This window comes from Pasteurella oralis (assembly GCF_002850605.1).
GTDB lineage: Bacteria > Pseudomonadota > Gammaproteobacteria > Enterobacterales > Pasteurellaceae > Pasteurella > Pasteurella oralis.
This window is the reverse complement of record NZ_NXGB01000002.1, coordinates 288,358-403,700: the sequence shown is the minus strand read 5'-3', so window position 1 is coordinate 403,700 and position 115,343 is coordinate 288,358. Positions and strand designations below refer to the sequence as shown.

Here is a 115,343-nt window from a genome sequence, read left to right as displayed (position 1 = left end):
ACTTAAGTCTATTTGATATGACTCGAATTTAAATGATTAAGTAGGATGCATGTTAGCATTAGAAATTAAACAGTTAACTAAACAATATAAAAATGGAGTTACCGCCTTACATGGTATTGATTTAAAGGTCCAAGAGGGGGATTTTTATGCATTATTAGGGCATAACGGAGCAGGAAAATCGACGACTATTGGTATTATCAGCTCATTAGTTAATAAAACTAGCGGGCAAGTTAATGTTTTTGGTTATGATTTGGACCAACAGTTAAGTGAATTAAAGCAATGCATTGGCCTCGTTCCTCAAGAATTTAATTTTCATCAATTTGAACGTGTGATTGATATTTTAGTCAATCAAGCAGGTTACTATGGAATTGCTCGTTTAGAAGCCTTAAAGCGAGCAGAAATTTGGTTGAAAAAGCTCGATCTTTGGGAAAAACGTACGCAGCAAGCTATTCGTTTATCAGGGGGGATGAAACGCCGTTTGATGATCGCACGGGCATTAATGCATAAGCCAAAATTATTGATTTTAGATGAACCAACTGCTGGTGTGGATATTGAATTACGTCGTGCTATGTGGACATTTTTACGTGAGTTAAATCAACAAGGTACAACGATTATTTTAACGACCCATTATTTAGAAGAGGCTGAAATGTTATGTCGTAATATTGGTATTATTCAGCACGGTCGGTTGGTTGTTGATATGCCGATGAAAGCGTTGCTCGCGAAATTAGAAGCAGAAACTTTTGTTTTTGATTTAGCTGCCTATACTAAACTCCCTGTGATTGATGGATATCAAATTATTGATTTAAATGAAAATAATCTTGAAGTCGAAGTAAAACGAGAGCAAGGGCTAAATGAGTTATTTGCACAATTGTCTGCACAGAATATCAAAGTGTTAAGTATGCGAAATAAAGCGAATCGTTTAGAAGAATTATTTGTTTCAATGGCATTAAATAATCAGTTGGATAAAAAAGGTGGTGCATAATGACATTAGCTTGGGTTGCGTTTCAGACTATTGTCACGAAAGAAATTCGACGTTTTACACGTATTTGGGTGCAAACTTTAGTTCCGCCAGTGATTACCATGACCTTGTATTTTGTGATTTTTGGGCAACTAATTGGGAGTCGAATTGGTGACATGAATGGGTTTAGTTATATGCAGTTTATTGTGCCTGGCTTAATTATGATGTCTGCGTTAACGAATTCATTTGCCAATGTTGCTTCATCTTTTTACAGTACAAAATTTGCAAAAAATGTCGAGGAATTACTGATCTCGCCGACTTCGCCACATATTATCATTTTAGGCTATGTTGCAGGGGGTGTCGCACGTGGACTTTGTGTCGGTGTGCTTGTGACTATTGTGGCATCATTTTTTGTAACATTTGAGGTATATTCTTGGTTGATTGTGGCGATCATTTTGTTCATGACGACAGCGACCTTTGCGCTTGGTGGCTTAATTAACGCTGTTTTTGCCCGCTCTTTTGATGATATTAGTATTATTCCTACTTTTGTCTTAACGCCATTAACTTATCTGGGCGGTGTATTTTATTCAATCTCATTATTGCCTGAATTTTGGCAAAGTGTATCAAAATTGAATCCTATTGTTTATATGATTAATGGTTTTCGTTATGGCTTTTTAGGCACATCAGATATCAATATTGCTTATGCTTTCTTTGTCCTAATCGTCTTTATTATGAGTTTATATAGTATAGCTTATTATTTAATTAGTCGTGGTATTGGTTTGAGAAGTTAAAAAATTTGTTAAAAATCGACCGCACTTTCTTTATTTTCAGTGTGATGTTTAGCACAGATTTAGGCGAGCAAAAAATAAATTGTTGCAAAAACGTAAAATCTTTGCTATTTGTAAATCCGCTAATTGAAGTGCTCTTTTAAGCAAACCAACAACAAAATAAGGAAAATGACTCTATGAAAAAGTATCTAAAGCTTTCAATGACAGCAGCATTAATGTTTTCTTCAAGTGCAGTATTTGCTGCCGATAAAATTGTAACCATTGGTACTGGTGGTCAAACAGGTGTTTACTACGTCGTAGGACAGTCTGTCTGTCAATTAGTCAATCGTGATTCGGCGAAAACAGGGGTGAAATGTAATGCGCCTTCAACTGGTGGTTCTGTTGCTAACCTCAATTCAATTGCAAGTAATCAAATGGAATTAGGTATTGCACAGTCAGATTGGCAATACCATGCCTATAATGGTTCAAGCTCTTTTGAAAGCAAAAAAAATGATAAGTTAAGAGCTGTATTTTCTATTCATCCAGAGCCATTTACGTTAATGGCGCGTACTGATGCAAATATCAAAGGGTTTGATGACTTGAAAGGTAAGCGTGTTAATGTGGGTGATCCGGGTTCTGGTACACGTGCAACCATGAATGTTATTCTTGGTGCAAAAGGTTGGGATGCGTCAGCTTTCAAAGTTGCCTCTGAACTAAAACCAGCAGAAATGGCATCTGTGATGTGCGATAACAACTTAGATGCTATTACCTATAACGTAGGTCACCCAAATGGTGCCTTAAAAGAAGCGGCTGCTTCTTGTGATGCACATTTAGTTTCAATTACAGGCCCTGAAATTGATAAACTTGTAGCAGATCACCCATATTATGCTAAAGCAACAATTCCAGGTGGTTTGTATAAAGGTAGTGAGAACCCAACAGATACTTTCGGTGTGTATGCGACTTTAGTCACTTCTTCTGATGTAGATGCTGATAGTGTTTATGCGATTGTTAAAGCGGTATTTGATAACTTTGAACGCTTCAAGCGTTTACACCCAGCGTTCTCAAACTTAAAAGAAGAGGAAATGATCAAAAATGCACTATCAGCGCCATTACATGATGGGGCAGTGCGTTACTATAAAGAAAGAGGTTGGTTGTAATTTTCTTATCTTAATATTGTTAAGGCAGGCAAGGTTCCTGCCTTTTTCCGTTTTTATTTTTTAGATGACGAGGAGTTTTAGCGTGTCAACAAAAAATATCGATTATGATGATTTACAAGATATTGTGGCATCAAGCGACACTGGAGGGCGTGATCCTGATGGATTTCCTAAAAAACTAATCGCTGGTGTTGCTATTTTGTGGTCATTATTTCAACTTTATTATGCCTCTCCTGCACCATTTTGGTTACAAGAGTTTTTACGTAATATTGGCTTAAATATCAATGTCGTATTTGATGATACCAAAGCCCGCTCAATTCATCTCGCATTTGCTTTATTTTTGGCTTATTTGTCTTATCCCGCTTTTAAATTTTCGCCTAAACATCGTATTCCGTTGGCAGATTGGGTATTTGCAACAATGGGCGCTTTTTTAGGCTCGTATTATTTGTTTTTCTATGATGGGTTAGTAACTCGTTTTGGAGCCCCGAACTTACAAGATATTATTGCTGGTTGCATTGGGATTGTTTTACTTCTTGAGGCTACTCGTCGTAGTTTAGGTTTACCCTTAGTAGTGATAGCTGTTGTTTTTTTAATTTATAACTATTTTGGGCAGTTTTTACCAAGTGATTGGATTATTAGTCACCGCACAGGCACGCTTTCTCATATTATTAATCAACAATGGATTACTACAGAAGGGGTGTTTGGTGTTGCATTAGGGGTATCAACAAAGTATGTGTTCTTATTTGTCTTATTTGGTGCACTGTTAGACAAAGCTGGTGCGGGTAACTATTTTATTAAAAGTGCTTTTGCGTATTTAGGACATTTACGTGGTGGACCTGCCAAAGCCGCTGTTGTTGCATCAGGTTTAACAGGGCTGATTTCAGGTTCTTCCATTGCAAATGTGGTCACAACAGGCACATTTACTATCCCAATGATGAAGCGAGTAGGATTTTCTGCTGAAAAAGCAGGGGCAGTTGAGGTAGCATCTTCGGTAAATGGGCAGATAATGCCTCCTGTCATGGGGGCAGCAGCATTCTTAATGATTGAATATGTCAATATGCCGTATAGTCAATTGATTACCCATGCTTTCTTACCTGCAGTTATTTCCTATATTGCGCTTGTTTATATTGTCCATTTAGAAGCTTGTAAAATGAATTTACAAGGTTTGCCAAGAACTGATGCGGCAAAACCATTTTTGACTACTTTAATTAGTGCGTTAAGAGCCTTTATTTCTCTATGCGTACTTTATTTCGTTGTCGAGTTGAGTTTAGGTTGGTTAAAATCGGTTACACCAAATTATGCTTTCAGTATTGTCGTTACACTGTTAGCCGTAATCTATTTATTGCTATTACGTCGTGTAGCGCAGTTTCCTGATCTCGAAATTGATGATCCACATTCTCCAGTGGTGAAATTACCGTCAGTCAGACCAACAATTAATGCGGGCTTACACTTCTTATTACCTGTAGTGATTTTAATTTGGTGTTTGATGGTAGAGCGTTTATCTCCGGGATTATCGGCATTTTGGGGGGCATTATCCTTGATTGTCATTTTACTCACACAACGTCCATTACTTGCCTATTACAGAAAACAAACCACTTTTAAGCAAGAATTTAAGCTTGGTTGGAAAGATCTTATTGATGGCTTAGAAGCGGGTGCAAGAAATATGATCGGTATTGGTATTGCTACAGCAACAGCTGGGATTATCGTGGGAGTGGTATCATTAACTGGCTTTGGTGTTCAATTAGCAACGATCATTGAAACGCTTTCAATGGGTAATATTTTCTTAATGTTGCTTTTAGTTGCGGGCTTTAGCTTAATTCTTGGTATGGGATTACCTACTACAGCGAACTATATTGTAGTTTCTTCATTAATGGCAGTTGTGATTATTGAAGTAGGTCGTCAAAATGGCTTTATCGTACCGCTCATTGCTGTACATTTATTTGTTTTCTATTTCGGTATTATGGCAGATGTAACACCGCCTGTTGGACTGGCATCTTTTGCGGCTTCTGCTGTGTCGGGTGGCGATCCTATTAAGACAGGTTTAACTGCATTCTCATATAGTTTGCGTACAGCAATTTTGCCATTTTTATTCATCTTTAATACCGATTTATTATTAATTGATGTCGGCTGGGCAAAAGGGATTTTAGTCTTTATTACCGCAACAATTGGTATTCTCGCCTTTACTGCAGGCGCGATTGGTTATTTCTTCCGCCGTAATAAAGTATGGGAAAGTCTTGCATTGTTTATTTTAGCCTTTGCTTTATTTCGCCCAGGTTTCTTTATGGAACATATTTCGCCAACACAGCGTGCTTTTGAGCCAACACAATTAGTACAAGAAGTACAAAAAGCGACAGTAGGGGATAATTTGACTATTAAAGTTTCGGGTTTAAACCCTTATGGCAAAGAAATTGAATTTTATGCTCAATTACCAATACCAGAAGGGCAAACGGGTGAAGAACGTTTACAAAAGATGGGCTTAACCTTGTTTGAACAAGATAAACCTGAAGGTAAACAAGTGATTATTGATGCAGTAGAGATTGATTCTAGTGCAGCAAAAGCGGGTTTAAACTGGGATCAAGTAGTATTAGAAGGTACTGTTCCAGTGAAAGATGCATTAGCAAAAGAATGGTTATTTATTCCAACTTTACTATTATTATTGATGTTAGCGATGAATCAACGTCGTCGCCAACAAGCCTAAGGAAACATCATGTTTAAAAAAATCTTAATTACGGCAGATTTAGGACATTTAGAGGATGCAGAGAAGGCGGTGAAAACGGCCTTAGAAATGACGAAACATAATCCAGATACTGTGTATCGGGTGATGAGCGTTGTACCGCCATTAGGTAGTAGTTTTGTTTCTTCCTTTTTACCTAAGAATTTCGATCAGGATGTGTTGACTGAAGCAAACAAAGCGCTGCATGCTTTTACTAAAAAGCATTTTCCAGAAGGGGCGAAAGTACAACATATTTTGGCACATGGTCCTGTGTATGAGGAAATTAATCGTATTGCAAAAGAGAAAAACATTGATTTGATTATTATGATGGCGGTACGTGATAACAAAGAAGGTTTAAGCTCAAATACAGTTAAAGTTGCGCGTTATAGCGATAAACCAATTTTGATTTTACGTTAAATATCAATAAAAATAGCTTGTTAAAAAACAAGCTATTTTTTATATAAAGTGCGGTCTGTTTTTTTGATTATTTGACTAATTCGTAGCAAGGTTCGTAAGCATTACCATCAGGGAGTTTCATGCGATGTTGCACGATGAAATCTTGTAATACTTGATCAATTTTCTCTAACAGTTCTGGATCACCATGTAACTTGAAACGTCCTAATTCTCCAATTCGATCTTGTGTTTCTGGCTTAATGTTGCCCGCGACAATACCTGAAAATGCACGACGTAAATTGGCAATAAGATCCATTGTTGACTGATTACGATGTAAATCTAACGCCGCCATGTTTTCATGTGTTGGAATAAAGGGTTGTTGGAAATCAGTTGGAATTTTTAAAGACCAATTAAAGCCATAAGCATCACAAGTTTCATAGCGTTGCATTTTTACAGCGTGCATCGCTTGACTCATTTTACGTGCTACCATGACCGGATCATCAATAATAATTTCGTATAGCGCTTGCGCTTTTTCACCTAAGGTTTCACCAATAAAACGATCAATAGTCGCAAAATAGTCTGCACTTTCTTTTGGACCTGTCAAAATAAGTGGTAATGGCTGATTTTGATTTTCTTCAGCAAGCTTGATACCTAGAATATACAATAACTCTTCAAATGTGCCCGGTCCGCCAGGGAAAATCACAATACCATGCCCCATACGTACGAATGCTTCTAGGCGTTTCTCAATATCTGGCATGATGATTAATTCATTCACGATTGGGTTTGGTGGCTCAGAAGCAATGATAGAAGGTTCAGTGATGCCGATAAAACGGCTGTTTTTATAACGTTGATTAGCATGACCAATCGCTGCTCCCTTCATTGGTGCTTCCATGACGCCAGGTCCACAACCTGTGATAATATTCAGTTCACGGTAACCAAGTTCTGTGCCTACTGCACGGCAATATTGGTATTCAATTTGATTGATCGAATGCCCGCCCCAGCACACGACGAGATTCGGGTGCTCACCAACAGGTAATGCTTTGGCATTACGCAGAATAGAAAAAACAAGATTTGTGATATGTTTACTGTCTTGAATATTATCTGGGTTTAAACGTTGACTCATTACATTCACAAATAAAATATCGCGTAATACGGCGAATAAATGATATTGAATGTTACGGATCATGCGTTCATCAACAAAAGCATCTTGCGGTGGGTTATGTAATTCAAGTGACACACCGCGTTCTCTTGCGACAAGTTGGATATCAAAATCAGGATATTTATTTAATAAAGCGCGGCTATCATCAGTCACGGCACCAGAATTTAATACAGCAAGTGAACAATTGCGATAAAGGCTATAAAGCGGACTTTTGGCTTTTTTAGTCAGTAATTCAACTTCTAAGTGAGAAAGTTGATCCATACTACCGCGTGGGTTGACGTAATAGACATTTTTGCTCATAACATCTCCTATTGGCGAGCTAAACGTTGGTTTATTGGCACTGTTTCAAAGTTTGAACGGAATGGATTAATATCTAAACCTCCTCGTCGAGTATAGCGTGCATATACCGTTAATTTTTCTGGTTGTGCAAACTGCATTAAGTCACAGAAAATACGCTCTACACATTGCTCATGAAATTCGTTGTGCTGGCGGAAAGAGATAATGTAACGTAATAGTTTTTCGCGATCAATTTGTTTACCTACATAGTGAATTTGTAAACTCCCCCAATCAGGCTGGTTAGTGATTAAACAATTTGATTTTAATAAATGGCTAACTAAGGTTTCTTCAACTATAACGTCATTGCAACAGTTTTCTAATACTGCTGCATCAAAGTCATAGTGAGTAATGGTAATATCTAATTCATCAATACATTCGCCACTGAATTGCGCGATATGCTCTTGATCATATTTCGCCAGTGGATGAAGCTGTACTTTCGCTGTTCCTTTCGCACAGTCTGTTAAATCTTGTTCTAAAGTACGTTGCACTGCGAAAAATGAGTCAAAGGGAGTTTGATTAAAGCTGTTTAAATACAGTTTAAAGCTTTTAGATTCGATTAAGTTTTCACTTTGAAAATCAATTTCTATATCTGCAATTGCGACTTGCGGTACCCCTTTAGGGTTTAACCATGAAATTTCATAAGCAGTCCAAATATCCGCACCGTGAGTAAATGGTTGTATTTGGGTAATGCCTAAACTATCTCGATTTAATTGACGAGGTACTGCTTGCAGTAAAGTGCGGTCATAATTGCTGGAATATTGAGTTTGTTGTCCAAGTGTGAGTTTGTTTAGGCTATTGTGTTGATAGTGCATGTTGTTTTTTCCTTTTCAAATTTGAACTTACTTTTCTTTGCTTATGCAAAGAAAAGTAAGCAAAAGCAACACCCCTCGACTAAGTCTTTTTTCTCTCTTCATTAAAATTTTTTTCACGGTTAATTTTGTAACTCGCTTGCTATGCAAACTCAAACACTCAAAATTAATCTAAAAATTTTAACTATGTTCGGCGGCTTAAACGGGGCAATTTTTTATGCGTAATAATTTATTGTTGTGCGAAATTCATTAGAAATTGAGTAACTTTTAAGTTTTTTATTTTAATCTTCCCGTATAAAGTGCTTTATAGGAGCATGATATTTAGAAAAATCATACTAGCGTTGTACGAGCTGTAAAAACAGCTGCTTTTCGTAAAGAAAATACAAATAGTCACTTAACTAGGGATGCTGTTTTATTTTGTACAAGCAAAAATAGCTTAATAATGCCATGATAAGTTAGATACTAAACGGCAATCATCACATTTAAAATAAAATAAGTCAAAAAGCAGGTTGTCTAGACGCCATGCTTTGTGGCAACTAGGGCAGCAGCGTTGTTGTTCTGTTTCTAAGTTTTCACCACCAATACGATATAAATAGTAATAAGTTGGGATGCCTGTGTGTTGTTCGATATCTTGGGCTAAATAGCGTCCATGTTTGGCTAATGTGCTTTTTATATCTGAGATTTCCATCAATGCTTGTTGTTCTAATACTGAGCCATTCATTTGTAATTGATCGCAAGCTTGCCAATTTTCTTGCCACTTAATCAGATCCATACTTAAGTGCGGTATGTTTTTGAGCTGTTTATACAAAGGGATAGGGCAGAGATCATCGCCGCTATGTAGTGGTGAACAGGATTGTAGATAGGTCGTATATAATACCTGCCAACTAGGTGTAGTTTGTGTACAAGTTTGATCAGAGTTAAGATCATCAGCGATGACATGGAAACTATCAAAAAACAGACCGCACTTTTGTGCCTTTTCAAGAGCTTTTTCTACTTCAAAATTATTAAATTCAGGTAATAAGCTGTGCTGTTCAGGGCAAATAACGCGTATTGCAAATCCTTGCTGTTGTTCTTGTTCTGCGACATAAACAGGGATTTCACGTCCAATAATTTGTCCATTGTAGCGCCATTGATCAATGATTTGATTAAGTAAATAAGTCGGGTTTTGTTCCGCTTCTGTTGCAACATAGTGAAAAAAAGTTTCGATGAGGTACATAGTCATTAAATGCTTTATCAGTTTTGTATACTATTTTAATTAATTTTACTTAAACTAGCTGCTCTTTTCTCTAGCAGTAGTGTAAATGGATAAAATCCCCTAAAATACTGCCTTATTTTTAGTAAGGGAACAACTATGCATCAACAAACTCAAATTTATTTACAGCAATTGCAAGCGGTTATGCAAGAGTTGGCATTGTGGCAAGCGACTCCTCCAGAGGAAAGTGCTTTTTTAAGTGAGCAGCCTTTTGCTTTAGATACGATGTCACCAACCGAATGGTTGCAATGGATTTTTATTCCAAGAATGCATGCATTGATAGAACGTGGTGAAATGCTGCCAAGTAAAATTTCGATTACGCCTTATCTGGAAGAGGTGCTAAAGGACATGGCTGGTTTAGATAAATTATTGCGTCCGATCAGCGAAATTGAAACATTGCTACAAAAATAAAACATGCAATTAATTATTTTATATCAAGATGAATATATCGTCGCAGTAAATAAGCCAGCAGGTATGTTGGTTCATCGAAGTTGGTTAGATAGCCATGAAACGCAGTTTGTCATGCAGACATTACGCGATCAAATAGGGCAGCATGTGTATCCTATTCATCGTTTAGATCGTCCTACATCTGGTGTATTGTTATTTGCATTAAATAGTACAGTGGCTAATTTGCTTTGTTTACAATTTGAAAATAAGCAAGTTGAAAAGCGTTATTTAGCGATTGTACGGGGCTATTTAACTGGGCAGGCACAGATTGACTATCCATTGAAAGTACAATTGGATAAAGTAGCGGATAAGTTTGCTCAAGCAGATAAAGCTGCACAACAGGCAGTGACTGATTATTTTGGACTATGTACAGTTGAAATGCCTTATGCGGTTAAAAAATATAATACTACACGTTATTCTTTAGTGCGTTTGGTCCCTCATACTGGACGGAAACATCAATTACGTCGTCACATGAAGCATATTTTTCATCCTATTTTAGGTGATACACAGTATGGCGATTTACATCAAAATCGAGCATTAACTGAACATACTGGCGTTCAGCGTTTGATGTTGCATGCAGAACGTTTGATTTTTACTCACCCAATCACCCAACAGCGACTTGATGTTAGTGCAAATTTAGATCAACAATGGCTCGATTTGATTAAAATTTTTGGTTGGAATTTAAATGCACTAAATTAAGTGCGGTCAATTTTTTGATAATTTTTTTATAGGTAAAAAGAATGTTAGATAATATTCTACTTAATTTAACTCATGAGCAACAACAAGTTGCAGTAGAAAAAATTCAAGCGCTGATGGCACAAGGAGTGAGTGCTGGTGAAGCAATTGCACTTGTTGCTCAAGAGTTGCGCGAAACATATTCAGCCGAATAAGGCAACGACTTAACTCATTATGATGACCTCGCTGAATTGAGTAAGCGCTTCCAAAAAGTAAAAATTTTGTGATCTCGGTTTGATTTTAAACTATTTTTAATTGCCAAAAAGAGAAAATTCGCCGAATATTTAGCTAAATCAAATTTGGGTGGTAAGACAAATTTGTCTTATTAAAATAAAAGTAGTTAAGGTCGTTCGACCATTAGAGGTTTTAATTATGGAAGTTGGTGTTGTTAAATGGTTCAATAATGCAAAAGGGTTTGGATTCATTTCTGCGGAAGGAACAGATGCAGACATTTTTGCACATTATTCAGTGATTGAGATGGATGGTTATCGTTCTTTAAAAGCGGGGCAAAAAGTCCAATTTGAAGTTGTTCATGGTGATAAAGGGTCACACGCAACGAAAATTATTCCAATTGTTGAATAATATATAATCTTCTTATTTACATTTAGTCAAAACATAAAAGACAAGGATTGCAGCCTTGTCTTTTCGTTTGTCTAACGAATTATTTTAATAAATCTTTTAACCCTGCTTTCATGGCAGATATTTGACTTTCAAATTGCACCTTGCTTTCACGTTCATCAATCATGTAAGTAATAGTTTCAGATAGGGTCATTTTCATTTTGCGTGAATAACGAGAAAGGCGCAACCAAACCGCATATTCTAAATCGATAGATTTTTTCTTAGTAGATTGTTTTTCACCATTAAAAAAACGTTTACGGCGCGCACGAATGGCTTGGTCTAACTTGATAATCAGCTGAGGTGATAAATGTTGAACAATCCATTCTTCGATTTGTTGTGGTTTATTTTGGTAGGAAATGAGTTGTTGGACTTTATCTTCACGTAAACTTTTCTCTTCATAGGCAGTAATGTTTTCACCTTCACGGTGTTTCTTGATTAAATACAACCATTTCCAATGTGCTTCTTGGTTTTCCAGTTTTTGATATTTCATTGTATTCTCTCATTTAAACGAATTAGTGACGTGGTAACTGTTATCAATATACGCTGTTTTTGCCTTTTTTTCTAGCAGATTTTCACTATTTTAGGAAATATGCGATAATGCCAAATTCTGAAAAATAATGACTCAACATAACGAGAGAATACCTGTGAATCCATCCTTTTTAGCTGAAAAAGCGCTCTCATGGCAAGATTTACGCCCAACACTTCAATTAACTGAATTACCACATTCAACAACAGATTTTTTTGCGCTACAGCCTCGAGCAAACGCGGCAATAACACAGTTCTTACGCAACCCTCAGCGCAATTTGTTAGTGCTGAAAGGGGATGAACAAGGAGAGTATCTCAGTTTATTAGAACAAGCAATTCTAGCGCAGCAAAGTGACGATACCCAGATTCGAGGCGTGCAATATTTAATACAACAAGGGGATTCTTTTTCGTTCCCTACTGTGGCAGTTGAAGCGGCACAATCTATTGTAGATAATTTTGCTGCGAAAAAATCAGTAGCTAGTGCATTATATGTTGATCAATTTCAACTCTTTGGTTCTTTACGTATACATCCTTCATCACGAGAAATTCAGCTCAATGCGGGGTTAGTACATCAAGTTAATGGTGGTGTGTTAGTTCTTGCGCTGGCGTCGTTAATCACACAATTTGATTTATGGTTACGTTTAAAACAAATTTTACTCACTCAACATTTTGATTGGTATTCAGCACATCCATTTAAAGATTTGCCATGTGATATACCGGGTTATCCTTTGAATTTAAAAGTGATTTTAGTTGGTAATCGAGAAGAACTAGCCACGTTAGCCTCCTTAGATGCTGATTTATATGATTTAGCCGATTATTCTGAAATTGAAAGTTATTACGCTGTTGAAAAAGCAGAAAATCGCTTGAAATGGGCAGAATATATACAATCCTTTGCTAGTCAGCATCAATTACCACCGTTAAGTTTAGAGGGATTGAATAAGCTATATCAATTGTTAGTACGTGACAGCGAAGATCGCTGTTTCGTTTCTATTTCGCCTTTGAAATTAAAAGAAATTCTCACTAGCACTGCAATTTTAAGTCAAAAGCAAAACAATTCGTTATTAAATGCACAGGATTTTGAACACTTTTTTCAGCAAAAAGCATTACAACAAGGTTTCTTGCAAGAACAAACTTATGCAGATATTTTGCACGAGCAAGTCTATGTGGCAACAGAAGGGGAAATAGTTGGTCAAATTAATGGATTATCAGTCATTGAATATCCTGGCACGCCAATGGTGTTTGGTGAGCCATCTCGAATTAGTTGTATTGTGCAGTTTGGTGATGGCGAAGTTGTAGATGTTGAACGTAAAAGTGAACTTGCAGGTAATATTCATGGTAAAAGTATTATGATTGCAGAAGCCTGTTTAGCGCATGTTTTGCAATTGCCTTCTCAATTGCCATTTTCTGCGTCTTTAGTATTTGAACAGTCTTATGGGGAAATTGATGGTGATAGTGCCTCATTAGCCAGCTTTTGTGTATTAGCTAGTGCGTTATCAGATCAACCTTTACCTCAATCTATTGCTATCACTGGCGCCATTGATCAATTTGGCTTAGTGCATTCCGTTGGTGGAGTAAATGCCAAAATTGAAGGTTTTTTCTCAATTTGTGCTAGCCGTGGCTTAACTGGTGAGCAAGGGGTGATGGTACCCAGCGCGGTTATTCATCAACTTAGTTTAAGTGAAGATGTCGTAAATGCAGTCAAAGATGGACAATTTTTTATTTATCCAGTGGAAGATGTGTATCAAGCCTGTGAAATTTTGTTTCAGCGTGATTTAGTGGAAGAAGAAAATCAACTTTATACTGAGCAAACATTGCCAATATCACGCTTAATTGCATGTCGTATAGAACAGCGAGTGGAACACCAGTGGCAAAAGAGTAGCATATTTGAATGGTTTTTCCGTCGGCGATAACTGATCCGATAAGTTAAGCGTACAAGTGTTAGCTATTTTTATTTAAGCCTAACTCTGTTAAAATGCATTCAAGCAGACTTTGCTTAGATATCCTAAAATTGAGGAGGATTAAAAATAATGAACAGTTGTACACCAAATAAAAAGAGTAGTTACAGCTACGAAGATTTACTTGCATCAGGACGTGGCGAATTATTTGGCGAAGACGGACCTCAACTTCCAGCTCCATCTATGTTAATGATGGATCGCGTAGTGGAAATGAAAGAGACTGGTGGTACTTTTGATAAAGGTTATATTGAAGCCGAGCTAGATATCAAACCAGATTTACCGTTTTTTGGCTGTCATTTTATTGGTGATCCTGTTATGCCGGGATGTTTGGGTTTAGATGCTATGTGGCAACTCGTCGGCTTCTATTTAGGTTGGATCGGTGGTAAAGGTAAAGGGCGTGCTTTAGGCGTTGGTGAAGTCAAATTTACGGGGCAAATTTTACCTACTGCTAAAAAAGTAATCTATCGTATCAATATGAAACGCGTGATCAATCGCAAACTTGTCATGGGTATGGCTGACGGTGAAGTTGAGGTTGATGGTCGTATTATTTACACCGCAACTGACCTGAAAGTTGGATTGTTCCAAGATACTACCGCTTTTTAAGCAAAATTCAGATAAAACAGACCGCACTTTTTACATTACCAGCCTTTGTGCTGGTAATGTCATATTAAGACTAGTCATCGACAATATCTAAAAATTGAGCATTTAACAGTTGTGCCAAATCCTGTGGTGCTAATTCGACACTCAAGCCGCGCTTGCCGCCAGAAACAAAAATATGATCAAATTGTAAAGCGGATTTTGCAACGACAGTTTTTAGTCTTTTCTTTTGACCCAGTGGGCTAATGCCGCCGATCAAATAACCCGTACTTTTCTGAGCAAAATCTTTGTTTGCCATTTCTACCTTCTTAACATTGATTGCTTTGGCTGCTTTTTTTAAATTCAGCATATTAGCAGTAGGTAATACAAAACAAGCAAGCTTTTTCTGATCACCATTTTCTGCGACTAATAATGTTTTAAAGGACTGGTTTGGATCAATCCCGAGCTTCTCGGCAGCTTCATCGCCAAAATGTGTATTGTGAGGATCATGATCGTAACTATGTAACTTAAATGGGATCTTATGTTTTTTCAGTAAATCAATTGCCGGTGTCATTGTCTTTTCTTATTGTTCCAGTAAAATGAGCCAACTATTTTACAGCGGAGAGAAAAATGAGCGCAACTTTAAATATCGCGATTGCGGCTGAGTTTGAATTAAGTGAAAAATTAGCGGAGGCTTTAGAACAAAGCCAGTTAGAGATTACACAATTATCTATCGTGGAAATTTATCCTTTTAGTGAAGAACAGGGCATTCGTTTTAACAATAAAAGTGTGGCGCAAGTTAAGCCTGAAGAAGTTGAATGGTCAGAATGGAATTACTTGTTCTTTGCAGGTGAGATTAGTCAAGTATCACATATTGCTAAGGCGGCGGAAACAGGTTGTATTGTCATTGATATGAAAGGCGTTTGTGCTGCGTTACAAGATGTACCAGTTGTTGTGCCAACGGTTAATGAGCAAAAATTAACTGAATTACGTCAACGTAATATTGTTGCTTTACCTGATCCGCAAGTCACACAACTTGCACTTGCAATAGCACAATTAGCGGCAAATAATCCGTTAAAACAAGTCATGGTAACTTCATTGTTGCCCGCATCTTATACAAATGCAGATAAAGTGAGTCAATTAGCAGGACAAACAGCACGTTTGTTAAATGGGATTCCCCTTGATGAAACAGAACAGCGTTTGGCTTTTGATGTTTTCCCTGTACTAACCTCAACTCTGGTTAATCAGACACGAAAAGTTTTTCCTCAGCTTGAAAATGTTGTTTTTCATACTATCCAAGTTCCCGTATTTTATGGCACAGGACAAATAGTTAGCGTGTTATCAGATTATCAATTAGATACGCAAGCTCAATTAGCATCTTGGTCACAACATGAACTGTTTGTATATCATGCAGAAAAAACCATGACCCCAGTGACAAACGGTGAAATGGAAGCGAGTGAAGCGCAAGTCAAGCTTCATCTTAGTACAGTAAATGAATTAGAAAATGGTATTCAATTTTGGTCTGTGGCAGATGAACAACGCTTCAATTTAGCATTGATGAGTGTGAAATTAGCTGAATTAGTCTATCAGCAGGGGTATTAAGAGAGCATGAACAGTGCGTTACATAAAAAGCTGTTGTTATAAGCCATAATAATTCATGTAATGACATAAAATGAACTGTTACTTTTCTTGGTTATATTCGCGTCTTTGTTATTGTCAACTAAAAACCACTTTCATTTTATAGAAAGTGGTTTTTTTACTTGAAAGTATGTCAGTCATTTATTAATGAAGTTGTTGCATGAATTATCGCAGGTGCGTTATTGTGTGGATGTGTTTATTTATAAGACTATAAAAGGAGAATAAGAATGGCAATGCAACAATTATTGATTGAAAATTTTTTTCGTTATCTTGCTATCAGTAGCCAAAGTTTAGCGAGTGCAACAACTGTACCAAGCTCGGATGGGCAGTGGAAATTGGCTAATTTATTAGCAAAAGAATTAAGCGCATTGGGACTATCAGACGTTGCGATTGATGAGCATGCGAATGTTACAGCCGTATTGAAAGGACGAGTCGCGAATGCTACACCGATTGGCTTTGTCGCGCATTTGGATACGGTAGATATTTCTTTATCACCAGAAATTAAACCACAGATTTTAACCTTTAAAGGTGATAATTTATTGTTAAATCAGGAGAAGGATATTTGGTTCAATGTCGTTGAACATCCAGAAATATTGCCATATCTTAATCAAGATATTATTTTTAGTGATGGAACCAGCGTATTAGGCGCTGATAATAAAGCGGCGATTGCTAATCTGATGACCGCATTGGCATTGATTAAAACACAGGCTATCCCAACGGGTGATATTTATATTGCGTTTGTACCTGATGAAGAGATCGGTTTACGCGGTGCAAAATTATTAAATTTAAATAGATTTAAACCTGATTTTGCGTATACGATAGATTGTTGTGAATTAGGTGAAGTCGTTTATGAAAACTTCAATGCCGCTGCTGCTAAGATTACGATTCAAGGCGTGAGCGCGCATCCTATGTCTGCTAAAGGGGTATTAGTGAATCCAATTTTGGTAGCTCAAGATTTTATCAGTTTATTTGATCGTCAGCAGACACCAGAATGTACAGAAAATAAAGAGGGATATTGGTGGTTTAATGGTTTTTCTGCAAATCAACGTGCTGCCACATTAAATATTGCAATTCGAGATTTTGATAAAGCTCATTTTGAACAGCGTAAGCAGTTTATTGAAGAAGCTGTCACAAAAATTCAGCAGCGATATCCACGTGCGCAGATACAATGTGAAATTAACGATATTTACGGAAATATTGCCAATACATTGACTGAGGATAGACGTTCTATTGATTTATTATTTGCAGCAATGCAGGAAATAAACATTGAGCCTAAAATTACACCAATGCGCGGAGGAACCGATGGCGCAGCGCTATCAGTAAAAGGGATTACCACACCAAATTATTTTACAGGGGCACATAATTTCCATTCAAACTTTGAATTTTTACCTCTTTCTAGTTTTGTAAAATCTTGTGAATTAACATTACAGATTATGCAAAAGGCGGCAATGTTATTAAAATAATTTAAATAAAAGTACGGCGTAACATAAGGTTTACACCGTATTTTTAGGTCATCTTTAAAGTCTCATGATGTTATCTAGGATTCACAACAAAAGATAAGTTTCTTTTTGCTTAAAACAAAGAGACTGAATTTAATGTGCTTTTTCCTTCCAATAGCCAATCCATTCTTTTAATAACAGCATATTTTTATTGAGTGCTCCTGCTTGTGGGATAAAGTGCATAAAATTCAAACCGTAATTTGTGGGTGAAATGCCATGACCAACACTTGCGGGTAAAACATGAAAGCCTTGTTGTTCAAATAAGAGTTTCGCACGTTGCATATGCCATTGGTTTGTTACCAAAATAATATTATTTACATTCTCTGGTGCTAAAATTTGGCGGCTGAATTGTGCATTTTCTTTAGTGGTTTTTGCTTTATGCTCAAGCCATTTTGTTGGTACATGAAAGAATTCACTGAGTTCTCTAGCCATTACTTGCGCTTCAGATGTACCATTAGAGGCACTGCCTGTCACTAATAACGGCAATTGAGTTTGTTTTTGTAAATAAGCAGCATAGCGTACGCGTTCTAATGGGATTGCACTGACAGTTAACTGATTAAATAGTTCTGCACTATCACGTAATCCGCCACCTAATAATATGATTGCTTGCGCTTGTTGGTAATCATTTAAGGTTAAGTTATTTTCTACAACTAAATTATCTTCAAGTTTATGTGAAGTATAAGGCAAGCTAAAAATATACAAAATTGCTATGCCGAATAACGCGGATAAGCGGCTTAATGTTTTGTAATGAAAAAGTGAAAAGAAGAGTGATAATAACCATAAAATCAGTACATTAAATGGTGGAAGAATCATGGCTGTGATCAGCTTTGTCAGTTCAAACATATTAAGTAAAGATAAGTAAAAGGTGCTGTATTATTGATGATCTACACAGAGATGTCTATTGTTTAAAATTTGTTTATTGCTAAAATGGCGCCTTAATCCAGTCAACTTGAGTAAAGAATGAAAGCAATTAAAGACAGTGCGATTTACTTATTTGGTGAACTCATTTCAAAATCTGTCCCCTTTCTATTATTACCTTATTTATCACGTAAGCTAGGCGTTGAAGGCTTTGGTGAGCTTTCTTATTATCAAACTTATCTTACTTTATTCTTAATTATTGTTGGTTTAAGCCAAGAAGGTGCAATTGCACGTTTTTTCTATTTTTATGGACGTAGATCGTTAAATTTAGTTTTAACAACAGGTTATGTTTACACCTTGTTTTCTGGCGGGATTATTTTACTCGGTTGTTTAATATGGCAGTCTGAAATTATGGCTTATCTTGCGATTTCTGCCATTTTTCAATCGTTTCTTTCCGTTCAATTAAGTGTGCGTCAATGTCAAAAACAAGCTGTGGCTTATTCAGTGATTCAATTGTTATTAGCCTTGATATCAGGATTAGTTACTGTGATTTTGTTGGAAGTATATGATCACGATTTAGTTGGAAAACGGATTTTAGCTATTTTATTGAGCCATTTTTTAGTTTTTGTTGTGGCGTATTTTTTCTATCAAAAAACAACAATACATAAAAAATTTAACTTTTCTCAACATAAAACTGCATTATTTTATTTACTTGGCTTTGGTGCACCATTGATTTTTCACAATGTGAGTTTGTTTTTGCGTGGACAATTAGATCGTATTTTTATTTATCACCAATTTAGTGAAGCGGAACTTGGTTTGTATGCGATGGGCGCGCAGATCGCGGCGGTTTTAATGATTGTTATTCAGGCAATTAATAAAGCTACTGTGCCTTATTTGTTTGAAGGATTAAAGCAGCAGCGTATCAATGTGAAACACATTCACAAATGGGCAACTTATACTTTATTATTGGTGCCGATACCTGCATTAGTCATGTGGTTTATTCCAGAACAGTTTGTCGTTTGGTTATTAGGGGAGCAATTTGTTGGGACAAAGTATTACATCATTTTATTTTTAGTGTCGACAACATTGATCATCCCTTATCTCATTTTAGTGAATTACTTGTTCTATTACGCTAAAAATAAACTCATTTCGATTTGCTCTGTCTTAACAACAATAGTTTATGTGGTTAGTTTAGTCTGTCTGACGATGACGGAGATTCAATTTGTACCTTTTGCAAGTATTATTGGGTCGGTTACCATTCTACCTGTATTGTATGTAATGACCGCGAGAGTAGGAAAAGTGGGATGAATTTGATTATTTGTTGTACGCCGTTACAAGTATTGATTGCAGAAAAAATTATCGCTCAATTTCCTGAAACTGAGTTTTATGGCGTGATGCTTGCTACAGTCAGCAATAAAAAGTTTGATTTTTATCGTCAACGCTTAGCACAAAAGTGCGGTCCGTTTTTTACGATGATTCAACATAATGATCGCTTTAATTTATTAAAAGAGATTGTTTATTTAAAAAGTAAATTCTGTGGCAAAAAGTTTGATCAGGTTTTTGTCGCAAATATTAATGATTTACAGATTCGCTTTTTACTCAGTGCAATTAAGTTTAATCAATTGAATACGTTTGATGATGGCACGATTAATATTGTGAAAAACAGCATGTTTTATCAAGATGATCCCCCAACACTCAAACGAAAGTGTATAAATGTGTTGTTTGGTAATAAATATGGTATTCAGCAACTGAGAGCCTTATCACAACGTCATTACACTATTTATCATGGCTTTAAAAATATTGTTGATAATGTGGAGAATCTTAATTTAGTTGAACATTGTGATGTGCAGACAGTCGATACTGACTATATTAATGTGTTGTTAGGGCAACCCATTTTTTTAGATGATCAACGTAACATTGCGTTAGCTGAACAAGTGATTAAGCGTTTCAATATTCATTATTATTTACCTCATCCTCGTGAAAAATATCATTTAGAAAATGTGGAATATATTGAGACAGAATTGATTTTTGAGGATTACATTATTCAACAATGTAAAACTAAAAAGTATCGAATCTATACTTATTTTAGTAGTGCGATTATTAACATCATGAATAAAAGTGCCAATATTGATGTGGTGGCATTAAAAATTGCAACTGAAAATCCTGCTTATGATGCTTGTTATGATTTGTTTGATGAATTAGGTATCAATGTCATTGACATAAGAGAATAACATGAAAAAGTATTTAATTTCATTAGAGAAAGATCAACACCGTCGAGATCGCTTTTTTGCGCAATCAGATACACAGGATTTTGAGCTATTCTCAGCTATCAATACGATGAATGAAACTTGGCAGAAACTGACCGCACTTTTTGATGTTGAACGCTTTAAATTGCATTATGGGCGAGCGGTAACTAAAGGTGAAGTAGGTTGTACGTTAAGCCATCTTGGCGTTTATCAACAAATTGTGACAGATACACATATTACAGAAGAAGAATATTGTTTAATCTGTGAAGATGATGCGTTGCTGAATGCCGATTTTCAACAAAATCTGACCGCACTTTTAGCACAAAAACCAACTTCACATATAATTTTAGTCGGGCAATCAAAGATCGCACAGTTTGATGATCTTGAACTTGAAATTAATTATCCAACCACCTTTTCATTCTGGCGTAAACGGATTGCCAATACCGATTTTTGTTATGCTTATCCTTATAAAAATTATTTTGCAGGTACTGTTGCTTATTTAATTAAGAAATCAGCGGCTAAAGCTTTGGTAGACCAAGTGCAACAACAGAAAGTGCCATTTTGGTTGGCGGATGATTTTATTTTATTTGGCACCGTCTTTCAGTTTGATATTGTGGTTATCCGTCCATTATTAGCGATTGAAAATCCTGAATTAGTCAGTAATTTGGAAACAGTACGGGGTTCTTTGTCGAATAACTTAGTGAAAAAAATGTTGAAATATCCATTGAAGAAGTTATTGGCTGTTTTGCGTAATTTTTAATCTCGGTTTAGGAAATTTTATGTCTACATTATTCAGTTTGTTTTACCTTTATGATCCTTGGTTATTTCATTTCTTGCGTATGGCATTTTGTGTTGGTGGAATAGCGTTAGTTTGGCTTGCTTATCGTTTATATCGTGAGCAATTCACACAGGGGATTGTAGTGCCTGTAGACAGCATTTTAGTGATTGTTGCATTAATTTTATTGAGCATCGTGCCTATCTTGATTAATGGCACCACAGAGCTTGGTGTAATTAAAATGTATATCAAAACCCTGATATTATTTGTTTTTGGTATCGGGATTTATAATTTGTTTTATTGCCATGTTGCAGGGAAAGCACAATTAATAAGTGACTTAAAAATCGGTATTGTTGTTCAAGCGGTAATCGGAATAGTGGCATTAATGGGCGTTTCGATTGCCGTTGATTTTGCGCTCTCAACCCATACGATTATGCCAAGATTCTATCATTCAGAGCAGGAATATCGTTTATATAATTTTACTTCATCAGCATTCTTTCAGCTCAGTATTTTTTATTTAATGCTGTTGCATTTTTTACTGGCATATAATGCGAAAACCAATCAAATGCCTGCGATTTTTTTGTTTTTGTTGTTATTTATTGGCTTAATTTCAGGCAGAACATTTTTTATGTTATCCGTGATTAGTATCGTGCTTTATTTTAAATGGCGTTATTTACCCGCTTTAATTGCTTTTGCTGGAATTGTGCTCTTTTTGGCTTTGAATTTTGCCGAGCATAAATATGTCGCTCATGCGTTAGAACCTGTGATCAATCTACTTTCACATCAAGATGTAAGCAAAATCAGTTCGTCAAGTGAAAATCTGATTAAAAATCATCTGTTCATTCCCACTCTCAAACAGTTTTTAATCGGTGATGGTCATTATTACACGGCGGAAGGTAAATATTATGGCGCGACAGACTCGGGTTTCCTGCGCCAAGTACTATATGGCGGTATAGTTTATTTAACCGCTTGTTTTGCATTTACAGCCTATTTTGTTAAGCGTGTTGCAGAGCATTGGTTTGAAGGAAGTTGGAAATTTATTTTATCCACATTATTTATTTTTAGTGTACTTCATATCAAAGCGGATACTTATGCTTTTCCTGGTATTATGTTGGTATTTGTAATGTTTTTATCGTTATTTGGTACAAAAGGGAAAACGGTTTGCTTGTTTAAGGTAAGGAGAGGGTAATGTTTAGTATTATTGTACCGTCTTATAATCGTAAAGCAGAAATTCCGACGTTATTAGCGAGTTTAACTACACAGACTGTACATAATTTTGAAGTGATTATTATTGATGATCATTCAAGAGAGCCTATTGAAATAGAGAATCGCTATCCTTTTATCTATAAAGTGATTCGTAATACACAAAATGTAGGTGCAGCAGAAAGCCGCAATATTGGAGCAAAGCAGGCGAGTTATGATTGGCTATTGTTTTTAGATGACGACGATCGTTTTATGGCTGAAAAATGTGCACTATTAGCAGAAACGATAGCTAAGAATCCTGCTGTTAATTTTATTTATCATCCTGCTAAATGTGTCATGGTCAATGAAGGGTTTTCTTATTTGACTCATCCTTACCGTGATATCACAATGCTCACTCTCGATAATATTTTATTAGCCAATAAAATTGGTGGTATGCCAATGATTGCGATCAAAAAGGATCTTTTTTTACAAGTAGGTGGTTTATCGGGTTATTTACGTTCACTAGAGGATTATGAGTTTTTATTAAAATTATTGTGTGAACCTACATTTACCCCTTGTTATGTTGAACAGGCTTTAACGATTTGTACTTTCCATACTCGGCGTTCAAGTGTGTCAACTAACATAAAATATACTGAACAAGCAATTGATGAAATTAGAGCACGTTATGTTAAAACGGATAGACATGCACGTCACTTTGAATTGAATGCACAGTATATGTTGGCATATCCCTATATAATGAATTTATCCCGCGTAGCAGCTAAATATTATTTCGCGATTTTTAAGAAAACATGCAATATTAAATATCTGATTATGGCTGGATTCACTTTGGTTTCGCCATCATTCGCAATCAATATGAAAAGGTTTGTATCATGAAATTTTCGGTTTTGATGTCTTTGTATGTGAAAGAAAATCCACAATATTTGCGAGAATGTTTTGTCAGTTTGCAGACTCAAACTTTACCTGCTACTGAAGTAGTGTTGGTGTTTGATGGACCAGTAACGACTGAATTAGACAATGTGGTGCAAGAATTTTTGACGTTGTTGCCCATTAAGTTAGTCAAATTACCCCAAAATCTTGGATTAGGTAAAGCCCTTAATGAGGGACTATTACATTGTTCATATGATTGGGTTTTTCGTATGGATACAGATGATATTTGTGTGCCAACACGCTTTGAACAACAAATGGCGTATATTCAAACTCACTCTGATACTATTATTGTTGGCGGACAAATTGCTGAATTTGGACAAAGCATAAAAGACATTGTGAGTTATCGCCGCGTCCCAACTACACATGATGATATTGTAAAGTTTACTCAGCAACGTTGTCCATTTAATCATATGACAGTGGCTTATCAGAAGGAAGCAGTGTTAGCTTGTGGTGGTTATCAAGATTTACAAGAGGATTATTATCTGTGGATTAAAATGGTTGCCACAAGGAAAAAAGTTGCAAATTTAGCCGAAGTGTTAGTTTATGCTCGTGTGGGTAATGGAATGGTGGGACGGCGTCGAGGTCTTGCGCAAGCACAAGCAGAATGGCGTTTGTTTCAGTTAAAGCACCGTTTAAAATTGCAAAGCTTTATTTCTGGCTTGTTCACCTTTATATTACGTGCGTTACCACGTTTACTGCCAACTTCGTTGTTGCAGATTGTTTATCAATTTTTAAGAAAGTAGGAAAGCGATTGTGTTATTAAAATCTACATGTAAAACCAGTATCTTACTGGCTTGTCTTATCTTTGCAGGCTGTTCAAGCAAACCAACCATACAACCTTTAACCCCAAGTGCACAATATGATAAAGCAAGAACGCTCAATAATTTTGATGATTATGTGGGCTTTTTGAAAAGTAAGGCTCGTGGTGAAGGCATCTCTGAACATACTTTAGCTCAACATAATGACATTCGTTATATTGAAAAAGCGATTGATTTAGATCGCCAACAGGCAGGACGTGTTAAAAAACGTGATCCAAATGAACCTGTACGCTTAAATCCACATGGTACTACTCACTATTTAAATCGTGTTTTAACCCAGCGTAAAGTGGATGTTGCAGCGACGCGTTATTGGCAGCAACAAGCACAATTAGAAAAAGCCAGCCAGCGCTTTGGAGTACAAAAAGAATATTTAATGTCTTTGTGGGGAATGGAAAGTAGTTTTGGTTATTACCAAGGTAATTATGATGTACTTTCTGTATTAGCTACTTTGGCATTTGAAGGACGACGTGAACATTTGTTTAGCCGTGAATTTATCGCAGCAATGAAAATGTTAGAACGCAACGATATTTCACGCCAAAAGATGCTAGGTTCATGGGCAGGAGCGATGGGACAAACTCAGTTTATGCCAAGTTCTTATTTACGTTATGCCGCAGATGGTAATCATGATGGTGAAAAAGATATTTGGCAAAATCATGATGATGTCTTTGCATCTATTGCTCGTTATTTAAGTACGGTAGGTTGGGATAAGCAATTGCCTTGGGGCATTGAAGTGAATTTAACACAACCATTATCCCTCGAACTTGCTGGTATTGAAACACATAAGAAACGCTCATTACAAGATTGGCAAAAGTTAGGGGTGATGCTGAAAGCATATTCAGTACAAAATCAAGAAAAATTGACCGCACTTTCTAACACAGATCTTTGGTTAGTGCGACCAGATCGTGAAGTGGGACGTGCTTTTTTAGTGTCTAACAATTATCGTACTTTGTTAGATTGGAATCGTTCAAACTATTTTGCGGTAAGTATTGGTATGTTTGCGGATCGCATTAAACAACAAGTCGGTTTGTAATCCATTGTTTCACTGTCATTTTATGTTTAAGTGATTAAATATTGGTACAAGTGGCTAAGCTTGTACCTATTTTTTGGTTGTGATTGGTATTGGTTTAACTATCGCGTTTATAATTAGTGTCATGTTTGTTCGATGACCTTAATTTGAGTAAACGATTGCGTTTGTTGTTATATCTGGATTTTATCGCATTTTTTCACTTAAAAACGGTGCATCATAGGCATTCTTCTGTTAGAATCCACTGGAAAAACACCTCTCAAATTTTATACCTGTTTTTCATCATTTCTTATTTTTACTATAACCTTAGGAATAACAATGGAAAATCAATCTTTTCTACATCGTTTTTTTAAATTAACCGAGAAAAAAACCACACCTAAAACAGAAATTATCGCAGGTATTACCACTTTCTTTACTATGGTTTATATTGTGTTTGTTAATCCTTCGATTCTGGGGGATGCTGGTATGGATAAGCAAGTGGTGTTTGTGACAACTTGTTTAATTGCTGGCTTAGGTACTATTGCGATGGGATTATTCAGTAATTTACCTATCGCACTTGCGCCTGCGATGGGATTAAATGCGTTTTTTGCGTATGTCGTAGTGAGTAAATTAGGCTACTCTTGGCAGATTGGCATGGGGACGATCTTCTGGGGATCAGTCGGTTTACTTATTTTAACTATCTTTCAAATTCGCTACTGGCTCATGGCATCGATTCCGTTGGGCTTACGTGTAGGCATTGGGGCGGGCATCGGTTTATTTATTGCTTTAATTGGCTTTAAAAATATGGGGCTGGTCGTTGCAAATCCAGCAACGTTAGTCGCATTAGGCGAATTACATGATCCAAAAGTATTACTTGGCGTACTAGGCTTTTTTATTATCGTAGTATTAGCCGCACGTAATATTTATTCTGGCGTATTAGTTTCTATCGCTGTGGTTACTGCGCTGGCATTTTTTATTGATCCGAGCGTGGCATTTCATGGTGTCATTTCTATGCCACCAAGTTTAACCCCCGTTGTGGGTCAAGTAGATATTGCAGGTGCATTAGATACAGCATTATTAGGGATCATTTTTTCATTTTTACTAGTCAATTTATTTGATTCATCTGGCACATTATTAGGGGTGACAGATAAAGCGGGCATTAGCGATGAAAAAGGGCGCTTTCCCAAAATGAAACAAGCGCTTTATGTTGATAGTGTGAGCGCTGTTGCGGGTTCTTATATGGGGACCTCTGCAATCAGTACTTATATTGAAAGTGGGGCAGGGGTTTCTGTAGGAGGACGTACAGGTTTAACTGCCGTGACTGTTGGTATTTTATTCTTGTTAACGATTTTCTTTTCGCCATTAGCTAGTGTAGTACCGGCTTATGCAACAGCGGGTGCATTGGTTTATGTTGGAATTTTAATGGTGTCCAGTTTAATTCGTGTCAAATGGGAAGATTTAACAGAAGCAACACCTGCCTTTATTACTGCCGCAATGATGCCATTTACTTATTCTATTACGGAAGGTATTGCTTTTGGTTTCATTAGCTATTGTATTATGAAGACTTGTACTGGTCGTATGAAAGAAGTTAATGCGCCAGTTTGGGTGGTTTCTTTCCTATTTATCGCAAAATTTGTTTGGGTAGGCTAATATGCAAAAAATTCTGTTTATTATTCATGCCGCACCCTATGGCAACGAAGCCTTTTTTAGTGCGTTACGTTTGGCATTACAATTACAAGATCAATATAAAAGTGCGGTCGATTTAAAGTTATTTTTGATGTCCGATGCTGTGACTGGTGGATTAGCTAAACAAAATCCAACAGAAGGTTATCACTTACAACAGGCGTTAGAAATTCTCACTGCACAGGGTGCACAGATAAAACTTTGTAAGACTTGCACACTTGCGCGTGGAATAACAGAATTGCCGTTAGCTGAGGGAGTCGAAATTGGCACATTGTCTGAATTGGCTGATTGGACCTTCGAGGCTGATAAAGTATTAAACTTTTAAGAGTAAAAGTGCGGTAAAATAGACCGCACTTTTTGTTAGATGCGAATACAGAGAAAAGATAAGACAATGGATACAGCTGTTCTTCTCAATCCGATCACAACACCACTTAATCAAGTTTGTCTCATTGAAGCGTCCGCAGGTACAGGTAAAACCTATACTATTGGTTCACTTTATTTACGTTTATTACTGCAAGCTGGAGAAGACTGTTTTTCTCGCCCATTAAGCGTACAAGAAATTTTAGTGGTTACTTTTACAGAGGCAGCGACAGAAGAATTAAAAGGACGTATTCGTGAACGTATTCATCAAGCAAAACAGGCGTTTATAGCTTATAAAACTGAGGGAGTGAGAGCGTTAGCACATGATCATTTTTTAGTGGAATTAATGCGTTCTATCCAAGATATTGATGCAGCGATACAACGTTTAAAGATGGCTGAACAAACGATGGATCTGGCCGCGATTTATACAATTCATGGTTTCTGCCGCCGTATGTTAATGCAATATGCTTTTAACTCAGGGATTCATTTTAATTTAGAATTAGTTAAAGACGAAAGTGAGTTATTAGAACGCTTATTCAACGATTTTTGGCGTGAACATTTTTACTCACAGCCTTTGGATATCGCCAATTATATTCACCAAGTACTCGTTTCACCTCAAGCTGTTTTAAAAAAGTTACGTAGCCATATATCACATCAGTTAGAGTTAGATATTAGTCAAAAAGCATGGTTGACAATGTCATTAGTGGATTTTTTACAACATCGTGTCTTACCTAAACAGCAGTTAGTACAACAATTAAAGCAGCAATGGTTAGATAATGAAACCGAATTACGCTCATTGATTTTGCATGAATTAGATAAAAATTATAAAAAAGGCGAAAAAAAATCTTTAAAACGCACTAATTTTAAAAAGAATTATGTGCCTAAATGGTTTGATAACATTCAGGCATGGGCAAACTCAGCATTGAGCACGCGGTTACCTGAAACGTTAACTAAATATTTTAGTCAGCAAGCTTTGCTGCATTATGCAGAAGAAGGCGCTGAACCCATTTCTCATCCCGTTTTTCAATTAGTTGATGAAGTGATCGCACATACTACAGAACAGGTAGTTGATCAGCAAGTAGTGCTATATCATTATTTATGTGGTGTGCAGCAAAAGTTGCTTGAGCATAAACTTAACCATGCTCAGAAAAATTTTGATGATTTATTACGCTTGTTGAAACAAGCACTTTATTCTGTTCAAGGTGAGGAGCTTGCGCAATTTATTCGTCTACAATATCCTTTTGCCATGATTGATGAATTTCAAGATACGGATGCTCAACAATATCAAATTTTCGCTAAGATCTATATTCACTCAATGCCTGTTGAAAATGGCTTTATTATGATTGGTGATCCTAAGCAAGCCATTTATAAATTTCGTGGTGCAGATATTTTTACTTACTTCAAAGCTGCGCAGCAAGCCGATGCTCATTTTACTTTAGGCACAAACTGGCGTTCTGAACAAAGCTTAGTAAAGAGTATTAATACATTGTTTCATTTTCAATCTGGTTTGCCTTTTGTATATCCACAAATTCAATTTCAACCTGTTTCTGCGCGTAATGATCAAGCTAAATTTATATTAAACGGTCAAATTGAACCTGCGTTGCGTTGCTATATTGGTGATTTGGGGGAAAGTAAAAATACGCGGTTCAGTACGACTCAAAAGCAAAAGCTCGCACAGATTTGTGCTATTTCAATTCAATATTGGTTACAATATGCGCAAGAAAATAATGCAATTTTTGCTTCTGAGCAAGCAACACAACCTTTAATGGCTGAGCGAATAGCCGTACTTGTGCGTAATTGGAGTGAAGCTGAGTTAGTGGCACAAGCACTACAACAATTAGGAATTGCTTCAGTCTATCTTTCCGATCGCAGTAATGTATTCGATTGTGATGAAGCTAAACAATTAGCTTTAATTTTAACCGCTTGTTTAAACCCATTTAGCGAGCGCCATATTTTAAATGCGATTGCGACTCGTATTTTTGCCTTAACAGCATGTGAAATGAGTGCGATTAAACAAGATGAACAACGTTGGAGCGAGCTAGTAGAACGTTTTGTTAATTATCAACATATTTGGCAAAAACAAGGGATTTTAGTCATGCTCCATCAACTTTTCTTAGATGAAAAGATCACAGAAAAGTTGCTTGCAAGTTTGGGAGGAGAACGTAAAGCGACAGATCTATTACATCTAGCGGAATTATTACAAGGGGCTAGTCGTTTAAATGAAAGTGCAGCAAGCTTGTTACGTTGGTTTGAAAAACAAATTCAAGGCGAAGATCGCCAAGATGGACAACAAATTCGCTTAGAGAGTGAGCGGCAGTTAGTTAAAATTGTGACTATTCATAAATCTAAAGGATTGGAATATGATCTCGTGTGGTTGCCATTTATTGCCGATTCATTAAAAGAGAATAAGCAGTTAATTCAAACGTATTATGACAGTACTGCGCAGCGTGTACTATGGGATGTTGAGCAGCAACATCAGGTAGAGATTGAGCAGGAACAACGCGCAGAAGAAATGCGTCTATTGTATGTGGCATTCACTCGAGCTAAGTACCAAATTGCATTAGCATTGCCAGAGTCTTTTTTACCGAGTTGGAATTGTCTGCAATACCTCTTTACGCAAGGTCAGATGGACCGTCGCGAAGAAGTGCGGTCAGTTTTGACCGAATTTCAGCAATGTATGATGAAGCAACAGGTGAATGTTGCTATTGATGATTTCACTACATTACAACCTGATGTTACATCACAAGTTATTTCACCTACAGAAACCTTGCATTGTGCTGAGTTTAATGGACAGATTGAGCAAAATTGGCAAGTGACCAGTTTTACTGCCATTAGCGCTCAACATGAGAGAACAAAACAATTTTATCTTGCTCAACAACAGGATGAAAAGGCATTGGCAATCACGTTGCTTTCTGAATTAAAAGATTATAGCTTAGAGCAAAACTATTCGCAGGATAGTTATTTGCAGAAAGCAATAGTAGAAGGATATGCAGCAGGCTATACCCCTTTTGATTTACCGGCGGGTGCTCAAATAGGTCAAGTGCTTCATCAATATTTTGAGCAAAATGTCTTCAATAAACCAATTGAATTAACAATGGTACATCAGCTCTGCCAGCAGTTACAGCTTGATCAGAAATGGTTTGTTCCATTACAAACATGGTTAACTCATATTTTAACAACGCCGTTGCTTGCAAACGAAAATCTTAAGCTTGCTGATTTAGCGCCACAGGATTGTTTAAAAGAAATGGAGTTTTATTTGCAATTAGCGCAACAATTTCAATCTAATAAATTTAATCAGCTATTACAAAAATATCAGGTGGTTTCTACACCACTGCAATTACAGGATTTGAAACAAAGTATTACAGGTATGCTACGTGGTTTTATTGACCTTGTTTTTCGCTATCAAGGGAAATATTACTTGTTAGATTATAAATCGAATAAATTAGGTAACACTTTGGCTGATTATGCACCAGAGCAGCTCAACAAAGTGATGGTAGAGCAACATTATGACTGGCAGTATTTATTTTATACCGTGGCACTCCATCGTTATTTAACCCAGCGCGATCCTCATTATCGTTATCAGACACATTTTGGCGGCGTAATTTATACTTTTTTGCGAGGCATGAACGGAAAGGATAATCATGGCGTATATTTTAACAAGCCTCATGTAGGTCTTATCGAAGAATTAGAGGAGTTATTGTAATGCTTGCTATCTTAAACAAGTTAAAGCAGCAGCAATTGATTAGTGCTGGAGATTATTATTTCGCAAAATTGATTGCAGATAAACAACCTCAAGATTATTCCACTGAAGTTCAGAATTTAGCTATCTTATTGGCTGCCTTATGTAGTTACAACTATCAACAAGGGAATACTTGTTTATTTTTAGATCACCATCTTGAACAGAATTATTTTAATTTAGCTTACCGCACATCTGACTGCCATTATTTAGCAGAAATACAAGCAAAAATAGGTTTTATGCCTGTTGAACAGTGGCAGTCAGAACTTAAAAATCATATTGCATTTAGTACTAATCCGTTGGAACAGGTAGCTCCTTTAGTTTTTCAATTTAATGCGTTGTATTTTTATCGGATTTGGCAAGATGAATATCGGGTCGCAAACTACTTAAAGCGTGCAGTAAAACATCAAGCAGGTTCAGATCAAAGTGATTTGGTGCAAATTAAACAGACATTGGCAAAATATTTTCCTAGCACACAACAATGTAGTGAAATTAACTGGCAGAAAGTCGCAGTAGCGACGGCATTACGCCAAAATTTTTGCTTAATTACAGGCGGACCAGGCACAGGGAAAACGACAACAGTAGCGCGTTTATTACTTGTTCTACAAGAGTTACATTGTCACAAATTGAAGATTAAACTTGTTGCGCCAACAGGAAAGGCTGCTGCACGTTTAACTGAATCTATGCATAGTGCACTCGAAAATTTACAAACTCGAGAGAAAATTGTGATTACACCTGAATTGATGGCATCAATTCCAACAGCAGCACAAACACTGCATCGTTTATTAGGCATACGTTTTTTTGAAGAAACGCCACAATTTAATTTAAAAAATCCATTATACCTTGATGTATTAGTTGTAGATGAAGCTTCAATGATTGATTTGCCGTTGCTGACAAAATTATTACAAGCACTCAAAGTACAGACAAAATTGATTTTATTAGGGGATGAGAATCAACTTTCACCAGTAGAAGCAGGTGAAACCTTAGGAGAGTTAGGTCAATTTGCTCAAACGCCTTATAGTGCTGCATTAACGGATTATTTACAAGAAGTCGCGTATATTCAACTTGCACATACTACACGATATCATCCTATTCGTGATCATCTGTGTCGTTTACATCACAGCCATCGTTTTTCAAGTCATTCTGGTATTGGACAGCTTGCACAAGCGATTAATCAAGGGGAAATTGAGTTAAGCTGGCAGTATTTAACTCAATTTGATGATGTTGAATTAATCGATTTTACTACTTTAACATCGTTAAAAGCGACTAATCCAATTGCTTATACACAAGCTTGTGTCGCTTTAGTCGTAAAAAGTGCAGTAGAAAAATACACTGATTATTTACTGGCAATAAAACAAATGCAGCAGAGTGATTTAAAATTTACGGAACAGCAAGTAAGCCATATTTTTGCTTTGTTTAATGCTGTGCGTTTTTTGACGGCACTTCGTGTGGGCGAATTTGGTGTGGAGCAATTAAATCGAAAGATTGCACAACGTTTACAACAAAAAGGCTTATTGCATTTTAAATATGAGCGTGATTGGTACCTTGGCAAGCCTATTATGATTACACAAAATGACAGCCACATTGGGTTATATAATGGTGATATTGGCTTATTTTTAGGGGAAGGAAAAGTATGGTTTGAGCAAGGTAAAAATCACTATAAAACCGTATTAGCTAGCCGTGTGCCAAGTTATGAAACCGCTTTTGTGATGACAATACATAAATCACAAGGATCTGAATTTGCCCATACTTGTTTAGTCTTACCAACAGAACCTAATCCTATTTTATCGCGTGAATTAATCTATACCGGTATGACTAGAGCAAAACAAAAGCTCAGTATTTTTACGACCCAAGAAATTTGGAGAAATGCACTGAAAAATCCCGTAAAGCGACAAAGTGGATTAAGTAAATTGCTAGTTGAATTGTTTAAAAAATCCCATTAAAGTGCTTAAATTTGAATTTATCAATAGGAGAAAAATATGCAACTTTATGTTTATGATCATTGCCCTTATTGTGTTCGCGCTATGATGATTTTCGGCTTAAAAGAACTCGCTGTCAAAATTAACGTGTTATTAAATGATGATGAAGAAACGCCGATAGGCTTGGTAGGTAAAAAAGTGGTTCCTATTCTGATTAAAGAAGATGGCAGTGCGATGCCAGAAAGTTTAGACATTGTAAAATATGTTGATACGCATTATGGCGAACCTATTTTACAAGAAAACATTCGTCCCGAAGTTGAGTCGGTTTTGAAAGAAATCACCAGCTATTCAAACTATTTATTAATGCCACGTTTTATTCAATTGAATGTACCAGAATTTGCCACACAAAGTGCCATTGAGTATTTCACTAAGAAGAAAACAGAATATGTAGGTGATTTCGCGCAACATTTGAGCAAGACAACAGAATATTTGACAAGATTACAACATGATTTGGATAAGTTGGACGCATTAGTCATAGGTAAAGCTTCATTGAATCAATCTTTATCATTAGAAGATATTTTAGTATTCCCAATATTACGTAATTTAACTTGTGTAAAAGGTGTTAAATTCCCTGAAAAATTAGCGAATTATGTAAATCAAATGTCTAATTTAAGTAAAGTGAGTCTTTACACTAAACAAGCGCTTTAATTGGTTAAAATAGTTGCAATTTTTTACAAAAAAACTATGCTTGTGACTGAGCATTTTGTCTCAAAAAACATTAATCTAAGGAGAAAATTATGGCATTAGGTTGGTACGAACTTAAATTAGCAAAAGATGGTCAATTCATGTTCAATTTGAAAGCGGCAAATAGCCAAGTGATCTTAACTAGTGAGCTTTATCGTTCACGTGCTGCTGCTGAAAATGGTATTGCATCTGTACAAAAAAATGGGTCAGACGAAAAGAATTTTGAAGTACGTGTTGCTAAAAACGATAAGCCATATTTCGTCTTAAAGGCAAAAAATCATCAAGAAATTGGTCGTAGCCAATATTATGCCTCTAACGTATCTGCGAAAAAAGGTATTGGTTCAGTGATGAAAAATGCAGCTACAACTGTTATTAAAGATCTCACGGTAGAAGCCTAATTTAGCGAGTGAAAAAATTTGCGAGTGTATTCACATTCGCAAATTTTTTGTCCGTTTTTTGTTCCATTATTTTTTCTTTCCACTTCGTTTTATAAAAAATAGTCGCTTTTTCGTTCTTTCTTTTGTATAATCTCGCGACCCTGTGAATGTGTTGGATTTCCCACCACGCATTATTTTATCGAGATCACACTCGAAGGGGTGTTTGATTAAGATTCATGGTTGTGTTTAGTGATAAACACTGGGTATTAATAATATTATTTTGGTAATTAATTAATGAAAACTTTTGTAGCAAAACCAGAAACGGTTAAACGCGACTGGTATGTAGTAGATGCGACAGGTAAAACTTTAGGTCGTTTAGCGACTGAATTAGCACGTCGCCTTCGTGGTAAACATAAAGCTGAATATACTCCACATGTTGATACTGGTGATTACATCATCGTTATCAACGCTGATAAAGTAGCTGTAACTGGTAACAAAGAAAGCGATAAAATTTACTACTGGCACACTGGCTATGTAGGTGGCATTAAACAAGCGACTTTCAAAGAAATGATCGCACGTCGTCCTGAAGCAGTGATTGAAATTGCGGTTAAAGGTATGTTGCCAAAAGGTCCATTAGGTCGCGCAATGTATCGTAAATTAAAAGTGTATGCAGGTTCAGAGCATAACCATGCAGCACAGCAACCACAAGTTTTAGACATTTAATCACGAGGTTTAGGATATGGCAGAGAATCAAAACTACGGCACAGGTCGCCGCAAAAGCTCTTCAGCTCGTGTATTCATCAAACCGGGCAGTGGTAAAATCACTATCAACCAACGTGAGTTAGACGTTTATTTCGGTCGCGAAACAGCGCGTATGATTGTTCGTCAACCTCTAGAATTGGTTGAAATGACTGAGAAATTAGACCTATATGTCACTGTTAAAGGTGGCGGTATTTCAGGTCAAGCGGGTGCAATCCGTCACGGTATCACTCGTGCATTAATCGAATATGATGAGAGCTTACGTTCTGTATTACGCGCAGCAGGTTTTGTTACCCGCGATGCACGTCAAGTTGAGCGTAAAAAAGTGGGTCTACGCAAAGCACGTCGTCGTCCACAATTCTCAAAACGTTAATTTTATATTTTACGTTTTATATTCAAATTGCAAGTCCTTTGGGGCTTGCAATTTTTTTGTCTAAAGAAAAATTTACGATAATCTTTGGAAATCATTATGTGATTTATGGTAGAATAAACGCCCATTTTTTATATGATATTATGCCGAAAATACGGCACAGTTTAATCGATTTTAATTCATTTTAGAGCTGTCGGAGGAATAGATGACAAGCGCTGCAAATAAACGTTCAATAATGACACTTTTTTCAGATAAAACAGATATTTATTGCCATCAAGTACGTATTGTATTAGCAGAAAAAGGTGTTGCTTATGAAACGGAAGTTGTAGATCCTCAAGTTGTATCAGAAGATTTAATGGAATTAAATCCGTATGGCACGTTGCCGACATTAGTTGATCGTGATTTAGTCTTATTTAATTCACGTATTATCATGGAATATCTTGATGAGCGTTTTCCACACCCACCATTAATGCCAGTTTATCCTGTGGCGCGTGGTAAAAGTCGTTTATTAATGTTACGTATTGAGCAAGATTGGTATCCTGCATTAGCAAAAGCAGAAAAAGGCACTGATACAGAGCGTGCAACTGCATTAAAACAGTTAAAAGAAGAAATTTTAGCGATTGCACCTATTTTTACTCAAATGCCTTATTTTATGAGTGAGGAATTTAGTTTAGTGGACTGTTATGTTGCGCCGTTATTATGGCGTATGCAGGAATTAGGTGTAGAGTTTAGTGGTGCTGGTAGTAAAGCAATTAAAGCTTATATGTCTCGTGTGTTTGAACGTGATTCATTTATGCAATCTTTAGGCGCTTCTGCACCCAAAAATTTAATGGATGAGAAATAATTTAACATGGAATACAAAGTATCCCCAAAACGCCCTTATTTATTACGTGCCTATTATGATTGGTTAGTCGACAATAATTTCACGCCTTATTTAGTGGTCGATGCTACTTATCGTGGTGTTAAAGTGCCTGTTGAATATGTGAAAGATGGTCAAATTGTATTAAATTTATCTGCGAATGCAACAGGTAATTTACATTTAACGAATGATTTTATTCAGTTTAGTGCACGTTTTCGTGGTATGCCAGAGGATATTTATATTCCAATGGGTGCGGCTCTGGCTATTTATGCTCGTGAGAATGGCGATGGTGTGATGTTTGAGCCTGAAGCAATTTATGATGAGCTGGATAGGGTGAGTGTAGAACAACCCTTAAGTTTTGTTGAAGCTGTGGATAAAGCAACGATAGAAAGTAAAACACATAAAAATGAGCATGAAGTAGAGAAGAAAACAGATAAAAAAGTGGCTTCTCATTTGAGAATTATAAAATGATTTGTTTTTAAGCATGGTTTAAAAGATAAAAAAGCACTATCTCATTTAGGAATAGTGCTTTTTTAGTATAAATAACAGTAAATTATTGTGTCATTTTTGCAACATTTTTGAGGAACCCTTGCGCACTGGTGTAAATTTCGCTTTTATTTTGTGCTGCAAGAATCATATCTGACATTTCTCTAAACGCGCCTTTTCCTCCAGCAAGATGTAATACATGATCTGCTTGCTGTTTCACGTAAATGGGCGCATCATTTACTGCGAAAGTTAAGCCACAAACAGCAAAGGCTGGTAAATCAACGCTATCATCGCCAATATAGGCAGTTTGTGACGCTGAAACATTGGCTTGCCGCATTAATTCAACACAAGCACTTTCTTTTTCAAGTTTGCCTAAGAAGGATAATTTAATTCCTAAATCTGCAATACGTTTACGTAGAATTGGGGAATCTCGACCTGATAACACGGCCACTTGGATACCAGATTCCATTAACATTTTAATGCCCAGTCCATCACGAACATGAAAGGTTTTAATTGCTTCACCATTCGCATCATAATGTAATGAGCCATCTGTTAGTACGCCATCAATATCAGTAATAACAAATTTAATTTGTTTTAATTTTTCCGTTAACATTAGCTTGAGAACTCCACTAAACCTACTACGTTATTTTCGTCATTAACAACGACTAAAGAATGGATTTTTTGTGCCTTCATAAAGTTTTCTGCATCTGATAAATAAGTATCTTGATGGACTGTTTTGGGTTTCGATGTCATCAGATCTTGAGCATTTTTCTTTAATGTTTTCTCTCCGTTAGCGCTCAGCGCACGGCGAATATCCCCATCAGTGATGATACCTTTTAATTCACCTTGTTCCATGACAAGGGCAACCCCCATTCTGCCTTCATTCATAATTGTTAAACAATCAGCAAAAGAGGTTTGCATTGTAGTGATTGGAAGACGAGTTTGCATTTGATCTTTAACACGGCAGAGTAAGCGACGTCCTAAGCTACCACCAGGATGGAATTTAGCAAAATCAGCAGGTTGGAAATCTCTTGCTTTAATTAGTGAAACTGCGAGCGCATCACCTAATGCCATTGTCACTAGCACCGAAGTTGTTGGTGCGAGATTGTTAGGGCAAACTTCGCGTTCAACACTGATATCTAGTACATAATCAGCGTGTCTAGCAAGAGTAGAATGCAGATTTCCTGTTAATGCAATGATTTTATTGCCAAAGTTTTTTAGGCTTGGGATCAATTTGTTGACATCGTCTGTTTCGCCACTATAAGAAATCAACATGACAATATCAATTGGCTTAAGCATGCCTAAATCGCCATGAAATGCCTCAGTTGGATGTAAAAAGAAACTTGGTGTGCCTGTTGAAGCGAAGGTCGCAACCATTTTTTTACCGACTAAGCCTGATTTACCAATTCCACCGATCACCAAACGCCCTTCACAATGTAACAACAACTCCACGACATCAGTGAATTGTTGATCAAGTCGTTGGCTTAACCGAGCAAGTGCTTGTTCTTCTACAGCAAGCGTTTCTTGGGCAATTTTTAAGTAATCCATTTCGATTCCTTCAGTGACACGAAAAGTTGGTTAATTATAACATAAAGTCTGCTTTAAGTCGTAAAGTGAATAAAGTGCGGTCTATTTTTAGTAAATTTAATAATGCTGTATTTCTGTATGAAATTCCGTTATACTGCGCCACTTGAGTTGGTCAGGCAATCGCTGGTTTATTGAAGCCCTTAACCGTCTTATGACGACCTAGTGGGACAAGTAAACGAGAGGAAAGTCCGAGCTACATAGGGCAGAGTGCCAGATAACGTCTGGGAGGCGTGAGCCTACGACAAGTGCAACAGAGAGCAGACCGCCAGTTTTTAACTGGTAAGGGTGAAAGGGTGCGGTAAGAGCGCACCGCATGACTGGTAACAGTACATGGCAGGGTAAACTCCACTCGTAGCAAGACCAAATAGGAATCCAATGAGCGGCCCGTTCAGGATTCGGGTAGGTTGCTTGAGCGTGCGTGTGAACGTACGCCTAGAGGAATGATTGTCCACGACAGAACTCGGCTTATCGACCAACTCAACTTTTTTTAAAATAGTGCTTTGACTGCTTTAATTTTATTGAAGTCACTAATCCAAATTTTTTGATCATCTTCTGCATTTGCGCCCATTACTGCATCTGACTGCCATTTCATTTGGCTTAAGCGATAGCTTTTACCTGATAAATGTAATTCTTGTATCCCTGTGTTTTTAACTAACGTTTGTGCATTTTCTGCATTAACTCCTGCGCCAGCCATGATACTAATTCGATTATCAGCTTGTTCAACAAGCTGTTTAAGTAAGTCTTCGCCTTGCAGTGCAGTATTTTTTTGACCAGAAGTAAGAACACGTTCACAACCCAGTGCAATAAGCTGTTCTAAACTGTCGAAAGGATGATGGCACAAGTCAAAAGCACGATGAAAAGTAACACCTAAACCCTCTGCCGCATTTATCAGTGTTTCACAAATTTTTACATCAATTTCAGCTTGTGCTGTCAATGCGCCAATCACTACGCCTTTTGCACCAAGTGCTTTGACAATTTGAATATCTTCTACCATCATTTGTACTTCATAGCGGTTGAAAAGAAAATCACCTGCGCGAGGTCGAATCATGACATAACAGGGAATTTTGCTAAAATTGACCGCACTTTTGATCAGTGAATATTGTGGTGTGACACCACCAATCGCCAAACAGCTGCATAATTCTAAACGATCAGCGCCAGCTTGTTCTGCACTGAGTGCTGATTCAATATTATCAATACAGACTTCAACTTTCATGATGTCTCCTTTTATATAATAAAAAAGAGGCACAATCGCCTCTTTCTTTATTTGGTTGAGTAATAACCTGCCATTGCACTATAAACCGCATTCTCTTGCTGAATTAATTGATATTTTGCATTTAAAATGGCAATTTGAGAATCATTTTCTGTGTTTGCCGCGTTTAGCCAATCTCTCAACTCAGATACTCCTGCATCATAGCGATTTTTATAATACTTTGTTATACGTTGATTATAAGTATAGGCTTTTTGTAAGTTGGCAAAATGAGTTTGTAATTGTTTATACGAGAAATAATTTGTATCAATCTCATTTAATGCTGTTGTAATGGTTTGTTCATAATGTAATTTTGCTGCTTCATAATTTGCCTCAGAAATTTTGACATTCCATTTTACTGTATTCCAGCTTAAGAAAGGTAAGCTAATACTGACCAGACCTGCGCTAATAGGCGTATGTAATGCATTATCCACTTTATTACCTACAGAGGATAAACTTGCACCTAAAGTAATTGTTGGGAACCAGCTTTTTTGCATTGCTTTAGCATCTTTAAAAGCACTGTTTAAACGATATTGCGCGCTTTTAATATCAGGGCGATTAGCAATGGTTGATACTGGAACATTGGTATTAATACCGATAGCTTTAACATTGAGAATACGTGGGAATGCCAGATTAAGCGTATCAGTTGGCTTTAAGTTAAGTAGATCGCGTAAAGTTTGTTCAGCAACTTTTCGTTGAGTTTGATAAGTTAATAATTGATTACGTGCTCTTAATACTGATTGTTGTGCCTGATCTGCACTGGCGCTATCAGTTACACCTAATTTAAAGCGGTTTTGCATGATTTGGCTAATCTGGTTGTAATATTTAATGCTACCTTCAGTTGCTTGAATAGCATCATTTAAAAAGGCAATTTGATAGTAAGTTATAATCACTGAATTAATTAATGCAAGTCGTGTTGCTTCGAGATCTTCAGCGGTGGCTTTGTATGCCCATTCGCCAGCAGAAGCCGAATCCGCTAAACGGCGCCATAAATCTAATGTATAGCTGACATTTAATGATCCACTGTGAGTGATTCTCGAATTTTCACTATGTTCAATATTACGGCTAGCACTCGACTCAGTTTTTCCACTAAAAGTAGGAACTAGATTTGCGCCCAATAAATTCGCGGAATAGAGGGCTTTATTGACATTAATTGTGGCTTTAGCAAGGTTTCTGTTATTTTTTAATGCTTGTTCAATCACTTTATTGAGTTGAGGATCGTTATATAGTCCCCACCAATTTTCTTGCACATTATACTGTTTAGTGAGTTCTTCATATTGTTGGAAATCTTGCTTTACAGTTTGATAAGAATTATCAATATTTACACAACCTACAAGAGTAGTTGAAAGCAAGATAAACGTCATCTGATTTAGTTTTAACATTATTATTGTCCTTTAAGTGAAAAAGTGCGGTCTGTTTTTATGCACTTTATATTGAATAAATTATAACAGTTTTCTATTCTCTTGCTAAAGCATTAATTGGGTTTAAACGAGCAGCATTTCGTGCTGGCATATAACCAAAAATAATGCCAATTAAACTGGCACATAGAACCGCTGCAATAATCGAAAATGTCGAAAAAATCATATTGAAATTTGTTGCGAATTGATTAAACACAAATCCAAATGCAAGGGAGAGTCCAATACCTGTGATGCCACCAATCAGGCAAATCAATACTGCCTCAATAAGAAATTGTTGCAAAATGTTTGACTGCCTTGCACCAATTGCCATGCGTACACCAATTTCTTTGGTGCGCTCTGTAACAGAGACTAACATAATATTCATTACGCCAATGCCACCTACGATTAATGAAATTAATGCAATTGAAGAAATTAATAATTTCATTGTATTAGTTGTACTTTCAATAGTTTGTTTAATCGTATCACTGTTTATGACAAAAAAGTCTTTTTTACCATGACGCACAGTTAATATATGAGTGAGATCTTTTTCCGCCACTTGTGTATTGATTTCATCTTTGATTTTTACTGTAATCGAATCAATTTTGGCATTACCTGAAATTTTATACATTGCTGTAGTATAAGGAAGCCAGATCGTTAAACTGCTATTATTACTACTACTCATTCCTGCTGGATTCGCTACACCAATAATGCGTAGTGGCTTTTTATTAATCATAATGATTTTGCCTAAAGGTGAGTGATTGTTAAAGACTTGACGTAGTGTATTTGAGTCAATGACTGCCACTTGTGTATTTTGTGCCACATCGTAAGACGTAAATAGTTGACCTTGTAGTAAGTTGATGCCTTTGACATCAAAAAATTGTTCATTAACACCTTTTACCTGCGCAGTAAAATTTTGGTTACCATAAGTTAGACTGCCGCTGACTGCGCTGTTTGGAGTCACACTTTCAGTATAACTTTGTTTGGCGAGTAGGTTAGCATCACTCATAGTTAAATTTTGCATACGTTCTGCTCGTCTGTCGCCAAATCCGGTTCCGTTATAAATATCCATAGTATTCGTGCCAAGTGAACTAATATTTGATAGGATTTTTTGCTGTGAACCATTACCTAATGCGACTACTGAAACAACAGAAGTGATGCCAATGATAATGCCTAACATAGTGAGTAATGAACGTAATTTATGTGTCACAATTGCATTAACTGACATTTTAAATGATTCAATAAATTGATCTTTAATCAAAGTAAAGCGTGTTTTTTGTACTGTTGGCGTTGTTAATTTTTCAGCAACCCAATTGGATTTTTGTTGGTCTTGAATAATAACGCCATCTTTAATTTCAATAATGCGATTGGCAAATTGAGCAATCTGTTGATCATGAGTGACCAGAATAATCGTATGACCTTCATGATGTAGTTGTTGCAGAATTTCCATTACCCTTGTACCACTTTTTGAGTCTAATGCACCAGTGGGTTCATCGGCGAGGATAATTTCCCCACCATTCATTAAAGCGCGGGCAATACTGACTCGCTGTTGCTGCCCGCCAGATAATTGGTTAGGTTTATTGGCTAACTTATCCTGTAAACCTAACTTTTCTAATAAATCTTTAGCACGTGTAAGGCGTGTCTTTTGGTCAATGCCAGCATAAATTGCAGGCAAGGCAACATTTTCTAAAGCAGTTAAAGTAGAAAGTAAATTATAACGCTGAAAAATAAAGCCAAATTTCTTTTGTCGTAAATCAGAGAGTGCATCTTTATCAAGGTAGCTGACTTCCTCATTTGCAATTTTATATGAACCAGAGCTGGCACTATCTAGACAGCCAATGATATTCATCAGAGTTGATTTACCAGAACCAGAGGCACCGATGATAGCAATGAAATCTCCTTTTTTAATCTCTAAATTGATATTTTTAAGCACTTGGGTACGATAGTCACCTTCACCAAAAAATTTATTGAGATCTTTGATTTGAATAATTTGCATAAAGTCGACCGTACTTTTAGAACATTCTTGCACGACGAATCGTGTTGCCTACTTGTTCGTCACTGGTGAGTTGCGAAGAAATTACTTTTTCACCTTCCTGTAATCCTGACAAAATTTGAGTATTGAGATCATCATTAAGACCAATAATGACCTCACGTTTTTCTACTTGATTGCCTTGGAGTACCTGAACAAATACTTTGTTACTTTCTGGTTTTAAAGTTGAGGTTGGGATAAACAGAGTGTCTTTTACCTCAGCAACTAAAATTTGAGTTTGCGCAGTCATACCAATACGCAGCTTATTATCTGGATTATCAACAAGTGCGTTGGCATAAAAATAGACGGCTTTTGTATTAGCAACTGATTCTGAGTATTCATTATCAGTTAATGTTGTCATTGCAGGATCAATTGCATTGATGACTGTCGTGTATTGAATTGTTGGCTCAGCTAACGTTGAAAAAATAATCGGCATACCAACGCTGACTTTCGTAATGTCACCTTCTGAAATTTCGGGTTTGATTTGCATTTTACTCACATCTGCCACTTGGATAATAGTTGGTGTCGTTTGGTTTGCATTAACTGTTTGTCCTTCAGAAACAGGGATAGAAATCACTGTACCAGTAATCGGTGATAGGATTTTGGTGTAGCCTAAATTGGTTATTGCTGTATTCACTTCAATTTCAGCTTGCTTAATTGCCGCTGTAATTTCTTGGATAGCAGCTTGTGCGACAGCAAAAGTATGCTTGGCATTATCCAATTCTGTCAGGCTAATTGCTTTTTGGCTATACAATTTTTTGCTGCGTTCGTAACTGGATTTAGCTATGTCATAAGCCACATTTTTCGCATTAAGTTGAGCTTGATAAGAGGTTAACTTGGCTTGTGCAGTATCTAAATGGTTATGTTGTGTTTGTGAGTCAATTTCTGCAATGAGATCGCCTTGTTTAATTTGTTGCCCAAGTTTGACATGTATTTTTTCTATTTTCCCAGATGCTTGTGCACCGACCTCAACACGTTGATAAGCTCTCAACGTACCAGTTGCAATAACGGATTTTTGTAGATCACCGCGTTTCACTGTTTCTGTAAGATAAGTGATTTGATTGTTTTGATTCGCATTAAATAAATAAAATCCACCAATAAGAATCGCAATAATGATGGCGCCGCTAATCAGATACTTTTTATTCATTGTTGTTTCTCAAGAGTAGGGTAAGTTCCTTAAAAGATACAAATATTAGCTTAAGAAAATATGATGCCATTACACTGAATGAACGTTCGTTCATTTTATCATTAAAACAAAAAATAGGAAGTACGAAATAAGAAGAAAACAGACCGCACTTTTGTATTCTGTAGGTAAACAAGGTAGAATAAACAACATTTTTCATAGCAAAATATTTATTGAAATTTGAGGTCAGAATGAGTAACCCAATTGAACGTGTAGAAATCACTGAAAACGCAGAAAAACGCCCCACTAATTTTATTCGTCAAATCATTGATGAAGATCTAGCTTCAGGTAAGCATCATAGCGTTCAAACACGTTTTCCGCCTGAGCCAAATGGTTATTTACACATTGGTCATGCCAAATCGATTTGTTTAAATTTTGGTATCGCTGAGGACTATCAGGGATTATGTAATTTACGTTTTGATGATACTAATCCTGTAAAAGAAGACGTGGAATATGTGGATTCAATTAAGCAGGATGTTGAGTGGTTAGGTTTTAAATGGGAAGGACAACCGCACTATGCGTCAGATTATTTTGACCAATTATATGGTTATGCTCTTGAGCTGATCAAAAAAGGTTTAGCCTATGTTGATGAGCTTTCGCCAGAAGAAATGCGTGAATACCGTGGCACATTAACTGAGCCAGGGAAAAATAGCCCATATCGCGATCGTTCAGTGGAAGAAAACTTAGCGCTGTTTGAAAAAATGAAAAATGGCGAAATTGAGGAAGGTAAAGCCAGTTTACGTGCCAAAATTGACATGGCATCACCGTTTATGGTTATGCGTGATCCTGTGTTATACCGCATTAAATTTGCAAGCCATCATCAAACAGGTGATAAGTGGTGTATTTATCCAATGTATGATTTTACTCATTGTATTTCTGATGCAATTGAACGTATTACGCATTCTCTTTGCACGTTAGAATTCCAAGACAACCGTCGTTTATATGATTGGGTATTAGACAATATTTCAATTGAACGCCCATTACCACATCAATATGAGTTTTCTCGTTTAAACTTAGAAGCAACCTTAACGTCTAAGCGTAAATTATTACAATTAGTAAATGAGGGGATTGTAGATGGCTGGAATGATCCACGTATGCCAACAATTTCAGGTTTACGTCGTCGTGGTTATACACCCGCTTCAATTCGTGAGTTTTGCCGTCGTATTGGCGTGACGAAACAGGAAAATACAGTTGAGCTGAGCGCATTAGAAGCTTGTATTCGTGAAGATTTGAACGAAAACGCACCACGAGCAATGGCCGTGATTAACCCATTGAAAGTAGTCATTGAAAACTTTGGCGACAAAGAAATATTACAAGCTCCAAATCATCCTAATCGTGAGGAACTTGGGCAGCGCGAATTGCCATTTACTCGTGAAATTTATATTGATCAAGCCGATTTTCGTGAAGAAGCAAATAAGCAATATAAACGTCTTGTTTTAGGCAAAGAAGTACGTTTACGTAATGCTTATGTCATTAAAGCAGAACGTGTAGAAAAAGATGCTGATGGTAATATTACTACAGTGTACTGTAGCTATGATCCTGATACGCTAGGTAAAAATCCTGCGGATGGACGTAAAGTCAAGGGCGTTATTCAGTGGGTATCCGCAGAAGATTATTTGCCTGCTGAATTCCGCCAATATAATCGTTTATTTACTGTCACAAATCCGGGAGCTGTGGAAGATATTCATGAAGTACTTAACCCAGATTCATTAGTGGTAAAACAGGGTGTTGTAGAGAAAAGCCTAATTAATGCACAGCCAGAGCAAGCTTACCAATTTGAACGCGAAGGTTATTATTGTGCAGACAGTAAAGATAGCCGTCCTGAACATTTGGTCTTCAATTTAACTGTGAGTTTAAAAGAAGGATTTTAATTTTTCTTCTACTTAGCTTGATAAAGAGTGCAAAAATGCGCTCTTTTTTGTTTACTAAATAAGAGTAACTTTGGTGCTTAAAATAGATAATTTTTATTTAAACTTTCTATTTTTAGTTTTAATTTAATTAAATTGAGATTTTTTAGTTAGAAATAAAAAAATGCTCTATTCCATTTAATAAAGCGATTACAATAATCGACTTTGTGAAATTGCGTTGAATAAGGAAAAGATAAATGGAACTATTTTCTAGTTTTGTTGATTTCGTTGAACAGGCATTAGTATGGTTTGTAGAAAAGGTAGATGGACCATTATGGGATATTACCATTGTCACTTTATTGGGCGTAGGTTTATTTTTTACGATTACCACAGGTTTAGTACAACTTCGTTTATTGCCACGTAGCTTACGTGAAATGTGGTCTGGACGCAGCGCAGAAGGCAATTCATTAACACCGTTTCAAGCGTTTACTACTGGTTTAGCGAGTCGTGTTGGTGTTGGTAACATTGGTGGTGTGGCAACTGCAATTGCTATTGGTGGTGAAGGTGCCGTCTTTTGGATGTGGGTAACTGCCTTAATTGGCATGAGTAGTGCTTTTGCGGAATCTTCACTTGCGCAATTATTCAAAGTGAAAGAGCCTTGCGGATTATATCGTGGTGGACCTGCTTATTATATTACCAAAGGATTAAAAGCACCTTGGTTAGGTGTACTATTTGCAATAAGCTTAATTTTTACGTTTGGTTTTGCTTTTAATGCGGTACAAGCAAACGCTATTGTTGAAGCAACCCGTAATGCATGGCATTGGAAGTCAGAATATGTCGGGCTGCTATTAGTAGCAATTACTGCATTAATTATTTTTGGCGGCGTCAAACGCATTGGCGTAGTCAGTGCGAAATTAGTGCCTATGATGGCATTATTTTATTTAGTTATTGCACTTATCATTCTGACGATGAATATGACTGCAATACCGATGATCATTTCACGTATTGTTTCAAGCGCCTTTGATTTTAGTGCTATGGCAGGGGGCATGTTTGGTGCAATTTTCTCTAAAGCCATGTTAATGGGCGTAAAACGAGGTTTGTTTTCTAATGAAGCAGGGATGGGATCAGCACCAAACTCAGCAGCAACTGCGGATGTTAAACATCCAGCAAGCCAAGGGTTAATCCAAATGTTAGGCGTTTTTGTCGATACCATTATTGTATGTAGCTGCACTGCAATTATTATTTTATTATCCGATAACTACGGCAGTGAGTCTTTAAAAGGGATTTCATTAACTCAAAATGCGTTGCAATATCATGTAGGTGATTTTGGTCTGCATTTCTTAGCTTTTATCTTATTCTTATTTGCATATTCATCAATTATTGGTAACTACGCTTATGCAGAAAGCAATATTCGTTTCATTCGTAATAGACCTCTATTTGTTTTAATTTTCCGTTTAATTGTTTTGTTCTTCGTTTATTTCGGTGCAGTAAATCACGCGAATATTGTGTGGAATTTTGCTGATACCGTGATGGCGATTATGGCAATGATTAACCTCGTGGCTATTATTTTATTAGCACCAGTTGTTTGGCTAATTTTGAAAGATTACCAATGTCAAGTGAAGGCAGGACAAGAGCCTGTATTTAAAATTGAGGATCATCCTGAGCTATTAAAACGAGGTGTTGATAAAGATATTTGGTCATAATTAATTATCACTAAAACAGCTTTAAATTTGACCGCACTTTTGGGAAGATTATATTATCTTAAAAGTGCGGTCTTTTTTGATAATAATTGGGAGAGAAAACTATTATGGCTATTATTCTATGGTTAGGTGCTTTCTTTTTGATATTCGTTTTATTCATTATTTATTTTATCTTTGACTTTGCAGGCTATCGAACAAGTACTATTTTGCCTTCAATTATTGCTTTTTATATGAGTTACGTGTGGCTTGTATTAACAGTGACACGCAAGCATTATAAAAAAAGATATCCTTTAATGATTATGCTTACTTCGATAGTTGCTTTTGTTGGTTACGTTCTCTATACACAAAATGCGCGAGAGATTTTAGCCACAACTCCGAGAGTTTCGGTTAAAGTTGATCTATATAAATATCAACCATTTAAACAAGGAAATCAATTGGTTACTTTAGATGCTCCAAGCCAATTGAAGCTCAAACAGAATTTACCGCGATTAGATGGCGCAACGGCACTCTATCCAATCTATGCGGCTTTTGCACAGGCAGTTTATCCTGAACCTAAAACCGATGAGATGGCATTTCATTGCGAGAGTACGCAGGCGTTAGTTAAATGCAGTAAAACGAAAAATGCTTATCAAAATCTGATCGAAGGTAAAGTAGATATGATTTTTGCAGCAGGACCTTCTAAAGACCAAGTGGAAATGGCGAAAGAAAAAGGTATTGAGTTTAAGTTAACCCCGATTGGTAAAGAAGCATTTGTATTTTTTGTTAATAGCCAAAATAAAGTAGACAATCTAAGCAAAGCGCAACTTGTTGATATCTATTCGGGAAAAATTAAAAATTGGCGTGAGGTGGGCGGTGAAAACATGAAAATTCGTGCTTTTCAACGACCTAAAAATTCTGGTAGCCAAACTACGCTTGAGAAGATCATGGGGGATGTGCCTCTGATGGAGCCTCCGACAAATGATGTCGCTGCTGGAATGGGAGGCATGATTGAAGTTGTCACTGAATATCGAAATTTTGATAATGGACTCGGTTATTCTTTCTTGTTTTTTGCCACTAAAATGGTTGAGGCAAAAGCAATTAAATTACTGACTATTGATGGCATTGCACCAAATAGACAAACGATTCTTTCAGGCGAATATCCCTATGCAAAAGAATTTTATGTTGTAACCACAGGTAATGAAAGCCCTGAAACGTTAGCTTTTTTAGCATGGATTCAATCAGAACAGGGCAAAGCAATTATTACGCAAACAGGTTATGTCGCCTTAGATTAAAAAATAGGAATGATATGCTATGAATGAAGAAAAGAAAGCGTTTATTCGTACATCCATTGTGGTATTTCTTTGGTTAGTTGCTTTGTTATTTATCTTTATTTCTCCTATAGTTATTGTGATCTTCTCATATCATATAGGCGACCCTGATATAGGATTATTCAGTTTTATCCTTTTCTATATTGCTTATGTCTGTTTTTTTGATGCTTTTATGAATAAGAAATCGGTAAAAGTACCCTTAGCAATATTAGCGGTTATCTTAGTTGTTTATGGAAAATCTTTTGTTTCTTTGATTGTTATCTTTTATGAGATTTTGATAGAGTTCATAAACTCATAGCAGGGTAAATTAAGTATTTTTATAAAAATGCAAAAATTAATTATTATTCGAGGGCATTCGGGTTCAGGCAAAACAACCTTTGCATTAGAAAAAATCACTGAATTTCAACAGAGTTATCCAATGGGAACTGTGTTTCATATTGAGAATGATCACTTTTTGACAATAAATGGTATTTATCGATGGACAGTTGAGCGCTTTCAAATAGCAAAACAACAAGCGCAGCTGAAATTGAATCAAGCGTTTGAGTTTTGCCAGCAACATAAAACACAAGATGTGTTGATTGTTATCAGTAATGTAGGCGGCAATCTCAAAGAGATTGAACACATCATTGAAATAGCAGAGCAATATTATCTGCAAGTCAGTATTTATCGTTTACAAAATTTCTTTATCAATACACATCAAGTTGATCAACAGACGGTTTATGAAATGTATATTCATTTGTGTGAGAGTCCTATTGAGAATGAAATTTTACTTGAACCAATACAACCTATGACAGTAAAAGTACGGTCAGAAATTGAAAAATTATGGGACTTAAAAAGAAAAAACCGCTACACCAAGAAGATGTAGCGGGAGGTCTTAATATAAGAAAGTTGAAAAGACGACTGCATTTTGCAGTGCACTAGCATTATCTAAGACTGGCTATTTTTAAAATAGTTCATAAAAAGTTTTATTTTTTATAAAAAATTTTTTATTTGTCTTTCAATGCCATTTTCATCTAATTGTAAGTCAGCTAAAACCTCTTGTTGTGTGCCTTGTGGAATAAAGAAATCAGGTAAACCGAGTTGTAATAATTTTACGTGATATTGTTGTAAATTAAGCACTTCTGCAACGGCACTACCAGCACCACCTTGAATTGCATTTTCTTCTAAAGTAACTATCACATCATGAGTTTGTGCAATTTGCTTGATACGTTGTACATCAATTGGCTTAACAAAGCGCATATCAACCACAGTCGCATTCAATTTTTCTGCCACATTTAAAGCTGTTGGTAATAATGTACCGAAATTCAAAATAGCGACTTTTTCACCCTCACGAATTAATTTAGATTGCCCCAGTGCTAATACTTGCAGCGGTTGTAGTTCGACACCAATAGCATTACCACGTGGATAGCGTACTGCGGCAGGTTGATTGAGTTTGTAGCCTGTATAAAGCATTTGACGACATTCATTTTCATCACTTGGTGTCATAATCACCATATTAGGAATGCAACGTATAAAGCTAATATCAAACGCACCTTGATGGGTTTGACCATCAGCTCCGACAACGCCTGCACGATCAATAGCAAATAATACAGGTAAGTTTTGGATTGCTACATCATGGATCACTTGATCATAAGCACGTTGTAAGAAAGTCGAGTAAATCGCGACAACGGGTTTATAACCACCAATTGCTAAACCCGCAGCAAAAGTAACTGCGTGTTGTTCAGCAATTGCAACGTCAAAATATTGTTCTGGAAAACGATTAGAAAATTCTACCATGCCTGAACCTTCACGCATTGCGGGAGTAATCCCAATTAATTTGGGATCTTGTGCAGCTATTTCACAGAGCCAATCACCAAAAATTTGCGAATAAGTCGGCTTAGTATTGGATTTAGGCAGTTGACCGCTTAAATGATCAAACTTTGGTACACCATGAAAGCCAATAGGATCTTTTTCTGCAGGTGCATAGCCTTTACCCTTTTTAGTCATAATATGTAAGAACTGAGGTCCTTTTAAAGAGCGCATATTCTTTAATGTGCTAATTAATTCTTCAATATTATGTCCGTCAATTGGTCCAATATAATTAAAGCCTAACTGTTCAAACATGGTACCAACTGGTGAAACAAAGCCTTTTACATGTTCTTCCGTTTTCTTAACAAACTCTTTAATTGGTGGCATGCCGGATAGGATTTTTTTACCGCCTTCACGGATGGAGGAATAAAATGAGCCTGTTAATAAGCGCGCCAAATGGTTGTTTAATGCACCGACATTTTCTGAAATAGACATTTCGTTGTCATTTAAAATGACTAACATATCAGCATGTGATGCCCCCGCATGATTCATTGCTTCAAATGCCATTCCAGCGGTGATCGCACCATCGCCTATGACACAGACCGTTTTTCGTCCCGCATTTTCGCGTTGTGCGGCAATAGCGATACCAAGCCCTGCGCTGATTGAAGTAGAAGAATGACCTACACTTAACACATCAAATTCACTTTCTTCACGCCATGGAAAAGGATGAATCCCATTTTTTTGACGGATAGTCGACATTTTTTCACGACGACCCGTTAAAATTTTATGTGGATAGGCTTGATGACCTACGTCCCAAATGAGTTGATCAAAGGGCGTTTTATAAACGTAGTGCAGGGCAACTGTTAGCTCTACTGTACCTAAACCAGACGCTAAGTGTCCGCTACTTTGACTAACAGACTCTAATAAATATGCACGTAATTCCTGACAAACTTGAGGCAATTGTTCTTTGCTCAATAAGCGCAAATCTTCTGGCGAATTAATTAATGATAAAAGAGGATAATTTTGCATAATTGTTAGTCAATTCCAAAATAATGTAAAAACAGACCGCACTTTGGTTAGCTTGTTGTGCGATTTAACTTTTTCTATTTACGACAAATTCCGCAATTGCACGCAGTGCTGCGGTATCAAAAGGTAAATTTTCTAGCTCATTAATAGCTATTTGATAAAGTTGTTGTGCTTTTTGTTTTGCACCAACCAAACCGAGTAATTTAGGATAAGTACTTTTATCCGCCATTAAATCTGAACCTATTGTCTTACCCGTAATTTCACTCTCGCCTTCAATATCTAAAATATCATCTTGTACTTGAAAGGCTAATCCGATTGCTTCTGCATAACGCTGTAACTGTTGTTCTAGCGCTTGGTTAGCGAAATAAGGTGAACAAATAAGTCCCATTTTTAATGCGGCAGAAAGTAATGCGCCTGTTTTATTACGGTGAATATATTTGAGTTCATCTAAAGTAATTTGCTTTTGCTCAGAAATTAAATCTAAGCTTTGTCCTAAACACATACCTTGCATGCCAGCGGCTCGACTCAAGGTTTTTACTAAAGCGAGTTTTTGTTCGGCAGAGAGTTGTGGGGCTTGAGTTAAAATTTCAAAAGCAAAAGCTTGAAGCGCGTCACCTGCTAAGATAGCTGTTGCTTCATCAAAAGAAATATGGCAAGTTGGTTGCCCACGTCTTAAGGTATCATTATCCATTGCAGGAAGATCATCATGTATTAATGAGTAAGCATGAATTGCTTCAAGTCCTGCGGCAGCATAATCTAATTGGCTAAGATCCGCGCCTAACATGCGACCTGTGGCATAAACTAAAAATGGGCGAATACGTTTGCCACCTAACAAAACACCATAGCGCATGGCTTCTGCAAGAGGTGAAGGATGGGTATCTAAATTGAGTTGTTGGGTCAAAAAAGTATTAATACGTTGTTGTAATTGTGATAAGTCTTGTGAAAATTGATACATAACAGGCTCGTTTTTATTTATTGTTCTGTTTGGTAATCAGTTAGTTCCGCGTTTTCACTTTTTTGCAATAAAATTTGAATCCGTTGTTCAGCTTGCTGTAAACGCTCTTGTCCTAAATTAGCTAATTTGATGCCATTTTCAAACTCTTTGAGCGCTTCTTCTAATGGAAGTTCACCACTCTCTAAACGCGTTACAATGGTTTCCAACTGCTGTAAAGTTGTTTCAAAATCCAGTTCTGTTTTTACTGTCGGTTTTCTTGCCATTGCTCGTCCTTTTTTGTCGAAAGATTTAGGGCAGTTATTGTACTGTATTTTTTGATATATGTTAAAATTATTTAGTTTCTTTTACGTGCTTTTAGTTTCAATTTTTTTATGAGTATTTAGCTATTTTATACATAAAAAATATGTTAACAGTATGCTTTATAAGCACAAAAAGTGCGGTCGATTTGACCGCACTTTTTAGTTTCATTAGCTTAGGCTAATTTAAGCTTTTGCATGTTTAGGTTGTTTGAATACGGTGACTTCAGGTGCTTCGCCTGTAAATTTTTCTACTTGGATAATACACGTATTCGGTGAATTACCTTGAGCAAGTTTTGATGTGCCAATATCCATTGTTAAGACATTTGGACAACCATTTTTACACAAAGGCTTTTCACTCATACCTAAATCTAAAGGATCATACCAAGCCCCTTCGCATAAACCGACAGTACCTTTGATAATATGATCGGTAACAACTGCACCAGCAAGTACTTGACCACGCTGATTGAAAATACGAATAATATCGCCATCAGCAATACCACGAGCTTTAGCGTCTTCCGTATGAATTAAGGCTGGCTCACGATCTTGCACTGCATATTTTTGGCGTAATGAAGTATGCGCTAATTGACTGTGTAGACGATAATAAGGGTGTGGTGTGACCAATGCTAATGGATGTTCTGCTGTCACATTGCCTGCAAATTCTTCAGGTTCAAACCATGAAGGATAACCGCGACAGTCATCGTAATTCATCTTCGCAATGGTATCAGAGTAAATTTCAATTTTACCTGATGGTGTACCAAGTGGGTTTAATAGCGGATCTTCACGGAATTCACCATAGCGTACCCATTTTTTTGCTTTTTCACTGGCATTAAAGGTAATTGGTTTGTTTTCTTCCCAGAACTTTTCAAATTTAGGCATTAAAACGCGATTTTTACGTGCAGCATCGAAAGCAGATTGATAGAAGTATTTTAACCAATCCATTTCACTTTTACCTTCAGTGAATTTATCTTCTACACCAGCACGTTTAGCAAGTTCAGCGAAGACATCATAATCATTGCGTGCTTCAAATTGTGGTTCAACCACTTGTTTCATTGGGAGAATATGCATCATGGAATAATCACCCGTCATCGTTAAGTCATTACGCTCATAACTGGTTGTGATTGGAAGCACAATATCTGCCATACGCGCAGTCGGCGTCCAGTTTATCTCATTGACAATGATGGTTTCTGGTTTTTGCCAAGCTTTAACGAGTGTATTGGTATCTTGGTGGTGAACAAATGGATTACCACCTGCCCAGTAGATTAATTTAATATCTGGATAAGTGATTTCTGTACCATTATATTGGATTGTCTTGCCTGGATTGAGTAAAACGTCGGCAATACGCGCAAGTGGGAAACTCATTTTGGCGGATTTTGATAACCAAGACTGCCCCGTATTTGAGGTATCGTTATCTAATGTTGCTGACATTGAACCAATAACACCGCCTGTTGTGGTTGGAACGCCACCATTTGAATAATGATAACTAAAGCCAAAACCGCCACCCGGTAAACCAATTTGACCTAGCATGGAAGCCAAAGTCACCATCATCCAGTGTGTTTGTTCGCCATGACGTTGGCGTTGCATACCCCAACCACCCATTAACATCGTGCGTTTAGTAGAAAAATCATGAGCAAGCTGCTTAATTACATCAACCGGTACCCCACAAATTTTGCTTGCCCATTCAGCATCTTTTGCTTGTCCATCTACTTTGCCGAGTAAGTATTCTTCAAATTTCGCATAACCTGTTGTGTATTTTTTCAAGAAGGCTTTATCGTGTTTATCTTGAGTTACTAAAGTATGTGCAATCCCTAACATTAATGGCACATCAGTTGCGGTATTGGTTGGAATCCATTCCGCATTCAACATTTTACAGGTTTCGCTTTTGATTGGATCGATACAAATGATACGTTTGCCTGTTGCTTGATATTTTTTGAAATATTCAATTCCTTTTTGGTCAGTGGCTGTCCATGCGATACGCATTGTTGTGAGTGGGTTTGCTGACCAAAGCACAATAATATCAGTGCTTTCTAAGATAGTTTCCCAGCTGGTTTGCTGTTCATAGACTTCGATGGTACCCAGTACATGTGGCATGATGACTTGCGCCGCACCAGTAGAGTAGTCACCTTTGTGTCCAACAAATCCGCCTGTCGCATTTAAATAACGATGTAAAAGAGTGCGGCTTGAATGGAGTGAGCCTGAACTTTTCCAGCCATAAGAACCACCGAAGATATTTTCAAAGCCACCTTCACGACGGATGCGTTTGAACTCTTTGTCAATTAAATCTAATGCTTGATCCCAAGAGACGCGGACCCATTCATCGCGACCGCGCATGGTTGTATCACTTTTTCCAGGGTTAGCTAAATAACCTTTACGCACCATTGGATATTTAATTCGTGTTTCGCTATAAAGCTGATCTGGCACTACAGATTGCAATTCATTTTCGATAACAGGTGGAATGGCAGGACCCGATTTTACCGCTTTACCATTTTCAACGACGACACCTAAGGGACCCCAATGTGCCGCAGTGACGATGGTTTTACTTTCCGCAGCCATAGCATTTGGTGCAACAAGTGAACCAACTACACCACCGCTTAACGATGCACCAGCAATACCAAGAGAAGAATTCTTTAAAAATTCTCTACGTTTTACATTGACGTTGTTCTCTTTTTTCATATAAAGCCTCGCTTACTTCTATTAGTTAATGTGTTGACACCTTTCTAAACATGAGTGGATAAGCAATTTCTCAATTATCCATGGCATAAGCGAACTTATTGCTGGCTTGTTACCATATCTTGCGACTTAGGCACACAAGCTCGGAGTCAGGAATAAATTAATGTGCTGCACCAAGCATATCTTTACTATTACGTTGTAAGTAAATTGTGAGTGCTCTTACTTCTTCGGCCGTTAATGCAGTGCGATCTTTCATTGAATTAACGACACCAATCCATTGATTGGCAGTGAAGTGATCTGCTTCAATCACTGCATGACAGCCGCTACAATGAGTTTGATTCAGTTTATTGCCGATTTGATTAAGTGCGGTCAAGTTTGCAGTTAATTTGTCTTGTGGAATTGTGATGCTAACAGTCACTTCTTTCCATTCTGATTCAGTGATTTCATCTTGTATTGTGTTCAAAATAGTGACTTGTTGTTTTGCTTCCTCTTCTAATAACGCCAAAATGATTCGTTTGCCAAGCGCCATATAAATGATTGATTCAGCGCCTGCTTGTTGCCAACCTTGCAGTTTGGCTGTTACTTTCTGCCCATCATTTTTCCAATCTATTAATGTGGCATAAGGCATAAGACGAACTTCACCGCCATTCTCCGTTTGTGCAGTTGCAATAGATTGCACATAAAGTGGTTGGCTATTATTGTTAGTTAAGGTTGACTCAGTTTGATTGATTGGAGTGGTCTTGGTTTCTTCGGGGCTTTCTGGTAGGAAATGGGCGATACCTTTGTGGCAATCAATACAAGTTTGCCCGTCTGATTTTGCTAATTCATGCATAGTTTGCGCTGATTTAGATTGTGCTGCAATTTCCATTGCCTCAAGGCTGTGACAACTATGACAGGTTTCTGAATGAGTCGCTTTCATCTCATCCCAAACTTTTTTTGCCATTTCATAGCGATGTTTTTCATACGCTTCTCGATCGGGAATTTTGCCTGTCACTTCGTACCATACGTCTTTTAATGCGAATACTTTTGCTTTGACATAATGCAGTCCACCTGGAGGAACATGACAATCAGCACAATTAGCCCGAATTCCTTTTTGATTTGAGAAATGCACACTGGTTTCCCATTCTTCTTGTGGAAAGCTCATCGAATGACAACTCACACAAAATTCAGGTGAGCTTGTTTTATGCATTACATATTGTGTTCCCAATAGGACACCGGCCCCAATTGCCATAAAAGCAATAGCGGTGAATGCTGCACGTTTTTTTGCTGTTGACATAAGTCACTCCAAATACAGTTATATAACAAAATAATATAAATACAATTAAATACTCACAAATGGTTAACTTATTTTAGGTATGTTTCAACATTTCTTTTTGATTGAAATCAAAATGAGCTAAAAAAATTAAAGTTTGAGATGAAGTTGCTAAATTATTGAACGTTATTTATAACTTATCGTTATATAATTATTTTTACAGTGGGCTAATTCTCTTTGATGAGTAGAAAGATTTTTATTCCTGAATTGATCTGCTAGAATGCACGACTTATAACTTAATGTGGACAATAAAGAGACTATGAAATTTATCATCAAACTTTTCCCTGAAATCATGATTAAAAGTGATTCTGTGCGTAAGCGCTTTATTAAAATTTTAACGGGAAATATTCGCAATGTATTAAATAAATATGATGACAGTGTGGCGGTCGTGAAACATTGGGACTACATCGAAGTACGTTCAAAAAATACTGAAAATCGACCGCACTTAATTGAATTATTAGAACGTATTCCAGGTATTCATCATTTTTTAGAAGTTGATGAAAAACCTTTTACAACAATTCACGATATTTTTGAGCAAACTTTACAAGATGTTGGTCCTAGCTTAGTGAATAAAACCTTTTGTGTGCGTGTTAAGCGTAAAGGTAAACATGAGTTTAGTTCATTGGATGTAGAACGTTATGTCGGTGGAGGCTTAAATCAACATATTGAAAGTGCCAAAGTGCAATTAAGTAAACCAGATGTGACGGTGCGAATCGACATTGAAAATGACAAAATGATGTTAATCAAAGCTCGCCATGATGGAATTGGCGGTTATCCAATTGGCACCCAAGAAGATGTATTATCGCTGATTTCTGGTGGTTTTGATTCAGGCGTATCAAGCTATATGCTGATTCGACGTGGTTGTCGAGTACATTACTGCTTCTTCAATTTAGGTGGCGCAGCACATGAAATTGGTGTAAAGCAAATGGCATACCATATTTGGCAACGCTATAGTGGCTCACATAAAGTGCGTTTTGTTGCGATTAATTTTGAAAATGTAGTCGGTGAAATCCTCGAAAAAGTAGATAACGGTCAAATGGGAGTTGTGTTAAAACGCATGATGGTGCGTGCTGCAAGTAAAGTGGCGGAGCGTTTTGGCATTCAGGCTATTGTGACAGGTGAAGCATTAGGGCAGGTTTCGAGCCAAACATTAACCAATTTGCGTCTGATTGACGAAGCAGCAAGTGCGTTAGTATTACGTCCATTAATAACACACGATAAAGAGCAAATTATTGCAATGGCAAAAGAAATTGGTACTGATGATATTGCTAAATCAATGCCTGAATTTTGTGGAGTGATTTCAAAAAATCCAACAGTAAAAGCAATTAAAGCGAAGATTGAAGCAGAAGAAAGTCATTTTGATTTTGCGATATTAGAAAATGCGGTACAACATGCGCAATATTTAGATATTCGCCAAATTGCTGAACAAGCGGAGAAAGAAGTTGGAGAAATTAATACTGTTTCAGTGTTAAATGCACAAGATATTATTTTAGATATCCGTAGTCCAGAAGAAGCGGATGAAAATCCGTTACAGTTGGCTAATGTCTTATTATTGCCATTCTATAAACTTTCTTCTCAATTTGCGCAATTAGATCAAAGTAAACATTATGCGTTATATTGTGAACGAGGGGTAATGAGCAAGCTACAAGCGTTATATTTAAAAGAACAAGGCTTTAGCAATGTCAAAGTTTTTAAAAAATCATAATAAAAAAGAAGAGGAGCATTTAGCTCCTCTTTGTTTTTTCATCGATTATTTCTTCCAGATAACATGGAATTCCCGATTATCTTCACGGTGAGAGATTAGGAATTTAGCAAAAACATCGTCCATTTCATCCTGTTCATTAACTAAACCAATCCAGACCTCAGCATAAGCGTTCGGATCAATAAGCACACCAATTTCCATTTCCCAATCTTCTGCAGTTTCAACAAATTCCACTGCACCACGTTCTTCAAATTGGAGGTTAAATAGCATGATATCTGCGGGATCGAGATTTTCTGCTGCCATTTCAAGAAAAATATCATAAGCAATATCAATTGCTGCATCAGGTTCAAGTTTTATTAGCTCGGTCATTTAAGGGTTTCCTATAACCTATATATCGTCAATATGGCGCTAATCATAGCATAACTCGCCTAAAACTCATGGAAAATTGACCGCACTTTTTCATCTTTCTTGCTATTTAATGCAAATTGATTGTAAGAAGTTGCAAAACTCTTCGTCTAAGTTAGTAGAATTTAATTTCAGTGCGAATACAAATAAAAATTATTCTTCATAATATCCATCGGAGGCAATATAATGCAAAAATTTACTGAAAATGATGTAACGCCTGAGCATATTTTTTTCCAACGTAGAAAAATTATTCAAGCGATGGGCGTGATGGGTGCCGCTTCATTACTGCCAAATATGGCTTCTGCTGCTGAAGAGGATTTACGTAAAACCTTAACTTTTACAAAAGATGACAACCCGCAATCGCTCGCATTAACACCTGAAAATAAAGTGATCGGGTATAACAATTTTTATGAGTTTGGAGTACCAAAAGAATCGCCAGCAAAATATGCTTCAGCGATGAAAACCGAGCCTTGGACTTTACGTATCGAAGGCGAAGTTGAAAAACCAATGACTTTCGATGTACATCAATTAATGAGCCAACTGCCTTTAGAAGAGCGTATTTATCGTTTTCGTTGTGTTGAAGCTTGGTCAATGGTGATTCCATGGATTGGTTTTGAATTAAATAAGTTACTTGCTTTAGTTCAACCGACCAGCAATGCTAAGTATGTTGAATTTGAAACTTTATATGATCCTGAAAGTATGCCAGGACAGAAAAACAGCTTCTTTGGTGGGGGATTAATCTATCCTTATGTAGAAGGCTTAACAATTGAGGAAGCTATGAATCCGCTAACTTTACTATCAGTTGGGCTGTACGGTAAGACATTAGCTCCACAAAATGGTGCGCCAATTCGTTTAGTTGTGCCATGGAAATATGGATTTAAAAATATTAAGTCCATTGTCAAAATTACACTAAAATCTAAACAACCAAGAACAACATGGAATCATGCAGCACCGCAAGAATATGGTTTTTATGCCAATGTAAATCCAAATGTTGATCATCCTCGTTGGTCTCAAGCAAGCGAACGTGTAATTGGTTCAGGCGGGTTATTTAGTGTGAAACGTCAACCTACATTGATGTTTAATGGTTATGAAGAGCAAGTTGCTCATTTATATAAAGATCTTGATTTAAGGAAGAATTTTTAATGCTTAAATTGCTCAGAGTTGTTATTCATTTATCTTGTGCAATCCCTTTTATTTGGTTGCACATTATTTTATTGACAGGAAATGAATCACAATTAGGCGCCGATCCCGTTAAAGAAATGCAACATTTCTTGGGTTTTACTGCGATAACTATTTTACTCGTGCTTTTTGTGTTAGGAATTGTATTCCGTTTATTAAAGCAGCCTCAGTTGCAGATACTACGACGCGCCTTAGGGCTATGGGCATGGTTTTATGTTGTTTTACATATTTATGCTTATTTTTCTTTAGAGTTGGGTAATGATGTTCATTTATTTTTACAAGAATTAATTCGCCGAGGTTATTTAATTGTAGGCGGCTTCTCTTTCTTGATCTTGACGTTGATGTCAGTAAGCTCGTTATCTTACTTTAAGAATAAGATGGGAAAGTGGTGGTTTTATTTGCATAAATTAGGCTACTATGCGTTACTATTAGGTGCAATTCATTATTATTGGTCAGTTAAAAATTTGACTTTTAGTTCAATGCTGTACTTAATTTTGTCAATACTCATTGTATTTTGGGAACTTTATGTGCTTTTTAAAGCAAAAAAGGTAAGTTAAAGTTTGGTTGACTAAAAGTCATTGATCTAGAAAGTAAGTGCGGTAGAATACCGCACTTACTTTTTTTATGGCTTATTGAGTAAATTGTAGCATGTCAATTGACACACCAATTGAACCTGAATTTTGGAAACATAAAACTTTACTTGACATGACTGAAGCAGAGTGGGAAGCGCTCTGTGATGGTTGTGGTAAATGTTGTTATCGTAAATTTATTGAAGGGCGAGGTAAGTGGAAAAAGTTATATTATACTCGTATTGCTTGTAATCTATTAGATTTAGAAACGGGTAAATGCTCTAATTATTCTCAACGTTTCAAACATGAGCCAGACTGTACAAAATTAACTAAAAAAAATCTTCCTGATTTTCATTGGCTTCCTACAACTTGTGCCTATCGATTGTTAAATGAAAATAAACCCTTATTTGATTGGCATCCATTGCTCTCTGGTGATCCTAACTCTGTCAAAAAAGCACAAATTCTGATTGAAAAAGGAATTCATGAAAAAGATGTGATTGATTGGTTTGAATTTGTAATTGTCCCAAATTAACGTGTTAAAAAAATAGTTTTTATTAATTATAAAAAGTATGAATTCGTACTCAAATTACTTATTTTATTTGTCTTCCCTAAACTCTATTTAATTTACTTTTGTTATTATTTGTTCATTATTTTTACATAATGTGATCTGTGACACAGACTAGGAACTGTATAATATTTAGAATAAATACTTCTAATTATATTATTAACAGCTATAAACAAATAAGGATAATGACTTATGGAATCGAAACAATTTGCTGAATCTTATGTAATGACAAATGCAAGTAATTTCCCAAATGATAAAATCTTTCTTGTGAAAGAAAAATTGTCTACCTTACCTGAATCAAGACAAAGTTCTATTCAAGCCGTTGATTTAAAAAATCCGATGGTTGTCCTTTTGCTATCAATTTTTTTAGGTGGATTAAGTATTGAGCGCTTTTATCTTAGTGATATAGGGCTTGGTATTTTAAAAATTATTACGGTTTTATTTTTTGGTGTAGGTTTAATTTGGGTATTGTTTGATATCTATTTTTGTTACAAAAAAGCTAAAGAACTTAACTTTAATAAAATTATGCTAATTTCATAGCATGCTTTGCTAAAAAACGTTTTTAGAATTTTGTCTATGATTTTAAGCCCTAAGACATCTCTCTTAGGGTTTTCTTTTTGAAAACATACAATAATAAGAGAATAAATCTTAATGTTAACTCAATGCTTTTCATTCTTAGATCTATCTAGGGTAAAGTCATTTTGCAAGAACAGAATAAATAAATTTGAGTCAGTAGATTCAGCATAGTCAGTAATAAATTTCAAAAGATAAAATAATAAAAAGAAATAATGCGATCTTGACCACAGACAAAAAAGAAAATGAAGCTTAAAATTTAATCTCTTTCAAAAAGGAGATTAATAATGGCTGATAGTATTTTTAGAGATAAGATTGAATCTCACTCACAACATATAATTAAAGTTGGGCAATATTGCACGACGGAAGAAACAACAAAACAAGCGCTAATTTTACCTCTCTTAGATATTTTAGGTTTTAGCCCTTATGATCCTACTAAAGTAAAAGCGGAGTATGGTGCTGATTTTAACGGTATTAAAAGTGGAGAGAGAGTCGATTATGCTTTATTTTGTCATGATGTACCTGTTATGTTTATTGAAGCTAAGTCTTGGGCTGAGAATTTAACTAATCACTCACCTCAACTATCTCGTTATTTCAATGCAACACCAGAAGTCACTGTAGCTGCTGTAACTAATGGGCGGGAATGGCGCTTTTTCACTGATCTGGATGAAAAAAACATTATGGATAATACGCCATTTTTAAAGATAGATTTTGAAAATTTGGATTTATCTAAAATTGAACAATTAGCTCGATTTTGTCATGATTGCTTTCAACCAGAAGCATTGCGCACATTAGCAGAAGAAAGCGTTTATTTATCTGCATTTACTAGAACAATTAGTTCGAGTTTAAAAGAAATAGATCTTGAGTTTGTGCGTTATGTTGCAAGTAGATCAAATATTGGACGTCAATTGAATCAACGTTTTCTGGAGAGTATTAGTCCAATTGTTAAACAAACCGTAGAAAAAGCAGTAAGTGCCATGGTTGTATATGGTTTATCCAGTAAGACTGAACCTGAAGAAAAATCTACTGAATTAGAAAAAGTCATTGATGAAACAGCTCCAATAGTTGATCCTGAAAATAGTAAAATCGTTACAACATATACTGAAAGATTATTACATGATTATGTGAGAATGATTTTAGGTGATGATGTTGATTTAATTGCTAAAGACACAGAAAGTTATTTTAGCCTTTTATTCCAAGGTAAAAGCAATAGATGGATATTACGTTATTATGACAATAAGCAGCATCCATCTATTTCAATACCAATAGAATTAACTGATGATCATAAAAAAGAAATTTCTCGTGTTGGATTAGTACTTTCTGGAACTCAGATTGTGATCGATAGACCAGAAAATATTTTACGATTAAGTGGAATTATTCGAGATTCACTAGAATTTTGTGCTAATGATGAGAATTTTAGTCGTAAAAAATCATGATTAGTATAAACCCCGTATGACAACGGGGTTTATTATTGAATGATAATTACATCGATATATATTAATTTCGAACCCTGTCACATTTTATTTTTCGAACCAAATGATGATCCTTCAATAAAAATGAGATACATTGATTTTAACAAGAAAATCCGTACTCATTTTATGCTTTTTTCGAGATAGAAAAACGTAATCAAACCTTGTAAATACTGAAAATAAATTATTCTTGACCAAGATCACTAATTTAAACAAAAGTCGTTGCCTTTGTATGCGGCTTGGATAGAATAACTACTAATTATTAGTCTAGTTTAGGTAGTTGATAATGGATATGGCGTACTTAAGGCGGGAGGCAGAGAAGCAAGGTATTGCAAGCTCTCACTACGATATCGATGGCAATTTAATTTATGCTAGCTCAGAAACACTGGCGTATTTTACGGAACTATTAACTCGACCAACTAAACTAAATAAATCCGTAACTTATTATGATGATGTTGCTGTGTTTTTTGAACATGAATCTATTCAATATGATTTAACGCCTTTAAATTTATCCCAACAATCTTTAACCTATCAATTATCGAATGATTCTGGGCAAATTTTGCTTGAGCAATCTTTATTTTGTTCTCTGTTTATTGAATTGCCTACTTTAGAATATGGCTATTATCAATTAATTATCTCTAGCGCAGAAAAAAATTATCTTATTCGTTTACTTGTTTCGCCAAAAACTGTCTATCAGCCTCCTGTATTAGAACAAAAGAAAGTTTGGGGACTTAATGTACAACTTTATAGTTTACGTTCTCAACAAAACTGGGGGATTGGAGATTTTTCGGATTTGGCGTATTTGATCAAGCAAGTTAGTCAATATGGTGTTGATTTTATTGGGATCAATCCATTGCATTTAATGTATCCAGCGGTACCAGAGTGGGCGAGTCCATATAGTTCTTCCTCTAGACGCTGGCTAAATTCTATTTATTTAGCTGTCCATACATTACCTGAATTTAAATTATGTAAAACTGTACAAAATTGGTTTGTTTCTGAGGAAGTGCAAAGTGAGATTGAACAATTACGTTATGCAGAATTGGTTGATTATACTGCAGTAACAAATTTAAAACTCACTGCGCTTGAACAATTATTTGCTTTTTCAAAGCGAAGCAAATCAACGCATATTATGCAGCGTCGTCAAACATTCCAACAATTTATGAAGCAACAAGGCGAACCTTTATTGTTGCAGGGGTTGTTTAATGTACTTGATAGTCAATTTCATCAACATACGCCAACAGAACAGACCATCGGCTGGTTAGGTTGGTATCAGGAATGGCAGCAATTGAGCGTAACAAAACGCAAAGCTTTATTAAAACAACATCAAGATCAAGTTGAGTTTTATGCATGGTTACAATGGTTAACCACAGTGCAATTAAATGAAATTCAACGCTTATGTCAAAGCCTTGGAATGGCACTTGGTATTTATGGTGATTTAGCAGTAAATAGTTCTCGTGGTAGTGTTGATGTTTGGTCTGATCCTGAACTTTATTTTGTTAATGCTTCAGTTGGAGCACCACCTGATCCTTTAGGTCCTATTGGGCAAAATTGGAATTTGCCACCTTATAATCCTGCTGTACTCAAAGCACGAGGGTTCCAGCCCTTTATTGATATGCTGCGTAGTAATATGCAGCACTTTGGTATTTTACGTATTGACCATGTGATGGGATTATTCCGTTTATGGCTAATTCCTGAAGGTAAAACTGCTGCTGATGGCGCTTATGTACATTATCCATTTGATCGACTCATGGCTATTTTAGCGATTGAGAGCCAACGTAATCAATGCCTTGTAGTTGGTGAAGATTTGGGGACAGTACCTGATGAAGTGCGGTCGAAATTGAATGAATTTCAGATTTTTTCTTATTTTGTATTGTATTTTGAACAACGAAATCGGGAATACCCTGCAGCAAATGCTTTTCCATTAAAAGCCTTTTCTACTATTGGTACACATGATGTGCCTTCTTTATCGAGCTTTTGGCATTGTGTGGACTTACAGTTATTTAATCAACTAGGGGTTTTAGAGGGTGAAGTTTTACAACAAAAATACGAACAACGAGTAGTTGATAAACAAGCGTTATTAGATACTTTACGTCGTGATAGCTATTTGCCCGCACATTATGAGGGTGATGCGCTTTCTATGGCCATGCATGCACATTTAAATTATGTGTTACATCAATATTTAGCCAATAGCTGTAGCCAACTTATTGGTGTGCAATTAGAAAATTTACTGAGTCAAGAAGTTTCATTTAATTTACCGGGAACGGATACAGAATATCCAAATTGGCGCAAAAAGCTAGCTTGTACATTAGAATCTATGTTTAATGATAATAATATCACGGCATTTTTAGCATCAGTTAACCAAGCACGTAAGGTATAAATCTATTAGAGTCGAATTGAGGATTTGTTATGGTTCAATTAGTTTCGCATTCAGTAATTAATCAGTTTTTTGAAGGAACGCATGCCGATCCATTTTCTGTGCTAGGAATGCATGAGACAGAAAATGGTATTGAGATTCGAGCGTTATTACCCGATGCTCAACGTGTTATTGTGATTGATAACGAAACTCATAAAGAAGTATGTGAATTAGATTGTATAGATGAACGCGGCTTTTTTACGGGTATCGTACCGAAAACGAGAACTTTTTTTGCTTATCAATTACAAGTATTTTGGGGCGCAGAATCGCAAATTATTGAGGATCCTTATCGTTTCCATCCAATGTTGACTGACTTAGATAATTGGTTGCTTAGTGAAGGTTCGCATTTACGTCCTTATGAAGTATTAGGTGCACATTTTATGGAGTGTGATGGTGTATCAGGTGTGAATTTCCGTTTATGGGCACCAAATGCTAGACGAGTTTCTATCGTTGGCGATTTCAACTATTGGGATGGGCGCCGCCATCCAATGCGCTTTCATCAGAAGAGTGGTGTGTGGGAATTATTTTTACCAAAAGCCTCTTTGGGTCAGTTATATAAATACGAATTAATTGATTGCCACGGTCAGTTACGCTTAAAAGCCGATCCATACGCATTTAGTTCACAACTGCGTCCTGATACTGCATCACAAATTAGTGCGTTACCTGAGATGGTTGAGATGACTGAAAAACGCCGTAAAGCCAATCAGTTTGATCAACCGATTTCGATTTATGAAGTGCATTTAGGTTCATGGCGCCGCAATTTAGCAAATAATTTTTGGTTGGATTATGACCAGATTGCAGATGAACTAATTCCTTATGTAAAAGAAATGGGCTTTACTCATATTGAGTTTTTGCCGTTATCTGAATTTCCATTTGATGGTTCATGGGGCTATCAGCCTTTAGGCTTATATTCACCAACAAGTCGATTTGGTACAGCAGAAGGGTTTAAACGTTTAGTGGATAAAGCGCATGATGCTGGAATTAATGTCATTTTAGACTGGGTCCCAGGGCATTTTCCTAGTGATACCCATGGTTTGGCTGCTTTTGATGGAACAGCTTTGTATGAACATGCTGATCCCAAAGAAGGCTATCATCAAGATTGGAATACCTTAATTTATAACTATGGACGTAATGAAGTCCGTAATTTCTTATCTAGTAATGCGCTTTATTGGTTAGAACGCTTTGGTTTAGACGGTATTCGTGTGGATGCGGTGGCATCAATGATTTATCGTGATTATAGTCGTGCTGATGGTGAATGGATTCCAAATCAATATGGTGGGCGTGAAAATTTAGAAGCGATTGAGTTTTTAAAACACACTAATTGGAAAATTGATTCGGAAGTGAATGGTGCAATTTCAATTGCTGAAGAGTCTACTTCTTTTGCTGGTGTGACTAAACCGAGTAAAGAAGGAGGGCTAGGATTCCATTTTAAATGGAATATGGGTTGGATGAACGACACGTTATCCTACATGCAAAAAGATCCTGTTTATCGTCAATATCATCATGATCAAATGACATTTGGTATGGTGTATCAATACAGCGAAAATTTTGTGTTGCCTCTTTCTCATGATGAAGTAGTGCATGGTAAATCCTCATTATTAGGCAAAATGCCGGGAGATGCATGGCAAAAATTTGCAAATTTACGTGCTTATTATGGCTATATGTGGGGCTATCCGGGTAAAAAATTATTGTTCATGGGAAATGAATTTGCACAAGGGCGTGAATGGAACTATGAGCAAAGTTTAGATTGGTTTTTATTAGATAAAAATATTGGCGGTAGCTGGCATCAAGGTGTGCATCTTTTAGTTAAAGATTTGAACCATATTTATCAACAAAACGCAGCATTATTTGAATTGGATTACGATCCAGAAGGGTTTGATTGGTTAGTGGTTGATGATCGTCAAAACTCTATTTTTGCTTTCGAACGTCGTAGCAAGAATGGTGAACGTATTATTGTGGTGAGTAATTTCACACCTGTACCACGCCATGATTATCGCATCGGTGTAAATCTTGCGGGGCAATATGTGGAGATTTTGAATACCGACTCCGAATTTTATGAAGGCTCTAATGTAGGTAATTTTGGTACAGTGAGCAGTGAAGATGTAGCAAGTCATGAAAGAGCACAATCTATTCGTATTTCTGTGCCACCATTGGCAACAATTTATTTGAAATATGAAGGTGAATAATCAGAAAGAACAATAAAGTAGTAACTAGTCGTAATGAATACAAAAAGAATTAAAACAGGAAAACCTTATCCTTTAGGATGTACAGCTCAAATAGAAGATGGTGTTAGTGGTCATAATTTTTCACTATTTTCGAGTGAGGCAAGTGCGATAGAGCTATGTTTGTTTGATCAAGAAGGCAACGAAAGCAAATTTCAACTTACCCAAAAAACGGGTGATGTTTGGCATATTTGGTTAAGTGATGTGCCTTTAGGTACAGAATATGGTTATCGAATTTCGGGGAAAACAGACCGCACTTTAGCGAATCCAAATAAGTTAATGTTGGATCCTTATGCTAAAGCCGTTGTGGGTAAACCTGATTTAAGCAGTGCAGAGAAACGCGCTTGGTTTGATTTATCTGATTCACGCGATAATGCACATCTCGCGCCTAAGGCGGTGATAATTGATGAGGCTTTTGATTGGGAAAACGATCAATTATTACAAACTCCTTGGGCTAAGACAGTAATTTATGAATTGAATGTGAAAGGATTTACGCAGTTAAGAGAGGATTTGCCTGCACAGATTCGTGGTAGCTATGCTGCACTAGCACACCCAAATATGATTGCCTATTTGCAAGAATTAGGGGTCACTGCAATAGAATTGTTGCCAGTGAATTATCAGCTTGACGAAGTCCATTTGCAGGAAAAAGGATTGCATAATTATTGGGGATATAGCCCATTAGCAATGTTTGCGGTAGAGCCTAAATATTGGTCAAAACAAGCGGGTTCAAGCCCACTAACAGAGTTTAAAACGATGGTGAAAGCCTTGCACCAAGCGGGCATTGAGGTGATTCTCGATGTGGTATTTAACCACAGCGTAGAATCAGAACAGCATTTCCCAACTTTTAGCCAGCGTGGTATTGATGATAAAGCTTACTACTGGCAAGACGAGCAAGGATATTATCGCAACTGGACGGGATGTGGCAATACGATGAATTTATCCCATCCAATGACACGTCGCTGGGTAGTTGATTGTTTACGTTATTGGGTAGAAGAATGTCATGTTGATGGTTTCCGCTTTGATTTAGGCGCGGTATTGGGGCGAGAAAATCAAGGTGGCTTTAATCCACAAGCACAACTCTTTGCCGATATGGTTGCTGTACCCAGTTTACAGCAATGTAAATTGATTTCAGAGCCTTGGGATATTGGCGATTTTGGCTATCAAGTTGGCAATTTCCCTGACTATTTTGCGGAATGGAATGATCGTTTTCGTGATGATATGACGCGTTTTTGGTTGTGGAAAAGTGGTGAAAATGGCGCCTTTGCTGAACGGTTGGCTGGATCGAGTGATATTTTTAAACGTGGTGAACGTAAACCCCATTGCTCGGTGAATTATATTACTGCACATGATGGTTTCACGTTACGTGATTTAGTCAGTTATAACCAAAAGCATAATTGGGCAAATGGCGAAGAAAACCGTGATGGTCGGAATGAAAATTATAGCTATAACCATGGTGTTGAAGGCATAGAAAATGTGCCAAGTGCAGTAGAAAATGCACGTATGTTAAGTACTATAAGTTTGTTGATGAGCCTCCTGTTATCAAATGGTACACCTATGTTATTAGCAGGAGATGAATTTGGTAATTCGCAATTTGGTAATAACAATGCTTATTGTCAAGACAATGAAATAACATGGCTAAAATGGCAATCTTTTAACCAGAGATTATTTGATTTAACTAAGCAAACGATTGCAATTCGAAAGCAAATTGCGAGTTTATACAATGATCTATGGTGGAGTCCAGATAATGTGCAATGGCTTAATGTAATGGGTAAGCCAAAAAGCATTGATGATTGGCATAATCGAGAAATTAAAGCATTACAAGTGTTATTGGATAATCGTTGGTTATTCTTGATTAATAGTAAAGCAGAATTACAAACTTTTTTATTACCAGAAGGTGATTGGGAAGTTGTATATCATGCAGCAGACACAACCATGCAGGATAATTTGGTTGAGGTGGGGGATATCGCTTTTTGTGTGTTGCAAAAATAAGTCGTCAGTAGAAATTGAAACAATAAATAAGGGTGGTTGATATTAGGTTGTGCAACATTGCCCATATAATAATGGAGGTCATTATGAATAGTAGTATTGCTAAATTACCTAATAAATATGAGCTAGTGAAAGAAACGCTCGTATTAATTCTTGCGGGCGGTCGTGGTTCACGCCTTTATGAATTAACTGACAAACGTGCGAAACCCGCACTATATTTTGGCGGAAATCGCCGAATTATTGATTTTGCTTTATCAAACTGCTTAAACTCGGGTCTAAACCGCATTGGAGTAGTGACACAATATGCGGCGCATTCTTTATTACGTCACTTACAAAATGGTTGGTCATTCTTACCTGCAGAACGTGGGGAATTTATTGATATGTTACCTGCTCGCCAGCAGATTGATGATTCGACTTGGTATCGTGGAACTGCGGATGCGGTTTATCAAAACATGGCGATTATTCGCGATCATTATTGCCCAAAATATGTATTAATCTTAGCAGGTGATCATATTTATAAGCAAGATTATAGCCAAATGTTGATTGACCATATTAATAGTGGTGCGAAATGTACTGTTGGTTGTATTGAAGTTGAGCGTGAAAAAGCTTCCGAGTTTGGGGTAATGGCGGTCAATGAAAATCTGAAAGTAAAATCATTTGTTGAGAAACCAAAATATCCTCCTGCGATGGTTGGTAAGCCAAATACCTCGCTTGCTTCAATGGGGATTTATGTGTTTGATGCAGACTACTTATATGATGTATTAGAACGTGAGGTTACTTCGCCTTATACTTCACATGACTTTGGTAAAGATATTTTACCGAAAGCGTTAGAAGAAGGTGTGTTGTATGCCCATCCATTTAGCCGCTCTTGTATGGGACGTAATACTGAAGGCGAAATTTACTGGCGTGATGTTGGGACATTAGATAGTTTCTGGCAATCTAATATTGATCTAGTTTGTGAAAATCCACAATTAGATATTTATGATCAAACTTGGCCGATCCGTGGTAATCCTGTGCAAACCTATCCATCAAAATTCTTTTATAAGAAGGAAAATGCACGTCCAGTGGATAATTCGCTAATTTCTGGTGGTTGTGTGATCACTGATGCGTCTATCAGTTATTCAGTGCTCTTTGATCGCATTAAAATTAATGAAGGTTCAGAAATTGATCATTGTGTTGTTTTACCACAAGTGACTATTGGCAAAAACTGTAAATTAAAACGTTGTATTATTGACCGCCATGCAGTGATTCCTGATGGCATGGAAATTGGTGTGAACCTTGAACTTGATCGCCAACGTTTTAGAGTCAGTTCAGGTGGCGTGGTGTTGGTGACACCATCGATGCTTAAAAAATTGAATGGTGAAAAAGTTGTTTCAGAGGCTCACTTAGACTAAAGTGCGGTCAGTTTTTTGGAAGTTTTATCCATTCAAACGATAGGTTGAATGAAACGTAGGGCGAGCCTATGTGTTCGCCCTTTTATATTTAGATCATCGTTCGGCTTAAAAAATAGCAATATTGATACATATTTGACACTTTAAGGGTAACAAAATGAAAGTACTACATGCTTGCTCGGAATTATATCCTTTACTGAAAACGGGTGGGTTAGCTGATGTGATGGGTGCGTTGCCTTTTGCACAAAAAGAAATTGGCATTGATGCTCGTATTGTATTACCAGCTTATCCTGCTATTGTGGCGGGAATTCCTGATACCGTAGTGGTCAATGAATTTGATAACTTTGCTGGTCATATCGTTTTACGTTATGGCGAATATAAAGGAGTGGGTGTCTATTTAATTGATGCACCACATTTATATCAGCGCGAAGGTAATCCATATCATGATCAATGGTATAACGATTATGCTGATAACTATAAGCGTTTTGCATTGCTAGGTTGGGTGGCCGCTGAATTAGCAACAGGGTTGGACAACTGGTGGCGAGCAGAAGTTGTACATGCTCATGATTGGCATGCAGGCTTAAGCAGTGCATATCTATTTAATAAAGGGCGTCCAGCTAAATCTGTTTTTACAATTCATAATCTCGCTTATCAAGGACAGTTTGCTTATCATCATTTATTTGAAATTGGTTTGCCTGCGAGCATGTTTCATGTGGAAGGGCTTGAGTTGTATGGGCAAATTTCTTACTTAAAAGCAGGACTATATTATTCTGATGCCGTTACTGCAGTAAGTCCAACCTATGCGCAAGAAATTACTACACCTGAATTTTCCTATGGCTTACAGGGTTTATTAAATACCTTGGCTCAACAAGGTCGTTTAGTGGGGATTTTAAATGGTGTTGATGAACAAATTTGGCACCCAAATAATGATAGTTATATTGAGCATCACTATAAATTAAAAGCCATGACAGGCAAACGTAAGAATAAAGAAGCATTACAAGCTTATTTCAATTTGCCACAAGATCCTGATGCTTTATTATTTGTGATGGTGACGCGTTTAACTGAGCAAAAGGGCGTGGACTTATTAATTGAAAGCGCTGATGAGATTGTCAAACAAGGCGGTCAATTAGCATTACTAGGTTCAGGTTCTCCACATTTAGAAGCGGGTATTAAGTCTTTAGCTGAACGTTATCCGCAACATATTGCAGTCAAAATTGGTTACGATGAAGCATTATCACATTTAATGGTTGCTGGTGGTGATGTGATTTTAGTACCAAGTCGTTTTGAACCTTGTGGTTTAACTCAATTATATGGCTTGAAATATGGCACATTGCCATTAGTTCGTTCGACTGGTGGATTGGCAGATACAGTCGTCAATAGCTCAGCCGAAAATATTAAAGCACGTCTTGCAACTGGTTTTGTATTTGAACAAGCAAGTGGTGATGCATTGCGTCAGGCATTAGCCAATGCTTTTGTATTATGGCAGAAACAGCGTTTATGGTTTAGCGTGAGAACTGTAGCGATGGAACAAGACTTTAGCTGGCAAATTTCAGCTTCAGGGTATAAAAATTTATATGAGCGTATTTTATCCGCTTATTAAGAATAAATTTGTTTTACCTAAGATTTTTATTTATTGATGTTTTTTATTAAAAAAAATTGTTGCATTTTTGTTCAAAAATGACTAAATTGCACCGTTTTTTAAAATAATTTAGGAGTATAACACAACTATGATTATGGATAACTTCGACTCGCCATTTTTATATAATCGTCCTGAGATTACCGTAGAGTCTTTGAAAAAAACCATTGTATCGAAACTTATCTTTTTAATCGGTCGTTCACCAAAAGAAGCCAGTCAACGTGATTGGTTGAATGCAACGTTATATGCGGTACGTGATTTTGTGACTGAAGGTTGGATTACAACTGCGCGCCAAGCGAGAAGTGAAGAAACGCGTCGAGTTTACTATTTATCAATGGAATTCTTAATTGGTCGTACATTGTCCAATGCCATGCTGGCAGAAGGCGTGTACGATATTGCAAAACAAGCTTTATCTGAACTCAATGTAAACCTTGAAGATGTACTAGAAAAAGAAGTCGATCCAGGTCTAGGTAACGGTGGATTAGGGCGTTTAGCTGCTTGCTTTATGGATTCTATCGCGACATTAGCCTTACCGGGCGTAGGCTATGGTATTCGTTATGAATATGGTATGTTCAAGCAAGAAATCGAAGATGGTCATCAAGTGGAAAAACCAGATGCTTGGTTGGATAAAGGCGCGCCATGGGAATTTATTCGCCCTTCAAAACGCCACACAATTCGTTTCGGTGGTGGTATTCATTTTGAAGGCAAAAAATGTATTTGGACCAGTAAAGAAGAAGTGGTGGCGTTAGCTTATGATCAAATAATTCCGGGCTATGCCAATGACTCTGCTGCAACATTGCGTTTATGGGGTGCTTATGCTGGCGATCGTTTTGATTTAGCGGATTTTAACAAAGGTGACTATTTTGCGGCGGTACAAGATCGTACGTTAAGTAAGAATATTACTCGTGTTCTGTATCCAGATGATTCTACTTGGAGCGGTCGTGAATTACGTTTACGTCAAGAGTATTTCCTCGTTTCTGCATCATTACAAGATATTATTTATCGCCATAAACGTATCCATAATACGATGGAAAACTTTGCTGATAAAGTGGCTATTCATTTAAATGATACTCACCCAGCATTAGCTATTCCTGAGCTAATGGTGATTTTAATTGATGAAGAAGGGTATGAATGGAAGAAAGCATGGGATATCACGCGTCGCGTATTCTCTTATACCTGCCATACCTTAATGTCAGAAGCATTAGAAACTTGGCCTGTAGAAATGATGGCGCACATTTTACCGCGTCATTTACAAATGATTTTTGAAATTAACGATTACTTCCTTGAATATGTGCGTACTTATGTAACAACTGATGCCGATTTTATTCGTCGTGTATCATTAATTGAAGAAGGGGATCATCGTAAAGTCCGTATGGGTTGGTTATCTGTAGTCGGTTCAAATAAAGTCAACGGTGTTGCGGCCATTCATTCAGATTTAATGGTGACTTCGACTTTTGCTGATTTTGCTCGCATTTATCCAGAACGCTTTACTAATGTAACAAATGGTATCACGCCTCGCCGTTGGATTGGTGTCGCGAACCCAGAATTGTCAGCATTGTTTGATAAATATATTGGTCAAGAGTGGCGTCGTGATTTAAGCCAATTAACCTTATTAAAAGATAAAGTGCAAGATCCTGAATTGAAAAAATCAGTCGCTCAGATTAAGTACAATAATAAGGTGAAATTAGCACATTACATTAAAAATGAATTAGGTATTGAAGTAAGTCCAAATGCCTTATTTGATGTGCAAGTAAAACGTATTCATGAATATAAACGCCAAATTTTAAATGTACTACATATCATTGCTCGTTATAACGCGATGATTGAGAACCCAGAAAAAGATTGGGTACCACGTGTGTTTATCCTTGCAGGTAAAGCAGCATCAGCTTATTACGCCGCAAAACAAACCATTAACTTGATTAATGATGTAGCAAATGTAGTTAACCATGATGAACGTTTAAAAGGTCGTTTAAAAGTTGTCTTTATCCCTAACTATAGTGTGAGCTTGGCTGAATTGATTATTCCAGCAGCGGATATTTCAGAACAAATCTCATTAGCGGGTACAGAAGCTTCAGGCACCAGTAACATGAAGTTTGCGCTCAATGGCGCATTAACCATTGGTACTTTAGATGGTGCAAACGTTGAGATTTTAGATAATGTGGGCGAAGAGCATATTTTTATCTTTGGTAATACAGTAGAACAAGTGGAAGCGTTACGTCGTCACGGCTATCGTCCATTTGATTATTATCAAAATGATCAAGAATTACGTCATGTTGTTGATCAAATCATTGCTGGTCGTTTCTCGCCAACAGATTCAAATCGTTATCACCAGTTGTTACAGTCATTGCAGTATCATGATTATTATCAAGCATTCGCAGATTTCCGTAGTTATGTTGATATGCAGCAACAAGTTGATGCGAAGTATCAAGATCAAAATGCCTGGATTGATAGTACATTACAAAATATTGTCAATATGAGTTACTTCTCCTCTGACCGTACTATTTTAGAGTACGCAGAGAAAATTTGGAAAATTGAGCCAATCAAATAAAATTTAATTTTTCCTCATTCAAATCAAAGTGCGGTTGAAATTTTTAAAATTTTGACCGCACTTTTTGCTAATGAAGCCCTGTTAAATGTGATATGAATGCAATCTGAATGCACTCATTCTATTGTGATAGACGTACTTCTTTTAGCCAGCGCTCAATAATCCGTTTAGCTTCTTGACTGGAGCCAAAGCGTTCAAAATCCAGATCAAATAAATTAAGTGTTGATGGTAAAATAGCGTTTGCAGGTAATTCAGTATGTTTGTTGGTTGGAATTTGATAAGGGGCTTGCTGTATCCAATCTACTTCCTGTCCTTCTTTACTTAATACCCAATCTACAAACAGTTTTGCATTATCTAAGTTTCTGGCATTTTTTATAATACTCAAACCACCTAACGCATAGCTATCACCCTCGCAAACAGGTATGGTTTTGATTGGTGCCCCTTTTGCTTTTTCTTGCTCAAAGGTATGTAGGAAACCCACACTTACAGCTGTGTCTCCTCGGGAGAGGTTTTGTGTGACTAACCCTGTTTTGACATATTGTGAAACGTTTTTATCAAGTTTTTTTAAGAAATCAAAGGCTTTTTCTTCGCCCCATAGTTGGATTAGCGTCGCAATAAAACTATAAGCTGTGCCAGAGCTTTGTGGGTCAGGTAGTTGTAGTTCATCTTTAAGGCGAGGATCGAGTAAATCTTGCCAGCATTTAGGTTCTTCGATACCTAATTTGTGCAGCTTTTCAGTATTAATGCCTAATCCTAAAATTAACATATAGCCAAAAGAAGTATAATCACCATATTTTTCAATGATATGTTGAAATTGTGGGCGTATTTCTGCTTGTTTAGGAGAACGGTAAGCTTCGAGTAAACCAAGAGTTCGAGCTTGTAAATGAGGCTCTAAAGTACCACCATACCATACGTCTGCCTGAGGGTTATCTTTTTCGGCTTTAATTTTACCCAATGTGACTCCTGTACTGCTACGAACAAATTTTGTGTTAATTTGGTATTTGTCTGAAAAGCGTTTTACCATTTCTTCACAAGCACTATTCTGTAATGTACAGTAGAGCGTTAGATTACCTTTGGCATGTAAATAGGGAAGGGATAAAAATAGAGAAGTAAAGCAAATTGCTTTGCTGATCAAGGGACTACATTTTTTCATCATCTATTCCATTAGTTGTAAAACTGAACTATGTTTTGAACCTTACTTTTTTCAAAAAGCAAGGCATAATAACAAATTATCCTCCCAGATTCGACGAAAAATCGTCAGAATTTTACAAAGAATAGTAAGTATGGCTGTGAATTAGCATAAGCTAACAACAAATAAAAAGAGCAGTTTTTAGCTGCTCTTTATTGTTTTACTGCATATTAGGCGAAGTATTAACCTGTATTACGCATACCCGCGGCGACACCAGTAATCGTAATCATCAAGGCTTGCTCAACATCAGGATTTGAGTGTTCTGGATTAGCGCGTAAGCGGCGTAATAATTCGACTTGTAATAGATTTAATGGATCAGTATAGACATTACGTAAGGCAATAGATTCTGCAATCCAAGGTAAATCAGACATTAGTTGGTCTTCATGTGATAACGACAATACTGTTTGAATGTCTTGAGTCAGTTGTTGGCGTAATGCTTCGCCAAGGTACCAAAGCTCAGGTTTGACAAGATGTTGATCATAGTGTTCAGAAAGCCAAGTGTCAGTTTTACTAAATACCATTTCTAACATACCAATTCGAGTGGAGAAAAATGACCATGTTTTACACATTTCCTCAATTACATCACCATTGCCATCTTCAATTGCTCGACGTAATGCTGCGCCAGCCCCTAACCATGCTGGTAACATTAGACGATTTTGCATCCAAGCGAAAATCCATGGAATAGCACGTAGACTTTCAACACCACCATTCGGATTACGTTTAGCAAGGCGAGAACCCAGTGGTAATTTAGAAAGCTCTTGTTCAGGTGTTGCCGCACGGAAATAAGGAACGAAATCTTTTTCGCCTCTTACTACATTACGATAAATTTCGCATGATGAAATGGATAATTCATCCATTAACGCGCGCCATTGTCCCTTAGGTTCAGGTGGCGGTAGTAAGTTGGCTTCCAAAATTGCACTAGTATATAAATCAAGACTACCGATTGCGACAGCTGGTAGACCTAATTTGAAGCGGATCATTTCGCCTTGTTCAGTTACACGTAAGCCATTTTTGAGAGAACGAGGAGGCTGAGACAGTAATGCAGCATGAGCTGGCGCACCACCACGCCCAATTGTACCTCCACGTCCGTGGAATAAAGTGAGTTCGATATTAAGGTTGTCGCAAAGATTTGCTAATGCTTCTTGTGAGCGATATTGTGCCCACGAAGCTGCCATCATTCCAGCGTCTTTAGCGGAATCAGAATAACCAATCATTACCATTTGCTTATTATTGATTACACCGCGATACCAGCCTATATTGAAAAGGGCTTTCATCACTTGCTCAGAAGCATTTAAATCCTCTAATGTTTCAAATAATGGTACAACAGGTAAATGATAGGCAACACCTGATTCTTTCAACAATAAATGGACGGCTAATACATCAAAAGCTGTTTTTGCCATTGAAATAATATAACAAGAAATCACACCTTTAGGTTGTTCCGCAATAACTTTACAGGTATCCAAAATTTCCTGTGTTTCTACTGAAGGTTGCCAATCACGTGGTAATAATGGACGGCGAGAACTTAATTCATGAATAAGAAAAGCCTGCTTGTCACTTTCGCTCCATTGCGAATAATCACCTAAACCAATGTAGCGTGTCATTTCAGCGACGGCATCAGTATAGCGCGTACTTTCTTGGCGAATATCTAAGCGTGACAATGTCACACCAAAGCAGCGAATATGGCGTAGGCAATCAAGTAATAAGCCATTAGCGATAATACGCATACCACAAGCTTGTAAAGATTGGTAGCAATCATATAGCGGTTCCCATAATTGTGTGTCGTGCGTGATAATTTCATTTGCTGATGCGCGGGGCGGGCGACTTGCTAATAAATCATCATAATAAGCAAGTGTCATAGTTAATTTAGAACGTAACTCTTTTACAACGGTACGATAAGGCTCTAAATGATTACCATATTTAATTCGAAATTCATCGGTACATTTAACGACAGAAAATTCATCTGCTAACGCTTGAATATCAGTAAGAAATAGGCTTGCTGCTTTCCAACGCGCTAATTGTAATACTTGGCGTGTTACAGCTGCTGTAACAAATGGATTACCATCGCGATCACCGCCCATCCATGAAGAGAAACGAATAGGATTCAACTCTACTGGAATGTTAAATCCAAAAAATTCGACCGCACTTGTGTTGAGTTGACGTAAAAACTCAGGAACTGCCTGCCACAAACTGTTTTCAATAACCGCAAACCCCTATTTGGTTTCTTCAAATGGGGTAGGGCGCTGCGTACGAATTTCATTGGTATGCCATGCTTGAGCGATAAGTTGCAATAGGCGGCGTTCAATGGTTTTACGTTCTTCTTCTGTTAAATCACTATGCTCCAATTTACTTAAACACTTATTAATTTCTATATGCTTATGCACTAACGAACGACGAGTTACTTCAGTTGGATTTGCGGTTAATACAAGTTCAATTAAGAGTTTTTCAACCGTTGCTATAACTTTTTCTTGAGAGACATTTTGTGCTTTCAAACGCTTGAAAAGGGCAGAAATAGAACGTTCTGATGCAACTTGATCATGGTGTTAGCGTGATACTGTTTGATATTGTTCAGCAATATTAGTGAGATTAAGAAATTGGCTAAAAGCACGTGCAACGGGCATGATATTATCATTTGAAATAGTTGCTAATGTTGCGAGTAATTCTTGGCGAGCTTTATCGTTTCCATTACGTGAATTACGTGATAAAACACGAATATTTTCAATTAACTCAAGAATATCACTTCCTTGTGCGTCGCTGATTGTTTCCCCAAGAAAACGTCCAAGCATACTGATATTATTACGCATAGTGGAGTACTGCTGAATCATAAATGACCTCTTTGAATAATTTTAAATGTCAATAAATGAAAAAAGACCTTAACTGGAGTAGATATAAACAAAAATGTGTTAAAAGATCAATGATAATTCATAAAATGAAAAAATTAGGATTAGGCAAATAAGATTGGATTTATTTAATTTAATTGCTTTTTTATTAAATAATATTTAATGAATAGAGGAAATAATTAAAATCCTAACTTGTGGGCTAAATGAAGATTATTCAATTTTAGAGTAGTGATTTTACGGATTTACGTATGACTAATTCTGGATGCATTTCAATGATTTCACGCTGTTCTGATTTCTCATTAATTCGCTCAAATAATAAAGTCACTGCTCTTGCACCTAAACGTGATTTTGATTGGTGAATTGTAGTTAGAGGAGGAGAATAAAAACGCGAAGCGTGGATATTATCATAACCAATAATTGAAATATCTTCAGGTACAGCTAAGCCTTTTTCACCAATCGCCGAAATTGCGCCAAGTGCCATCACATCATTACAACAAAAGACGGCAGTAGGTAATTGAGGTTGCGCTAGAATTTTATTCATGCATTCATACCCATCTTCAGGTTCAAAGAAACCTTCCATTACCCAATCTGGATTGATGGGCAAATTGGCTTCTGTCATTGCTTTAATAAAACCTTCATAGCGAGTTTTGGCTGTTGTTTTTGTTAACTCTCCTGCAATAATCCCAATTTTGCTATGTCCTTGTTCAATCAGATGTTTTGTCGCGATATAGCCACCTTCAAAGCTGTGATCTTGAATAATATCGGTATGCTCATTATTAGGACCCCAGTCCATCACTACCATAGGTAAGGAAGTAAAATTCGCCAATAAATCAAGTGAGTCTTGCGTATATTCTGCACACATCACTAAAATGCCATCAACGCGTTTTTTGATCAGCATTTCAAGATGGTTTTTGATTTTTTCGACATTATTTTGTGTATTACATAAGAAGAGGGAATAACTTTGGCGATAGCAATGTTCTTCTACTGCGTGGATAATTTCGGCAAAATAAGGCGCTTCACTGCTAGTGACAATCATACCAATAGATTTAGTGGTATTCACTTTTAGGCTACGCGCAACAGCACTTGGTGAGTAATTTAATTCTTGAATAGCTTGTAAAACTAGTTTTTCCGTTTCTGCTGCAACAAAGCGTGTTTTATTGATAACATGTGAGACTGTTGTTGTTGACACCCCAGCCATTTTTGCGACATCTTTAATTGTTGCCATAATTCTATTTCTCCATACAAATTTTATTTATTATAAGGATTGAAACTGAATTGGTTAAGCACTAGATTGAAAATATTTGTAAACGGTCACACTTTTAATTTTTTAATCGCTGATTAGACTTCTATTTTAAGTGCTTTTATTGTTAGAATAGTGCGCCAATTTGATGAATAATGTAATTAATAAGTTGAGGTTAAAATGGGTGATTTTGGTTATGCAATGATGACAGTTGCTTTATCGTTAGGAATGATCGTTGTACTTGCAGCATCAATTTTCTAAATAATATCGGATAAATTTCAAAAAAGCTGAGAATGATAAAATCATCTCAGCTTTTTTGTTTTAAGATAGCCTGCAATGCATTTTCCAGTTTAGGATATTGAAAAATAAACCCTTCGGCTTGTAGCCTTGTTGGTACAACTTTTTGGCTATCAAGTAATAATTGTGCTCGTTCTCCCAATAGGAGATTGAGTATAAATGCAGGTACAGTTGCAAAATGTGGACGTTTAAGATATTTGCCTAACAGAGTATTGAATTCACGGTTGCGTATAGGATGAGGTGAGACGAAGTTAAATGCGCCAACACATGTTGCATGATTAAGTAGAAAAAGTATGCCTGCTATCATATCTTCTAATGCAATCCAAGCCCAATACTGTTTGCCATTGCCTAGTTGTCCGCCTAATCCTAAACGATAAATAGGCAACATTTTGCTTAAAGCACCGCCATTTTGTGCAAGTACAATACCTGTACGTAATATACAAACGCGCGTTTGAGCTTTTACGGCTTCGGTTTCCCATTGCTGACAAAGTTGACTTGGAAATTGTTGTGATGGTTGTGTTTGTTCTGTGATAATGTTTTCACCTTTATCGCCATAATAGCCCGTGGCTGAACCTGAAATAAAGGTATGCGGTGGAGTAGTGCTATTATTAATTAAAGTCGTTAATTGGCGGGTTAAATGAATTCGACTTTCTAATAAACGACGCTTTTGTTCTCTTGTCCATCGTCGAGTGAAAATAGGTTCGCCAGCGAGATTAATCACTGCATCGAATTGATTTAAATGGGTATATTGTGTTAGCGATGAAATCAGTTGTACAGCTGGAGGAAGTTGGCGACACGCTTTCTCTGGTGAGCGAACTAATGCAGTGATTTGATGGTGCTGTGCTAATAAATGAGAGATTAATGTGGAACCAATTAACCCAGTTGCGCCAGTCATTAAAATTTGCATGTTAACCTCTCAGATAACTAGTTTTCATCAAATTGATGTTTCAAATAATTCGCGGATACTACTGATGAGATCTTGAATATTAGAATCGAGTGTTGGGGTAACAAAAATAGTATCATCTCCAGCAATAGTGCCAAGGATACCATCTGCTTTACCAATTGAGTCTAATAAACGTGCAATAAGTTGTGCTGCACCGGGAGTAGTTCTGATGACAATAACAAAGTGATTGTGATCGATATCTAGTACAAGATTTTTAAGTGGACTTTTGGTATTTGGTACACTTAATTCATTTGGTAAACAATAGACCATTTCCATTCGAGTATTTCGTGTGCGAACTGCGCCAAATTTCGTTAGCATTCGAGACACTTTAGATTGATTAATTTGTGTGAAACCAAGATCTTGCAGTGCTTGAACAATTTCACCTTGTGAACCGAAGCGTTCTTGTGCTAATAACTCTTTAAAAGCATTTAATAGATTATCTTGCTTTTCATTATTCATAATCACTTTCCTTTTTCAATTTAATGCACTGATCTTGCATAAAATTGCATAAATATGCAAATAAATTCCATAGGGTTGTCTTGTTTTTAGACAAAGCGCGGCCAGTTTTTGCTGAAAATTTGAGTTAGATCGCACTATTGAATTTATCTATTTGAATTTATATTGGCTTCATTCTAAAATCTTACGTATTTAGTTTATTAACCCATAAGGAGTAGCAAATGAAAGTTGCAGTTTTAGGTGCCGCTGGCGGTATTGGTCAAGCGTTAGCATTATTATTGAAATTACAATTACCCGCTGGTTCAGAGTTATCATTATATGATATTGCGCCAGTTACCCCAGGTGTAGCAGCGGATGTAAGTCACATTCCAACTGCGGTTAAAGTGCAAGGATCCGCTGGTGAAGATCCAACACCAGCACTACAAGGCGCTGATATTGTTTTAATTTCTGCAGGCGTTGCTCGTAAACCGGGTATGGATCGTTCAGATTTATTTAATATCAACGCGGGTATCGTACGTAACTTAATTGAAAAAGTTGCCGTAGTTTGTCCAAAAGCTTGCGTTGGTATTATCACTAACCCAGTGAATACGACGGTTGCAATCGCAGCAGAAGTATTGAAAAAAGCGGGTGTTTATGACAAACGTAAATTATTTGGTGTTACTACATTAGATATTATTCGCTCTGAAACTTTTGTTTCTGAATTAAAAGGGTTAGAACCGACTCGTACTACTGTTCCTGTTATTGGAGGACACTCAGGGGTGACAATTCTACCATTATTGTCGCAAGTGCAATATGCGGAATGGAAAGAAGAGGAAATCGCGCCGTTAACAAAACGTATCCAAAATGCTGGTACAGAAGTCGTGGAAGCAAAAGCAGGTGGTGGTTCAGCAACGTTATCAATGGCTCAAGCGGCAGCACGTTTTGCGCTTTCTTTAGTAAAAGGCTTACAAGGTGAAAATGTTGTTGAATGTACCTATGTAGAAGGTTGTGGAAAATATGCACGTTTCTTTGCTCAGCCAGTGCGTCTAGGTAAAGAAGGTGTTGAAGAAATTCTTCCAATTGGTCCATTAAGTGCGTTTGAGCAGCAAGCGCTTGATGCAATGTTAGAAACACTACGTGCGGATATCGAATTAGGTGAAAAATTCGTTAATCAATAAACCTTTCTAGCTTAATTGATAATTTAAGAGCATCAATATCCTTTGATGCTCTTTCTTTTTGTATGAAAGAAGCGGTCAAAAAAATAAAAATTACAATAAAAAGCGTGAGTTAGTTCACATTATTTAAAATAACCATTTGTGGAATAAGGTTTATTTTTGTATTCTTAGCACAACTAAAAACAAGTGCTATAACAAATAGCCGACATATTTTGCTTTCCGAGTAGTGCCTTAAAACGAGGCACTTTTTTTTACCCTAGTGATAAGTAAGAAAAAAGCTGATGAAAACACCAGCTTTTAATTCAAATCCTGCTATTTTAGTAAATTACATTTTTTCAACAGTTTTAATTCCTAGTAAATCTAGACCTTGTTTTAAGGTTTTCTCTGTCAGCAATGCTAATTTTAAGCGGCTTAGTTTTACTTGTTCATTTTCGTTATTCAAGATAGGGCAATGCTCATAGAAGGAAGAGAAGATACCTGCTAATTCATACAAATAAGTACATAAAATATGTGGTGTACCTTCTTTTGCGACGATTTGAACTGCTTCTTCAAACTGTAATAATTTAACGACTAATGCGCGCTCTTTTTCATCATTAATCATGACATTAGCTTGATGAAGATCTTGTTCAGTTAAATGACTACGATTAAAAATGGAACGAATACGCGTATAGGCATATTGCATATAAGGTGCAGTATTTCCTTCAAAGCTGAGCATATTATCCCAGTCGAATACATAATCTGTTGTTCGATTTTTCGATAAGTCTGCATATTTTACTGAACCAATTGCGACAGCTTCAATCACAGCTGCTTTTTCTGTTTCAGAGAGTGTATTATTTTTTTCATTAATTAATTGGCTAGCTCGTTCTACAGCTTCATCTAATAAATCTGCTAATTTTACGGCACCACCAGTACGTGTTTTAAATGGTTTACCATCTTTACCTAACATCATACCGAAGTTTTTATGTTCAAGTTGGAAGTGCTCTGGCACGTAGCCTGCTTTACGCGTGATTAACCAAGCTTGTTGCATGTGTTGGCTTTGGCGAGTATCTGAGAATACTAAAGCGCGATCGGCTTTTAATATTTCATAACGGTATTTGGCTGCCGCAATATCTGTCGTTGTATAGAGAAAACCGCCGTCTTTTTTTTGTACGATAACCCCCATTGGCTCGCCATCTTTATTTTTGAACTCATCAAGATATACAACTAAAGCACCTTCATCTTCAACGGCTAAGCCTTGTTTTTGTAAATCTGCAACAATACTTGGTAGCATTGGATTGTATAAACTTTCACCCATGACATCTTTTTCGGTGAGTGTAACATTTAAGCGATTATAGTTATGTTGATTTTGTTGCATTGTGATATCAACAAGCTTTTTCCACATACTATTGCAATATTGATCACCACTTTGTAATTTAACGACATAACTACGTGCTTTTTCAGCAAATGCAGGGTCGTTATCATAATGTTCCTTTGCTGCGCGATAAAATGCTTCTAAATCGCTTAATTCCATTTCTGCCGCATTTTCATTTTCTATTTTTTCAAGATAGGCAATTAACATGCCAAATTGCGTTCCCCAATCACCAACGTGATTAGCACGAATAACCTTATTACCTAAAAACTCAAGTGTACGCACTACAGCATCGCCAATGATGGTTGAACGTAAATGTCCAACATGCATTTCTTTTGCGACATTTGGGGATGAATAATCTGCAACAACAGTCTGTATTTCATCAGATTTGATTCCTAATTTTTCATCATTTAGTGCATGTTCTACGTTGGCAGCTAACCAATTTTTATCTAAGAAAATATTAATGAAACCAGGACCTGCAATTTCTACTTTGTCTGCAATATGTGCTAAGTCGAGTTGTGTAATGACTTTTTGAGCAAAATCACGTGGGTTTGTCCCCACTTTTTTGGCTGCTGCCATAATGCCATTGGCTTGATAGTCACCAAATTGTGCTTTGCTAGATTGACGGACAAGGGCATCACATTGTGTATCAGCACCAGCCAAAATCATCGCTTGCTTAATTTTGTGAGATAAAATAGATTGGATATTCACTGTATTTTTATACCTAAATTATGAATTAATAGAATAATCGGCTATGATACCGTTCTTTAGGCATTCAGAAAAGATACCGTGAGAAAAAATGACAACTTTTGAGCAAATACATCCCCTTTTCATCGAAGTTAATGACTTAACCAAGAGTTTTCCTTGCTTTGCACAACGAATTCAAGATTTAGCTCAGATCATGAATTTAGCTTTAGAAGAATATGAAATTGATCACATTGCACTACGAGTAAACACAGATGAGAAAGCAAAATATTGGCTGACACACTTATTAAAGTACGGTACAATTTTGAATCATAATATTGTCAATGGACGTGTTATTTATTTGATTAAATTAGCGCAGCCCCTACGTTTAGCAGGACAGTTTATTGATATTATTGAATTACCATTTCCTAAAAATAAAATTTATCCTATTGAAGGCTGGGAACATATCGAAGTTGTTATGCCGTTTTTGCAGAATGAAACGACAGAAGAATGGATAAAACGTGTTAGTCTTTTATTTTTATGGAACCAACTGGATAATTTAAAAGTCAAAGTGAGCGAACCTAAAGTGGAAGGAGAACAACTACCAAATCCATCTATTGCAGTAAGTTTTGTGGATAATGCACAAAATCATACTTGCATTAAGGTTCATCCTTATAATATTAAAAAAATTATTGAGGTTTAGCAAAGATGAAAAAAACAACAGTTTTAGCATTGGCAACGGTATTAAGTTTGGGATTGGTTGCTTGTACGAAAAATCATAATGATCATTATTATGGTAATGGCTATCGTGCTGAAATTCTTTTCAGTGAATACAATGGTGAAAACTTATTGTTAACAGTTCGTAAAAATGACTGTGAAAATAAAGATGGTCCAGTTGAAACAATGCAGCTTTCTCATCAATATGATTCAACCCTTGTTGTAGGTGCTTGTGTACGTGTACTCGATAATAATGAAGGTTTGAAAAATATTTCCACTTTTAGTCCAAGATCGCCTATATAATGTTATTTCAAGGTAGGAGTTTTATGAAAAAAGTAACAGTCGCATTCGCTATTTTAATGAGCTTTGGTTTAGTTGGTTGCGCCAATACTGATATTTATAGCGGTAATGTATATGAAGGTAACCAAGCAAAAGAAACACGCTCAATTAGTTATGGCACTATCGTTTCTAGTCGTCCAGTAAAAATTCAAGCAGACAATCAAGGTGTGATTGGTACTGTTGGTGGTGGTGTACTTGGTGGTGTTGCAGGTTCTGGCATCGGTGGTGGTACAGGGCAAATGATTGCAACAACTGTTGGAGCAATTGCGGGTGCCGTTATTGGCAGTAAAGTTGAAGAAAAGGTCACACAAGTAGATTCTTTAGAACTAGTTATCAGAAAAGATAACGGGCAAGAAATAGTTGTTGTGCAAAAGTATGATGCAAGCTTAATGCCTGGTGCACGAGTGCGTATTGTTGGTGGTTCTCGAGTGAATGTATCTGTTATCAGATAAGAAGTTCTAATTTATTTTAAGAAAAAGGCTTTCAGTCGTTAACTGAAAGCCTTTTTATTTGTGATTATCAGCGATTGATAAGAAGATTATTTATAGTTTCTTTTAAATACATGTTAGAATTGTCCGATTTTTTATTTCATTTTGTTAATTTATTATAAGGTTAATCAATGAAACCAACAATTATCAGTAAATTAGAAAGTTTGAAAGAACGTCATGAAGAACTTGAAGCATTATTAGGTGATGCCTCTGTTATTAGTGATCAAGAGAGATTTCGTGCTTATTCAAAAGAATATGCACAACTAGAAGATGTAGTGAAATGCTTTGCACGCTGGAATCAATTACATAGCAATATAGAAGAAGCACAATTATTGCTTGATGATCCAAGTATGAAAGAGATGGCACAAGAAGAGATTGAAGAATGCAAAGCGGAAATTGAGCAAGTTGAGCAACATTTACAAATTCTTTTATTACCTAAAGATCCAAATGACGAATATAACTGTTATTTAGAAATTCGTGCGGGTACTGGGGGGGATGAGGCTGGTATTTTTGCTGGTGATTTATTCCGTATGTATAGCCGTTATGCGGAGAGTAAGCGTTGGCGTGTTGAAGTGTTAAGCGCAAATGAAAGTGAACAGGGTGGTTATAAAGAAGTTATTGTGAAAATAAGCGGCGAAGGTGTTTATGGTCAACTTAAATTTGAATCTGGTGGTCATCGTGTACAGCGTGTACCAAAAACAGAGTCGCAAGGGCGAATTCATACTTCAGCATGTACAGTAGCAGTAATGCCAGAGTTACCTGAATCAGAATTACCAGAAATTAATCCATCAGATTTACGTATTGATACTTATCGCTCATCGGGAGCGGGTGGTCAGCATGTTAATACTACTGATTCAGCTGTACGTATTACTCATATTCCAACGGGGATCGTTGTTGAATGCCAAGATGAGCGTTCTCAGCATAAGAATAAAGCCAAAGCTTTGTCTGTACTAGCCTCACGCATTGTGCAAGCTGAAAAAGAACGCCAAGAGCAAGTACAGGCAGATACACGTCGTAATTTATTAGGTTCTGGTGACCGATCAGATAAAATTCGTACCTATAATTATCCTCAGGGACGTGTGACTGATCACCGTATTAACTTGACGGTGTATCGTTTAGATGAAGTGATGAACGGCAAAATTGATGAATTAATTCAACCAATTATTACTGAATATCAAGCCGATCAGTTGGCTGCATTATCTGAGCAAGCATGATGATATCCTCATGATTTTGATGTGAAAGATGGAACATAATCTAACTAAAAAATGGGCATTTGCTGTGATGCCCAATTATTTAGCTTGTTTAGTGATTGCTGGAAATAAAACAGCAACTTGTTCTGGTCATATTTTTTATACATTTGATGGACAAGAATTACCTCAATTAAACGATGAAGCGATCATTTTAGATCACAATAATAATCCTCTTGTTACGATTACAATAACTTCAGTTGAGCAATGTGCATTTGGACAAGTATCTGAAGCTTTTGCGTTAGCAGAAGGAGAAGAGGATTATACACACTGGTATCAAAGTCACGAGCAGTTTTTTAATACACAACTTTTTACTCTAGACCAAGCATTATTAGCAGATTGTGTGGGTGTGAAAGAAAAAAAAGTGACATCTGATTTCAAGGTAATTTGCGAACGATTTACTGTTGTTGACGTACAAGCAAAAAGTTATGCTGAGTGGTTAGCTTTTGCAGAGAAAGTGCTATTAGAAGCATTAGATTCTGATCCTTATTTAAATGTAAAATCTGATATTAATATTTTATTATCTTTTGTGACAGGGCGTAGTAAAGCAAGTATTATGGCTTTTTCAGAAACGCTTCTCACGCCAGATGAACTTATTCAGCTTGCAAAATTACTTGTCCGCCGCGCACAAGGTGAGCCAATTGCTTATATTCTTGGTGAAAAAGAATTTTGGTCATTACCATTGAAAGTGTCACGAGATACGTTAATTCCTCGTCCAGATACAGAAATTTTAGTAGAAAAAGCCCTTGAGCTGGCAAAATTACGCTTAAACCTACCGCACTTTACTGGTGAGCTTGCGATTTTAGATTTAGGTACAGGTACTGGTGCAATTGCGTTAGCATTAGCTTTCGAGTTAGCCCCTTTAGCACAAAAGTGCGGTGCAAATTTAAAAATTTTTGGTGTAGATCGTATTGCACAAGCGGTTGAATTAGCGAAACAAAATGCAGCTTTGAATCATTTGGACGTCACCTTTTTACAAAGTTCATGGTTTGCTGCACTCGATTTGCAGATGAAATTTGATGTGATTGTGAGTAATCCGCCTTATATTGATGAAAAGGACCCTCATTTGATGCAAGGCGGTGTTCGTTTTGAGCCTTTATCTGCACTTGTTGCCGAAGAGCAAGGGTATGCAGATTTACGACATATTGTGACCCATGCCTCATGCTTTTTAAAGGCAGGAGGTTATTTATTATTAGAACATGGTTGGCAACAAGGACAAAAAGTGCGGTCAATTTTTAAAGAGAATCAGTGGCAAGATGTAACAACTGTGCAAGATTATGCTGGTAATGATAGAGTGACTTTAGCTCGCTGGAGAGGTTAGAAAATGAAATATGTAAAAAAAGCACTTTATGATGAAATGCTGACCTTTTACCATACTACACTCAGAGATAGTGATAGTGTATTACGTGTTCGTGGACAAATTGGGCATTTAGTACGTGCTGCACGTAAGCAAATTCCGCCTGAAATGGAAACAAAAGCAAAAATTCACCTACTTTTACAATTATTCTATGGTGAATGGGGATTTCATTGTGATCCAAATTCTTATTTTCTTTCATCGAATTTATATTTAAATGATGTATTAGAAACTCGAACAGGTATGCCAGTTAGTCTGGGCGCAATTTTACTTTATATTGCAGATCGCCTAAATTTACCGCTATATCCGGTTAATTTCCCAACCCAATTAGTGCTGCGTGCTGAAGTGGATGGCGAAGTTGCATTTATTAACCCTTGGGATGGGCAATATATTCCGCTTGCACTATTACATAAATGGTATGAAGGAGCGATGGGATTTGGTCTAGAGCTTACACCAGCCGAATTAGCTATTGCAAATGTCGGGGATTTATTAGGGCGTTTTAGACAACTTGCCAAAAATGCGTTAATTCGTGAGGAACGAAATGATGAGGCGTTATGTTATATTTCACATTTAATGCATTATTATCCTGATGATCCTTATGAAATACGTGACCGCGGTTTAGTGTTGGCACAAATGGGTTGTTATCATGTCGCCACAGAAGATTTTGAGTATTTTATTGATCAATGTCCTCAAGACCCGACTGCAGCATTACTTAAAAATCAGCTAGAAGAATTGAAACAAGATTCTTATCCTATTCATTAAGAAGGAAAACCAGATGCAAAATAAAATTGTTCGCTTAGATAATATTGAAATCGCTAATGACAAACCATTTGTTTTATTTGGTGGTATGAATGTTTTAGAAAGTCGAGATATGGCAATGCAAGTCTGCGAAGCTTATGTCAACGTGACAGAAAAGTTAGGTGTACCTTATGTATTTAAAGCGTCCTTTGATAAAGCAAACCGTTCTTCAATTCATTCTTATCGTGGACCTGGGATGGAGCAAGGATTAAAAATTTTCCAAGAGTTGAAAGAGACTTTTGGGGTCAAAGTGATCACAGATGTACATGAAATTTATCAATGCCAGCCTGTTACAGAAGTAGTTGATATTATTCAATTGCCAGCTTTTTTAGCACGTCAAACGGATCTTGTTGCGGCAATGGCAAAAACTGGTGCAATAATTAATGTGAAAAAACCACAATTTTTAAGTCCGGGACAAATGGGCAATATTGTTGAGAAAATCGCAGAATGCGGTAATGATAAAGTGATTTTATGTGATCGTGGTTCAAATTTTGGTTATGACAACCTTGTGGTTGATATGCTGGGTTTTACTGTAATGAAAAAAGTATCGAAGGGTTGTCCTGTCATTTTTGATGTGACTCATTCTTTACAATGCCGTGATCCTTTTGGTGCCGCGTCAGGTGGTCGTCGTGATCAAGTAACTGAATTGGCACGTGCGGGAATGGCTATTGGTTTAGCAGGACTATTTTTAGAAGCACATCCAAATCCAAATCAAGCAAAATGCGATGGCCCCTCTGCATTACCGCTTTCTGCGCTTGAAGGTTTTGTCACGCAAATGAAAGCAATTGATGATTTAGTGAAAAGTTTCCCAGAGTTAGATACGTAAAATTAGTATTGGAATAAGAGGGGGATTGTAATGAAGGTATTGTATTTTTTAGTTTTCACAGGCGCAGTAACGCTTTTAATTTCTCCTATTGCTTATAGCGTTGATACAACAAAAACAGCACAACAGGCACAAACAACTGTACAGATTGAGCAAGGTGAGGCGCTTTATCAGCAAGGATTACAATATATCTATGGTTTAGGTAATGAATCAATCGATTTAGCAAAAGCAGCAACTTTTTTTGAACAAGCAAGAAAAGTGGGTAATGCAGATGCTATTGCAAGACTAGCAGATATGCAGTTAGAAAAAGATAATAAAACGGCTTATTTTCTTAGCTTAGAGGCAGAGGAAAAAGGAAGTGGCTTAGGTGCGCTTGTTTTAGGTGAAATGTATCATCACGGCTGGTATGTACCACAAGATGAAAACTTAGCGGAACAGTATTTCAAGAAAGCGTTTGCAATTCTGCAAGCAGAAGTAAATGCGGGAAAGCACTATCATTTGAACGCGTTAGCTTATATGTATGATTTGGGGTATGGTGTAGCAGAAAATATTGATAAAGCAAAAGTACTGTATCGACAAGCTGCAAACTCAGGTAATGCGGTTTCAAAACGTAATTTAGCTGAACTTTATAAAATAGAGGTATTGACTGAAAAAAAACGTAAAGAAATGTTTCAGTTATTTTTGCAAGCTGCAGAAAAAAATGAAGTCGATTCTCAATATGAAGTGGGTGAATATTATGTAGAAAATGGAGAGTTTGAAAAAGGTGTTTTTTGGTTAAAAAAAGCAGCTGAACAAGGGTTAGATAAGGCAAGATTACTGGTTGCGAATTTATCTCTAGCTGGATTAGGTACCGCAGTTGATGTGGATTTTGCACTCAGTGAATTTGAAGCATTAGAAGATTATTACACATTGGGTTATCTTTATGAGTTAGGTACAGGCGTGCCACAAGATTTAGCAAAAGCATTACATTACTACGAGCTTTTTTATGCTAAAAAACAAGATGATGATGAGTCGCGACAAGAAGAAGTATTAGAAAAAATAACACAATTAAAAGAGCAGTTAGGTAAGAAGTAAATTGCTTATCGTAATTAGAGCCTCTCCAATGTGAGAGGTTTTTATGTGCGGAAAGAAAGTGCGGTCGATTTTGTAAAAATTTTGTTTTTCCATTTTATATATTCAAAGATGGGTCTTGTGAAGAGAACGAATTGAGTTAAAAATAATTTTATTCGGGCAATTTATAGTTTGCTATCTCAAATTAAATTGGACAAAATAGAAAACCATTGCAACAAAAGGAGTTACCAATGTTAAAAATAGTTTTTCTTGATAGTACAGCGATTCCTAAACATATTCCAATTCCTCGTCCAACTTTTGAACATCAATGGATTGAATATGAACATACTGCTGCTAACGAAGTGATTGAGCGTATGCAAGACGCTGAAATTGCAGTAACGAGTAAGGTCGTATTTAGCCGTCAGGTCATGCAACAATTACCAAAATTAAAGTTAATTGCAATTACTGCAACGGGGACAAATAACGTTGATTTAGTTGCTGCCAAAGAACTTGGTATTACGGTAAAAAATGTTACTGGTTATTCTGCAACAACTGTACCAGAGCATGTATTAGGGCTAATTTATGCATTAAAGCATAGTATTATGAGTTGGTATCGTGATCAGTTGTCAGCAAAATGGGCAGAGAGTAAACAATTTTGTTATTTTGATTATCCAATTACAGATGTCAAAGGTTCAACGTTAGGCATAGTTGGTAAAGGTTGTTTGGGGACAGAAGTAGGATGCTTAGCCAGCGCAGTTGGGATGAAAGTACTTTATGCTGAACATAAAGATGCGGCGTCTTGTCGAGTGGGTTATACCCCTTTTGTAGAAGTTTTGAAACAGGCGGATATTGTTACTTTACATTGCCCTTTGACGGAAACAACCCAAAATTTAATTAATAAAGAAACGTTGGCTTTAATGAAAAAAGGCGCGTTCCTTATTAATACAGGGCGTGGCCCATTAGTTGATGAAAAAGCACTCGTTGAAGCGTTAGAAAACGGTCATTTAGGTGGCGCAGCATTGGATGTTCTAGTGAAAGAACCGCCTGAAAAAGAGAATCCGATTGTTCAAGCTGCAACCAAGTTGCCTAATTTAATCGTTACTCCACATATTGCTTGGGCGTCAGACAGCGCAGTAACGACTTTGGTCAGCAAAGTAACACAGAATATTGAAGACTTTGTGAAGAATCAATTAAATACTTAATGAATAAATATCGTGGTGTTGTTGTATAGTGTTTATGCAATAATAGCACGATATTTTTATTGCTAATTTTTGGTAAACATGAAATTTTCTGTTCCTTTATTTATTGCCCTACGTTATTGGCGTGCTAAAAGTGCGGATCGTTTTGGGCGACTGGTGACTAATCTAGCTAGTATCGGCATTGTATTGGGGGTCATGGCATTAATCATTGTGTTATCTGTCATGAACGGGTTAGAGCGCCATCAAAAGCAGCAAGTACTTGCTGATATTCCACATGCCATTATCATGCCTGAAAACCAACGAATAAACTTAGAAGATAAGATGATCGCCTTACCTGATTTTGTGCAAAAAGCGGTTGCGATTAATCAAACTAATGTCATTTTACAAACAGCAAAAGGCGTAAGTGCAGGACAAGTGATTGGTGTTCAACAACTTTCTGATGATCCTTTATTGTCAGGATTGTTCAATGATGATTTTGAACAAGTGCTAGCACCCAATGAATTTAATTTAGTGATTGGCGCTCAATTAGCACAAAAGCTCCAATTGCATGTCGGTGATAAAGTGCGTTTAATGATTACTGAAAACAGCCAATATACACCTTTTGGGCGTGTTCCTGTTCAACGCTTATTTACAGTGAGTGATATTTATTATACGAGTGGAGAAGCATCTAATTATCAAGTTTTTGTTAATTTGACAGATATTGGACGCTTAATGCGTATTCAGCCAAAGCAGGCACAAGGTTATCGCTTGTTTTTGCAAGATCCATTCCAAATTGTTGAATTACCGCATTACTTTACGGAAAAACAGTGGAAAATTAATGATTGGCGGAATCAAAAAGGCGAGTTTTTCCAAGCAGTGCGCATGGAAAAAAATATGATGGGTTTATTGATTAGTTTAATTATTGTGGTTGCTGTTTCTAATATTATTACTTCATTAAGTTTAATGGTGGTAGACAAGCAAGGAGAAATCGCTATTTTACAAACACAGGGATTAAATAAACGTCAAGTGCGGTCAATTTTTATCTATCAAGGGTGCTTAGTGGGCTTTATAGGAACATTGATTGGAACGCTATTAGGCATATTAGTCACATTAAATTTAGATCGTATTGTTAATTTGATTAATCCTCAAGGTATTTATTTACCCACTGCATTAGAACCTGTGCAAATTGTAGTAATCATTGCTTTTGCATTATTGTTATCGTTACTATCCACTATTTATCCAGCCTATCGTGCAGCAAAAATTGAACCTGCAGAAGCATTACGTTATGAATAAAAGAGCGGCAAGCAAGATGAAACAACATTTATTACATTGTCAAAATATCGGTAAATTTTATCAAGAAGGTACAGTACAAACACAAGTATTAAAAGGGGTATCTTTTGCGATGGAGGCAGGAGAGCTTGTTGCTATTGTAGGAAGTTCGGGATCAGGTAAAAGTACGTTATTGCACACCTTAGGTGGTTTAGATCAACCAAGCAGTGGTGAAGTATTTATTAAAGGAGAATCTTTACAGCGTGCTAATGCTAATCAATTGGCTCAGTTACGTAATCAATATCTTGGTTTTGTTTACCAATTTCATCATTTAATGGCAGATTTTACTGCATTAGAAAATGTCATGATGCCAATGTTAATCGGGCAACAAAATAAAACAGAAGCGAAAGATCGTGCAGAAAAAATGCTGAGTGCAGTTGGGTTAGCACATCGTATTTCACACCGTCCTTCAGCCTTGTCTGGTGGGGAACGGCAACGAGTAGCGATTGCTCGCTCTTTAGTTAATAACCCCGCTTTAGTATTGGCTGATGAGCCGACGGGAAATTTAGATCGTAAAACAACAGAAAGTATCTTTGACTTAATTCAACAGCTTAATCATGAACAAAATATTGCTTTTTTGTTAGTAACTCATGATCTTAGCTTAGCAGAAAAACTAGCGCGTCGTTTAGTTATGCAAGATGGTGTATTAAGAGAGGCGTTATAAATGAATACTCCTTTTTTTATTAGTTGGCGCTATCAACGCAGTAAGCAGAAAAATCGGCTTGTTTCTTTGATTTCTACGTTTTCTAGTATTGGTATTGCATTAGGTGTAGCTGTGTTAATTTTAGGCTTAAGCGCAATGAACGGTTTTGAGCGCGAGTTAAATAATCGTATTCTTGCGGTAGTACCTCATGCGGAAATTATAATTTATCCAAGTGAAAATGAGCCACAAGCAATTAATCAATGGTCATCTCTTGTGCAACGACTGGCGCAACATGAAGAAATTCTAGGTATTGCACCCTATATTAGTTTCACAGCATTAGTTGAAAATGGGACTAAGTTAAAAGTTGTACAAGTAAAAGGCGTTGATAAGATAGCACAAGATCAAGTCAGCGCATTAGGTAATTTTGTGTTAGATAATGCATGGCATGATTTTAGTCAGCAAAGTGGTTTGATTTTAGGGTATGGCATTGCGCGCGATCTTGAGGTTCAAATGGGGGATTGGGTGACCTTATTGATTTCGCAGCAAAGTAAAAATAACCAATTATCTCAACCTATTCGCCATCGTGTACAAGTCAGTGGCATTTTGCGTTTAGATGGTCAACTTGATCATAGCTACGCTTTGCTGCCTTTAGCGCAAGCACAAGCATTAATAGGTCTAACTCAAGAGCAAATTCACGGCGTTGAATTGAAAGTCAAACAACCATTTGAAGTTCAAGCGTTACAATATCCAATGTTGCAAGATTATCCTCAGACATTATATGCGCAACATTGGATCAGTAAATTTGGCTATATGTATCGTGATATTCAACTTATTCGTAGCGTAATGTATATTGCAATGGTATTAGTGATTAGTGTGGCTTGCTTTAATATTATTTCGACGTTGATTATGGCAGTGAAAGATAAGCAAGGCGATATTGCAATTATGCGCACTTTAGGTGCTAATAATCGTTTTATTAAACAAATTTTTGTGTGGTATGGCTTGCAAGCTGGCATGAAAGGGTGTTTAATTGGTATTTTTTTAGGCGTAGTCCTCGCGTTAAATTTAACTCAACTTATTCAAGGGATTGAATTTTTACTTGGCAGAAAATTATTATCTGATGGTATTTATTTTGTTGATTTTTTACCAAGTGAATTACACTGGCAAGATGTGTTATTAGTATTAGTTTCTGCACTAATATTAAGTTTGATAGCAAGTCTTTATCCTGCCAATCGAGCAGCAAAATTACAGCCTGCTCAAGTTCTGAGTAGCCACTAGACTTGAAAAATATAAAAAAAGTGACCGCACTTTTAAGTGTATTTATTGTTTAAAATTTAGTTCTAACTGATTGAATCTATTTTATTTATAAGAAGTAAGCGAGAGCAAAATGACAGAATATAAGAACGAAATTCAGATTGAAAATGATGACACTCGTATTGATAAAATTGAACAAGTTTTACCCCCCGTTGCGTTATTAGAAAAATTTCCAGCAAGTAGAACTGCTGCACAAGTTGTAAAAGAAACTCGTAAAAAAGCACATGATATTATTCATCAAAAAGATGATCGTTTATTAGTTGTAATTGGTCCTTGCTCTATTCATGATCCTCGTTCTGCGCTTGAATATGCAAATCGTATTAAGGCAGTGCGTGAAAAATATAAAGATACTTTAGAAATAGTTATGCGAGTTTATTTTGAAAAACCACGTACTACAGTTGGTTGGAAAGGATTAATTAATGACCCACATTTAAATGGCACTTTTGCTTTAAATGACGGGTTGCGTATGGCGCGTAAATTATTATCTGATGTGAATGATTTGGGCGTGCCTGCAGCCGGTGAGTTTTTAGATATGATTACACCACAATATCTCGCTGATTTTATGAGTTGGGGAGCAATTGGGGCGAGAACAACTGAATCACAAGTACATCGCGAATTAGCTTCTGGCTTGTCATGTGCTGTTGGTTTTAAAAATGGAACGAATGGAGGAGTTAGAATTGCATTAGATGCTATTGGCGCCGCTGAAGCACCACATTATTTCCTATCAGTAACAAAATTTGGTCATTCTGCTATTGTTTCTACTCGCGGTAATGAAGATTGCCATATTATTTTACGTGGTGGGGATAAAGGTCCAAATTATAGTGCTGAAGATATTGCTGTTGTTTGTGCTGATATTGCAAAAAATGGACGTATTCCGCATGTCATGGTGGATTTTAGTCATGCGAATAGTAATAAACAGTTTAAAAAGCAGTTAGATGTTTGTCAGAGTGTTTGTGAACAGATTGCTAATGGTTCAACGCAAATTTTTGGTGTTATGATTGAAAGCCATCTTGTTGAAGGGCGTCAAGATCTTGTAGATGGTAAAGCATTAACTTATGGACAGAGTATTACTGATGCATGTATTGGTTGGGAAGATAGTGAGCATGCACTTGAGGCATTATCAAGTGCGGTCACTTCTCGCCGACATTTGAAGCTGTAATTAAATAAAAACTACCTTCGATGAAGGTGGTTTTTTTACTCTTTGACTTGTTGACAATAAGTCGCGAATTTTGGTTTGCCATTTTTAGTTAAGCCACGATATTTGTAACGAATAAGAGAATTAATTGGTGGTGGATTAAGGCGATCATCTAAGCTAAAACCAGAACCAATTTTAAATTGTCCACGCTGGTTTTCACAGGTTAATGCACCAAAGTAATTAGCAAATTGTCCTTTGCCTTGGTGATGAGCAATCACTTTACATTCTTCTTGCTGTACGATCTTTAGCTTTAAAATTTGACTACTGTATTTTCGTCCATAAAGTGCAAGTGGATTGCGCAATACTATGCCTTCTCCCTGCTGCTGTTCAACTTGTTTTAGAAAAGTTTGAATGTGCTGGGTATTTGGATTGGGATTTGAGTAATAATTTCAATATAAGGAGAAGGATGTTGATTGAGATATTGTCTTAATACCGCTAATCGTTCAAATAAGTTGCCTTGTGCGTTTGGGACATCAAAAACATATAGCTTTAATTTATGCCAACCGTTATCTTGCTGTGAGCGTACAATAGAAGAAATATGCTCGAATTGATTGCGTTGACTAAAGAGTTCACCATCAATAGCAAAAGGCGGAAAATGTTGTATGAAGTAATCTGGGACAGATAATATTATTCCTTGGCGTGTATAAAGTTGTTGCCCATCCCAATAACCGCGTATGCCATCTAATTTTTCACTCATTACCCATCCATTAACATTCTGATTTTTATATTCATTGACTAACATTAATTCTGGTGCTTTAGCATTTAAACTCAATGAAAACCATAATAGAGAACCAGATAGCCAATAGCGCATATTTACTCCTTTATTATTTGATTTGAGAAGAATGAAAAGTGTAATGAGATTGGAGCTAGGAAAACCGATATCTTACTTATTTTTGTGATTCGGATCGTAGACATCAAAAAAAATTTATAAATAAAAAATCTTTTCATTTTTATGACGCAAACGTTTGCTTTTTTAGCGAGGCGGATTATAATGCAGCGATTTTTTTATTTTTTAGTAGGGAATGAATAATGAGCTTGGATAATTATAGTTTAAAGCCAGTGCCACAAAATGAACGTAAAGGAGGAATTGCACTAACATTTGTAATGCTTGGACTCACTTTCTTTTCTGCCAGTATGTGGACAGGGGGGACACTTGGCACATCATTAACTTATGATGATTTTTGGATGGCAATTTTAATTGGTAACTTAATGCTGGGTGTTTACACTTCTTGTTTAGGTTACATCGGTGCAAAGACAGGCTTAACTACCCATATTTTAGCGCGTTATTCGTTTGGAGTGAAAGGTTCTTGGTTACCTTCATTACTACTCGGTGGAACACAAGTTGGTTGGTTTGGTGTGGGTGTTGCGATGTTTGCTATCCCAGTAAATAAAGTCACTGGCATTGATGTAAATACACTCATCATTGTTTCTGGGGCATTAATGACAGTAACCGTTTATTTTGGTATTTCAGCATTAACTATTTTATCAGCAGTAGCGGTTCCTGCAATTGCAGTACTTGGTTCTTATTCTGTGTATTTGGCAGTGACTGATGCTGGTGGATTAGAGGTATTGAGAGCTATTGTGCCAAAAGAGAGTATGTCATTACCAATGGCGATTACGTTAGTTATCGGATCATTTATTAGTGCGGGCAGTCTAACTGCAGATTTTGTTCGCTTTGGACGTGTACCGAAACAAGCGATTATTATCAGCATGATAGCTTTCTTTTTAGGTAATTCCTTAATGTTTATTTTTGGTGCAGCAGGAGCTTCAGTAAAAGGTATGGCTGATATTTCAGATGTAATGGTCGCGCAAGGGTTAATTTTGCCTGCGATTATTGTATTAGGCTTAAATATTTGGACAACGAATGATAATGCACTTTATGCCTCAGGTTTGGGTTTTGCAAATATTACAGGATTAAGCAGCCGTATTTTATCAATGGCAAATGGTGTGATAGGAACACTTGCAGCACTTTGGTTATATAACAATTTTGTAGGCTGGCTCACTTTCCTTTCTTCTGCAATTCCGCCAGTTGGTGGTGTCATTATTGCGGATTATGTTTTACGCCACAAAGCATATCAAAATTTCGATCAGGCAAAATTTGTTAATATTAATTGGATTGCAATTGCTGCTGTTGCAATTGGTGTTGCTTGTGGTAAATATTTACCTGGTATTATTCCTGTCAATGCTGTATTGGGTGGTGCTATCTCGTATTTAATACTTAATCCATTGTTTGCAAAAATGTTAGCAACAAAATAGGAGTCAGTTATGTTAATTAAAAATGTACATTTAGCAAATAAAGAAGGGCTTTGGCAAATTCTCATTGAACATGGCAAAATTATGCGTATTTGTTCTAATGATGAAATCGTAGCCTATGATGGTGATATTTTAGATGCAGAGCAAGGCATTGCTTATCCTCCTTTTGTTGAACCACATATCCATCTTGATGCAACACAAACTGCTGGTCAGCCAAATTGGAATCAGTCTGGTACCTTATTTGAAGGGATTGAACGTTGGGCTGAGCGTAAATCTATGTTAAGTCATGAAGATGTGAAAGCCCGTGCATGGAAAACGTTAAAATGGCAAATCGCAAATGGCGTACAATATGTGCGTACCCATGTGGATGTTTCCGATCCCACATTGACTGCACTTAAAGCTATGTTAGAAGTGAAACAAGAAGTTGCACCTTGGATTGATATACAAATTGTGGCATTTCCACAAGAGGGCATTTTATCTTATCCAAATGGTGAAGCTTTACTTGATCAAGCAATGGCAATGGGCGCTGATGTGGTAGGCGGCATTCCACATTTTGAATTTACGCGTGAATATGGTGTGGAATCAATGCATATTGCATTTAATATTGCGCGTAAGTATGGCAAACAAATAGATATTCATTGTGATGAAATTGATGATGAGCAATCACGTTTTGTGGAAACTGTTGCGGCATTGGCACTGAAATATGAAATGGGCGATAAAGTCACTGCTAGCCATACTACTGCGATGCACTCTTATAATGGTGCTTATGCGTCACGTTTATTCCGGTTGTTAAAATTATCAGGCATTCATTTTGTGGCTAATCCACTCGTTAATATTCATTTGCAAGGACGCTTTGATACATACCCAAAACGTCGAGGGATTACTCGTGTAAAAGAAATGCTGAAAAACAATATCAATGTTTGTTTTGGACATGATGATGTATTCGATCCTTGGTATCCATTAGGTACCGCTAATATGCTACAAGTGCTCCACATGGGATTACATGTATGTCAATTAATGGGCTATGGGCAAATTAATGATGGTTTAAAGTTGGTCACGGATAATAGTGCAAAAGCACTCGGATTAACAGATTATGGCATTGAAGAAGGACATTCTGCTAACCTGATTATTTTACCTGCGCAAAATGGTTTTGACGCAGTAAGAAGACAGGTACCAACGCGTTATTCAATTCGTCAAGGTCAGATTATTGCAGAAACTAAACTTGCAGAAACTCAGATTTATTTGGATAACGCAGAGATAGTTACTTACGGTTAAATAAAATGTATTCGGTGTACTTAGACAAAAGCAAATTATTAAAAAAATGCTAAGTCAGTATTTTGTTATTTTATTGCTAGATGAATCTCATCTATAATACGCTATATAAAAATACATGAGTAGCAATAAAATAAACATTATGAAAGTCGCATTAGGTATTCAATATAACGGAAAAAATTATTTTGGTTGGCAACGACAGGAAAATGTCGCCAGTGTTCAACAAGAATTAGAAAAAGCGATTTCTTTTGTAGCAAATGAAAACTGTCATATTTTTTGTGCAGGAAGAACGGATTCTGGGGTTCATGCGACAGGACAAGTAGTTCATTTTGAAACAAATGCTAATCGTCCTGAAAAAGCATGGACTTTTGGTGTTAATGCGAATTTGCCTGATGATATTTCAGTGAGTTGGGCAAAAGTTGTTGATAATAGCTTTCATGCACGTTTTAGCGCGACAGCTCGCCGTTATCGCTATATTTTATATTGTCATAAATTACGTTCAGCAATTTTGTCTGAAGGTATAGCACATTATCATTTAGCACTTGATCATCAACTTATGCATGAAGCTGGTCAAGCGTTATTGGGTGAGAATGACTTTTCCTCTTTCCGAGCAGCACAATGCCAATCTCATACACCATTTCGTCATGTACAGCATTTACAGGTGATTCGTCGAGGGCATTATATTATTGTGGATATTCAAGCTAATGCCTTTGTCCATCATATGGTGCGTAATATTGTGGGGAGTCTAATAGAAGTCGGTGCTGGTCATCAGCCCGTAGAGTGGATAAGTTGGTTATTAGCACAAAAAGATCGTACTTTAGCCGCACCTACAGCAAAATCAGAAGGACTTTACTTGGTTAATGTAAGTTATCCTGATCAGTTTAATTTACCACAAAATACATTAGGTCCGCTGTTTTTAGAAAATGAATTATGGTAGCCAGATCAGACCTTTATTTCTGGAATCTTAGCCTAAATTGTGGTGTAATACGTCGAATTTTCTCGTTAAATAAAAAGGGTTAAAATGAGCTGGATTGATCGAATTTTTAGCAAAAATACTTCTTCAACAGGTTCTCGTAAGTCCAATGTACCAGAAGGTGTTTGGACAAAATGTAGTGCTTGTGAACAAGTTTTATATCGTGATGAGTTAAAACGTCATTTAGAAGTGTGTCCAAAATGTGGTCATCATATGCGGATTGATGCAAGAGAACGTCTTTTGGCTTTGTTGGATAAAGATAGTGTACAAGAATTCGCAGCAGATTTAGAACCAAAAGACATTCTTAAGTTTAAAGATTTAAAGAAATATAAAGATCGTCTTTCTGCCGCACAAAAAGAAACGGGTGAAAAAGATGCATTAATTGTAATGCAGGGGACATTATACGGTATGCCTGTAGTAGCTGCTGCATCAAATTTTAGTTTTATGGGCGGCTCCATGGGGTCTGTCGTTGGTGCTAAATTTGTACAAGCAGCAGAAAAAGCTATTGAGCAAAATTGTCCGTTTGTGTGTTTTTCTGCTAGTGGTGGCGCACGTATGCAAGAAGCTTTGTTTTCATTAATGCAAATGGCAAAAACCAGTGCAGTATTAGCTCAAATGCGTGAACAGGGAGTCCCTTTTATTTCAGTGTTAACCGATCCAACTTTAGGTGGTGTATCTGCCAGTTTTGCTATGCTTGGTGATGTTAATATTGCGGAGCCAAAAGCATTAATTGGTTTTGCAGGCCCTCGTGTTATTGAGCAAACTGTACGCGAAAAATTGCCTGAAGGATTCCAGCGTAGTGAATTTTTATTAGAAAAAGGGGCGATTGATATGATCGTTAAGCGTGGTGAAATGCGCCAAACCTTAGCGAGTTTATTAAGTAAATTGATGAATAAGCCATCACCTTTTGTTGAACCTGAATTGATTGAAGAAATCGAAGAAAGTAAAACTGATAATGAATAATCCAATTTCATCATTAACAGCCACTTCGCCTCTAGCGGAGTGGCTTTATTATTTAGAAAATAGCCATTTTAAAGCAATTGATTTGGGACTTGAACGCGTTAAGTCTGTTGCAGCGCATTTAAATTTGTTAACACCTGCCCCTTTTGTCATTACAGTCGGTGGTACTAATGGTAAAGGGACAACTTGTCGTTTACTTGAAATGATGTTAATGAATGCAGGCTATAAAGTAGGCGTGTATTCTTCACCGCATTTAATTCGTTACAATGAACGAGTGCGTATTCAAAATCAAGAATTAGCCGATAATATACATACTCAATCCTTTGCGTTTATTGAGCAAAATAAGACGCAGTCTTTAACTTATTTTGAATTTAGTACGTTATCTGCATTGCATTTATTTAAACAAGCAAAATTAGATATTGTCATTTTAGAAGTGGGGTTAGGTGGGCGCTTAGATGCCACTAATATGGTTGATAGTCATATCGCTGTGATTACTAGTATTGATATTGATCATGTAGATTTCTTAGGTTCAGATCGAGAGCAAATTGGTTTTGAGAAAGCAGGTATTTTTCGTGCTAACAAAGCTGCTATTATTGGTGAATCTAACATTCCCCAAAAAGTGTTGAATCATGCTAACTCACTGGCGTGTCAGACTTCTTGTCGCGATATTGACTGGTTTTTTACTGCAGATTCTCACTGTTGGAATTGGACTGGACAAAAAATGCAGTTTGAAAATTTGCCCATTTGTCAAATTCCATTAGCTAATGCTGCGACAGCATTAGCGACAATTGAACAATTACCTTTTACAATTTCAGAAGCCGTAATTCGTCAATCTTTACAAGATGTAGAATTAACTGGACGTTTCCAAACAGTCAAACATATTGATTTGCAACAACTGGCGAAACACATTAATAAAGCTGTAGAAGTATTACCACGAGTGATTATTGATGTCGGGCATAATCCACATGCAGCTAATTATTTGGCAGAAAAATTGACTACACTTAAACAACAAGGCTGCGGTAAGATTTTTGCGGTGTGTGGTATATTAAAAGATAAAGATACACAAGGTATATTTAACCCGTTGTTAACTCTTATTGATCATTGGTATTGTGTCACTTTAACAGGTTACCGTGGTCAACGTGGCGAAGAACTTTTTGTGACGTTGCAACAAATCGCACAAGCCCAAACAATGGCATTGTCAGCAGAGAGTCAGCCTTCAGTTGAGCATGGTGTAACACACGCATTACAGCAGGCGAGCCAGAAAGATACTGTACTGGTATTCGGTTCGTTCTATACTGTCGGTGAGTTTTTACAATTGCTGTAAAATCTCTTATTACTTTAAATAACACCCTTGATATTTTAAGGGTGTTTTATTTATTTAAATGTGTTACATCATTGTAGCTTTCAATCACAAATCTTCCTTGTTCATCACTATACTGCTGATAACTCACAATACTAATTGATGTATTCAATAATGCTGGGCTTTTACCGGCTTCGCGATGGTTTTGCCAAGTAGCACCATTAAACAAGCCTAATAATATGCGTAGCGTATGCCCATGGGATACAATCAAAATGTTTCCTTTAGAATGCACTTTAATAATGTCCCGTATCGCATTAAATGCACGAATAGCGAGTTGTTGATATGTTTCACCGCCATTAGTTTGTGCTTTGTAATTAGCTGGGTCTTCACGCATTTGGTGATATTCTGTACAATCTTTTAATTGTGTAATAGATTGCCCTTCCCATAGACCAAAAGATTGTTCATTTAAGCCTTGATGCTGAAAAAGTGGCACGTTTCGATTGGCTAGGATATAAGTTGCCGTATCAATAGTGCGTTGTAAAGTGCTGGAATATGCAGCAATAAAAGGTGTATCAAATAATGCCTCTCCAGTTAATTTTGCGCCTTGAATACCACTATCAGTTAAAGGCGAATTGCCACTACCTTGAAATAAACCTTGCTCGTTCCATAATGTTTTGCCATGTCGGACTAAATAAAATCGGAGTGTTTTCATCAATATTCCTCTTTGCTAGCAAGAAATTATAGCTAAAAATGAGATTCGCTCCATAAAATATTTGCTTATGTTATAATTTTATGATTTTCACTTGTGAGAGAAATTATGCCGTCTATTACGATTATTTATCAACATGCTGATTTTGTGGTTATTGATAAACCTTGTGGTATAAGTGTGCATAAAGATCAAGCAGAAATAGGTCTGACTACTCTTATTGCCCATCAGTTAAATGTACCTCAAGTTTGGTTAGTACATCGTTTAGACAAGGTCACTTCAGGATTATTAATTTTGGCACTAAATGCTCAAGCAGCACAAACATTATCACAATTATTTGCTCAACAGAGTATTCAGAAAACGTATTTAGCTTTATCCGTGGACAAGCCAAAGAAAAAACAAGGATTGATCATAGGAGATATGCAAAAAGCGCGTCGTGGTGCGTGGAAATTGTGTCCTACTAAAGAAAATCCTGCGATTACTCGATTTCATTCAATCAGTTGTGAGCCAAATTTACGTTTATTTATTTTACAACCTAAAACAGGCAAAACTCATCAATTACGTGTTGCAATGAAAAGTTTAGGTAGTCCGATTTTAGGTGATCAACTCTATGGTAAAAATTCACCAGAAATTGACCGCACTTACTTGCATGCTTATCGTTTACAATTTTGTTATCAAGGGCAACATATTGACATCCAATGTTTACCTATTTATGGTCAGATGTTTCAGAGAATTAATTTGATTCAATTAATCACAGAATTGAATATTAAATAACTCATGTTTTGAAATCAAATGATATAGGGGTTTATTATGCGCCATTATGCTAATAAAACAGAGCTAAAAAATGAAATCCAAAAAACTTATGAAAAATACATTTTAGCGTTTGAGGGAATTCCCGAAAATTTAAAAGATAAAGCATGTGAAAATGTTGATAGAACGCCTGCACAGAATTTAGCATATCAAGTGGGATGGACGACGTTATTATTAAAGTGGGAAAGCAATGAACGAGAAGGGTTAGATGTCAAGACTCCATCTGATGATTTTAAATGGAATCAACTTGGTAAACTTTATCAATGGTTTAATAAACAATATGCGTATTTATCGTTAGCAGAATTGAAATTGGTGTTAGCTAACAATATTCAAGAATTGTACTTGATGATTGACACAATGGCTGATACTACACTTTTTTTACCTCATCAAAGAAAATGGACCATTCAAGCTACAAAAACAGCTACATGGGCAGTATATCAATTTATTCATATCAATACAGTAGCCCCTTTTACGACGTTCAGAAGTAAAATAATAAAATGGAAAAAATGCTGTTTATAAATACGCAATACGATTAAGAACAGTTGCATTGAGTCACATTTCGTCTCTCTTATACTGCCTTCTCATTCATCATGTTATCTTTGCTAATCAAGCGTTTTATTTAAAATCTTATGGTTTTTTATTTAATACATAAAAAATTATCAAAAAAGATATTGCTTAAAACACGAAAAACACCAATAAATGCGTGATTTTTTAATCAGTTAATATTATCATTAATAATATTTTTCACCGCATAATTGAATTTTTAGAGGACAGGTATGCAAAACCTAGAACAAATTACCGCGCAAGCATTGGATGCGATTGCTCGTGCGGAAGATGGCAAAGTATTAGATGCTATTCGTGTTGAATATTTTGGTAAAAAAGGACCATTTATTGCCTTAATGCAAGGGCTGAGAGATATTTCACCAGAAGAACGTCCAGCGGTAGGGCAAAAAATTAATGACGCCAAGCAAGTTGCACAAAATGCACTTAATGAAAAAAAAGCACAGCTTGAAGCCGCAGAGCTAAATGCCCAGTTAATAAAAGAAAAAATTGATGTAAGTTTGCCAGGGCGTAAAGTCGAAACAGGTGGACTACACCCTGTCACTATTACAATCGATCGTGTGACAAAATTCTTTTCTGAGTTGGGTTTTTCTGTCGAAAGCGGACCTGAAATTGAAAGTGACTATTACAATTTCGATGCATTAAATATTCCTAAACACCACCCAGCTCGTGCTGATCATGATACTTTCTGGTTTAACCCTGAATTATTGTTACGTACCCAAACTTCTGGAGTACAAATTCGTACCATGGAAAAAATGCAACCGCCAATTCGTATTATGGCGCCAGGACGTGTTTATCGTAACGACTATGATCAAACCCATACGCCAATGTTTCACCAGATTGAATTACTTTATGTTGATAAAAAAGCTAACTTTACAGAGTTAAAAGGCTTATTACATGATTTCTTACGCGCATTTTTTGAAGAAGATTTACAAGTTCGCTTCCGCCCATCATATTTTCCATTTACAGAACCTTCTGCGGAAGTGGATGTGATGGGAAAAAATGGTAAATGGTTAGAAGTCTTAGGCTGCGGCATGGTTCATCCAAATGTACTACGCAATGTAGGTATTGATCCAAATGAATATTCTGGTTTTGCGGTAGGCATGGGAGTGGAGCGTTTAACCATGCTTCGTTACAATGTCACAGATTTACGTTCATTCTTTGAAAACGACTTACGTTTCTTGAAGCAATTTAAATAAACTAGTTAGATGAAACCGCAGGGCAGACTCATCCGTTTGCCAATTAGAATTAACAGCAATTTTTAGGGCTTAATCAATAAAGCGCTTATAAAAAATAAAAAGGTTAATAGCATGAAATTCAGTGAATTATGGGTGCGTGAGTGGGTTAATCCAGCAATTAGCACCGAACAGTTATGTGATCAAATCACGATGCTTGGTTTAGAAGTCGATGGCGTGGAAAAGGTAGCAGGTGATTTTACTGGTGTTGTAGTCGGTGAAGTTGTGGAATGTAGCCAGCACCCTGATGCCGATAAATTACGTGTAACGAAAGTGAATGTGGGTGGGGAGCGTTTATTAGATATTGTTTGTGGTGCACCAAATTGTCGTCAGGGGTTAAAAGTGGCTTGTGCTACTGATGGTGCAATACTGCCAGGTGATTTCAAAATAAAGAAAACCAAATTACGTGGTCAACCTTCTGAAGGGATGTTGTGTTCATTTAGTGAATTAGGCATTGATGTTGATGCAAGTGGTATCATTGAATTACCACAAGATGCGCCAATTGGTATAAATTTACGGGAATACTTACAACTAGATGATAACAGTATTGAAATTAGCTTAACGCCAAACCGTGCAGATTGTTTAAGCATGGTAGGTATTGCCCGTGAAGTAGGAGTCATCAATAAACTTGCACTAAATGTACCGCACTTTGCACCAATCCAACCGACTATTATGGATAAAGTGGCAATTGAGGTTTCAGCACCAGAAGCCTGTCCTCGTTATTTATTACGTGCAGTGAAAAATATCAATGTGAAAGCCCAATCACCAATATGGATGCAGGAAAAATTACGTCGTTGTGGTATTCGTTCAATTGATCCTGTGGTTGATATTACTAACTATATTTTGTTAGAACTTGGACAGCCAATGCACGCATTTGATGCAACTAAAGTCGCACAACCAGTACAAGTACGTATGGCAAAAGTAGGTGAAGAATTAGTATTGTTAGATGGCTCAACTGCAAAATTAAAAGATAATACGTTATTAATTGCAGATCAAAATGGTCCATTAGCAATGGCAGGTATTTTTGGTGGTGCAGTAAGTGGTGTTAATAGTGAAACAAAAGATATCATTTTAGAAGCGGCTTTCTTTGCGCCATTGGCAATTGCTGGTCGTGCAAGGCAATATGGATTACATACTGATTCTTCTCATCGTTTTGAGCGAGGTGTTGATTTTGAATTACCGCGTAAAGCAATGGAGAGAGCAACTGCGCTTCTAATAGAAATTTGTGGTGGTGAGGCTGGTGAAATTTGTGAAGTAACAAATCCTGCATATCTGCCAAAACTGAATCAAGTGAAACTACATCGTGAAAAATTAGATTCTTTATTAGGGCATTATATTGAAACTGAAGTTGTTACAGACATTTTTGAACGTTTAGGCTTACAGGTCAGTTATGCCAATGATGTTTGGACTGTTACTTCTGCAAGTTGGCGTTTTGATATTGAAATTGAAGAAGATTTAATTGAAGAAGTAGCACGTATCTATGGCTATAACAGTATTCCAAATAATGCGCCATTAGCTCATTTACGTATGCGCGAACATAAAGAAGCTGATTTAGATTTGACTCGAATTAAAACCGCACTGGTTGACGCAGATTATCAAGAAGCAATTACTTATAGTTTCGTTGATCCAAAGATACAAGGCTTGTTACACCCTCAGCAAGACACGTTTGTATTACCAAATCCAATTTCAGTGGAAATGTCAGCAATGCGCTTGTCCTTATTAAGTGGCTTATTAGAGGCGGTACAATATAACCAAAATCGTCAGCAAACTCGTGTACGTTTATTTGAAACGGGTTTACGTTTTATGCCAGATAGTAAAGCTGAATTCGGTATTCGCCAAGAATTTGTATTATCTGCAGTAATTACGGGAGCAAAAAAAGTAGAGCATTGGACTGGAAAATCAGAAAATGTCGATTTCTTTGATCTCAAGGGGGACTTAGAGAGCATTTTATCGCTTACTGGCACTAGTAATTTGGTTAAATTTATAGCAAAATCATATCCAGCATTACATCCTGGTCAATCAGCTGCGATTATGTTGAATGGTGAAGAGATTGGTTTTATTGGTACTCTTCATCCAAATGTAGCAAAACAGCTCGGTTTGAATGGTAAAGTAGTGGTGTTTGAAATTCTTTGGAGCGCAATTGCTACTCGTCATGTTGTTCAGGCAAAAGAAATTTCTCGTTTCCCTGCTAACCGACGTGATTTAGCGGTTGTTGTTGCCGATGATATTGCGGCAAGTGATATTCTAGATGCTTGTCGAACTGTTGCTGGTGAAAAATTAACACAAGTAAATTTATTTGATGTTTACCAAGGTAGTGGTGTTGCTGAAGGACATAAAAGTTTAGCGATTAGCTTGATTATCCAAGACAATGAAAAGACCCTTGAGGAAGATGATATCAACGCAGTGGTTTCTGTTGTATTATCTAAGTTAAAACAACGTTTTAATGCTTATTTGAGAGATTAAATTATGACACTGACCAAAGTAGAACTCGCAGACAACTTAATTGAGAAATTTAACTTAAATAAACGCGATGCAAAAGAATTAGTTGAACATTTTTTTGAAGAAATTCGCATTGCTTTAGAGGCTGGCGAAGATGTGAAGCTCTCTGGTTTTGGTAATTTTGAACTACGTGATAAAGCTTCTCGTCCAGGTAGAAATCCCAAAACAGGCGAAAGTGTACCCGTTTCTGCTCGCCGAGTTGTAGCTTTCAAACCTGGTCAGAAACTGCGGGCTAGAGTGGAAAAAACGAAACCTAAAAGCTAAAATCTTCTCAATTAAATGATATCCTAAGCTATCCATGGGAAACCTCGGATAGCTTTGGTTTTTATTAGGACATGAAATGAAAAATTGCTTAACCTCATTGATATTGCTCACTTTTGTGTGTGTATTGTCAGCTTGTAGTAGTTCAAATAAAACTACTGATAATATTCGTTATAAAGGTCAGTTAAATGATCCTATTATGGTCATTGCATTGTTGAGTGAACAGCAGAGGGAATGGGCTGGCACTCCTTACCGTTTAGGTGGACAAAGTCGAAAGGGAATTGATTGTTCTGGCTTTGTACAAAAGACATTTCTAGATCGTTTTAATATTGCGTTACCACGTATGACATCACAACAAGCTAAATATGGTAAATTAATTGCTAAGAGTGATATTCAAACTGGCGACTTGGTTTTTTTCAAAACAGGTCGAGGACCCAATGGCTATCATGTTGGTATTTATGTTAAAGATGATTTATTTTTACACGCTTCAACCAAAGGTGGCGTAATTTATTCTTCATTAAATAGCCCCTATTGGTCGAAGAAGTACTGGCAAGCAAGACGTATTTAAGCAACATTACGGTTCCTTAATTATTACACAAATGGGTATAGTGATTTAGGGTAGTCTTAAACAGATAATTCACCAATCAAATCATCAATGGCTTTTGATAATAAGGTGCGATCATGTCGATAACAGATATCATTAGCATGTAATGGACGAGCCATAACCTTGATGTTCAAATTTTCGCAAAAATCGACCGCACTTGTTGATACAATTACGCCATCAATAATTGCTTGACCTACTGTATGATGAATCCATTGTATGCGATCAGAAAGAGTGAGGTTTGCAGCAGGGCTGTGTTCTATGCCCAAATTATCAATGAAAATCTTTTTAGCACGACTTTGTTGTAAGGTGTCAATCACTTCAGGCAAAAGAATAGGTGGTAAAATACTTGTTAAAAAGCTACCCGGTCCAAATAGTATAACTTCTGCTTGTTTTAGAGCTGCAATTGCTTCAGGGGTGGCTGGGACTAATGGTACAAGGAAAATCGATTTAGGCAATTCTGTTAGGTTATCTATACTCACTTCTCCAACAATACTAGCACCTGATTGTAATATAGCTGCAAGGTGAACTGAGCTTTCTGACATCGGGATAATATGTGATTTGACATGCAATAAATCGCGTACTAAATTAACTGCCTCAATTGGGCGAATATGCATATTTTCGAGTGCTTTAAGCATTAAGTTGCCTAAATTGTGACCTGCAAGCTCGCCGCTACCAGAAAAACGATATTCAAATAGTGCAGAAGCAGTACTTGGCTCTGTAATAATTTGATTTAAGCAATTACGCAAATCTCCCCAAGCAATACCGCCATGATTTAAACGAATACGACCTGTTGAGCCGCCATTGTCTGTGGTTGTTACAATACCAGTTAGACGTTCTTTCATAAAACTCAATGCGGACATTAAACGCCCAAGTCCATGGCCACCACCAATAGCGACAATATGTTTAACATGGTCTAAATTTTCATATTGGGTACGACGTGTGAATTCTGGCATTGTGTTTTCCTTGATTCGTTTTGTAATAAAGACATTTATTACATAACAAAGTTCTTTTTCCACCTAAAATGAGGTAGAAAAAACAGCGCTATATATTTAATTATATATTTGATTTTAAAGAATTTTCTTATTTTATGCGTTAGATCATATTATTTGTTTGCAATCGCTTGAATATATCTCTTACAATACAAATTAAAAATTTAATGACTTAATTATCGCATAACTCCGAGCTTACTTAACCTACGTTTTAATAAAAAATATGGTGGTAATGCCAATAGTATAAAAAATTATACTATTCAGGGATACGCTGGAAACGGTTTATCCTCTCATGTTTTAGAAAGGTGTGAAATGCAATCTATTCCAATTAAACACATCGGGCATGATCGTTTAGTCGATGCCTTCCAGCGACAATACTACTATTTACGCTTATCAATTACTGATATGTGTAATTTTCGTTGTAATTATTGCTTACCAAATGGCTACCAACCAGAACCGAATAAACCAAGTTTTTTAACTCTTGATGAGATTCGTCGTGTCGTTAACAGTTTTGCTGCAATGGGAACGGAAAAAGTACGTATTACTGGTGGTGAACCGACGTTACGTAAAGATTTTCTCCCTATTGTTGAAACTATTGCGCGAATAGAAAGTATCAAACAAATTGCATTAACGACCAATGGATTTCGCATGGCAAAAGACGTTGAAAAATGGCGTGATGCAGGTGTAACTTCAATTAATGTCAGTGTTGATAGCCTTGATCCACGTATGTTTCATCGTATTACTGGTGTGAACAAGTTTGATGATGTGATGCGTGGGATTGAGCGAGCTTTTGATGTGGGTTATGCAAAAATTAAAGTCAATTCAGTGTTAATGAAGCAGCTTAATGACACAGAATTTACACAATTTTTGGCATGGATTAAAGATAAACCAATTCAAATGCGTTTTATTGAGTTAATGCAAACTGGCGAAATGGATCGCTTTTTCCATCAATATCATTTATCTGGACAGGTTTTAGCAGATAAATTATTGCAAACAGGTTGGGTGTTACAAACAAAAGGTATACTTGACGGTCCTGCAAAAGTATTTAAACATCCGGATTATCGAGGTGAAATTGGTTTAATCATGCCTTACGAAAAGCACTTCTGTGCAAGCTGTAACCGACTTAGAGTTTCTGCTAAAGGTAAACTCCATCTTTGCTTATTTGGTGAAGAAGGGGTAGACTTGCGAGATTTATTACAATCTGACGAACAACAGATCCAGTTACAAGCGCGGCTTTATTCTGCATTACAAGGCAAACGTGAGCATCATTTCTTACACAGTGGTGATAGCGGAGTCCGTGCTAATTTAGCCAGTATTGGTGGCTAATTTCAAAATTTTCTAAATTTTGACCGCACTTTTTGTTCTTCTATACTATTTACGTGCCAAAATAAAAAAGTGCGAAAAATTAACCGCACTTTATCCATCAAGAATAAAATCAAGCAACATTTACTATAATATTTTGCTTCTCTAATTCCCGCTGAGTTTCTTCAGAGATTTGCTCATCAGTGATTAATAAATCCACTTTATTAATTGGTAAAACAAGATTAAAGCCACTACGATTAAATTTTGTAGAATCGACCACACAAACGACTTTTGTCGAAATATTTGCCATGATAGCACTGATTCCATAGCCTTCATTAAACGTTGTTAATCCAATATGAGGGTCAACACCATCAGCACCAACAAACATAATATCTGCTCGAATTCCTTTTAACGTATTTTCAGCAATACTACCGTGCATGGATCTTGTTTTGTGTCTTACATAGCCTCCACAAACGACCAACGTTATTTCTGGTGAATCAGAAAGTAGTGCGGCGGCAGGAAGATTATTTGTAATAACAGTAATATTCTTGATTCTAAGTAATTCTATCGCAATCATCATTGTCGTACTGCCACTATCAAGAATGATAGTATCTCCTTCCTTGATGAGGCTTACTGCGAGCTTTGCAATATGGGATTTTGGATCAGACGAAAGAGAATAACGATCATATAGTTTAGTTTCTTCTTGTTCTGAGAATACTTGCTCTGTATGGAATTGTAGTAGGCCTGCGCCACCATGGAAACGAACTAAACGTTTTTGTTCTTCTAAAATACGTAAATCGGCTCGAATGGATACTTCTGAAATATCAAAACGTTTTGCTAAATCAGTAACTACAACACTACCTTGTTCATGTAATAGTTCAAGTATTTCTTTTCTCCTTTCAAAAGTGTTCATAATTATTCCTTATAATAAATAAAAGCGTATGAAAGTTTCACACGCTTTTTATTATCTTCTCTTTTAATCGAATTTCAACATAATTTTTCCATTCATTGCGTTACCATCTAAACGCTTTACTTCTTCAATGAAATCTTCTAAATGGTTTATTGAGGCAATAAGTGGTTCAAATTGAATTTTTCCTTGTTGCACTAAGTTAACGGCTTGATTCCACTCTTCACCAGGCCATGGCTTAGAGTAATTCATCCAAGAACCTAAAATACAAAGTTCTCTACGCAAAATAAGCCCAAATACTTTTTGATTTAGGTTTAAATCATTGTGCAATGTGCCAATGAGCGCAACCTGTGCCTTAGGCCCCGAAATTTGAATAGCTAATTCAACAGTTTGTGGAACTCCTGCTGTTTCAAGAAGCAGTTGATCAAAACGATATGGC

The 115,343-nt window shown here is 36.7% G+C and carries 101 protein-coding genes, 1 other RNA gene, 2 pseudogenes and 2 riboswitches (2 of these 106 only partly in view); of the genes and pseudogenes, 75 read left to right on the top strand and 29 right to left on the bottom strand.

The window, feature by feature from the left end; genetic code table 11:
• The 6 genes from C0975_RS04265 to C0975_RS04240 form a co-directional block, all read left to right on the top strand.
• A protein-coding gene (locus C0975_RS04265; protein ID WP_101775152.1) for an elongation factor P hydroxylase crosses the window boundary here: on the top strand, positions 1–32 show its end. It extends 505 nt beyond the left edge of the window; the window shows 32 of its 537 coding nt (coding positions 506–537); the start codon falls outside the window, past its left edge; the stop codon is at positions 30–32.
• 17 nt (positions 33–49) lie between these two features.
• The gene (locus C0975_RS04260; RefSeq protein WP_101775151.1) at positions 50–982 is read left to right on the top strand and encodes an ABC transporter ATP-binding protein; all 933 of its coding nucleotides are present in this window, start codon (positions 50–52) and stop codon (positions 980–982) included.
• Positions 982–1,749 (top strand): ABC transporter permease, encoded by a 768-nt coding sequence (locus C0975_RS04255; protein WP_167383027.1) that lies wholly within the window; start codon positions 982–984, stop codon positions 1,747–1,749. Before C0975_RS04260 ends, C0975_RS04255 begins: the two co-directional genes overlap by 1 nt.
• A gap of 173 nt (positions 1,750–1,922) precedes the next feature.
• Positions 1,923–2,882, top strand: coding sequence for a TAXI family TRAP transporter solute-binding subunit (locus C0975_RS04250; RefSeq protein WP_101775149.1), 960 nt, complete (start codon positions 1,923–1,925; stop codon positions 2,880–2,882).
• A gap of 64 nt (positions 2,883–2,946) precedes the next feature.
• Entirely contained in the window at positions 2,947–5,577 is a 2,631-nt protein-coding gene (locus C0975_RS04245) for a TRAP transporter permease (RefSeq protein WP_101775148.1), read from the top strand.
• Positions 5,578–5,586: 9 nt separating this feature from the next.
• Positions 5,587–6,009 carry a universal stress protein gene (locus C0975_RS04240; RefSeq protein ID WP_101775147.1) on the top strand — a complete coding sequence of 141 codons (423 nt, stop codon included), beginning with the start codon at positions 5,587–5,589 and terminating at the stop codon, positions 6,007–6,009.
• A gap of 67 nt (positions 6,010–6,076) precedes the next feature.
• Here C0975_RS04240 and ppnN read toward each other — a convergent pair whose 3' ends face one another.
• The 3 genes from ppnN to C0975_RS04225 form a co-directional block, all read right to left on the bottom strand.
• Complete coding sequence (gene ppnN, locus C0975_RS04235; RefSeq protein WP_101775146.1) at positions 6,077–7,444, bottom strand: nucleotide 5'-monophosphate nucleosidase PpnN; 1,368 nt, start codon at positions 7,442–7,444, stop codon at positions 6,077–6,079.
• Positions 7,445–7,452: 8 nt separating this feature from the next.
• Positions 7,453–8,292, bottom strand: coding sequence for an NADPH-dependent 7-cyano-7-deazaguanine reductase QueF (queF, locus tag C0975_RS04230; RefSeq protein WP_101775145.1), 840 nt, complete (start codon positions 8,290–8,292; stop codon positions 7,453–7,455).
• Positions 8,293–8,725: 433 nt separating this feature from the next.
• Positions 8,726–9,505, bottom strand: a complete 780-nt coding sequence (locus C0975_RS04225; RefSeq protein WP_101775170.1) for a Zn-ribbon-containing protein — start codon at positions 9,503–9,505, stop codon at positions 8,726–8,728.
• Positions 9,506–9,640: 135 nt separating this feature from the next.
• Here C0975_RS04225 and C0975_RS11575 point away from each other — a divergent pair, with 135 nt between their 5' ends.
• The 4 genes from C0975_RS11575 (at position 9,641) to cspD (ending at position 11,305) form a co-directional block, all read left to right on the top strand.
• Positions 9,641–9,952: a YqcC family protein gene (locus tag C0975_RS11575; protein WP_101775144.1), complete on the top strand. Its 312-nt coding sequence runs from the start codon at positions 9,641–9,643 to the stop codon at positions 9,950–9,952.
• A 3-nt stretch (positions 9,953–9,955) separates the two neighbouring features.
• On the top strand, positions 9,956–10,687 hold the full coding sequence (truC, locus tag C0975_RS04215) for a tRNA pseudouridine(65) synthase TruC (protein ID WP_101775143.1): 732 nt from the start codon (positions 9,956–9,958) through the stop codon (positions 10,685–10,687).
• A gap of 41 nt (positions 10,688–10,728) precedes the next feature.
• Positions 10,729–10,878: a YoaH family protein gene (locus C0975_RS04210; protein WP_101775142.1), complete on the top strand. Its 150-nt coding sequence runs from the start codon at positions 10,729–10,731 to the stop codon at positions 10,876–10,878.
• A 217-nt stretch (positions 10,879–11,095) separates the two neighbouring features.
• Positions 11,096–11,305 (top strand): cold shock domain-containing protein CspD, encoded by a 210-nt coding sequence (gene cspD, locus C0975_RS04205; protein WP_049214536.1) that lies wholly within the window; start codon positions 11,096–11,098, stop codon positions 11,303–11,305.
• Positions 11,306–11,384: 79 nt separating this feature from the next.
• Here cspD and matP read toward each other — a convergent pair whose 3' ends face one another.
• The gene (matP, locus tag C0975_RS04200) at positions 11,385–11,831 is read right to left on the bottom strand and encodes a macrodomain Ter protein MatP (RefSeq protein ID WP_101775141.1); all 447 of its coding nucleotides are present in this window, start codon (positions 11,829–11,831) and stop codon (positions 11,385–11,387) included.
• A 154-nt stretch (positions 11,832–11,985) separates the two neighbouring features.
• Between matP and C0975_RS04195 the strand changes: the two genes are divergently transcribed.
• Both C0975_RS04195 and fabA read left to right on the top strand, forming a co-directional pair.
• Positions 11,986–13,776 (top strand): AAA family ATPase, encoded by a 1,791-nt coding sequence (locus C0975_RS04195; protein ID WP_101775140.1) that lies wholly within the window; start codon positions 11,986–11,988, stop codon positions 13,774–13,776.
• A gap of 117 nt (positions 13,777–13,893) precedes the next feature.
• Positions 13,894–14,424, top strand: coding sequence for a bifunctional 3-hydroxydecanoyl-ACP dehydratase/trans-2-decenoyl-ACP isomerase (gene fabA, locus C0975_RS04190; RefSeq protein WP_101775139.1), 531 nt, complete (start codon positions 13,894–13,896; stop codon positions 14,422–14,424).
• A 70-nt stretch (positions 14,425–14,494) separates the two neighbouring features.
• Here fabA and ybaK read toward each other — a convergent pair whose 3' ends face one another.
• Complete coding sequence (gene ybaK, locus C0975_RS04185) at positions 14,495–14,971, bottom strand: Cys-tRNA(Pro) deacylase (RefSeq protein WP_101775138.1); 477 nt, start codon at positions 14,969–14,971, stop codon at positions 14,495–14,497.
• A 56-nt stretch (positions 14,972–15,027) separates the two neighbouring features.
• On the opposite strand from ybaK, the gene C0975_RS04180 reads away from it, so the two are divergent.
• Together C0975_RS04180 and pepT are read left to right on the top strand one after the other, a co-directional pair.
• Entirely contained in the window at positions 15,028–15,999 is a 972-nt protein-coding gene (locus C0975_RS04180) for an oxidoreductase (protein WP_101775137.1), read from the top strand.
• A gap of 263 nt (positions 16,000–16,262) precedes the next feature.
• Positions 16,263–17,498, top strand: a complete 1,236-nt coding sequence (pepT, locus tag C0975_RS04175) for a peptidase T (protein WP_101775136.1) — start codon at positions 16,263–16,265, stop codon at positions 17,496–17,498.
• 129 nt (positions 17,499–17,627) lie between these two features.
• Here pepT and C0975_RS04170 read toward each other — a convergent pair whose 3' ends face one another.
• Positions 17,628–18,377 carry a YdcF family protein gene (locus C0975_RS04170; RefSeq protein ID WP_101775135.1) on the bottom strand — a complete coding sequence of 250 codons (750 nt, stop codon included), beginning with the start codon at positions 18,375–18,377 and terminating at the stop codon, positions 17,628–17,630.
• Between the two features lie 117 nt (positions 18,378–18,494).
• On the opposite strand from C0975_RS04170, the gene C0975_RS04165 reads away from it, so the two are divergent.
• The 17 genes from C0975_RS04165 (at position 18,495) to C0975_RS04085 (ending at position 36,642) form a co-directional block, all read left to right on the top strand.
• On the top strand, positions 18,495–19,700 hold the full coding sequence (locus C0975_RS04165) for a flippase (RefSeq protein WP_101775134.1): 1,206 nt from the start codon (positions 18,495–18,497) through the stop codon (positions 19,698–19,700).
• Complete coding sequence (gene lst / locus C0975_RS04160) at positions 19,697–20,623, top strand: CMP-N-acetylneuraminate:beta-galactoside alpha-2,3-sialyltransferase (protein ID WP_101775133.1); 927 nt, start codon at positions 19,697–19,699, stop codon at positions 20,621–20,623. The genes C0975_RS04165 and lst overlap by 4 nt, the downstream gene beginning before the upstream one ends.
• Position 20,624: 1 nt before the next feature.
• Positions 20,625–21,398 carry a glycosyltransferase family 25 protein gene (locus tag C0975_RS04155; protein ID WP_101775132.1) on the top strand — a complete coding sequence of 258 codons (774 nt, stop codon included), beginning with the start codon at positions 20,625–20,627 and terminating at the stop codon, positions 21,396–21,398.
• Positions 21,399–21,417: 19 nt separating this feature from the next.
• Positions 21,418–22,602 (top strand): hypothetical protein, encoded by a 1,185-nt coding sequence (locus tag C0975_RS04150; RefSeq protein ID WP_101775131.1) that lies wholly within the window; start codon positions 21,418–21,420, stop codon positions 22,600–22,602.
• Positions 22,602–23,489, top strand: a complete 888-nt coding sequence (locus C0975_RS04145) for a glycosyltransferase family 2 protein (protein ID WP_101775130.1) — start codon at positions 22,602–22,604, stop codon at positions 23,487–23,489. Before C0975_RS04150 ends, C0975_RS04145 begins: the two co-directional genes overlap by 1 nt.
• Positions 23,486–24,286, top strand: a complete 801-nt coding sequence (locus C0975_RS04140) for a glycosyltransferase family 2 protein (protein WP_101775129.1) — start codon at positions 23,486–23,488, stop codon at positions 24,284–24,286. The genes C0975_RS04145 and C0975_RS04140 overlap by 4 nt, the downstream gene beginning before the upstream one ends.
• Positions 24,287–24,296: 10 nt before the next feature.
• Positions 24,297–25,391 (top strand): lytic murein transglycosylase, encoded by a 1,095-nt coding sequence (locus C0975_RS04135; RefSeq protein ID WP_101775128.1) that lies wholly within the window; start codon positions 24,297–24,299, stop codon positions 25,389–25,391.
• Positions 25,392–25,703: 312 nt separating this feature from the next.
• A complete protein-coding gene (locus C0975_RS04130; protein ID WP_101775127.1) occupies positions 25,704–27,014 on the top strand; it encodes an NCS2 family permease in 1,311 nt (436 codons plus the stop codon).
• Position 27,015: 1 nt separating this feature from the next.
• Positions 27,016–27,372 carry a DsrE/DsrF/TusD sulfur relay family protein gene (locus C0975_RS04125; RefSeq protein ID WP_101775126.1) on the top strand — a complete coding sequence of 119 codons (357 nt, stop codon included), beginning with the start codon at positions 27,016–27,018 and terminating at the stop codon, positions 27,370–27,372.
• Between the two features lie 66 nt (positions 27,373–27,438).
• The gene (recB, locus tag C0975_RS04120) at positions 27,439–31,110 is read left to right on the top strand and encodes an exodeoxyribonuclease V subunit beta (protein ID WP_101775125.1); all 3,672 of its coding nucleotides are present in this window, start codon (positions 27,439–27,441) and stop codon (positions 31,108–31,110) included.
• Complete coding sequence (gene recD, locus C0975_RS04115) at positions 31,110–33,086, top strand: exodeoxyribonuclease V subunit alpha (RefSeq protein ID WP_101775124.1); 1,977 nt, start codon at positions 31,110–31,112, stop codon at positions 33,084–33,086. Before recB ends, recD begins: the two co-directional genes overlap by 1 nt.
• 36 nt (positions 33,087–33,122) lie before the next feature.
• On the top strand, positions 33,123–33,770 hold the full coding sequence (locus C0975_RS04110) for a GrxB family glutaredoxin (RefSeq protein ID WP_101775123.1): 648 nt from the start codon (positions 33,123–33,125) through the stop codon (positions 33,768–33,770).
• Positions 33,771–33,859: 89 nt separating this feature from the next.
• Complete coding sequence (locus C0975_RS04105) at positions 33,860–34,204, top strand: YegP family protein (protein ID WP_101775122.1); 345 nt, start codon at positions 33,860–33,862, stop codon at positions 34,202–34,204.
• Positions 34,205–34,477: 273 nt separating this feature from the next.
• Positions 34,478–34,906, top strand: a complete 429-nt coding sequence (gene rplM / locus C0975_RS04100; protein WP_049214516.1) for a 50S ribosomal protein L13 — start codon at positions 34,478–34,480, stop codon at positions 34,904–34,906.
• A gap of 16 nt (positions 34,907–34,922) precedes the next feature.
• The gene (gene rpsI / locus C0975_RS04095) at positions 34,923–35,315 is read left to right on the top strand and encodes a 30S ribosomal protein S9 (RefSeq protein ID WP_101775121.1); all 393 of its coding nucleotides are present in this window, start codon (positions 34,923–34,925) and stop codon (positions 35,313–35,315) included.
• A gap of 202 nt (positions 35,316–35,517) precedes the next feature.
• Positions 35,518–36,156 (top strand): stringent starvation protein SspA, encoded by a 639-nt coding sequence (gene sspA / locus C0975_RS04090; protein WP_101775120.1) that lies wholly within the window; start codon positions 35,518–35,520, stop codon positions 36,154–36,156.
• A gap of 6 nt (positions 36,157–36,162) precedes the next feature.
• Complete coding sequence (locus C0975_RS04085; RefSeq protein ID WP_101775119.1) at positions 36,163–36,642, top strand: ClpXP protease specificity-enhancing factor; 480 nt, start codon at positions 36,163–36,165, stop codon at positions 36,640–36,642.
• 82 nt (positions 36,643–36,724) lie between these two features.
• On the opposite strand, the gene C0975_RS04080 is transcribed toward C0975_RS04085, so the two are convergent.
• The gene (locus C0975_RS04080; RefSeq protein WP_101775118.1) at positions 36,725–37,270 is read right to left on the bottom strand and encodes a KdsC family phosphatase; all 546 of its coding nucleotides are present in this window, start codon (positions 37,268–37,270) and stop codon (positions 36,725–36,727) included.
• Positions 37,270–38,205 carry a KpsF/GutQ family sugar-phosphate isomerase gene (locus C0975_RS04075; protein ID WP_101775117.1) on the bottom strand — a complete coding sequence of 312 codons (936 nt, stop codon included), beginning with the start codon at positions 38,203–38,205 and terminating at the stop codon, positions 37,270–37,272. The genes C0975_RS04080 and C0975_RS04075 overlap by 1 nt, the downstream gene beginning before the upstream one ends.
• Positions 38,206–38,348: 143 nt before the next feature.
• Here C0975_RS04075 and rnpB point away from each other — a divergent pair.
• An RNA gene (rnpB, locus tag C0975_RS04070) (RNase P RNA component class A) lies at positions 38,349–38,728 on the top strand.
• Positions 38,729–38,731: 3 nt separating this feature from the next.
• On the opposite strand, the gene C0975_RS04065 is transcribed toward rnpB, so the two are convergent.
• The 4 genes from C0975_RS04065 to C0975_RS04050 form a co-directional block, all read right to left on the bottom strand.
• The gene (locus C0975_RS04065) at positions 38,732–39,457 is read right to left on the bottom strand and encodes a copper homeostasis protein CutC (RefSeq protein WP_101775116.1); all 726 of its coding nucleotides are present in this window, start codon (positions 39,455–39,457) and stop codon (positions 38,732–38,734) included.
• A gap of 47 nt (positions 39,458–39,504) precedes the next feature.
• Positions 39,505–40,872 (bottom strand): toxin/drug exporter TdeA, encoded by a 1,368-nt coding sequence (gene tdeA / locus C0975_RS04060; protein ID WP_101775115.1) that lies wholly within the window; start codon positions 40,870–40,872, stop codon positions 39,505–39,507.
• A 73-nt stretch (positions 40,873–40,945) separates the two neighbouring features.
• Complete coding sequence (locus C0975_RS04055; protein WP_101775114.1) at positions 40,946–42,880, bottom strand: MacB family efflux pump subunit; 1,935 nt, start codon at positions 42,878–42,880, stop codon at positions 40,946–40,948.
• 16 nt (positions 42,881–42,896) lie between these two features.
• The gene (locus tag C0975_RS04050) at positions 42,897–44,060 is read right to left on the bottom strand and encodes an efflux RND transporter periplasmic adaptor subunit (protein WP_101775113.1); all 1,164 of its coding nucleotides are present in this window, start codon (positions 44,058–44,060) and stop codon (positions 42,897–42,899) included.
• Positions 44,061–44,287: 227 nt separating this feature from the next.
• Between C0975_RS04050 and glnS the strand changes: the two genes are divergently transcribed.
• The 5 genes from glnS to C0975_RS04025 all read left to right on the top strand — a co-directional run bounded on the left by glnS (position 44,288) and on the right by C0975_RS04025 (position 49,815).
• Positions 44,288–45,967 carry a glutamine--tRNA ligase gene (gene glnS, locus C0975_RS04045; protein ID WP_101775112.1) on the top strand — a complete coding sequence of 560 codons (1,680 nt, stop codon included), beginning with the start codon at positions 44,288–44,290 and terminating at the stop codon, positions 45,965–45,967.
• Between the two features lie 233 nt (positions 45,968–46,200).
• Positions 46,201–47,646, top strand: coding sequence for an alanine/glycine:cation symporter family protein (locus C0975_RS04040; RefSeq protein WP_101775111.1), 1,446 nt, complete (start codon positions 46,201–46,203; stop codon positions 47,644–47,646).
• A 104-nt stretch (positions 47,647–47,750) separates the two neighbouring features.
• On the top strand, positions 47,751–48,914 hold the full coding sequence (locus C0975_RS04035; RefSeq protein ID WP_101775110.1) for a PstS family phosphate ABC transporter substrate-binding protein: 1,164 nt from the start codon (positions 47,751–47,753) through the stop codon (positions 48,912–48,914).
• 19 nt (positions 48,915–48,933) lie between these two features.
• Positions 48,934–49,248 carry a hypothetical protein gene (locus C0975_RS04030; protein WP_101775109.1) on the top strand — a complete coding sequence of 105 codons (315 nt, stop codon included), beginning with the start codon at positions 48,934–48,936 and terminating at the stop codon, positions 49,246–49,248.
• 27 nt (positions 49,249–49,275) lie between these two features.
• Entirely contained in the window at positions 49,276–49,815 is a 540-nt protein-coding gene (locus C0975_RS04025) for a hypothetical protein (RefSeq protein ID WP_101775108.1), read from the top strand.
• 107 nt (positions 49,816–49,922) lie between these two features.
• Here the strand turns inward: C0975_RS04025 and dxs are convergent, their stop codons facing one another.
• From dxs to C0975_RS04000, 5 genes are all read right to left on the bottom strand, one after another.
• Positions 49,923–51,767 (bottom strand): 1-deoxy-D-xylulose-5-phosphate synthase, encoded by a 1,845-nt coding sequence (dxs, locus tag C0975_RS04020; protein ID WP_101775107.1) that lies wholly within the window; start codon positions 51,765–51,767, stop codon positions 49,923–49,925.
• Between the two features lie 64 nt (positions 51,768–51,831).
• Positions 51,832–52,719 carry a (2E,6E)-farnesyl diphosphate synthase gene (gene ispA, locus C0975_RS04015; RefSeq protein WP_101775106.1) on the bottom strand — a complete coding sequence of 296 codons (888 nt, stop codon included), beginning with the start codon at positions 52,717–52,719 and terminating at the stop codon, positions 51,832–51,834.
• A gap of 17 nt (positions 52,720–52,736) precedes the next feature.
• A complete protein-coding gene (gene xseB, locus C0975_RS04010) occupies positions 52,737–52,982 on the bottom strand; it encodes an exodeoxyribonuclease VII small subunit (protein WP_101775105.1) in 246 nt (81 codons plus the stop codon).
• A gap of 219 nt (positions 52,983–53,201) precedes the next feature.
• On the bottom strand, positions 53,202–55,688 hold the full coding sequence (gene torA, locus C0975_RS04005; RefSeq protein WP_101775104.1) for a trimethylamine-N-oxide reductase TorA: 2,487 nt from the start codon (positions 55,686–55,688) through the stop codon (positions 53,202–53,204).
• Positions 55,689–55,709: 21 nt separating this feature from the next.
• Positions 55,710–55,846: riboswitch (molybdenum cofactor riboswitch) on the bottom strand.
• On the bottom strand, positions 55,846–56,961 hold the full coding sequence (locus tag C0975_RS04000; RefSeq protein WP_101775103.1) for a NapC/NirT family cytochrome c: 1,116 nt from the start codon (positions 56,959–56,961) through the stop codon (positions 55,846–55,848). It overlaps the preceding riboswitch by 1 nt.
• 295 nt (positions 56,962–57,256) lie before the next feature.
• Between C0975_RS04000 and thiI the strand changes: the two genes are divergently transcribed.
• Positions 57,257–58,702 carry a tRNA uracil 4-sulfurtransferase ThiI gene (gene thiI / locus C0975_RS03995; RefSeq protein WP_101775102.1) on the top strand — a complete coding sequence of 482 codons (1,446 nt, stop codon included), beginning with the start codon at positions 57,257–57,259 and terminating at the stop codon, positions 58,700–58,702.
• 45 nt (positions 58,703–58,747) lie between these two features.
• Here thiI and C0975_RS03990 read toward each other — a convergent pair whose 3' ends face one another.
• Complete coding sequence (locus C0975_RS03990; RefSeq protein WP_101775101.1) at positions 58,748–59,068, bottom strand: HI1450 family dsDNA-mimic protein; 321 nt, start codon at positions 59,066–59,068, stop codon at positions 58,748–58,750.
• A gap of 222 nt (positions 59,069–59,290) precedes the next feature.
• Between C0975_RS03990 and msrP the strand changes: the two genes are divergently transcribed.
• The 11 genes from msrP to C0975_RS03935 all read left to right on the top strand — a co-directional run bounded on the left by msrP (position 59,291) and on the right by C0975_RS03935 (position 75,655).
• Positions 59,291–60,247, top strand: coding sequence for a protein-methionine-sulfoxide reductase catalytic subunit MsrP (msrP, locus tag C0975_RS03985; protein ID WP_101775100.1), 957 nt, complete (start codon positions 59,291–59,293; stop codon positions 60,245–60,247).
• Complete coding sequence (locus tag C0975_RS03980; RefSeq protein ID WP_101775099.1) at positions 60,247–60,840, top strand: protein-methionine-sulfoxide reductase heme-binding subunit MsrQ; 594 nt, start codon at positions 60,247–60,249, stop codon at positions 60,838–60,840. Before msrP ends, C0975_RS03980 begins: the two co-directional genes overlap by 1 nt.
• 91 nt (positions 60,841–60,931) lie before the next feature.
• Entirely contained in the window at positions 60,932–61,384 is a 453-nt protein-coding gene (locus C0975_RS03975) for a YcgN family cysteine cluster protein (RefSeq protein ID WP_101775098.1), read from the top strand.
• 225 nt (positions 61,385–61,609) lie between these two features.
• Positions 61,610–61,957 (top strand): TM2 domain-containing protein, encoded by a 348-nt coding sequence (locus C0975_RS03970; RefSeq protein WP_101775097.1) that lies wholly within the window; start codon positions 61,610–61,612, stop codon positions 61,955–61,957.
• A gap of 320 nt (positions 61,958–62,277) precedes the next feature.
• Positions 62,278–63,426: a type I restriction endonuclease gene (locus C0975_RS03965; protein ID WP_101775096.1), complete on the top strand. Its 1,149-nt coding sequence runs from the start codon at positions 62,278–62,280 to the stop codon at positions 63,424–63,426.
• 319 nt (positions 63,427–63,745) lie between these two features.
• On the top strand, positions 63,746–65,836 hold the full coding sequence (malQ, locus tag C0975_RS03960) for a 4-alpha-glucanotransferase (RefSeq protein WP_101775095.1): 2,091 nt from the start codon (positions 63,746–63,748) through the stop codon (positions 65,834–65,836).
• A gap of 29 nt (positions 65,837–65,865) precedes the next feature.
• Entirely contained in the window at positions 65,866–68,058 is a 2,193-nt protein-coding gene (glgB, locus tag C0975_RS03955) for a 1,4-alpha-glucan branching protein GlgB (RefSeq protein WP_101775094.1), read from the top strand.
• 33 nt (positions 68,059–68,091) lie between these two features.
• Positions 68,092–70,083 carry a glycogen debranching protein GlgX gene (gene glgX / locus C0975_RS03950; protein ID WP_101775093.1) on the top strand — a complete coding sequence of 664 codons (1,992 nt, stop codon included), beginning with the start codon at positions 68,092–68,094 and terminating at the stop codon, positions 70,081–70,083.
• Positions 70,084–70,166: 83 nt separating this feature from the next.
• Complete coding sequence (gene glgC, locus C0975_RS03945; RefSeq protein ID WP_101775092.1) at positions 70,167–71,474, top strand: glucose-1-phosphate adenylyltransferase; 1,308 nt, start codon at positions 70,167–70,169, stop codon at positions 71,472–71,474.
• Between the two features lie 154 nt (positions 71,475–71,628).
• Positions 71,629–73,071, top strand: a complete 1,443-nt coding sequence (glgA, locus tag C0975_RS03940) for a glycogen synthase GlgA (RefSeq protein ID WP_101775091.1) — start codon at positions 71,629–71,631, stop codon at positions 73,069–73,071.
• A 127-nt stretch (positions 73,072–73,198) separates the two neighbouring features.
• Entirely contained in the window at positions 73,199–75,655 is a 2,457-nt protein-coding gene (locus tag C0975_RS03935) for a glycogen/starch/alpha-glucan phosphorylase (protein ID WP_101775090.1), read from the top strand.
• 118 nt (positions 75,656–75,773) lie between these two features.
• Here C0975_RS03935 and C0975_RS03930 read toward each other — a convergent pair whose 3' ends face one another.
• The 5 genes and pseudogenes from C0975_RS03930 to argR all read right to left on the bottom strand — a co-directional run bounded on the left by C0975_RS03930 (position 75,774) and on the right by argR (position 82,617).
• Positions 75,774–76,805, bottom strand: a complete 1,032-nt coding sequence (locus tag C0975_RS03930) for an ABC transporter substrate-binding protein (protein WP_101775089.1) — start codon at positions 76,803–76,805, stop codon at positions 75,774–75,776.
• A 218-nt stretch (positions 76,806–77,023) separates the two neighbouring features.
• Positions 77,024–79,663, bottom strand: a pseudogene (ppc, locus tag C0975_RS03925) (phosphoenolpyruvate carboxylase).
• 235 nt (positions 79,664–79,898) lie between these two features.
• Positions 79,899–80,903 carry an HTH-type transcriptional repressor PurR gene (purR, locus tag C0975_RS03920; protein WP_101775088.1) on the bottom strand — a complete coding sequence of 335 codons (1,005 nt, stop codon included), beginning with the start codon at positions 80,901–80,903 and terminating at the stop codon, positions 79,899–79,901.
• 322 nt (positions 80,904–81,225) lie between these two features.
• Positions 81,226–82,122 carry a TIGR01777 family oxidoreductase gene (locus tag C0975_RS03915; RefSeq protein ID WP_101775087.1) on the bottom strand — a complete coding sequence of 299 codons (897 nt, stop codon included), beginning with the start codon at positions 82,120–82,122 and terminating at the stop codon, positions 81,226–81,228.
• 27 nt (positions 82,123–82,149) lie between these two features.
• Positions 82,150–82,617 carry a transcriptional regulator ArgR gene (argR, locus tag C0975_RS03910; protein WP_101775086.1) on the bottom strand — a complete coding sequence of 156 codons (468 nt, stop codon included), beginning with the start codon at positions 82,615–82,617 and terminating at the stop codon, positions 82,150–82,152.
• 218 nt (positions 82,618–82,835) lie between these two features.
• On the opposite strand from argR, the gene mdh reads away from it, so the two are divergent.
• On the top strand, positions 82,836–83,771 hold the full coding sequence (gene mdh, locus C0975_RS03905; protein ID WP_101775085.1) for a malate dehydrogenase: 936 nt from the start codon (positions 82,836–82,838) through the stop codon (positions 83,769–83,771).
• A 322-nt stretch (positions 83,772–84,093) separates the two neighbouring features.
• Here mdh and argS read toward each other — a convergent pair whose 3' ends face one another.
• The gene (gene argS / locus C0975_RS03900; protein WP_101775084.1) at positions 84,094–85,827 is read right to left on the bottom strand and encodes an arginine--tRNA ligase; all 1,734 of its coding nucleotides are present in this window, start codon (positions 85,825–85,827) and stop codon (positions 84,094–84,096) included.
• Positions 85,828–85,915: 88 nt separating this feature from the next.
• Here argS and C0975_RS03895 point away from each other — a divergent pair, with 88 nt between their 5' ends.
• The 13 genes from C0975_RS03895 to aroG all read left to right on the top strand — a co-directional run bounded on the left by C0975_RS03895 (position 85,916) and on the right by aroG (position 98,236).
• Positions 85,916–86,503: a VOC family protein gene (locus tag C0975_RS03895; protein WP_101775083.1), complete on the top strand. Its 588-nt coding sequence runs from the start codon at positions 85,916–85,918 to the stop codon at positions 86,501–86,503.
• A 5-nt stretch (positions 86,504–86,508) separates the two neighbouring features.
• Entirely contained in the window at positions 86,509–86,820 is a 312-nt protein-coding gene (locus C0975_RS03890; protein ID WP_101775082.1) for a hypothetical protein, read from the top strand.
• A 23-nt stretch (positions 86,821–86,843) separates the two neighbouring features.
• Positions 86,844–87,308 (top strand): outer membrane lipoprotein, encoded by a 465-nt coding sequence (locus C0975_RS03885; protein ID WP_101775081.1) that lies wholly within the window; start codon positions 86,844–86,846, stop codon positions 87,306–87,308.
• 167 nt (positions 87,309–87,475) lie between these two features.
• Positions 87,476–88,558, top strand: coding sequence for a peptide chain release factor 1 (gene prfA, locus C0975_RS03880; RefSeq protein ID WP_101775080.1), 1,083 nt, complete (start codon positions 87,476–87,478; stop codon positions 88,556–88,558).
• Positions 88,559–88,586: 28 nt separating this feature from the next.
• A complete protein-coding gene (gene prmC, locus C0975_RS03875) occupies positions 88,587–89,912 on the top strand; it encodes a peptide chain release factor N(5)-glutamine methyltransferase (protein WP_342745589.1) in 1,326 nt (441 codons plus the stop codon).
• A gap of 3 nt (positions 89,913–89,915) precedes the next feature.
• Positions 89,916–90,707 (top strand): SirB1 family protein, encoded by a 792-nt coding sequence (locus C0975_RS03870; RefSeq protein ID WP_101775079.1) that lies wholly within the window; start codon positions 89,916–89,918, stop codon positions 90,705–90,707.
• 13 nt (positions 90,708–90,720) lie between these two features.
• Positions 90,721–91,569: a 3-deoxy-8-phosphooctulonate synthase gene (gene kdsA, locus C0975_RS03865; protein WP_101775078.1), complete on the top strand. Its 849-nt coding sequence runs from the start codon at positions 90,721–90,723 to the stop codon at positions 91,567–91,569.
• A gap of 30 nt (positions 91,570–91,599) precedes the next feature.
• A complete protein-coding gene (locus C0975_RS03860) occupies positions 91,600–92,640 on the top strand; it encodes a tetratricopeptide repeat protein (RefSeq protein ID WP_101775077.1) in 1,041 nt (346 codons plus the stop codon).
• Positions 92,641–92,867: 227 nt separating this feature from the next.
• Positions 92,868–93,818, top strand: coding sequence for a 2-hydroxyacid dehydrogenase (locus C0975_RS03855; protein WP_101775076.1), 951 nt, complete (start codon positions 92,868–92,870; stop codon positions 93,816–93,818).
• 78 nt (positions 93,819–93,896) lie between these two features.
• Positions 93,897–95,087 (top strand): lipoprotein-releasing ABC transporter permease subunit, encoded by a 1,191-nt coding sequence (locus C0975_RS03850; RefSeq protein ID WP_101775075.1) that lies wholly within the window; start codon positions 93,897–93,899, stop codon positions 95,085–95,087.
• A 16-nt stretch (positions 95,088–95,103) separates the two neighbouring features.
• Positions 95,104–95,787 carry a lipoprotein-releasing ABC transporter ATP-binding protein LolD gene (gene lolD, locus C0975_RS03845; RefSeq protein ID WP_101775168.1) on the top strand — a complete coding sequence of 228 codons (684 nt, stop codon included), beginning with the start codon at positions 95,104–95,106 and terminating at the stop codon, positions 95,785–95,787.
• The gene (gene lolE, locus C0975_RS03840; RefSeq protein WP_101775074.1) at positions 95,788–97,041 is read left to right on the top strand and encodes a lipoprotein-releasing ABC transporter permease subunit LolE; all 1,254 of its coding nucleotides are present in this window, start codon (positions 95,788–95,790) and stop codon (positions 97,039–97,041) included.
• 109 nt (positions 97,042–97,150) lie between these two features.
• Complete coding sequence (gene aroG / locus C0975_RS03835) at positions 97,151–98,236, top strand: 3-deoxy-7-phosphoheptulonate synthase AroG (protein WP_101775073.1); 1,086 nt, start codon at positions 97,151–97,153, stop codon at positions 98,234–98,236.
• A 35-nt stretch (positions 98,237–98,271) separates the two neighbouring features.
• Here the strand turns inward: aroG and C0975_RS03830 are convergent.
• Positions 98,272–99,083 (bottom strand): annotated as a pseudogene (locus tag C0975_RS03830) (DNA ligase).
• Positions 99,084–99,301: 218 nt separating this feature from the next.
• Between C0975_RS03830 and codB the strand changes: the two are divergent.
• The 5 genes from codB (at position 99,302) to folC (ending at position 105,054) form a co-directional block, all read left to right on the top strand.
• Positions 99,302–100,528: a cytosine permease gene (gene codB, locus C0975_RS03825; protein ID WP_101775072.1), complete on the top strand. Its 1,227-nt coding sequence runs from the start codon at positions 99,302–99,304 to the stop codon at positions 100,526–100,528.
• Between the two features lie 9 nt (positions 100,529–100,537).
• Positions 100,538–101,800 carry a cytosine deaminase gene (locus tag C0975_RS03820; protein ID WP_101775071.1) on the top strand — a complete coding sequence of 421 codons (1,263 nt, stop codon included), beginning with the start codon at positions 100,538–100,540 and terminating at the stop codon, positions 101,798–101,800.
• Between the two features lie 139 nt (positions 101,801–101,939).
• Entirely contained in the window at positions 101,940–102,734 is a 795-nt protein-coding gene (gene truA / locus C0975_RS03815) for a tRNA pseudouridine(38-40) synthase TruA (protein WP_101775070.1), read from the top strand.
• An 84-nt stretch (positions 102,735–102,818) separates the two neighbouring features.
• Positions 102,819–103,733, top strand: a complete 915-nt coding sequence (gene accD / locus C0975_RS03810) for an acetyl-CoA carboxylase, carboxyltransferase subunit beta (RefSeq protein ID WP_101775069.1) — start codon at positions 102,819–102,821, stop codon at positions 103,731–103,733.
• Positions 103,726–105,054, top strand: coding sequence for a bifunctional tetrahydrofolate synthase/dihydrofolate synthase (gene folC / locus C0975_RS03805; protein ID WP_101775068.1), 1,329 nt, complete (start codon positions 103,726–103,728; stop codon positions 105,052–105,054). The genes accD and folC overlap by 8 nt, the downstream gene beginning before the upstream one ends.
• Before the next feature lie 46 nt (positions 105,055–105,100).
• Here the strand turns inward: folC and C0975_RS03800 are convergent, their stop codons facing one another.
• Positions 105,101–105,745 carry a histidine phosphatase family protein gene (locus tag C0975_RS03800; protein ID WP_101775067.1) on the bottom strand — a complete coding sequence of 215 codons (645 nt, stop codon included), beginning with the start codon at positions 105,743–105,745 and terminating at the stop codon, positions 105,101–105,103.
• A gap of 102 nt (positions 105,746–105,847) precedes the next feature.
• Between C0975_RS03800 and C0975_RS03795 the strand changes: the two genes are divergently transcribed.
• The 6 genes from C0975_RS03795 (at position 105,848) to C0975_RS03770 (ending at position 111,670) form a co-directional block, all read left to right on the top strand.
• Positions 105,848–106,510, top strand: coding sequence for a TIGR01621 family pseudouridine synthase (locus C0975_RS03795; RefSeq protein ID WP_101775066.1), 663 nt, complete (start codon positions 105,848–105,850; stop codon positions 106,508–106,510).
• 36 nt (positions 106,511–106,546) lie between these two features.
• Positions 106,547–107,065 carry a ClbS/DfsB family four-helix bundle protein gene (locus C0975_RS03790; RefSeq protein ID WP_101775065.1) on the top strand — a complete coding sequence of 173 codons (519 nt, stop codon included), beginning with the start codon at positions 106,547–106,549 and terminating at the stop codon, positions 107,063–107,065.
• 257 nt (positions 107,066–107,322) lie between these two features.
• Complete coding sequence (gene pheS, locus C0975_RS03785) at positions 107,323–108,306, top strand: phenylalanine--tRNA ligase subunit alpha (RefSeq protein WP_101775064.1); 984 nt, start codon at positions 107,323–107,325, stop codon at positions 108,304–108,306.
• 111 nt (positions 108,307–108,417) lie between these two features.
• Positions 108,418–110,805: a phenylalanine--tRNA ligase subunit beta gene (pheT, locus tag C0975_RS03780; RefSeq protein WP_101775063.1), complete on the top strand. Its 2,388-nt coding sequence runs from the start codon at positions 108,418–108,420 to the stop codon at positions 110,803–110,805.
• Positions 110,806–110,808: 3 nt separating this feature from the next.
• Complete coding sequence (locus C0975_RS03775) at positions 110,809–111,105, top strand: integration host factor subunit alpha (protein ID WP_101775062.1); 297 nt, start codon at positions 110,809–110,811, stop codon at positions 111,103–111,105.
• 76 nt (positions 111,106–111,181) lie between these two features.
• Entirely contained in the window at positions 111,182–111,670 is a 489-nt protein-coding gene (locus C0975_RS03770) for a C40 family peptidase (protein WP_101775061.1), read from the top strand.
• A gap of 56 nt (positions 111,671–111,726) precedes the next feature.
• On the opposite strand, the gene C0975_RS03765 is transcribed toward C0975_RS03770, so the two are convergent.
• Positions 111,727–112,659, bottom strand: a complete 933-nt coding sequence (locus tag C0975_RS03765; RefSeq protein ID WP_101775060.1) for a gluconeogenesis factor YvcK family protein — start codon at positions 112,657–112,659, stop codon at positions 111,727–111,729.
• Positions 112,660–112,870: 211 nt separating this feature from the next.
• Positions 112,871–113,019, top strand: a riboswitch (molybdenum cofactor riboswitch).
• Here C0975_RS03765 and moaA point away from each other — a divergent pair.
• Positions 113,008–114,021, top strand: coding sequence for a GTP 3',8-cyclase MoaA (gene moaA, locus C0975_RS03760; protein WP_101775059.1), 1,014 nt, complete (start codon positions 113,008–113,010; stop codon positions 114,019–114,021). (Overlaps the previous riboswitch by 12 nt.)
• A gap of 109 nt (positions 114,022–114,130) precedes the next feature.
• Here moaA and C0975_RS03755 read toward each other — a convergent pair whose 3' ends face one another.
• Both C0975_RS03755 and gatD read right to left on the bottom strand, forming a co-directional pair.
• A complete protein-coding gene (locus C0975_RS03755; protein WP_101775058.1) occupies positions 114,131–114,910 on the bottom strand; it encodes a DeoR/GlpR family DNA-binding transcription regulator in 780 nt (259 codons plus the stop codon).
• Between the two features lie 63 nt (positions 114,911–114,973).
• Positions 114,974–115,343: the 3' end of a galactitol-1-phosphate 5-dehydrogenase gene (gatD, locus tag C0975_RS03750; RefSeq protein WP_101775057.1), read on the bottom strand. Its footprint extends 674 nt past the window's final position; 370 of the gene's 1,044 nt are visible here — the last part of the coding sequence; its start codon lies beyond the right edge, outside the window; it ends in the stop codon at positions 114,974–114,976.

What these genes read in the sequence shown, in the direction of transcription:
- C0975_RS04260 (WP_101775151.1), top strand. Translation starts at nt 50, where the DNA reads ATGTTAGCATTAGAAATTAAACAGTTAACTAAACAATATAAAAATGGA.
- C0975_RS04255 (WP_167383027.1), top strand. Translation starts at nt 982, where the DNA reads ATGACATTAGCTTGGGTTGCGTTTCAGACTATTGTCACGAAAGAAATT.
- C0975_RS04250 (WP_101775149.1), top strand. Translation starts at nt 1,923, where the DNA reads ATGAAAAAGTATCTAAAGCTTTCAATGACAGCAGCATTAATGTTTTCT.
- C0975_RS04245 (WP_101775148.1), top strand. Translation starts at nt 2,947, where the DNA reads ATGACGAGGAGTTTTAGCGTGTCAACAAAAAATATCGATTATGATGAT.
- C0975_RS04240 (WP_101775147.1), top strand. Translation starts at nt 5,587, where the DNA reads ATGTTTAAAAAAATCTTAATTACGGCAGATTTAGGACATTTAGAGGAT.
- ppnN (WP_101775146.1), bottom strand. Translation starts at nt 7,444, where the DNA reads ATGAGCAAAAATGTCTATTACGTCAACCCACGCGGTAGTATGGATCAA.
- queF (WP_101775145.1), bottom strand. Translation starts at nt 8,292, where the DNA reads ATGCACTATCAACACAATAGCCTAAACAAACTCACACTTGGACAACAA.
- C0975_RS04225 (WP_101775170.1), bottom strand. Translation starts at nt 9,505, where the DNA reads ATGTACCTCATCGAAACTTTTTTTCACTATGTTGCAACAGAAGCGGAA.
- C0975_RS11575 (WP_101775144.1), top strand. Translation starts at nt 9,641, where the DNA reads ATGCATCAACAAACTCAAATTTATTTACAGCAATTGCAAGCGGTTATG.
- truC (WP_101775143.1), top strand. Translation starts at nt 9,956, where the DNA reads ATGCAATTAATTATTTTATATCAAGATGAATATATCGTCGCAGTAAAT.
- C0975_RS04210 (WP_101775142.1), top strand. Translation starts at nt 10,729, where the DNA reads ATGTTAGATAATATTCTACTTAATTTAACTCATGAGCAACAACAAGTT.
- cspD (WP_049214536.1), top strand. Translation starts at nt 11,096, where the DNA reads ATGGAAGTTGGTGTTGTTAAATGGTTCAATAATGCAAAAGGGTTTGGA.
- matP (WP_101775141.1), bottom strand. Translation starts at nt 11,831, where the DNA reads ATGAAATATCAAAAACTGGAAAACCAAGAAGCACATTGGAAATGGTTG.
- fabA (WP_101775139.1), top strand. Translation starts at nt 13,894, where the DNA reads ATGAACAGTTGTACACCAAATAAAAAGAGTAGTTACAGCTACGAAGAT.
- ybaK (WP_101775138.1), bottom strand. Translation starts at nt 14,971, where the DNA reads ATGACACCGGCAATTGATTTACTGAAAAAACATAAGATCCCATTTAAG.
- C0975_RS04180 (WP_101775137.1), top strand. Translation starts at nt 15,028, where the DNA reads ATGAGCGCAACTTTAAATATCGCGATTGCGGCTGAGTTTGAATTAAGT.
- pepT (WP_101775136.1), top strand. Translation starts at nt 16,263, where the DNA reads ATGGCAATGCAACAATTATTGATTGAAAATTTTTTTCGTTATCTTGCT.
- C0975_RS04170 (WP_101775135.1), bottom strand. Translation starts at nt 18,377, where the DNA reads ATGTTTGAACTGACAAAGCTGATCACAGCCATGATTCTTCCACCATTT.
- C0975_RS04165 (WP_101775134.1), top strand. Translation starts at nt 18,495, where the DNA reads ATGAAAGCAATTAAAGACAGTGCGATTTACTTATTTGGTGAACTCATT.
- lst (WP_101775133.1), top strand. Translation starts at nt 19,697, where the DNA reads ATGAATTTGATTATTTGTTGTACGCCGTTACAAGTATTGATTGCAGAA.
- C0975_RS04155 (WP_101775132.1), top strand. Translation starts at nt 20,625, where the DNA reads ATGAAAAAGTATTTAATTTCATTAGAGAAAGATCAACACCGTCGAGAT.
- C0975_RS04150 (WP_101775131.1), top strand. Translation starts at nt 21,418, where the DNA reads ATGTCTACATTATTCAGTTTGTTTTACCTTTATGATCCTTGGTTATTT.
- C0975_RS04145 (WP_101775130.1), top strand. Translation starts at nt 22,602, where the DNA reads ATGTTTAGTATTATTGTACCGTCTTATAATCGTAAAGCAGAAATTCCG.
- C0975_RS04140 (WP_101775129.1), top strand. Translation starts at nt 23,486, where the DNA reads ATGAAATTTTCGGTTTTGATGTCTTTGTATGTGAAAGAAAATCCACAA.
- C0975_RS04130 (WP_101775127.1), top strand. Translation starts at nt 25,704, where the DNA reads ATGGAAAATCAATCTTTTCTACATCGTTTTTTTAAATTAACCGAGAAA.
- C0975_RS04125 (WP_101775126.1), top strand. Translation starts at nt 27,016, where the DNA reads ATGCAAAAAATTCTGTTTATTATTCATGCCGCACCCTATGGCAACGAA.
- recB (WP_101775125.1), top strand. Translation starts at nt 27,439, where the DNA reads ATGGATACAGCTGTTCTTCTCAATCCGATCACAACACCACTTAATCAA.
- recD (WP_101775124.1), top strand. Translation starts at nt 31,110, where the DNA reads ATGCTTGCTATCTTAAACAAGTTAAAGCAGCAGCAATTGATTAGTGCT.
- C0975_RS04110 (WP_101775123.1), top strand. Translation starts at nt 33,123, where the DNA reads ATGCAACTTTATGTTTATGATCATTGCCCTTATTGTGTTCGCGCTATG.
- C0975_RS04105 (WP_101775122.1), top strand. Translation starts at nt 33,860, where the DNA reads ATGGCATTAGGTTGGTACGAACTTAAATTAGCAAAAGATGGTCAATTC.
- rplM (WP_049214516.1), top strand. Translation starts at nt 34,478, where the DNA reads ATGAAAACTTTTGTAGCAAAACCAGAAACGGTTAAACGCGACTGGTAT.
- rpsI (WP_101775121.1), top strand. Translation starts at nt 34,923, where the DNA reads ATGGCAGAGAATCAAAACTACGGCACAGGTCGCCGCAAAAGCTCTTCA.
- sspA (WP_101775120.1), top strand. Translation starts at nt 35,518, where the DNA reads ATGACAAGCGCTGCAAATAAACGTTCAATAATGACACTTTTTTCAGAT.
- C0975_RS04085 (WP_101775119.1), top strand. Translation starts at nt 36,163, where the DNA reads ATGGAATACAAAGTATCCCCAAAACGCCCTTATTTATTACGTGCCTAT.
- C0975_RS04080 (WP_101775118.1), bottom strand. Translation starts at nt 37,270, where the DNA reads ATGTTAACGGAAAAATTAAAACAAATTAAATTTGTTATTACTGATATT.
- C0975_RS04075 (WP_101775117.1), bottom strand. Translation starts at nt 38,205, where the DNA reads ATGGATTACTTAAAAATTGCCCAAGAAACGCTTGCTGTAGAAGAACAA.
- C0975_RS04065 (WP_101775116.1), bottom strand. Translation starts at nt 39,457, where the DNA reads ATGAAAGTTGAAGTCTGTATTGATAATATTGAATCAGCACTCAGTGCA.
- tdeA (WP_101775115.1), bottom strand. Translation starts at nt 40,872, where the DNA reads ATGTTAAAACTAAATCAGATGACGTTTATCTTGCTTTCAACTACTCTT.
- C0975_RS04055 (WP_101775114.1), bottom strand. Translation starts at nt 42,880, where the DNA reads ATGCAAATTATTCAAATCAAAGATCTCAATAAATTTTTTGGTGAAGGT.
- C0975_RS04050 (WP_101775113.1), bottom strand. Translation starts at nt 44,060, where the DNA reads ATGAATAAAAAGTATCTGATTAGCGGCGCCATCATTATTGCGATTCTT.
- glnS (WP_101775112.1), top strand. Translation starts at nt 44,288, where the DNA reads ATGAGTAACCCAATTGAACGTGTAGAAATCACTGAAAACGCAGAAAAA.
- C0975_RS04040 (WP_101775111.1), top strand. Translation starts at nt 46,201, where the DNA reads ATGGAACTATTTTCTAGTTTTGTTGATTTCGTTGAACAGGCATTAGTA.
- C0975_RS04035 (WP_101775110.1), top strand. Translation starts at nt 47,751, where the DNA reads ATGGCTATTATTCTATGGTTAGGTGCTTTCTTTTTGATATTCGTTTTA.
- C0975_RS04030 (WP_101775109.1), top strand. Translation starts at nt 48,934, where the DNA reads ATGAATGAAGAAAAGAAAGCGTTTATTCGTACATCCATTGTGGTATTT.
- C0975_RS04025 (WP_101775108.1), top strand. Translation starts at nt 49,276, where the DNA reads ATGCAAAAATTAATTATTATTCGAGGGCATTCGGGTTCAGGCAAAACA.
- dxs (WP_101775107.1), bottom strand. Translation starts at nt 51,767, where the DNA reads ATGCAAAATTATCCTCTTTTATCATTAATTAATTCGCCAGAAGATTTG.
- ispA (WP_101775106.1), bottom strand. Translation starts at nt 52,719, where the DNA reads ATGTATCAATTTTCACAAGACTTATCACAATTACAACAACGTATTAAT.
- xseB (WP_101775105.1), bottom strand. Translation starts at nt 52,982, where the DNA reads ATGGCAAGAAAACCGACAGTAAAAACAGAACTGGATTTTGAAACAACT.
- torA (WP_101775104.1), bottom strand. Translation starts at nt 55,688, where the DNA reads ATGAAAAAAGAGAACAACGTCAATGTAAAACGTAGAGAATTTTTAAAG.
- C0975_RS04000 (WP_101775103.1), bottom strand. Translation starts at nt 56,961, where the DNA reads ATGTCAACAGCAAAAAAACGTGCAGCATTCACCGCTATTGCTTTTATG.
- thiI (WP_101775102.1), top strand. Translation starts at nt 57,257, where the DNA reads ATGAAATTTATCATCAAACTTTTCCCTGAAATCATGATTAAAAGTGAT.
- C0975_RS03990 (WP_101775101.1), bottom strand. Translation starts at nt 59,068, where the DNA reads ATGACCGAGCTAATAAAACTTGAACCTGATGCAGCAATTGATATTGCT.
- msrP (WP_101775100.1), top strand. Translation starts at nt 59,291, where the DNA reads ATGCAAAAATTTACTGAAAATGATGTAACGCCTGAGCATATTTTTTTC.
- C0975_RS03980 (WP_101775099.1), top strand. Translation starts at nt 60,247, where the DNA reads ATGCTTAAATTGCTCAGAGTTGTTATTCATTTATCTTGTGCAATCCCT.
- C0975_RS03975 (WP_101775098.1), top strand. Translation starts at nt 60,932, where the DNA reads ATGTCAATTGACACACCAATTGAACCTGAATTTTGGAAACATAAAACT.
- C0975_RS03970 (WP_101775097.1), top strand. Translation starts at nt 61,610, where the DNA reads ATGGAATCGAAACAATTTGCTGAATCTTATGTAATGACAAATGCAAGT.
- C0975_RS03965 (WP_101775096.1), top strand. Translation starts at nt 62,278, where the DNA reads ATGGCTGATAGTATTTTTAGAGATAAGATTGAATCTCACTCACAACAT.
- malQ (WP_101775095.1), top strand. Translation starts at nt 63,746, where the DNA reads ATGGATATGGCGTACTTAAGGCGGGAGGCAGAGAAGCAAGGTATTGCA.
- glgB (WP_101775094.1), top strand. Translation starts at nt 65,866, where the DNA reads ATGGTTCAATTAGTTTCGCATTCAGTAATTAATCAGTTTTTTGAAGGA.
- glgX (WP_101775093.1), top strand. Translation starts at nt 68,092, where the DNA reads ATGAATACAAAAAGAATTAAAACAGGAAAACCTTATCCTTTAGGATGT.
- glgC (WP_101775092.1), top strand. Translation starts at nt 70,167, where the DNA reads ATGAATAGTAGTATTGCTAAATTACCTAATAAATATGAGCTAGTGAAA.
- glgA (WP_101775091.1), top strand. Translation starts at nt 71,629, where the DNA reads ATGAAAGTACTACATGCTTGCTCGGAATTATATCCTTTACTGAAAACG.
- C0975_RS03935 (WP_101775090.1), top strand. Translation starts at nt 73,199, where the DNA reads ATGATTATGGATAACTTCGACTCGCCATTTTTATATAATCGTCCTGAG.
- C0975_RS03930 (WP_101775089.1), bottom strand. Translation starts at nt 76,805, where the DNA reads ATGAAAAAATGTAGTCCCTTGATCAGCAAAGCAATTTGCTTTACTTCT.
- purR (WP_101775088.1), bottom strand. Translation starts at nt 80,903, where the DNA reads ATGGCAACAATTAAAGATGTCGCAAAAATGGCTGGGGTGTCAACAACA.
- C0975_RS03915 (WP_101775087.1), bottom strand. Translation starts at nt 82,122, where the DNA reads ATGCAAATTTTAATGACTGGCGCAACTGGGTTAATTGGTTCCACATTA.
- argR (WP_101775086.1), bottom strand. Translation starts at nt 82,617, where the DNA reads ATGAATAATGAAAAGCAAGATAATCTATTAAATGCTTTTAAAGAGTTA.
- mdh (WP_101775085.1), top strand. Translation starts at nt 82,836, where the DNA reads ATGAAAGTTGCAGTTTTAGGTGCCGCTGGCGGTATTGGTCAAGCGTTA.
- C0975_RS03895 (WP_101775083.1), top strand. Translation starts at nt 85,916, where the DNA reads ATGACAACTTTTGAGCAAATACATCCCCTTTTCATCGAAGTTAATGAC.
- C0975_RS03890 (WP_101775082.1), top strand. Translation starts at nt 86,509, where the DNA reads ATGAAAAAAACAACAGTTTTAGCATTGGCAACGGTATTAAGTTTGGGA.
- C0975_RS03885 (WP_101775081.1), top strand. Translation starts at nt 86,844, where the DNA reads ATGAAAAAAGTAACAGTCGCATTCGCTATTTTAATGAGCTTTGGTTTA.
- prfA (WP_101775080.1), top strand. Translation starts at nt 87,476, where the DNA reads ATGAAACCAACAATTATCAGTAAATTAGAAAGTTTGAAAGAACGTCAT.
- prmC (WP_342745589.1), top strand. Translation starts at nt 88,587, where the DNA reads ATGGAACATAATCTAACTAAAAAATGGGCATTTGCTGTGATGCCCAAT.
- C0975_RS03870 (WP_101775079.1), top strand. Translation starts at nt 89,916, where the DNA reads ATGAAATATGTAAAAAAAGCACTTTATGATGAAATGCTGACCTTTTAC.
- kdsA (WP_101775078.1), top strand. Translation starts at nt 90,721, where the DNA reads ATGCAAAATAAAATTGTTCGCTTAGATAATATTGAAATCGCTAATGAC.
- C0975_RS03860 (WP_101775077.1), top strand. Translation starts at nt 91,600, where the DNA reads ATGAAGGTATTGTATTTTTTAGTTTTCACAGGCGCAGTAACGCTTTTA.
- C0975_RS03855 (WP_101775076.1), top strand. Translation starts at nt 92,868, where the DNA reads ATGTTAAAAATAGTTTTTCTTGATAGTACAGCGATTCCTAAACATATT.
- C0975_RS03850 (WP_101775075.1), top strand. Translation starts at nt 93,897, where the DNA reads ATGAAATTTTCTGTTCCTTTATTTATTGCCCTACGTTATTGGCGTGCT.
- lolD (WP_101775168.1), top strand. Translation starts at nt 95,104, where the DNA reads ATGAAACAACATTTATTACATTGTCAAAATATCGGTAAATTTTATCAA.
- lolE (WP_101775074.1), top strand. Translation starts at nt 95,788, where the DNA reads ATGAATACTCCTTTTTTTATTAGTTGGCGCTATCAACGCAGTAAGCAG.
- aroG (WP_101775073.1), top strand. Translation starts at nt 97,151, where the DNA reads ATGACAGAATATAAGAACGAAATTCAGATTGAAAATGATGACACTCGT.
- codB (WP_101775072.1), top strand. Translation starts at nt 99,302, where the DNA reads ATGAGCTTGGATAATTATAGTTTAAAGCCAGTGCCACAAAATGAACGT.
- C0975_RS03820 (WP_101775071.1), top strand. Translation starts at nt 100,538, where the DNA reads ATGTTAATTAAAAATGTACATTTAGCAAATAAAGAAGGGCTTTGGCAA.
- truA (WP_101775070.1), top strand. Translation starts at nt 101,940, where the DNA reads ATGAAAGTCGCATTAGGTATTCAATATAACGGAAAAAATTATTTTGGT.
- accD (WP_101775069.1), top strand. Translation starts at nt 102,819, where the DNA reads ATGAGCTGGATTGATCGAATTTTTAGCAAAAATACTTCTTCAACAGGT.
- folC (WP_101775068.1), top strand. Translation starts at nt 103,726, where the DNA reads ATGAATAATCCAATTTCATCATTAACAGCCACTTCGCCTCTAGCGGAG.
- C0975_RS03795 (WP_101775066.1), top strand. Translation starts at nt 105,848, where the DNA reads ATGCCGTCTATTACGATTATTTATCAACATGCTGATTTTGTGGTTATT.
- C0975_RS03790 (WP_101775065.1), top strand. Translation starts at nt 106,547, where the DNA reads ATGCGCCATTATGCTAATAAAACAGAGCTAAAAAATGAAATCCAAAAA.
- pheS (WP_101775064.1), top strand. Translation starts at nt 107,323, where the DNA reads ATGCAAAACCTAGAACAAATTACCGCGCAAGCATTGGATGCGATTGCT.
- pheT (WP_101775063.1), top strand. Translation starts at nt 108,418, where the DNA reads ATGAAATTCAGTGAATTATGGGTGCGTGAGTGGGTTAATCCAGCAATT.
- C0975_RS03775 (WP_101775062.1), top strand. Translation starts at nt 110,809, where the DNA reads ATGACACTGACCAAAGTAGAACTCGCAGACAACTTAATTGAGAAATTT.
- C0975_RS03770 (WP_101775061.1), top strand. Translation starts at nt 111,182, where the DNA reads ATGAAAAATTGCTTAACCTCATTGATATTGCTCACTTTTGTGTGTGTA.
- C0975_RS03765 (WP_101775060.1), bottom strand. Translation starts at nt 112,659, where the DNA reads ATGCCAGAATTCACACGTCGTACCCAATATGAAAATTTAGACCATGTT.
- moaA (WP_101775059.1), top strand. Translation starts at nt 113,008, where the DNA reads ATGCAATCTATTCCAATTAAACACATCGGGCATGATCGTTTAGTCGAT.
- C0975_RS03755 (WP_101775058.1), bottom strand. Translation starts at nt 114,910, where the DNA reads ATGAACACTTTTGAAAGGAGAAAAGAAATACTTGAACTATTACATGAA.